This is a genomic window from Kitasatospora sp. NPDC002522, from assembly GCF_053595195.1.
This window is the reverse complement of the sequence record NZ_JBSFXE010000002.1, coordinates 168,378-282,014: the sequence shown is the minus strand read 5'-3', so window position 1 is coordinate 282,014 and position 113,637 is coordinate 168,378. Positions and strand designations below refer to the sequence as shown.

Annotated in this window: 104 protein-coding genes and 3 riboswitches (1 of these 107 cut by a window edge); of the genes, 38 read left to right on the top strand and 66 right to left on the bottom strand. The window is 72.8% G+C overall.

The genetic code is table 11. The annotated features are described in order from the left end of the window. Nucleotides 1-366 precede the first annotated feature (366 nt). On the top strand, nt 367-1,338 hold the full coding sequence (locus ACWD4U_RS02940; protein WP_363461921.1) for a serine protein kinase RIO: 972 nt from the start codon (nt 367-369) through the stop codon (nt 1,336-1,338). Nucleotides 1,339-1,376: 38 nt separating this feature from the next. On the opposite strand, the gene ACWD4U_RS02935 is transcribed toward ACWD4U_RS02940, so the two are convergent. Continuing rightward, entirely contained in the window at nt 1,377-2,249 is an 873-nt protein-coding gene (locus tag ACWD4U_RS02935) for an MBL fold metallo-hydrolase (protein WP_363461923.1), read from the bottom strand. Between the two features lie 208 nt (nt 2,250-2,457). Here ACWD4U_RS02935 and ACWD4U_RS02930 point away from each other — a divergent pair, with 208 nt between their 5' ends. From ACWD4U_RS02930 to ACWD4U_RS02920, 3 genes are all read left to right on the top strand, one after another. Next, nucleotides 2,458-4,332: a serine/threonine-protein kinase gene (locus ACWD4U_RS02930; RefSeq protein ID WP_363461925.1), complete on the top strand. Its 1,875-nt coding sequence runs from the start codon at nt 2,458-2,460 to the stop codon at nt 4,330-4,332. Nucleotides 4,333-4,498: 166 nt separating this feature from the next. After that, nucleotides 4,499-4,723, top strand: a complete 225-nt coding sequence (locus tag ACWD4U_RS02925; RefSeq protein WP_363461927.1) for a hypothetical protein — start codon at nt 4,499-4,501, stop codon at nt 4,721-4,723. Nucleotides 4,724-4,845: 122 nt separating this feature from the next. Beyond that, on the top strand, nt 4,846-5,364 hold the full coding sequence (locus ACWD4U_RS02920; protein ID WP_363461929.1) for an RICIN domain-containing protein: 519 nt from the start codon (nt 4,846-4,848) through the stop codon (nt 5,362-5,364). Nucleotides 5,365-5,371: 7 nt separating this feature from the next. On the opposite strand, the gene ACWD4U_RS02915 is transcribed toward ACWD4U_RS02920, so the two are convergent. Continuing rightward, the gene (locus ACWD4U_RS02915; protein ID WP_363461931.1) at nt 5,372-6,238 is read right to left on the bottom strand and encodes an ABC transporter permease; all 867 of its coding nucleotides are present in this window, start codon (nt 6,236-6,238) and stop codon (nt 5,372-5,374) included. Nucleotides 6,239-6,341: 103 nt separating this feature from the next. Further along, on the bottom strand, nt 6,342-9,083 hold the full coding sequence (locus ACWD4U_RS02910) for an alpha/beta fold hydrolase (protein WP_363461933.1): 2,742 nt from the start codon (nt 9,081-9,083) through the stop codon (nt 6,342-6,344). Nucleotides 9,084-9,255: 172 nt separating this feature from the next. On the opposite strand from ACWD4U_RS02910, the gene ACWD4U_RS02905 reads away from it, so the two are divergent. Next, entirely contained in the window at nt 9,256-10,266 is a 1,011-nt protein-coding gene (locus ACWD4U_RS02905; protein ID WP_363461935.1) for a mechanosensitive ion channel family protein, read from the top strand. Between the two features lie 5 nt (nt 10,267-10,271). Here the strand turns inward: ACWD4U_RS02905 and ACWD4U_RS02900 are convergent, their stop codons facing one another. Next, a complete protein-coding gene (locus tag ACWD4U_RS02900; RefSeq protein ID WP_363461937.1) occupies nt 10,272-10,733 on the bottom strand; it encodes a GNAT family N-acetyltransferase in 462 nt (153 codons plus the stop codon). 1 nt (nt 10,734) lies between these two features. Further along, nucleotides 10,735-11,673, bottom strand: coding sequence for an RluA family pseudouridine synthase (locus ACWD4U_RS02895; protein ID WP_363461939.1), 939 nt, complete (start codon nt 11,671-11,673; stop codon nt 10,735-10,737). Between the two features lie 133 nt (nt 11,674-11,806). Here ACWD4U_RS02895 and ACWD4U_RS02890 point away from each other — a divergent pair, with 133 nt between their 5' ends. Further along, nucleotides 11,807-13,333, top strand: a complete 1,527-nt coding sequence (locus ACWD4U_RS02890) for an FMN-binding glutamate synthase family protein (protein WP_363461941.1) — start codon at nt 11,807-11,809, stop codon at nt 13,331-13,333. Nucleotides 13,334-13,411: 78 nt separating this feature from the next. Here the strand turns inward: ACWD4U_RS02890 and lspA are convergent, their stop codons facing one another. Continuing rightward, complete coding sequence (lspA, locus tag ACWD4U_RS02885; RefSeq protein ID WP_449787083.1) at nt 13,412-14,092, bottom strand: signal peptidase II; 681 nt, start codon at nt 14,090-14,092, stop codon at nt 13,412-13,414. 119 nt (nt 14,093-14,211) lie between these two features. After that, a complete protein-coding gene (locus ACWD4U_RS02880; RefSeq protein ID WP_363449813.1) occupies nt 14,212-14,715 on the bottom strand; it encodes a TraR/DksA family transcriptional regulator in 504 nt (167 codons plus the stop codon). 589 nt (nt 14,716-15,304) lie between these two features. On the opposite strand from ACWD4U_RS02880, the gene ileS reads away from it, so the two are divergent. Further along, nucleotides 15,305-18,436, top strand: coding sequence for an isoleucine--tRNA ligase (gene ileS / locus ACWD4U_RS02875; protein WP_363449811.1), 3,132 nt, complete (start codon nt 15,305-15,307; stop codon nt 18,434-18,436). Nucleotides 18,437-18,621: 185 nt separating this feature from the next. Here the strand turns inward: ileS and ACWD4U_RS02870 are convergent, their stop codons facing one another. From ACWD4U_RS02870 to rsmH, 18 genes are all read right to left on the bottom strand, one after another. Beyond that, nucleotides 18,622-19,923, bottom strand: coding sequence for a DivIVA domain-containing protein (locus ACWD4U_RS02870; protein ID WP_363449809.1), 1,302 nt, complete (start codon nt 19,921-19,923; stop codon nt 18,622-18,624). 48 nt (nt 19,924-19,971) lie between these two features. Continuing rightward, nucleotides 19,972-20,262 carry a YggT family protein gene (locus ACWD4U_RS02865; protein ID WP_033216891.1) on the bottom strand — a complete coding sequence of 97 codons (291 nt, stop codon included), beginning with the start codon at nt 20,260-20,262 and terminating at the stop codon, nt 19,972-19,974. 77 nt (nt 20,263-20,339) lie between these two features. Next, nucleotides 20,340-20,954, bottom strand: a complete 615-nt coding sequence (locus ACWD4U_RS02860; protein WP_363449807.1) for a cell division protein SepF — start codon at nt 20,952-20,954, stop codon at nt 20,340-20,342. A 196-nt stretch (nt 20,955-21,150) separates the two neighbouring features. Beyond that, nucleotides 21,151-21,939: a YggS family pyridoxal phosphate-dependent enzyme gene (locus ACWD4U_RS02855; protein ID WP_363449805.1), complete on the bottom strand. Its 789-nt coding sequence runs from the start codon at nt 21,937-21,939 to the stop codon at nt 21,151-21,153. Further along, the gene (gene pgeF / locus ACWD4U_RS02850; protein WP_363449803.1) at nt 21,936-22,670 is read right to left on the bottom strand and encodes a peptidoglycan editing factor PgeF; all 735 of its coding nucleotides are present in this window, start codon (nt 22,668-22,670) and stop codon (nt 21,936-21,938) included. Before pgeF ends, ACWD4U_RS02855 begins: the two co-directional genes overlap by 4 nt. After that, nucleotides 22,667-23,866 (bottom strand): cell division protein FtsZ, encoded by a 1,200-nt coding sequence (gene ftsZ / locus ACWD4U_RS02845; protein ID WP_363449801.1) that lies wholly within the window; start codon nt 23,864-23,866, stop codon nt 22,667-22,669. The genes pgeF and ftsZ overlap by 4 nt, the downstream gene beginning before the upstream one ends. A gap of 241 nt (nt 23,867-24,107) precedes the next feature. After that, entirely contained in the window at nt 24,108-24,449 is a 342-nt protein-coding gene (locus tag ACWD4U_RS02840; RefSeq protein ID WP_363449799.1) for a zinc ribbon domain-containing protein, read from the bottom strand. Then, a complete protein-coding gene (locus ACWD4U_RS02835) occupies nt 24,430-25,314 on the bottom strand; it encodes an RNA-guided endonuclease InsQ/TnpB family protein (protein ID WP_363449797.1) in 885 nt (294 codons plus the stop codon). Before ACWD4U_RS02835 ends, ACWD4U_RS02840 begins: the two co-directional genes overlap by 20 nt. A gap of 100 nt (nt 25,315-25,414) precedes the next feature. Further along, complete coding sequence (locus ACWD4U_RS02830; RefSeq protein WP_363449795.1) at nt 25,415-26,185, bottom strand: cell division protein FtsQ/DivIB; 771 nt, start codon at nt 26,183-26,185, stop codon at nt 25,415-25,417. Beyond that, complete coding sequence (gene murG, locus ACWD4U_RS02825) at nt 26,178-27,284, bottom strand: undecaprenyldiphospho-muramoylpentapeptide beta-N-acetylglucosaminyltransferase (protein ID WP_363449792.1); 1,107 nt, start codon at nt 27,282-27,284, stop codon at nt 26,178-26,180. Before murG ends, ACWD4U_RS02830 begins: the two co-directional genes overlap by 8 nt. Nucleotides 27,285-27,289: 5 nt before the next feature. Next, nucleotides 27,290-28,627, bottom strand: a complete 1,338-nt coding sequence (gene ftsW / locus ACWD4U_RS02820; protein ID WP_449787080.1) for a putative lipid II flippase FtsW — start codon at nt 28,625-28,627, stop codon at nt 27,290-27,292. Nucleotides 28,628-28,742: 115 nt separating this feature from the next. Then, nucleotides 28,743-30,167 carry a UDP-N-acetylmuramoyl-L-alanine--D-glutamate ligase gene (murD, locus tag ACWD4U_RS02815; RefSeq protein ID WP_363449790.1) on the bottom strand — a complete coding sequence of 475 codons (1,425 nt, stop codon included), beginning with the start codon at nt 30,165-30,167 and terminating at the stop codon, nt 28,743-28,745. Next, nucleotides 30,164-31,225: a phospho-N-acetylmuramoyl-pentapeptide-transferase gene (mraY, locus tag ACWD4U_RS02810; protein ID WP_363449788.1), complete on the bottom strand. Its 1,062-nt coding sequence runs from the start codon at nt 31,223-31,225 to the stop codon at nt 30,164-30,166. Before mraY ends, murD begins: the two co-directional genes overlap by 4 nt. Continuing rightward, on the bottom strand, nt 31,222-32,625 hold the full coding sequence (locus ACWD4U_RS02805) for a UDP-N-acetylmuramoyl-tripeptide--D-alanyl-D-alanine ligase (RefSeq protein WP_363449786.1): 1,404 nt from the start codon (nt 32,623-32,625) through the stop codon (nt 31,222-31,224). Before ACWD4U_RS02805 ends, mraY begins: the two co-directional genes overlap by 4 nt. Then, nucleotides 32,622-34,271, bottom strand: a complete 1,650-nt coding sequence (locus ACWD4U_RS02800) for a UDP-N-acetylmuramoyl-L-alanyl-D-glutamate--2,6-diaminopimelate ligase (protein WP_449787079.1) — start codon at nt 34,269-34,271, stop codon at nt 32,622-32,624. Before ACWD4U_RS02800 ends, ACWD4U_RS02805 begins: the two co-directional genes overlap by 4 nt. A 1-nt stretch (nt 34,272) precedes the next feature. Further along, entirely contained in the window at nt 34,273-36,369 is a 2,097-nt protein-coding gene (locus tag ACWD4U_RS02795; RefSeq protein WP_363449782.1) for a peptidoglycan D,D-transpeptidase FtsI family protein, read from the bottom strand. Beyond that, a complete protein-coding gene (locus ACWD4U_RS02790) occupies nt 36,366-36,839 on the bottom strand; it encodes a cell division protein FtsL (protein WP_363449780.1) in 474 nt (157 codons plus the stop codon). Before ACWD4U_RS02790 ends, ACWD4U_RS02795 begins: the two co-directional genes overlap by 4 nt. Nucleotides 36,840-36,967: 128 nt before the next feature. Further along, nucleotides 36,968-37,936 (bottom strand): 16S rRNA (cytosine(1402)-N(4))-methyltransferase RsmH, encoded by a 969-nt coding sequence (gene rsmH / locus ACWD4U_RS02785; protein ID WP_363449778.1) that lies wholly within the window; start codon nt 37,934-37,936, stop codon nt 36,968-36,970. A gap of 500 nt (nt 37,937-38,436) precedes the next feature. Here rsmH and ACWD4U_RS02780 point away from each other — a divergent pair, with 500 nt between their 5' ends. The 4 genes from ACWD4U_RS02780 to ACWD4U_RS02765 all read left to right on the top strand — a co-directional run bounded on the left by ACWD4U_RS02780 (nt 38,437) and on the right by ACWD4U_RS02765 (nt 43,826). After that, nucleotides 38,437-38,958: a beta-class carbonic anhydrase gene (locus tag ACWD4U_RS02780; protein WP_363449776.1), complete on the top strand. Its 522-nt coding sequence runs from the start codon at nt 38,437-38,439 to the stop codon at nt 38,956-38,958. A gap of 224 nt (nt 38,959-39,182) precedes the next feature. Next, nucleotides 39,183-40,130 (top strand): AAA family ATPase, encoded by a 948-nt coding sequence (locus ACWD4U_RS02775; protein ID WP_363449838.1) that lies wholly within the window; start codon nt 39,183-39,185, stop codon nt 40,128-40,130. Nucleotide 40,131: 1 nt separating this feature from the next. After that, nucleotides 40,132-41,454, top strand: coding sequence for a DUF58 domain-containing protein (locus ACWD4U_RS02770; protein ID WP_363449774.1), 1,323 nt, complete (start codon nt 40,132-40,134; stop codon nt 41,452-41,454). Further along, nucleotides 41,451-43,826, top strand: coding sequence for a transglutaminase family protein (locus ACWD4U_RS02765; RefSeq protein WP_363449772.1), 2,376 nt, complete (start codon nt 41,451-41,453; stop codon nt 43,824-43,826). Before ACWD4U_RS02770 ends, ACWD4U_RS02765 begins: the two co-directional genes overlap by 4 nt. 70 nt (nt 43,827-43,896) lie before the next feature. Here the strand turns inward: ACWD4U_RS02765 and ACWD4U_RS02760 are convergent, their stop codons facing one another. The 3 genes from ACWD4U_RS02760 to ACWD4U_RS02750 form a co-directional block, all read right to left on the bottom strand. After that, nucleotides 43,897-44,277, bottom strand: coding sequence for a DUF3040 domain-containing protein (locus tag ACWD4U_RS02760; RefSeq protein WP_363449770.1), 381 nt, complete (start codon nt 44,275-44,277; stop codon nt 43,897-43,899). Between the two features lie 229 nt (nt 44,278-44,506). Further along, nucleotides 44,507-45,259: a methyltransferase domain-containing protein gene (locus ACWD4U_RS02755; RefSeq protein WP_363449768.1), complete on the bottom strand. Its 753-nt coding sequence runs from the start codon at nt 45,257-45,259 to the stop codon at nt 44,507-44,509. Between the two features lie 94 nt (nt 45,260-45,353). Further along, nucleotides 45,354-45,839, bottom strand: a complete 486-nt coding sequence (locus tag ACWD4U_RS02750) for an SAV_6107 family HEPN domain-containing protein (protein ID WP_363449766.1) — start codon at nt 45,837-45,839, stop codon at nt 45,354-45,356. Nucleotides 45,840-46,304: 465 nt separating this feature from the next. On the opposite strand from ACWD4U_RS02750, the gene ACWD4U_RS02745 reads away from it, so the two are divergent. After that, a complete protein-coding gene (locus ACWD4U_RS02745; RefSeq protein WP_363449764.1) occupies nt 46,305-46,901 on the top strand; it encodes a DUF4126 domain-containing protein in 597 nt (198 codons plus the stop codon). 49 nt (nt 46,902-46,950) lie between these two features. Continuing rightward, a complete protein-coding gene (locus tag ACWD4U_RS02740) occupies nt 46,951-48,342 on the top strand; it encodes a phytoene desaturase family protein (protein WP_363449762.1) in 1,392 nt (463 codons plus the stop codon). Nucleotides 48,343-48,349: 7 nt separating this feature from the next. Here the strand turns inward: ACWD4U_RS02740 and ACWD4U_RS02735 are convergent, their stop codons facing one another. Together ACWD4U_RS02735 and metF are read right to left on the bottom strand one after the other, a co-directional pair. Beyond that, nucleotides 48,350-49,135 carry a hypothetical protein gene (locus ACWD4U_RS02735; RefSeq protein ID WP_363449760.1) on the bottom strand — a complete coding sequence of 262 codons (786 nt, stop codon included), beginning with the start codon at nt 49,133-49,135 and terminating at the stop codon, nt 48,350-48,352. Between the two features lie 93 nt (nt 49,136-49,228). Continuing rightward, nucleotides 49,229-50,143, bottom strand: coding sequence for a methylenetetrahydrofolate reductase [NAD(P)H] (gene metF, locus ACWD4U_RS02730; protein ID WP_363449758.1), 915 nt, complete (start codon nt 50,141-50,143; stop codon nt 49,229-49,231). A gap of 183 nt (nt 50,144-50,326) precedes the next feature. On the opposite strand from metF, the gene ACWD4U_RS02725 reads away from it, so the two are divergent. After that, the gene (locus ACWD4U_RS02725; RefSeq protein WP_363449756.1) at nt 50,327-51,433 is read left to right on the top strand and encodes a polyprenyl synthetase family protein; all 1,107 of its coding nucleotides are present in this window, start codon (nt 50,327-50,329) and stop codon (nt 51,431-51,433) included. A 415-nt stretch (nt 51,434-51,848) separates the two neighbouring features. On the opposite strand, the gene ACWD4U_RS02720 is transcribed toward ACWD4U_RS02725, so the two are convergent. From ACWD4U_RS02720 to ACWD4U_RS02705, 4 genes are all read right to left on the bottom strand, one after another. Beyond that, nucleotides 51,849-52,580 (bottom strand): DUF7873 family protein, encoded by a 732-nt coding sequence (locus tag ACWD4U_RS02720; protein ID WP_363449754.1) that lies wholly within the window; start codon nt 52,578-52,580, stop codon nt 51,849-51,851. A 110-nt stretch (nt 52,581-52,690) separates the two neighbouring features. Then, on the bottom strand, nt 52,691-53,326 hold the full coding sequence (gene thiE / locus ACWD4U_RS02715; protein WP_363449752.1) for a thiamine phosphate synthase: 636 nt from the start codon (nt 53,324-53,326) through the stop codon (nt 52,691-52,693). After that, on the bottom strand, nt 53,323-53,688 hold the full coding sequence (locus ACWD4U_RS02710; protein WP_363449750.1) for an Rv2175c family DNA-binding protein: 366 nt from the start codon (nt 53,686-53,688) through the stop codon (nt 53,323-53,325). The genes thiE and ACWD4U_RS02710 overlap by 4 nt, the downstream gene beginning before the upstream one ends. A gap of 21 nt (nt 53,689-53,709) precedes the next feature. Continuing rightward, nucleotides 53,710-54,906 carry an NAD(P)/FAD-dependent oxidoreductase gene (locus ACWD4U_RS02705; protein WP_363449748.1) on the bottom strand — a complete coding sequence of 399 codons (1,197 nt, stop codon included), beginning with the start codon at nt 54,904-54,906 and terminating at the stop codon, nt 53,710-53,712. A gap of 86 nt (nt 54,907-54,992) precedes the next feature. Further along, a riboswitch (TPP riboswitch) is annotated at nt 54,993-55,105 on the top strand. On the opposite strand from ACWD4U_RS02705, the gene thiO reads away from it, so the two are divergent. The 4 genes from thiO to pknB all read left to right on the top strand — a co-directional run bounded on the left by thiO (nt 55,101) and on the right by pknB (nt 59,053). Beyond that, on the top strand, nt 55,101-56,246 hold the full coding sequence (gene thiO / locus ACWD4U_RS02700; protein WP_449787078.1) for a glycine oxidase ThiO: 1,146 nt from the start codon (nt 55,101-55,103) through the stop codon (nt 56,244-56,246). (Overlaps the previous riboswitch by 5 nt.) Continuing rightward, a complete protein-coding gene (gene thiS, locus ACWD4U_RS02695) occupies nt 56,243-56,452 on the top strand; it encodes a sulfur carrier protein ThiS (protein ID WP_363449744.1) in 210 nt (69 codons plus the stop codon). Before thiO ends, thiS begins: the two co-directional genes overlap by 4 nt. A gap of 3 nt (nt 56,453-56,455) precedes the next feature. Continuing rightward, nucleotides 56,456-57,253 (top strand): thiazole synthase, encoded by a 798-nt coding sequence (locus ACWD4U_RS02690; RefSeq protein WP_363449742.1) that lies wholly within the window; start codon nt 56,456-56,458, stop codon nt 57,251-57,253. Nucleotides 57,254-57,328: 75 nt separating this feature from the next. After that, nucleotides 57,329-59,053: a Stk1 family PASTA domain-containing Ser/Thr kinase gene (gene pknB / locus ACWD4U_RS02685; RefSeq protein WP_363449836.1), complete on the top strand. Its 1,725-nt coding sequence runs from the start codon at nt 57,329-57,331 to the stop codon at nt 59,051-59,053. Nucleotides 59,054-59,083: 30 nt separating this feature from the next. Here the strand turns inward: pknB and ACWD4U_RS02680 are convergent, their stop codons facing one another. After that, the gene (locus ACWD4U_RS02680) at nt 59,084-59,713 is read right to left on the bottom strand and encodes a sulfite oxidase-like oxidoreductase (RefSeq protein WP_363449740.1); all 630 of its coding nucleotides are present in this window, start codon (nt 59,711-59,713) and stop codon (nt 59,084-59,086) included. Nucleotides 59,714-60,013: 300 nt separating this feature from the next. Here ACWD4U_RS02680 and bfr point away from each other — a divergent pair, with 300 nt between their 5' ends. Next, nucleotides 60,014-60,496: a bacterioferritin gene (bfr, locus tag ACWD4U_RS02675; RefSeq protein WP_363449738.1), complete on the top strand. Its 483-nt coding sequence runs from the start codon at nt 60,014-60,016 to the stop codon at nt 60,494-60,496. An 11-nt stretch (nt 60,497-60,507) separates the two neighbouring features. Here the strand turns inward: bfr and ACWD4U_RS02670 are convergent, their stop codons facing one another. Further along, complete coding sequence (locus ACWD4U_RS02670; protein ID WP_363449737.1) at nt 60,508-60,741, bottom strand: (2Fe-2S)-binding protein; 234 nt, start codon at nt 60,739-60,741, stop codon at nt 60,508-60,510. A 125-nt stretch (nt 60,742-60,866) separates the two neighbouring features. Continuing rightward, nucleotides 60,867-62,198, bottom strand: a complete 1,332-nt coding sequence (locus tag ACWD4U_RS02665; RefSeq protein WP_363449735.1) for a class II 3-deoxy-7-phosphoheptulonate synthase — start codon at nt 62,196-62,198, stop codon at nt 60,867-60,869. Between the two features lie 296 nt (nt 62,199-62,494). Here ACWD4U_RS02665 and ACWD4U_RS02660 point away from each other — a divergent pair, with 296 nt between their 5' ends. After that, nucleotides 62,495-64,432, top strand: coding sequence for an anthranilate synthase family protein (locus ACWD4U_RS02660; protein ID WP_363449733.1), 1,938 nt, complete (start codon nt 62,495-62,497; stop codon nt 64,430-64,432). 33 nt (nt 64,433-64,465) lie between these two features. Here the strand turns inward: ACWD4U_RS02660 and ACWD4U_RS02655 are convergent, their stop codons facing one another. From ACWD4U_RS02655 to ACWD4U_RS02645, 3 genes are all read right to left on the bottom strand, one after another. Next, nucleotides 64,466-65,134 (bottom strand): response regulator transcription factor, encoded by a 669-nt coding sequence (locus tag ACWD4U_RS02655; protein WP_363449731.1) that lies wholly within the window; start codon nt 65,132-65,134, stop codon nt 64,466-64,468. Further along, nucleotides 65,127-66,239, bottom strand: a complete 1,113-nt coding sequence (gene macS, locus ACWD4U_RS02650; protein WP_363449834.1) for a MacS family sensor histidine kinase — start codon at nt 66,237-66,239, stop codon at nt 65,127-65,129. Before macS ends, ACWD4U_RS02655 begins: the two co-directional genes overlap by 8 nt. 104 nt (nt 66,240-66,343) lie before the next feature. Continuing rightward, complete coding sequence (locus ACWD4U_RS02645; RefSeq protein ID WP_363449832.1) at nt 66,344-67,180, bottom strand: lysophospholipid acyltransferase family protein; 837 nt, start codon at nt 67,178-67,180, stop codon at nt 66,344-66,346. A gap of 167 nt (nt 67,181-67,347) precedes the next feature. On the opposite strand from ACWD4U_RS02645, the gene ACWD4U_RS02640 reads away from it, so the two are divergent. Then, nucleotides 67,348-68,127, top strand: coding sequence for an alpha/beta hydrolase (locus tag ACWD4U_RS02640; protein ID WP_363449729.1), 780 nt, complete (start codon nt 67,348-67,350; stop codon nt 68,125-68,127). Nucleotides 68,128-68,137: 10 nt separating this feature from the next. Next, nucleotides 68,138-68,734, top strand: a complete 597-nt coding sequence (locus tag ACWD4U_RS02635) for a hypothetical protein (protein ID WP_363449727.1) — start codon at nt 68,138-68,140, stop codon at nt 68,732-68,734. Between the two features lie 23 nt (nt 68,735-68,757). On the opposite strand, the gene ACWD4U_RS02630 is transcribed toward ACWD4U_RS02635, so the two are convergent. The 5 genes from ACWD4U_RS02630 to ACWD4U_RS02610 all read right to left on the bottom strand — a co-directional run bounded on the left by ACWD4U_RS02630 (nt 68,758) and on the right by ACWD4U_RS02610 (nt 72,706). After that, nucleotides 68,758-69,516: an endonuclease/exonuclease/phosphatase family protein gene (locus ACWD4U_RS02630; protein ID WP_363449725.1), complete on the bottom strand. Its 759-nt coding sequence runs from the start codon at nt 69,514-69,516 to the stop codon at nt 68,758-68,760. A 133-nt stretch (nt 69,517-69,649) separates the two neighbouring features. Further along, on the bottom strand, nt 69,650-70,591 hold the full coding sequence (locus tag ACWD4U_RS02625; protein WP_363449723.1) for an ROK family glucokinase: 942 nt from the start codon (nt 70,589-70,591) through the stop codon (nt 69,650-69,652). Nucleotides 70,592-70,787: 196 nt separating this feature from the next. After that, entirely contained in the window at nt 70,788-71,066 is a 279-nt protein-coding gene (locus tag ACWD4U_RS02620; RefSeq protein ID WP_449787077.1) for a DUF5304 family protein, read from the bottom strand. A 33-nt stretch (nt 71,067-71,099) separates the two neighbouring features. Then, entirely contained in the window at nt 71,100-72,266 is a 1,167-nt protein-coding gene (locus tag ACWD4U_RS02615) for an ArsA family ATPase (protein ID WP_363449721.1), read from the bottom strand. 8 nt (nt 72,267-72,274) lie between these two features. Continuing rightward, entirely contained in the window at nt 72,275-72,706 is a 432-nt protein-coding gene (locus ACWD4U_RS02610) for an SRPBCC family protein (protein WP_363449719.1), read from the bottom strand. A gap of 246 nt (nt 72,707-72,952) precedes the next feature. On the opposite strand from ACWD4U_RS02610, the gene ACWD4U_RS02605 reads away from it, so the two are divergent. Beyond that, nucleotides 72,953-74,749, top strand: coding sequence for an AMP-dependent synthetase/ligase (locus tag ACWD4U_RS02605; protein WP_363449718.1), 1,797 nt, complete (start codon nt 72,953-72,955; stop codon nt 74,747-74,749). Between the two features lie 214 nt (nt 74,750-74,963). On the opposite strand, the gene ACWD4U_RS02600 is transcribed toward ACWD4U_RS02605, so the two are convergent. Beyond that, nucleotides 74,964-76,106, bottom strand: coding sequence for a glycosyltransferase family 4 protein (locus ACWD4U_RS02600; protein WP_363449716.1), 1,143 nt, complete (start codon nt 76,104-76,106; stop codon nt 74,964-74,966). 204 nt (nt 76,107-76,310) lie between these two features. Here ACWD4U_RS02600 and ACWD4U_RS02595 point away from each other — a divergent pair, with 204 nt between their 5' ends. Then, a complete protein-coding gene (locus ACWD4U_RS02595) occupies nt 76,311-77,675 on the top strand; it encodes a glycosyltransferase 87 family protein (RefSeq protein WP_363449714.1) in 1,365 nt (454 codons plus the stop codon). A gap of 85 nt (nt 77,676-77,760) precedes the next feature. Continuing rightward, the gene (locus tag ACWD4U_RS02590; RefSeq protein WP_363449712.1) at nt 77,761-78,681 is read left to right on the top strand and encodes a carbohydrate kinase family protein; all 921 of its coding nucleotides are present in this window, start codon (nt 77,761-77,763) and stop codon (nt 78,679-78,681) included. On the opposite strand, the gene ACWD4U_RS02585 is transcribed toward ACWD4U_RS02590, so the two are convergent. From ACWD4U_RS02585 to ACWD4U_RS02560, 6 genes are all read right to left on the bottom strand, one after another. Continuing rightward, nucleotides 78,653-79,891, bottom strand: coding sequence for a gluzincin family metallopeptidase (locus ACWD4U_RS02585; protein WP_363449710.1), 1,239 nt, complete (start codon nt 79,889-79,891; stop codon nt 78,653-78,655). The two genes, ACWD4U_RS02590 and ACWD4U_RS02585, sit on opposite strands and share 29 nt — an antisense overlap. 35 nt (nt 79,892-79,926) lie before the next feature. Next, on the bottom strand, nt 79,927-80,988 hold the full coding sequence (locus ACWD4U_RS02580) for a C40 family peptidase (RefSeq protein ID WP_363449708.1): 1,062 nt from the start codon (nt 80,986-80,988) through the stop codon (nt 79,927-79,929). A 208-nt stretch (nt 80,989-81,196) separates the two neighbouring features. Next, entirely contained in the window at nt 81,197-82,270 is a 1,074-nt protein-coding gene (locus ACWD4U_RS02575) for a C40 family peptidase (protein ID WP_363449706.1), read from the bottom strand. Between the two features lie 14 nt (nt 82,271-82,284). Next, nucleotides 82,285-82,436: riboswitch (cyclic di-AMP (ydaO/yuaA leader) on the bottom strand. Between the two features lie 363 nt (nt 82,437-82,799). Next, the gene (locus tag ACWD4U_RS02570; RefSeq protein WP_363449704.1) at nt 82,800-83,837 is read right to left on the bottom strand and encodes a C40 family peptidase; all 1,038 of its coding nucleotides are present in this window, start codon (nt 83,835-83,837) and stop codon (nt 82,800-82,802) included. Between the two features lie 197 nt (nt 83,838-84,034). After that, nucleotides 84,035-85,456, bottom strand: coding sequence for an NYN domain-containing protein (locus ACWD4U_RS02565; protein WP_449787082.1), 1,422 nt, complete (start codon nt 85,454-85,456; stop codon nt 84,035-84,037). A gap of 226 nt (nt 85,457-85,682) precedes the next feature. Further along, a complete protein-coding gene (locus ACWD4U_RS02560; protein WP_363449702.1) occupies nt 85,683-85,949 on the bottom strand; it encodes a hypothetical protein in 267 nt (88 codons plus the stop codon). Nucleotides 85,950-86,099: 150 nt separating this feature from the next. On the opposite strand from ACWD4U_RS02560, the gene ACWD4U_RS02555 reads away from it, so the two are divergent. Next, a complete protein-coding gene (locus ACWD4U_RS02555; protein ID WP_363449700.1) occupies nt 86,100-86,903 on the top strand; it encodes a rhomboid family intramembrane serine protease in 804 nt (267 codons plus the stop codon). Then, on the top strand, nt 86,900-87,181 hold the full coding sequence (locus ACWD4U_RS02550; protein ID WP_363449698.1) for an Lrp/AsnC family transcriptional regulator: 282 nt from the start codon (nt 86,900-86,902) through the stop codon (nt 87,179-87,181). The genes ACWD4U_RS02555 and ACWD4U_RS02550 overlap by 4 nt, the downstream gene beginning before the upstream one ends. Nucleotides 87,182-87,202: 21 nt before the next feature. Here the strand turns inward: ACWD4U_RS02550 and ACWD4U_RS02545 are convergent, their stop codons facing one another. From ACWD4U_RS02545 to ACWD4U_RS02535, 3 genes are all read right to left on the bottom strand, one after another. Next, nucleotides 87,203-88,579: an aminotransferase class V-fold PLP-dependent enzyme gene (locus ACWD4U_RS02545; protein ID WP_363449696.1), complete on the bottom strand. Its 1,377-nt coding sequence runs from the start codon at nt 88,577-88,579 to the stop codon at nt 87,203-87,205. A 47-nt stretch (nt 88,580-88,626) separates the two neighbouring features. Then, nucleotides 88,627-88,744: riboswitch (SAM riboswitch) on the bottom strand. 209 nt (nt 88,745-88,953) lie between these two features. After that, complete coding sequence (gene trpD, locus ACWD4U_RS02540; protein ID WP_363449694.1) at nt 88,954-90,024, bottom strand: anthranilate phosphoribosyltransferase; 1,071 nt, start codon at nt 90,022-90,024, stop codon at nt 88,954-88,956. 140 nt (nt 90,025-90,164) lie between these two features. Beyond that, on the bottom strand, nt 90,165-90,590 hold the full coding sequence (locus tag ACWD4U_RS02535; protein ID WP_363449692.1) for a response regulator: 426 nt from the start codon (nt 90,588-90,590) through the stop codon (nt 90,165-90,167). 289 nt (nt 90,591-90,879) lie between these two features. On the opposite strand from ACWD4U_RS02535, the gene ctaE reads away from it, so the two are divergent. The 5 genes from ctaE to ACWD4U_RS02510 all read left to right on the top strand — a co-directional run bounded on the left by ctaE (nt 90,880) and on the right by ACWD4U_RS02510 (nt 95,601). Continuing rightward, entirely contained in the window at nt 90,880-91,500 is a 621-nt protein-coding gene (ctaE, locus tag ACWD4U_RS02530) for an aa3-type cytochrome oxidase subunit III (RefSeq protein WP_363449690.1), read from the top strand. Nucleotides 91,501-91,591: 91 nt separating this feature from the next. Next, nucleotides 91,592-92,413, top strand: coding sequence for a cytochrome bc1 complex diheme cytochrome c subunit (gene qcrC / locus ACWD4U_RS02525; protein WP_363449688.1), 822 nt, complete (start codon nt 91,592-91,594; stop codon nt 92,411-92,413). A gap of 8 nt (nt 92,414-92,421) precedes the next feature. Beyond that, complete coding sequence (qcrA, locus tag ACWD4U_RS02520; RefSeq protein WP_363449686.1) at nt 92,422-93,477, top strand: cytochrome bc1 complex Rieske iron-sulfur subunit; 1,056 nt, start codon at nt 92,422-92,424, stop codon at nt 93,475-93,477. Continuing rightward, complete coding sequence (gene qcrB / locus ACWD4U_RS02515; RefSeq protein WP_363449684.1) at nt 93,474-95,132, top strand: cytochrome bc1 complex cytochrome b subunit; 1,659 nt, start codon at nt 93,474-93,476, stop codon at nt 95,130-95,132. Before qcrA ends, qcrB begins: the two co-directional genes overlap by 4 nt. Nucleotides 95,133-95,235: 103 nt before the next feature. After that, entirely contained in the window at nt 95,236-95,601 is a 366-nt protein-coding gene (locus ACWD4U_RS02510) for a GntR family transcriptional regulator (RefSeq protein ID WP_449787076.1), read from the top strand. Nucleotides 95,602-95,843: 242 nt separating this feature from the next. Here the strand turns inward: ACWD4U_RS02510 and ACWD4U_RS02505 are convergent, their stop codons facing one another. After that, nucleotides 95,844-97,466, bottom strand: coding sequence for an amidohydrolase (locus tag ACWD4U_RS02505; RefSeq protein ID WP_363449680.1), 1,623 nt, complete (start codon nt 97,464-97,466; stop codon nt 95,844-95,846). Nucleotides 97,467-97,474: 8 nt separating this feature from the next. Beyond that, a complete protein-coding gene (locus tag ACWD4U_RS02500; protein WP_363449678.1) occupies nt 97,475-98,119 on the bottom strand; it encodes a TetR/AcrR family transcriptional regulator in 645 nt (214 codons plus the stop codon). Between the two features lie 97 nt (nt 98,120-98,216). Between ACWD4U_RS02500 and ACWD4U_RS02495 the strand changes: the two genes are divergently transcribed. Continuing rightward, nucleotides 98,217-99,647 carry a purine-cytosine permease family protein gene (locus ACWD4U_RS02495; protein ID WP_363449676.1) on the top strand — a complete coding sequence of 477 codons (1,431 nt, stop codon included), beginning with the start codon at nt 98,217-98,219 and terminating at the stop codon, nt 99,645-99,647. Nucleotides 99,648-99,706: 59 nt separating this feature from the next. Here ACWD4U_RS02495 and ACWD4U_RS02490 read toward each other — a convergent pair whose 3' ends face one another. The 4 genes from ACWD4U_RS02490 to ctaC form a co-directional block, all read right to left on the bottom strand. After that, nucleotides 99,707-100,987 carry a L,D-transpeptidase gene (locus ACWD4U_RS02490; RefSeq protein ID WP_363449674.1) on the bottom strand — a complete coding sequence of 427 codons (1,281 nt, stop codon included), beginning with the start codon at nt 100,985-100,987 and terminating at the stop codon, nt 99,707-99,709. Between the two features lie 149 nt (nt 100,988-101,136). Then, nucleotides 101,137-101,553: a cytochrome c oxidase subunit 4 gene (locus tag ACWD4U_RS02485; protein WP_363449672.1), complete on the bottom strand. Its 417-nt coding sequence runs from the start codon at nt 101,551-101,553 to the stop codon at nt 101,137-101,139. Then, the gene (ctaD, locus tag ACWD4U_RS02480) at nt 101,553-103,328 is read right to left on the bottom strand and encodes an aa3-type cytochrome oxidase subunit I (protein ID WP_449787075.1); all 1,776 of its coding nucleotides are present in this window, start codon (nt 103,326-103,328) and stop codon (nt 101,553-101,555) included. The genes ACWD4U_RS02485 and ctaD overlap by 1 nt, the downstream gene beginning before the upstream one ends. After that, a complete protein-coding gene (ctaC, locus tag ACWD4U_RS02475; protein WP_363449670.1) occupies nt 103,325-104,179 on the bottom strand; it encodes an aa3-type cytochrome oxidase subunit II in 855 nt (284 codons plus the stop codon). The genes ctaD and ctaC overlap by 4 nt, the downstream gene beginning before the upstream one ends. Nucleotides 104,180-104,542: 363 nt before the next feature. On the opposite strand from ctaC, the gene ACWD4U_RS02470 reads away from it, so the two are divergent. Beyond that, entirely contained in the window at nt 104,543-105,898 is a 1,356-nt protein-coding gene (locus ACWD4U_RS02470) for a cysteine desulfurase/sulfurtransferase TusA family protein (protein WP_363449668.1), read from the top strand. A gap of 67 nt (nt 105,899-105,965) precedes the next feature. On the opposite strand, the gene ACWD4U_RS02465 is transcribed toward ACWD4U_RS02470, so the two are convergent. After that, nucleotides 105,966-106,943, bottom strand: coding sequence for a carbohydrate kinase family protein (locus ACWD4U_RS02465; protein ID WP_363449666.1), 978 nt, complete (start codon nt 106,941-106,943; stop codon nt 105,966-105,968). Nucleotides 106,944-107,170: 227 nt separating this feature from the next. Between ACWD4U_RS02465 and ACWD4U_RS02460 the strand changes: the two genes are divergently transcribed. Both ACWD4U_RS02460 and ACWD4U_RS02455 read left to right on the top strand, forming a co-directional pair. After that, a complete protein-coding gene (locus ACWD4U_RS02460) occupies nt 107,171-107,389 on the top strand; it encodes a hypothetical protein (protein WP_363449664.1) in 219 nt (72 codons plus the stop codon). A gap of 89 nt (nt 107,390-107,478) precedes the next feature. After that, nucleotides 107,479-108,078 carry a hypothetical protein gene (locus tag ACWD4U_RS02455; RefSeq protein WP_363449662.1) on the top strand — a complete coding sequence of 200 codons (600 nt, stop codon included), beginning with the start codon at nt 107,479-107,481 and terminating at the stop codon, nt 108,076-108,078. A gap of 64 nt (nt 108,079-108,142) precedes the next feature. Here ACWD4U_RS02455 and erpA read toward each other — a convergent pair whose 3' ends face one another. Next, a complete protein-coding gene (gene erpA / locus ACWD4U_RS02450) occupies nt 108,143-108,496 on the bottom strand; it encodes an iron-sulfur cluster insertion protein ErpA (RefSeq protein WP_033219641.1) in 354 nt (117 codons plus the stop codon). A 203-nt stretch (nt 108,497-108,699) separates the two neighbouring features. Between erpA and ACWD4U_RS02445 the strand changes: the two genes are divergently transcribed. Next, entirely contained in the window at nt 108,700-109,581 is an 882-nt protein-coding gene (locus tag ACWD4U_RS02445; protein WP_363449660.1) for a GNAT family N-acetyltransferase, read from the top strand. Here ACWD4U_RS02445 and ACWD4U_RS02440 read toward each other — a convergent pair whose 3' ends face one another. The 3 genes from ACWD4U_RS02440 to ACWD4U_RS02430 form a co-directional block, all read right to left on the bottom strand. Beyond that, the gene (locus ACWD4U_RS02440) at nt 109,582-110,949 is read right to left on the bottom strand and encodes a pyridoxal phosphate-dependent decarboxylase family protein (protein ID WP_363449658.1); all 1,368 of its coding nucleotides are present in this window, start codon (nt 110,947-110,949) and stop codon (nt 109,582-109,584) included. Nucleotides 110,950-111,086: 137 nt separating this feature from the next. Then, nucleotides 111,087-111,548 carry an Lrp/AsnC family transcriptional regulator gene (locus tag ACWD4U_RS02435; RefSeq protein WP_363449656.1) on the bottom strand — a complete coding sequence of 154 codons (462 nt, stop codon included), beginning with the start codon at nt 111,546-111,548 and terminating at the stop codon, nt 111,087-111,089. 170 nt (nt 111,549-111,718) lie between these two features. Then, the gene (locus ACWD4U_RS02430) at nt 111,719-112,645 is read right to left on the bottom strand and encodes an NADP-dependent oxidoreductase (protein WP_363449654.1); all 927 of its coding nucleotides are present in this window, start codon (nt 112,643-112,645) and stop codon (nt 111,719-111,721) included. 186 nt (nt 112,646-112,831) lie between these two features. Here ACWD4U_RS02430 and nadA point away from each other — a divergent pair, with 186 nt between their 5' ends. Next, nucleotides 112,832-113,637: the 5' portion of a quinolinate synthase NadA gene (gene nadA, locus ACWD4U_RS02425; protein WP_363449652.1), read on the top strand. The gene runs 376 nt beyond the window's last position; the window shows 806 of its 1,182 coding nt (coding positions 1-806); the start codon lies at nt 112,832-112,834; the stop codon falls past the right edge of the window.

The window sequence follows — 113,637 nt, the reverse complement described above, 5'->3', positions numbered from 1 at the left end:
GTGTCGATGTGCTGTGGGCGATGCTGCGTGACAAGAGGCTGTTCACCTCCGCCCCGTCGGTCACGCAGACGGCTTGACACGATCATTGAGATTCCTTCCCTATCACTCCCCATGATGGGAGGGATTCGACCTGATGGCAAACTTCAATAAATCGCTTGCGCCCTGCGCTCAGCTCACTAGGGTGTTCACGTCCGCCCGAAGTACCGGGTGCGGGCCTGACGAAGAGGAGGTGTGTCCGGATGGTTGCCGCCGTGTCGCGGCGCGCCTTCGCGTGCGCGCCATACGCCCTCCTCTTCCGTCACCTCCCCACCGGCTGACAGCGCGTCACACCGCGCCCCGGTGGGCCACTCCCCTGGAGCCACCGCAGTGCGTGAGCGCTTTGCCGACAACGATTCCTTCTCCCGTATCCGCCCCAAGGGCGCCCCTCGACGCGGCCGCCGGTCCGACCGGTTCGACGATGCCGAGGTCGAGTACTTCCCCCTCCTCGCCGACGAGTTCGGTGACTACGACGACAACGACGACGCCGACGAAGCCCCGGTCACCGACGGCCCGGCCGAGGGCGACCGCTGGTCGACCTGGGACCAGTCCACGCCGACCGAGAAGGGCCCCGAACCGCGCCCCGGCTGGGTGGTGACGGAGCTGGCCGCCGTCGACACCGAGCTCGGCATCGTGAAGACCGGCAAGGAGGCAGACGTCTTCCTGCTGGAGCGCTCCGTGCCGGGCACCGACCGCCGCACCCTGATGGCCGCCAAGCGGTACCGGGACGCGCAGCACCGCATGTTCCACCGCGACTCCGGCTACCTGGAGGGCCGCCGGCACAAGGAGTCCCGGATCAGCCGGGCGATGGAGAAGCGGACGGCGTTCGGCAAGGAGGCGATCGCCGGGCAGTGGGCGGGCGCCGAGTTCGCCGCGCTGAGCCGGCTCTGGTCGGCCGGGGTGGCGGTGCCGTACCCGGTGCAGATCACCGGGACGGAGATCCTGATGGAGTTCGTCGGCGACGAGAACGGCGTCGCCGCGCCCCGCCTCGCCCAACTCCGGGCCGAGGAGGCCGATGTCGACGACCTGTGGGCGCAGCTCGGCCGCAGCCTGTCGCTGCTCGCGCTCGGCGGGTACGCGCACGGCGACCTCTCGGCGTACAACATCCTGGTGCACCGCGGCCGCCTGGTGATCATCGACGTCCCGCAGATCGTGGACGTGGTCGCCAACCCGCGCGGCCGTTCCTTCCTGGAGCGCGACGTGCGCAACGTCGGCGCCTGGTTCACCTCCCGCGGCCTGCCGGAGCACCGGGTGGACGAGCTGGTCGCCGTCCTGGCCGCCGATGCCCGGCTGGACCGGTAGCGGCGCGTGGGCCGCGGAGCGTCACTCCTGGGTCGGCGTCACTCGTCGGGCCAGAGCACGAACCGCGGCAGCGCCGTCCGCTGCGGCTGCCCGCCGAGCGCGGTGAGCGCCTCGCGGATCTCCCGGAGGTGGCCGGGGTTCAGCTCCAGCGGCGGCTCGTCGGGCTGGTGGGTGCTCCGGATCGGGTAGTCGACGCCCGGTTCGGCGGTCATCTCGATGTGGCAGCCCAGCACGTGGGTGACGTTCCGTCGGCCGGCGAAGTCGATCAGCCGGTCGACGGTGCGGGTGAACGCCGCCCAGTCCTCGATGTACAGCCGCCCCGGGTAGACGGTGTCGCCGGTCAGCAGGAACCCGGTCCACGGGTCGAAGAAGGTGACGGCGGCCCGGTGGTGCCCGGGGGTGGCCAGGCACTCCAGCACCCGGCCGCCGAGGTCGATCCGGGCCACCGCGTCCGGGTCGGCGTCGAACCCGAAGTAGGGCCAGGCGTGTTCGATGGCCGCACCGACCAGCTCGGTGCCCGGCCGGTCCGCGAACTGCCCGTCCCCGGCGACGTGGTCGCCGTGCGGGTGGGTGTGCAGCACCAGCAGCCCGTACCCGTCCCGCGGGTGCCGCGCCAGCCACCCCTCGAGCAGCTCGTCCACCGTCCGCCGCAGCGGCAGGTACGCGGCCTCGGCGGTGGCCCCGGTGTCCACCAGCACCGCCCGCTCGTTCCCGAACAGCAGGAACAGGAACGGCGCCTCGTAGTTGACCGCCATGTTCTGACGCAGGATCACCGTGTGCTCGTCGTACGCGTACACCTGCAGCTCGGGGTCGGTGTCGTGCTTGGCCGACGGCGACCCGTGGATCCACCGCACCCCCAGCGGCCGCGCCGCGGGCCCGGCGGCGGCGAAGTCGATCGGCACGGGTTCCATGGGCGCTCCAGCGGGTCGGTCGGGTCGGATCGGCTCTGCCCTGACCGTACGTCAGTGCTCGGCCGCAGCCGAACGGTTGGGGGTGCCAACGGGGTGTAGAGTGCCGCCGGATGATGGTCAGCTCATCGGATCCGTCTTCCCATCGGACCCGTGAGCAGCCAGACTTCATTGCTGACAGGTTGTCCAGCACGCTTGGGGGAGCGGACAGATGTGGGGTCGGGGGACGGTACTCGGGGGCCGCTACGCCCTGACGGAGCGGCTCGGCAGCGGCGCGATGGGCGAGGTCTGGCGCGCCGACGACCGGGTGCTGGGCCGTCAGGTCGCGGTGAAGATCGTGCTGCCGGCGCTGATGGAGGACGAGACCTTCGCCGCCCGGTTCCGCCGCGAGGCGACCGTGCTGGCCGCGATGAACCACCGCGGCGTGGTGCACATCCACGACTACGGCGAGGACGGGTCCGACCCGACCGCGAAGACCGCCTACATCGTGATGGAACTGCTCGCCGGCGGTCCGCTGGACAAGGTCCGCGGCCGCAAGGGGAGTTACCCGCCGGACCGGGCGCTGGACGTCGCCGCGCAGGTGCTCGACGCGCTGCACGCCGCCCACCAGCAGGGCATCGTGCACCGCGACATCAAGCCGTCCAACCTGATGGTGGACCAGGACGGCCGGGTCACCGTCACCGACTTCGGCATCGCCCGCACCCTGGCCGACACCCGGATCACCACCGCCCACGCGGTGATCGGCACCGCCCTGTACATGGCCCCGGAACGCGCCGAGGGCAAGGACGCCTCGGCCGCCTCCGACCTGTACTCGGTCGGCGTGGTGCTGTACGAACTGCTGGCCGGCAAGCTGCCGTTCAACGGCGAGACGCCGCTGGAGGTGGTCCTCAAGCACGTCCGCGACCCGCTGCCGGAGCTGCCCGAGGGCGTCCCCGCGCCGGTGCGCGCGGTGGTCGCCCGGGCGCTCGCCAAGCAGCCGCAGGACCGCTACCCGGACGCCGCCGCGATGGCCGTCGCCGCCCGGCAGGCGATGTCCACCCCCGCCGGGCTCGGCGCGGTGGTGGCCCTGGCCGGCCCCGACGAGGCGTCACCCGCCGCGCCCGCCGCGCCCGCCCCGGCCGCTCCGGTGGCCGCCGAGGCGCGGACCGAGCCCACCCCGAGCCGGGACAGCCGCAACCGCCGCCGCCTGGTCGCGCTGGTCCTGCCGCTGGTGGTGGTCACCGGCGGCGTCACCGCGCACCAACTCGACCTGATGCCCTGGCAGTCCGGCCCGGGCGGCGCGGCCGTCGCCAAGTCCTCCGGCACCCCGGGCGCCACCGGCTCCCCGGTCGCCGCCACCGGCCCCTCCGCCGGCGCACCGGCCGCCGGGTCCACCGCCCCGCCCGCCACCGACGCCGCCGGGAACCCGCTGCCGCCCGGCACCCCGCCCGACGGCGCACCCGCCGCGGGCACCGGTAGCAACCCCGGCACGGGCACCGGGACGGGCAGCAACCCGGGCACCGCCGTCGGCGGCAACGCGGCGGGCGGCGGTGCGGCGGCCGGAGGTGCGGTCGGCGGCGGCGCGGCCGCGGGCGGCAACGCCGGGGGCAACGCGGGCGGTTCGGGCTCCACCACGACCACCCCGCCGAGCCAGCCCAAGCCGACCACCGCCAAGCCCACCACCCCCGCGAACGGTTGCGGCGGCTCGGGCTGGGGCCGCCTCACCAACGTCGGCGACGGCCTGGCCATCGGCCTCGGCTCGGACAGCCTCACCGCGGGCGTCTCCGTGGTGGCCGGCGGCTACACCGGGTACGGCTGGATCAAGACCACCGACGACACCGGCATGACCACCTTCACCGCCTGCAAGCCCGGCAGCACCGCCCTCGGCGTCCGCTACGCCGGGAGCCCCTCCATCGCCGAACTCGGCGGCTCCACCTCCTACGGCGACACCACGGTCTGGGCGCTGGCCGACGCCGGCAGCGGCACCTTCCAGGTCAAGTTCCCCTACGGCCCCGGCAGCTGCCTCACCGACCACGGCTCCGGCAACCAGCTCACCGTGGAGAGCTGCACCCCCGGCGCCAAGTCCCAGCTCTTCCGCTTCGGCTGACGGCCACCCGGCCCGGGACACGCACAACCTGCTGTGGGCGGTCGGGCAGACCGCGTGGTGGTACCGGCCCACGGGCACGGTCACGTCGAACCGCTGGCCGGCCCGGCCGTTGCCCGACCAGACCATCAGGCCCTGCCCGTTGCCGCAGTCGGAACTCGGGACGCCCATGCAGGCGATCACCGCGGTGCCGGAACCGGCCCGGGCCGACGACAACGTCAGCATCGACACCTCGCCGCCCTACCGGATCCAGGACGTCAACAGCGGCCAGTGTGCGTTGACCCGGGGCTACGCCGAGGGCGCTCCCGTGTTCCAGTACGTGGGCATGGGACTGGTCAACGCGTACTCGGGCAAGTGCCCGGTCATCCAGACGACTGCCGGCGACGTGCGCTGATGATCAGTCAACTACATTGCCCTGAACCTTCGTTACCTAAAGTTCGCTTTCGCACCAGCCTTCTCCCTGGCATCCTTCCGGCGGGGGGAGTTCCCTCGTACACAAACCACGAGGACATGACCATGAACAAGCTGAAGCGCGGCCTCGCCGTACTGTTCTCCGCCGCCGCCCTGGCCGCGGTTGCGGTACCGGCCCAGGCCGACGACGGGATCATCTTCGACACGTCGTTCAAGTACCAGATCCAGAACATCAACAGCGGCCAGTGCGTGGTGACCCAGGGCTACACCGAGGGCGCGCGGGCCTTCCAGTACTACTGCGACAACTACGACGACCAGAAGTGGTGGTTCCACCCCGACAGCGGCGACGTCGGCTTCCAGGTGAGCAACGAGAACAGCGCCCAGTGCCTGGAGGTCGCCGACTGGCGCACCGACAACGGTGCGCCGGTCCGGCAGTGGACCTGCACCGGCGGGGCCAACCAGAAGTGGAAGATCCGCTCCAACGGCTGGGCGGGTTGGGAACTGATCAACATGTACTCGGGCAAGTGCCTGGTGATCCAGAACCTGAACCCCGGCTCCCAGGCCTTCCAGTACGACTGCAACCCGGCCTGGATCGACCAGCTCTGGCGCCTGCGCCAGGCCTGACCCTCCGTCAGGACACCACGTCCTTGCGGGCGAAGCCGCGGAAGGCCAGCGCCAGCAGGATGACGGAGTAGGACAGCGAGAGGACGACGCCCTGCAGCATGCCGCCCCATTCGAGCTGCGGCTGCAGGGCGTCGGCCCAGGCGTACTGCCAGTGGGCGGGGAACCACTCGCGCAGGGAGCCGAGGGCGGTGACGGCGTCCAGGACGCCGGTGACGATGGAGGCGAAGACGGCGCCGCCGACCGCGCCGAGCGGGGCGTCGGTGGCGGTGGAGAGCCAGAAGGCGAGCGCGCCGACCACGATCTGGGCGAGGAAGACGTAGGCGACGGCGATCGCCAGCCGGGGCAGCGCCTCGGTCGCGGAGAGGCTGACGCCGGTGGGCAGCTTGAGGTCGCCCCAGCCGTACGCGGCGGTGCCGACCAGCAGGGCGACCGTCGGCAGCAGGACCACCGCGGCGGCGGAGAACGCCAGCGCCACGGTGAACTTGCGCACCAGCAGCCGCGCCCGCGGCACCGGCGCGGACAGCAGGTACCGCAGCGAGGACCAGCTCGCCTCGGAGGCCACCGTGTCGCCGCAGAACAGCGCCACCGGGATCACCAGCAGGAAGCCGGTGCCCATGAAGAGCAGCGTGGTGGCGAAGTTCGGCCCGGACGCGGTGGCCAGTTCGATGAAGGTGGTCCGGTCGGCGCGGTCCGGCGTGCCGCCGATCTGGAAGGCGGCCAGCACGATGAACGGCAGCACGGCGAGCACCGCGCCGACCACCAGGGTGCGGCGGCGGCGCAGCTGCCGCATCGCCTCGACCCGCAGCGGCAGCGTCCGGCTCGGCCGGTAGCCGGGCGCGGCGGTGCCCTGGGCGGGGTCCACTACGGTGCTCATGCCCACTCCTCGCTTCGCTCGTCGCGTGCTCTCGCACAACGCGCAGCCCTACTGATGAGCTCTCCCCCAGCCTTGGCGGCCGGGAGGTGCCCCCACCGCTCGCTCAAGCCGCTCCTCGGATCAGGGACAGGAAGGCGTCCTCCAGCCGTCGCTGCGGGCCGACGCCCGCCACCGGGACGCCCAGGCGCACCAGTTCGGCGGTCAGCCGGCTCGCGGGCAGCCCGTCGAGGCGGACCAGCAGCCCGCCGTCCGTCGCCTCGGCGGCGGCCACGCCGGGCAGCGCGGCCAGCTTCTCGGCGACGGCCGCCGCGCCGTCGAAGCCCGCGTCGACGGTGACCAGCAGCTGCTCGCCCGCGCCGGTGATCTCCGCGGTCGGCCCGGCGGTGACCAGGCGGCCGCGCTCCATCACCACCAGGTGGGTGCAGGACTGCTCGACCTCGGCGAGCAGGTGGCTGGAGACGATGACGGTGCGCCCGGCGGCGGCGTAACGGACCATCACCTCCCGCATCTCGCGGATCTGCGGCGGGTCCAGCCCGTTGGTCGGCTCGTCGAGGATCAGCAGGTCGGGCAGGCCCAGCATGGCCTGGGCGATGGCCAGGCGCTGCCGCATGCCCTGCGAGTAGGTGCGCACCGCCCGCTCCAGCGCGTCGCCGAGCCCGGCGATCTCCAGCGCCTCGGCGAAGTGCGCGTCCTCGACCGGACGGCCGGTGGCCGCCCAGTACGACTCCAGGTTGGCCCGGCCGGAGAGGTGCGGCAGGAACCCGGCGCCTTCGACGAACGAGCCGACCCGGGAGAGCACCGGCGCCCCGGGCCGCACCGCGTGCCCGAACACCCGGATCTCGCCCTCGTCGGGCCGGATCAGGCCCATCAGCATCCGCAGCGTGGTGGTCTTGCCCGCGCCGTTCGGCCCGAGCAGGCCGAGCACCTGCCCGGCCTCCACCCGCAGCGACAGCTCGCGCACCGCGTACCGGTCGGCCGAGCCCCGGTAACGCTTCGACAGGCCGGTGATCTGCAGCGGCACGTCGGCCAGCGCCGGGTCCGGCGCGGGCACCGCGTCGCGCCGCCGGCGGCCGAACACCAGCAGTGCGCCGATCGCCAGCGCGACCAGCGGCAGCACCCAGGTGCGGGCGGGCAGCGGCGCGGACTCGGTGGTCAGCCCGTCGACGGTCGGCAGGCTCAGCGGCCCGGCGGCGGCCACCCGGTAGGTGGCGGCCTGCGCGGGCGTGGCGTACGCCAGGTCGGTGCTGGCCAGCACCAGCCGCAGCCGGTGCCCGGCCGGGAAGTCGTGGTCGACGGCGGGCAGCCGCACCTGCACCGTCCGCCCGCCGGGGGCGTCGGCGCCGGTCACCCGCAGCGGGGCGACCAGTTGCTGCGGCAGCGACTGCTTGCCGTCCGCGCCCACGTCGTACAGCTTGGCGAACAGCACCGCCTCCGGGGTGTCCGCCTGGACGTGCACCGAGACGGTCGGCGCACCGGTCAGGTGCAGCGAGGTCGCCAGCGGCTGGGAGTCGAAGCCCGCGAACTGCCCGGGGAAGTCCAGCGCCAGGCCCGCGCCCACCGAGGAGAGCTGCGCCAGCGCCCCGATGCCGGGCAGCGTGGAGATGTTCGGCGGCGCGCCGCCCGGCGGGTTGGCGATGGCCTGCTCACGGCCCGTCAGCTCGACGCTGCGCCGCGCGGTACCGTCCAGGCCGGGGTAGGCGTCGGCGTCCGCGCCGCGCAGCACCGCCTGGAAGCCGGTGGAGTCCACCCCGCCGGTGCGGGTGACCCGGAACGCGGGGCCGGTGCCGTTCGAGGCGCCCTTCAGGTAGTGGTCGAACCAGGCGGTCACCCGGGCGTCGGCCCGGGTGCTGGTCTCCTGCCCGCCGTCGTGGCCGGCGCCGAACCAGTCCACCGCCACCGGCGCGCCGTTCGCCGCCACCGCCCGGGCGATCGCGTCGCCCTGGTCGAGCGGGAAGAGCGAGTCCTGCTGACCCTGCGTCACCAGGGTCGGCACCTTGATCCGCGACGCCACCGAGGACGGGCTGGAGCGCTCCAGTACCGCCACCGCGTCGGCGTCCGGCCGCCCGCTCGCCGCGACCCGGTTGTACATCGCGCACAGCTCGTCCTGGAACCGTCCGCAGCCCACCGGGCCCGGCTCCGGCGAGCGCCCCGCCGCGCCCGGCCCGCCGGTGGCGGAGGCCGAGCCGGTCGTGAAGAAGATCCCGGCCCACAGCTTCTTGAACACCCCGTCGGCCGCCGAGGAGCCCTGCGCGGCCTGCGGGAACAGCGCGTCCGCCAGGTTCCACCAGGTGATCTGCGGCGCGATCGCGTCGATCCGGGTGTCGTACCCGGCCGCCAGCAGCGACACCGCGCCGCCGTACGACGCGCCGGTGACGCCCACCCGCGGGTCGCCCGCGCCGTCCAACTGCACCTCGGGGCGCTGCGCCAGCCAGTCCACCAGCCGGGAGACGTCCGCGACCTCGCGCTCCGGCTGGTTCAGCCCGATCCGCCCGGTGGAGTGCCCGAAGCCGCGCGCCGACCAGGTCAGCACCGCGTACCCGGCGCGGGCCAGCTCCTCGGCCCGCGCCCGCTCGTCGTCCTTCGACCCGCCGAAGCCGTGCGCCAGCAGCACCGCCGGGCGCCGCTCCGAGCCGCCGGAGGTGAAGAAGGAGGTGTCGATCCGCACGGTCTGCGCGCTGCCCGCGACCTCCGGCAGCTCCAGGAACCGGTCCTCCCGGTGCACCGCGGCCGGCTCGCCGGCCATCGCGACCGCGCCACCGCCGACCAGCAGCGCAGCGACCACTACGGCCGCCACCGCCGCCCTACGACGTGTCAGCCACCCGCGCCACGCCCCACCGAAGCCCATGACCGGTGATCCTAACCGCGCCGCTAGTAGGGGATCCGTTAGGGCGGGTCCTTCGCATCACGCCGGGCGGCCGGTCCCGCCCGCCGCTCCCGAACACCCGCAATCCACCGCGATATGGTGCAAATCCCCCACCGTCCGGTCCCGCACCGCCCAGCGCCCCGCGAGGTGACCCGTGTTCTGGCCGCTCGCCAGCCTGCTCACCGCCGTGCTGGCCACCCTCTTCGCCGGCTGGCTGGTCGACCAGGTCCTGCAGAAGCTCTCCGTGCGACACCCCGACACGCCGGTCTGGGCGCTGCTCCGGCGGTGCCGCGTCCCGCTCCAACTGGTGCTGCTGTCGGTCCTGTTGCTCGCCGTGCAGCCGGTCCGGAAGATCTTCCACACCGAGGACGACGACATCCGCCACGGCGTCCTGCTGGTGCTGATCGCCAGCCTCGGGTGGCTCACTGTCCGGGTCCTGGCCGCCGTGCTGGAGACGGTCTTCCGCCGCTACGAGACGGTCACCGAGGACGCCTCCCGGGTGGGGCGGGTGCGCACCCAGCTCGGCCTGGTCCGCCGGGTCGGCTCCGCGGTGGTCGTGGTGGTCACGGTCGGCGCGATGCTGCTGACCTTCGACGCGATGCGCACCGTGGGCGCCAGCCTGCTCGCCTCGGCCGGCATCATCGGCATCGTCGCGGGCATCGCCGCCCAGTCCGCGCTCGGCAACTTCTTCGCGGGACTGCAGATCGCCTTCAGCGACACCGTCCGGATCGGCGACACCGTCGTCCTGGAGGGGCAGCAGGGCACCGTCGAGGAGATCACCCTCTCCTACCTGGTGCTCCGGCTGTGGGACCACCGCCGCCTGGTCGTCCCGGTCTCCTACTTCGTCTCGAAGCCGTTCGAGAACTGGACCCGCCGCGACCCGGGTCTGCTCGCCTGGGTGCTGCTCCACGTCGACCACCGCACGCCGGTCGAGGCGCTGCGCACCGAGCTCAAACACCACCTGGACAGCACCGACCTGTGGGACGGCCAGGAGTGGTCCCTGACCGTCACCGACAGCACGCCGTCCACCATCGTGGTCCGCGCCATGATGACCGCCCGCAGCCCGGACGACGCCGCGGCCCTCAAACTGGCCGTCCGGGAGTACCTGCTGGCCCACCTGAGGGACCGTCACCCGGAGGCGCTGCCCCGGGTGCGGACCGAGTAGGGCGCCTACAGCACCCGGGTCATGGTCCGGTGCGCGATGCCCGCGTCCTGGTAGACCGGGCCCTCGGCCGCGTAGCCGAGCCGCTCGTAGAAGCCCGGCGCCGCGACCTGGGCGTGCAGCTCCAGCGTGACGGCACCGCGTTCCCGGCCCTGCTCCTCGACCGCGCGCACCAGCCGCGCCCCGAGCCCGGTGCCGCGGGCGGACCGCACCACGGCGAGCCGGACGAGCAGCACCCGGTCGGCGACGCCGCCGGTGACCTCCAGCGCCTGCGCGCGCGAGATCAGCCGGGCGGTGCCGAGCGCCGCGCCGTCCGCCCCGGTCGCCAGCAGGTGCAGCGAGGTCGCGTCGTACGCGTCGTACTCCAGCTCCTCGGGGACGTTCTGCTCCTCGACGAACACCTCGCGCCGCACGGCGCGCACCAGCGCCAGTTCGTCCTCGGTGCCCGCGACCCGGATCTCGACGGTCATGTCAGCTCTCCGCCGCGATCACGTCGAGCGCGTTCTGCAGGTCCTCGGGGTAGCTGCTGGTGAACTCCACCCAGCGGCCGTCCTCGGGGTGCTCGAAGCCCAGCGACACGGCGTGCAGCCACTGCCGGGTCAGGCCGAGCCGCTTGGCCAGCGTCGGGTCGGCGCCGTAGGTGAGGTCGCCCACGCACGGGTGCCGCAGCGCGGACATGTGCACCCGGATCTGGTGGGTGCGGCCGGTCTCCAGCTTGATGTCGAGCAGCGAGGCGGCGCGGTAGGCCTCGATCAGGTCGTAGTGGGTGACCGACGGCTTGCCGTCGCGGGTGACCGCCCACTTCCAGTCGCTGCTGGGGTGTCGGCCGATCGGCGCGTCGACGGTGCCGGACAGCGGGTCGGGGTGGCCCTGGACGAGCGCGTTGTAGCGCTTCTCGGTGACCCGGTCGTGGAACTGGCGCTTCAGGTCGGTGTAGGCGCGCTCGGACTTGGCGACCACCATGATCCCGGAGGTGCCGACGTCGAGGCGGTGCACCACGCCCTGGCGCTCGGCGGCGCCCGAGGTGGAGATCCGGTAGCCGGCCGCGGCCAGACCGCCGATCACGGTGGTGCCGGTCCAGCCGGGGCTGGGGTGGGCGGCGACGCCGACCGGCTTGTCGATGACCACGATGTGCTCGTCGTCGTGGATGATCCGCATGCCCTCGACGGCCTCGGCGACGATCTGCACCGGCGCGGCGGGCGCCGGGATCTCCACCTCCAGCCAGGACCCGGCGGTGACCCGGTCCGACTTCCCGGCCACCGCGCCGTCCAGGGTCACCTTGCCGTCGGCGGCCAGCTCGGCGGCCTTGGTGCGGGAGAACCCGAACATCCGGGCCAGGGCGGCGTCCAGCCGCTCGCCCTCCAGGCCGTCGGGAACGGGGAGGCTACGGGTCTGCGCTGCGATACTCACCCACCCGAGTATGCCCGACCCGCACCTGCCCCCCTGGCCGCAGCCCGGTCCGCCGGGCCTCCTAGCATCGGCTCGCACCACCGTACGACGGCTCCGTCAACGGGGACGGGCCGGACCCGAGGGGGGAACGTCCATGAAAGCCCGCACGATCGGCACCGCCGCCGCGGCCGCGGTGGCCGCGCTCGCGGCCCGCGACCTCGTGCAGAAGCGGCACGCGCTGCTCCGGAACTTCCCGGTCGTCGGACACGCCCGGTACCTGCTGGAGCGGATCGGCCCGGAGCTGCGGCAGTACATCGTGACCTCCAACGAGGAGGAGCGGCCGTTCAGCCGCGACCAGCGCACCTGGATCTACGCGTCGGCGAAGGAGGAGAACAACTACTTCGGCTTCGGCACCGAGGTCGACGTCGCGCACGCCCAGGGCCGCGCCTACCTGAAGCAGCGCACCTTCGCCGGGGCGCTGCCCGACGCGCACGACCCGCAGGCGGCACTGCCCTCGGCCAAGGTGCTGGGCGGGCCGCGCGGCCGCGCCAGGGCGTTCCGGCCGGGCAGCGTGGTGAACATCTCCGCGATGAGCTTCGGCTCGCTCTCCGGCGCGGCGATCACCGCGCTCAACGAGGGCGCGGCACTGGCCGGCGCGATGCACAACACCGGCGAGGGCGGCCTCTCCCCGTACCACCGGCGCGGCGGCGACCTGGTCCTGCAGCTGGGCACCTCGTACTTCGGCTGCCGCAACGAGGACGGCAGCTTCAACCTCGACAAGCTCAAGGACGTGGTCGCCGGCGCCCCGGTCCGGGCGATCGAGATCAAGCTCTCCCAGGGCGCCAAGCCGGGCCTCGGAAGCATGCTGCCCGGCGCGAAGGTGACCCCGGAGATCGCCGCGATCCGCGGCATCCCGGCCGGAAAGGACTGCGCCTCGCCCTCGCGGCACAGCGCGTTCGGCGACGTCGACTCGATGCTGGACTTCGTCGAGCTGCTCGCCGCCGAGACCGGCCTGCCCGTCGGGATCAAGAGCGCGGTGGGCGAGCTGGACTTCTGGCAGGAGCTCGCGGGCCTGATGGCGCGCGGCGACCGCGGCGTCGACTTCGTGACCGTCGACGGCGGCGAGGGCGGCACCGGCGCGGCGCCGCGGATCTTCGCCGACTCGGTGTCCCTGCCGTTCCGGATGGGCTTCTCCCGGGTCTACGGCACCTTCGCCGAACTCGGGCTCACCGACGAGCTGACCTTCATCGGCTCCGGCAAGCTCGGTCTGCCGGAGAACGCCGCGGTGGCCTTCGCCCTCGGCGTCGACATGATCAACGTGGCGCGCGAGGCGATGCTGTCGATCGGCTGCATCCAGGCCCAGAAGTGCCACACCGACAAGTGCCCGACCGGCATCGCCACCCAGAACCCGTGGCTGGCCCGCGGCCTCGACCCGGAGTCGAAGGCCACCCGCGCCGCCGTCTACCTGCGCACCCTGCGCAAGGAGCTGACGAAGGTCTCCTCCGCCCTCGGCGTCGCCCACCCGGCCCTGATCACGGCCGAGGACGTCGAGGTCATGAACGGCGACTACGAGGCCCGCACGCTGGCCGGCGTCTACGGCTACAAGGAGGGCTGGGGCACCCTCGGCCCCGAGCTCGCCGCGGAGATCACGGCCCTGGTGACCGGCCGCCCGGTCGGCTGAGCCGCACCCGGACCCGAAACGGCTCCGCCCCGCCCACCGACGAGACGTCGGTGGGCGGGGCGGAGCCGTTTCGGGTTCTCAGGCCTGGTGCCCGTCCCCGTCGTCGCCGGGCTCCTCCGCCTTGGCGGCCGGTGCGCCGTGGACGGTGCCGTCCGGGTTGGAGCCGCGGAAGGAGAGCAGCACCACCAGGATGCCGCCGCAGACGATCGCCGAGTCGGCGAGGTTGAAGACGGCGAAGTGCTGGACCGAGATGAAGTCCACCACGTGGCCGCGGAAGACGCCGGGGGTGCGGAACAGCCGGTCGGTGAGGTTGCCGAGCGCGCCGCCGAGCAGCAGGCCGAGCGCGATCGCCCAGGGCAGGCTGTAGAGCTTGCGGGCGATCCGCCAGATCACCACGATGACGCCGGCCGCGATGGCGGTGAACAGCACGGTCATCGCCTGCCCCATGCCGAACGCGGCGCCGGGGTTGCGGATCACCTGGAAGGTCATCCAGTCGCCGATGACCCGGATCGGCGAGTGGCCCTCCAGCTTGGCGACCACCAGCAGCTTGGAGCCGAGGTCGATCAGGTACGCGATGAGCGCGACCACCAGCAGCAGGCTGATCCGGCGCCGGCGGACGACCGCGCGCGCCCCGTCGGCGGCGGTGGCGCCGCCCGCCGGGAGGTCCTCGGCGGGGTTCACCGACTCACCGCCCTCGGGCTGCCGGGCGGTGGGGACGGCGTCGTCCTGGGTCTGGGGGGAACCTGGAGTGCTGATGATCCGCTCCGCTGCCGTGTGGAAAGCCGGTCGACGTTACGGGGACGAGGGTACGGCACCGCCCGCCCCCGTGGCCGCCGCGCGCGGTGAATCCCGGTCACCGGAGCGTCACCGGACCCGGGTCAGCGGCGCTCCTGCTTCGCCTTGCAGCTGACGCAGAGCGTGGCCCGCGGGAAGGCCTGCAGGCGGGCCTTGCCGACCGGCTGGCCGCAGGACTCGCACAGGCCGAAGCCGGCGCCCTCCAGCCGGGCCAGCGCGCGCTCGGTCTGGGCGAGGCTGTCGCGGGCGTTGCTGGCGAGCGCGAGCTCGCTCTCCCGGTTGATGTTCTTGGTGCCGGCGTCGACCTGGTCGTCGCCCGCGCCGTCGTTGGAGTCGCGCATCAGGCCCGCGACGGCGGCCTCGGAGGCCTCGATCTCGGCGCGCAGCCGGAGCAGGTCGGAGGCGAGCTCGTCGTGCAGCTCGGCGACCTCGGCGGCGGTCCAGGACTCCTCGCCCGGGCGGACCGGCAGCTCCGCCGGGTCGACCGACTCGGCGCCGCGGGCGCCACTGCCCGCGGGCACGTGGCCGCGGCTCGTCGCCGCGGTGTGTCCGGTGGTCGTGCCGGTCTTTCGCCGTGCAGTGCTCACGGTCCCCTCCCCTGGGTCGCCTGCCACGGCCTTGCGCGACCTCTTGGTCACGGTTCCTGTCGCCTTCTCAGCCATGGCTTTCGACCTCATTCACGAATGATCAGAAGCGTCGGTTCCCGACGATCTTGCCGGTCCGGGAACGATAAACCTCATCGAATCAGCCCACAACGGGACATACCGAAGCGTTTCGCCGATCCCACCCGCGCAGCCGCCGGTCGCGGAAACGCTGCCCAAGTTGTGCCCAGATCGTCATCGGCTAACCACCCGGGCCACCGGCTCGCGGGTGCGCGAATCGGCTTGCCGGGGCCGATACACTGTGCATTGCAAGGCGCAGATGGGACGAGTACCGACGTACGCAGCCATGAGCGACCCGGGGACGGTGCGAGCCCGGGGGTGTGCGCGGCGGGAAGATCACCCCGGAGCCGCCGGAAGAACGGCCCTGGTCAGGGCCTACTAGACCCGGCAGCAAAACCCAAAGAGAGGGCCACGGCAACGCGCGCGGCCAAGGAGGGTGGTACCGCGGGACGGCCAGCCGTCTCGTCCCTCCGTCGGAGCCAGTCCACGCATCCGCCGGAGGTTGACGCCCGCCATGTCGCCCACCTACAACGCCGTCCCCGCGCAGGTCGACCTGCCGGTGCTCGAACACCAGATCCTGAGCTTCTGGCAGGACCAGAAGGTCTTCCAGCGCAGCCTGGAGCAGTCCGAGGGCCGCCCCGAGTGGGTGTTCTACGAGGGCCCGCCCACCGCCAACGGCATGCCCGGCGCGCACCACATCGAGGCCCGCGTCTTCAAGGACGTCTTCCCGCGCTACCGCACCATGAAGGGCTACCACGTGGCCCGCAAGGCCGGCTGGGACTGCCACGGCCTGCCGGTGGAGCTCGCGGTCGAGAAGGAGCTGGGCTTCTCCGGCAAGCCGGAGATCGAGAAGTACGGCATCGCCGAGTTCAACGCCAAGTGCCGCGAGTCGGTGACCCGGCACACCGACGCGTTCGCCGAACTGACCCGGCGGATGGGCTACTGGGTCGACCTCGACGAGGCGTACCGCACCATGGACCCGTCCTACATCGAGTCGGTCTGGTGGTCGCTCCAGCAGATCTTCGACAAGGGCCTGCTGGTCCAGGACCACCGGGTCGCCCCGTGGTGCCCGCGCTGCGGCACCGGCCTGTCCGACCACGAGCTGGCCCAGGGCTACGAGACCGTGGTCGACCCCTCGGTGTACGTGCGCTTCCCGCTCACCTCCGGCCCGCTGGCCGGCACCGCCGCCCTGCTGGTGTGGACCACCACCCCGTGGACCCTGGTCTCCAACACCGCCGCCGCCGTCCACCCCGAGGTGACCTACGTGGTCGCCACCGACGGCAACGAGCGCCTGGTGGTCGCCGAGCCGCTGGTCGCCAAGGCCCTCGGCGAGGGCTGGGAGACCACCGGCGAGTCCTTCACCGGCGCCGAGATGGAGCGCTGGCACTACCGGCGCCCCTTCGACCTGGTCGAGATCCCGGACGCCCACTACGTGCTGACCGCCGACTACGTCACCACCGAGGACGGCACCGGCATCGTCCACCAGTCGCCCGCCTTCGGCGCCGACGACCTCGCGACCTGCCGCCGCTACGACCTGCCGGTGGTCAACCCGGTGGAGACCGACGGCACCTTCGCCGCCGACGTCCCGCTGGTCGGCGGGGTGTTCTTCAAGAAGGCCGACGAGACCCTGGTCGCCGACCTGGCGGCCCGCGGCCTGCTGTTCCGTCACCTCCCGTACGAGCACAGCTACCCGCACTGCTGGCGCTGCCACACCGCGCTGCTCTACTACGCGCAGCCGTCCTGGTACATCCGGACCACCGCCGTCAAGGACGCGATGATCCGCGAGAACGAGGCGACCAACTGGTTCCCCGACACGGTCAAGCACGGCCGCTTCGGCGACTGGCTGAACAACAACATCGACTGGGCGCTCTCCCGCAACCGCTACTGGGGCACCCCGCTGCCGATCTGGCGCTGCGCGGACGACCACCTGACCTGCGTCGGCTCGCTCGCCCAGCTCTCCGAGCTGACCGGCACCGACCAGTCCGGCCTGGACCCGCACCGCCCGTACATCGACGAGGTCACCTTCCCCTGCCCGCAGTGCTCCACCACCGCGGTCCGGGTGCCCGAGGTGATCGACGCCTGGTACGACTCGGGCTCGATGCCGTTCGCGCAGTACGGCTACCCGTACCGCAACAAGGAGCTGTTCGAGCAGCGCTACCCGGCGCAGTTCATCTCCGAGGCGATCGACCAGACCCGCGGCTGGTTCTACACGCTGATGGCCGTCGGCACCCTGGTGTTCGACAAGAACTCCTACGAGAACGTCGTCTGCCTCGGCCACATCCTGGCCGAGGACGGCCGCAAGATGTCCAAGCACCTGGGCAACATCCTGCAGCCGATCCCGCTGATGGACCAGCACGGCGCCGACGCGGTGCGCTGGTTCATGGCCGCGGGCGGCTCCCCCTGGTCGGCCCGCCGGGTCGGCCACGGGACCATCCAGGAGGTGGTCCGCAAGACCCTCCTCACCTACTGGAACACCGTCGCCTTCCAGGCCCTGTACGCCCGCACCGCCGGCTGGGCCCCCTCCGCGGCCGACCCGGCCCCGGCAGAGCGCCCGCAGCTCGACCGCTGGGTGCTGTCCGAACTGCACACCCTGGTCCGGGAGGTGGACGCCGCCTACGAGGCGTACGACACCCAGCGGGCCGGCAAGCTGCTCTCCGGCTTCGTCGACGACCTGTCCAACTGGTACGTCCGCCGCGGCCGCCGCCGCTTCTGGCAGGGCGACGCCGCCGCGCTCGCCACCCTGCACGAGGCGCTGGAGACCGTCACCCGGCTGATGGCCCCGCTCACCCCGTTCATCACCGAGCGGGTCTGGCAGGACCTGGTCGTCCCGGTCGCCCCGGACGCGCCGGTCTCGGTCCACCTCAGCAGCTGGCCGGTCGCCGACGAGTCGCTGATCGACACCGAGCTGTCCAAGCACATGGCGCTGGTCCGACGCCTGGTCGAGCTCGGCCGGGCCACCCGCGCCGAGTCCGGGGTGAAGACCCGTCAGCCGCTGTCCCGCGCGCTGATCGCCGCCCAGGGCTGGGAGGAGCTCCCGGCCGACCTGCGCGCCCAGATCGCCGAGGAGCTCAACGTCTCGGTCCTGGAGTCGCTCGCCGAGGTCGGCGGTTCGCTGGTCGACACCTCCGCCAAGGCCAACTTCCGGGCCCTCGGCAAGCGCTTCGGCAAGGGCGTCCAGGACGTCGCCAAGGCCGTCGCCGCCGCCGACGCGGCGCGGCTCGCCGCGGAGCTGCGCGCCTCCGGCGGGACCGCGGTCGAACTCGACGGCGAGACGATCACCCTCTCCCCCGACGAGGTGATCATCACCGAGACCCCGCGCGAGGGTTGGGCCGTCGCCAACGAGTCCGGCGCCACCGTCGCCCTCGACCTGGCGATCACCCCCGAGCTCAAGCGGCTCGGCATCGTCCGCGACGCGATCCGCCAGATCCAGGAGGCCCGGAAGAACTCCGGCCTCGACGTCGCCGACCGCATCCACCTCCAACTCGCCACCACCGACGAGGAAACCCGCGAGGCCCTCACCGAGCACCAGTCCCTGGTCGCCACCGAGGTCCTCGCCGAATCCCTTACCCTCACCATCACCGACCCCGACGCCCCCCGCTTCACCGACGAGAACCTGGCCCTGGACTTCACCCTCCGCAAGGCCTGACCGGCCAGGCAAGGGCCAACGCTGCGTGCCGAATCCCCGCGCCCCGTCAGGGGCGCGGGGGGTACCTCCCGGCCCCCCTTGGGGCTGGGGGCGGAACTGCGCGAGCAACCGACCGCAGACAGCAAAGATCCGCCCGGCGAGGGGAGTTCCCCTCCTCGGGCGGATCTTTCGCGTGTGCCGAACGGCTAGTTGTCGCCGTCCTCGTCGATCAGGAACCCTCGCATCGGCGCGGGAGCCTGCTGCATCGGCTGCGGGGGCTGCGGGCGCACCGCGGCCATCGGCTGGGTCATGCCCGCCGGGGCCATCGCGCCGTTGCCCGCCGAGGGCCCGCCGAAGGACGGGGCGCCGGACGAGGTGCCGAACGACGAGCCGCCGAAGGACTGGTTGCCGCCGAAGGACGGGCTGGAGCCGAAGGACGGCGCCGAGCTCATCGCACCGGCACCCGCGGGGGCCATCGACGAGGCCGCCGGGGGCAGCGACGCGGTGGCGGGGATCCGCGGCGGAGCGAGCGAGTCGTCCGCCTGGGACTCCAACTGGCGCAGCTGGGTCTCCAGGTAGGACTTGAGCCGCGTCCGGTACTCGCGCTCGAAGGCGCGCAGGTCCTCGACCTTGCGCTCCAGCGTGGCGCGGGCGGACTCCAGCGAGCCCATCGCGACGCGGTGCTTCTCCTGGGCGTCCCGCTCCAGGGCGTCGGCCTTGGCGCGGGCGTCCCGCTCCAGGCCCTCGGCGCGGCTGCGGGCCTCGCCGACGATCTTGTTGGCCTCGGAACGGGCCTCGGAGATCGCCTGGTCGGCGGTCTGCTGGGCGAGCGCGAGGACACGCGCGGCGCTGTCGCCACCGGGGGCCTGCTGCTGCATCGGGGCGCCCATCGGACCGCCCATCGGGCCGCCCATGGGAGCGAGCTGCTGCCCGCCCATGGTCTGACCCATCTGCTGCTGCATCGGGTTGCCCATCGGCTGCAGCATCTGGCCGCCCATCGGCTGGACCAGCTGCTGCTGGCCGCCCATGGTCTGACCCATCTGCTGCTGCATCGGGTTGCCCATCGGACCGCCCATCGGGCCGCCCTGGCCGGCGGGCAGCTGCGGCGCGCCGGACGGCAGGCCGAGGGGCTGGTTGCCCATGCCCTGCTGGTTGCCCATGCCCTGCTGGGGGCCGCCGAGTTGCTGCGGGCCGCCGAGCTGCTGCGGACCGGGGCCCTGCTGCTGGCCGGGCACCGGCGGGCCGGATATGGCGGCGGGCACCGGGGCGCCGGGACGGCCGGCGTCCTGCGGAGCCTGCTGCTCCTTGCGCATGTTGGCCTGGTTCTGCGCCGCGGCACGGGTGGCCGCGGCGAGCTTGGCGCGCAGGTCCTCGTTCTCGCGCAGCAGGCGAGTCAGCTCGGCTTCGACCTCGTCGAGGAAGGCATCGACCTCGTCCTCGTCATAGCCTTCGCGCAGCCGGACGGTCGTGAACTGCTTGTTCCGAACGTCCTCGGGGGTCAATGGCATCTCTTCACCTCAACGTGATCGTCGGCACACCGGCATCCTGTCGCATCGTCAGAACGACAGGCGCTGCACGAGCGAGATCAGGACATACACAATGATCATCAGTACGAAGAAGGACAGGTCGAGCGCCACGCCCCCGAGACGCAACGGCGGGATGAAACGCCGAAGAAGCTTGAGTGGCGGATCCGTGACAGTGTACGTGGCCTCCAGCACCACGACCATGGCCTTTCCAGGACGCCACGAGCGGGCGAACTGGAAGACCCAGTCCATCACCAACCTGAAGAGCAGGATCAGCAGGAACACGGTCAGCACCCAGTAGAGCACCGAACCGAAGATCCCCATCGCGTTTTCCCTCTCCCAGGCCGACGGTCCGTCAGTGACGCACTGTCAATTGATCCACACAGAAAGTCGTGGCCGGGTCAGCTCTGGTTGAAGAACCCACCCTCGGCGATCCGAGCCTTGTCCTCCGCCGTGACATCGACGTTAGCAGGCGACAGCAGGAACACCTTCTGTGTCACGCGCTCGATACTGCCGTGCAGACCGAAGACCAGTCCAGCCGCGAAGTCTACGAGCCGCTTCGCGTCCGTGTCGTCCATCTCGGTCAAATTCATGATCACAGGAGTGCCGCCACGGAACTGTTCCCCGATGGTACGGGCCTCGTTGTAGGTCCTCGGGTGCAGCGTGGTGATGCGGTAGGGCTCTCGTTCGTTCACTACCTTGGGCATGATCACCGGGGCGCTCTTCTCCAGGTTGCGGTGGCGGTCGGGTGTGATGGAGGACACGGGCGCCATCCGCGGCGGGTCCTGCCGGATCGGCACCGCGGCGGGCACCGGCTGGGGCGCGATCTGCGCCACCGGCGCCGCCTGGGCGGCGGGCGCCGGCTGGGGCGCGGCCCGGAGGTCCTCGGTCCGTCCGGTGCGGATCGGCTCGGGGTCCGTGTCGTAGTCGTCGTCGGGGTCGTACCCCTGGCCGTCGTAGGTCTCGTCCTCGACGAGGCCGAGATAGACCGCCATCTTGCGCATCGCGCCGGCCATGCCTCTGTCTCCTCCGCTCATGCGCCCACCGTGTCGCCCTGCGGAGCCCGTGATCCTCTTACGGCCGGTCAGGCCGACGGTCCGTCAGACCGCGGAGGTGTGCGCTCGGATGCGATCCACGGTTTACCTGCAGACTGATCATCTGCTAGGTTCTGTCCTATTTTGTCCTGCAGTCTGATCTACTTACTCGGTGACGTTACCCGAGGGGTGACCGCACTCCGAGCACCGCCGTTCCGACGCGTACATGTGTCGCTCCTGCGGCGATCGCCTGCTCCAAGTCCCCACTCATCCCTGCCGAAACCATCGTGGCAGTCGGATGGGCCGCGCGTACGGCGCTTGCGATTTCCGCGAGGCGTGCGAAGGCGCGCGCGGGGTCGTCCGCGAGCGGGCCCACCAGCGGTGCGACCGTCATCACACCGTCCAGGCGCAGCCCGGGCGTGTCGGCGATCCGGTCGGCCAGGGCGGCCACGTCGGCGGGGGCGACGCCCGCGCGGTGCTCGCCCTCCCCCGACTCCTTGTCGAGGGCGACCTGCACCAGGCAGCCGAGCGGCGGGCGTTCGGCGGCGCGGACGGCGGCGGCCAGCGAGTCGACCAGCCGGTCGCGGTCCACCGAGTGCACGACGTCCGAGTAGCGGACCACCGAGCGGGCCTTGTTGGTCTGCAGCTGACCGACGAAGTGCCAGCTGAGCGGGAGTTCGACGCAGCGCTCGGCCTTGGGGGCGGCGTCCTGGTCGCGGTTCTCCGCCACGTCGGTGACGCCGAGTCCGGCCAGCAGGGCGGTGTCCTCGGCGGGGTAGGTCTTGGTCACCACGATCAGGGTGACCTCCTCGCGGGGGCGGCCCGCCGCGGCGCAGGCGTCGGCGATCCGGCGCTCGACCACGTCGAGGCTGGCGCCCAGCTGCTCGTAGCGGGCGCGCTGAGCCTCCGTCAGGGCAGCCGGGAAGTCGGAGCGGCCCGGGAACGGACCGAAGATGTCGTTCGTCATGAGTGTGAGGGCCCCAGCCAGACGTAGCTCGCGAGTCGTCCGGTCCGCTGCTCGCGGCGGTAGGAGTAGTGGTCGGCGGACTCGAGGGTGCAGACGGTCGATCGCACCACATCCTGCACGCCCGCCGCGGCGAGCTGCGCGGCGACCCCCGCCGGGACGTCCAGCGCGGGGGTGCCCCACGAGGTCTCGGCCCAGGCGGCCGGGACGAGTTCGGCGACCTCGGCGCGCATCGCGGCGGGCACCTCGTAGCAGCGGCCGCAGACCGCGGGGCCGGTGGCGGCGGTGATCCGCTCGGGCCGGGCGCCGAGTTCCACCATCGCGGTGACCACCGCGGGGACCACCCCGGCGGCGAGGCCGGGCCGGCCGGCGTGCGCGGCGCCGGCGATGCCGGCCACCGGGTCGGCCAGCAGCACCGGGGTGCAGTCGGCGGTCAGCACGGCGAGCGCCAGCGGGCGGTCGGTGACCACCGCGTCCACGGTGGGGGCCTGGCCGTCCGGCTGGCGCTCCGTCACCACGGCGACCTCGGCGCCGTGCACCTGGTTCATCCACACCACGTCGGCCGGGTCGAGGCCCAGCTCGCGGGCGGTGAGGAAACGGTTCTGCATGACGGCTTCGGGTGAGTCCCCGACCGCGCCGCCGAGGTTGAGCTCCCCGTACGGCGCGGTGCTCACCCCGCCCCACCGGGTGGTGAAGGCGAAGTGAGCACCGTTGCGCAGCGAGCTGTCGATCACTTCAAGAAGTCCGGCACGTCGAGCTCCTCCGCGGGGCTCTCGACGTACGGCTGACGGACCGGCTGGACCTGCGGCGGCACCGGCGAGGCGGTGGCGGTCACCGGGGACTCGCTCGGCCGGGACGGCTCGTCGGAGCGGGTGACCGAGCCGATGGTGCCGTACGACGGGCGGCCGAGCGGACGCTCCGGGGTGGCCGGCGGGTTGGTCGAGGCCGACTTCACCACCGGCTCGCGGACGATCGCCGGCGGCTGGCCGCCGTCGAAGCCGGCCGCGATCACGGTGACCCGGACCTCGTCGCCGAGCGCGTCGTCGATGACCGCGCCGAAGATGATGTTGGCTTCGGGGTGGGCCGCCTCGGAGACCAGCTGGGCCGCCTCGTTGATCTCGAACAGGCCGAGGTCCGAGCCGCCGGAGATGGAGAGCAGCACGCCGCGGGCGCCGTCGATCGAGGCCTCCAGCAGCGGCGAGGAGATCGCCATCACGGCGGCCGCCTTGGCCCGGTCCTCGCCGCGCGCGGAGCCGATGCCCATGAGCGCGGAACCGGCGTCCGACATCACCGACTTGACGTCGGCGAAGTCCAGGTTGATCAGGCCGGGGGTGGTGATCAGGTCGGTGATGCCCTGCACACCGGAGAGCAGCACCTGGTCGGCGGAGCGGAAGGCGTCCAGCACCGAGACCTGGCGGTCGGAGATCGACAGCAGTCGGTCGTTCGGGATGACGATCAGGGTGTCGACCTGCTCGCGCAGGGAGGCGATGCCGTCCTCGGCCTGGTTGGCCCGGCGGCGGCCCTCGAAGGTGAACGGACGGGTGACCACGCCGATGGTCAGGGCGCCGAGCGAACGGGCGATGTTGGCCACCACGGGCGCGCCGCCGGTGCCGGTGCCACCGCCCTCGCCGGCGGTCACGAAGACCATGTCGGCCCCCTTGAGGACCTCCTCGATCTCCTCGCGGTGGTCCTCGGCGGCCTTCCGGCCGACCTCGGGGTTGGCGCCGGCGCCGAGGCCGCGGGTCAGTTCACGGCCGACGTCGAGCTTCACGTCGGCGTCGCTCATCAGCAGCGCCTGGGCGTCGGTGTTGATCGCGATGAACTCGACGCCCTTGAGCCCGACCTCGATCATCCGGTTGATGGCGTTGACGCCGCCTCCGCCGATGCCGACGACCTTGATGACCGCGAGGTAATTCTGGGGTGCTGCCACGTCGGGGCCTCTCGCCTCGAATTTCCGGGTCGGCTCCCCTGGATGCGAAGGCCGACGGATGTCGATGGGTGGGAAGCGCGTGCGACTCCAACCCGAACCCTAAACTTGAGGTTGAGGGTTATAACTGTGCCGATGTCACTTCGGTGTCGAGCACAGCCTCATGACACAGGACAGTAGGTCGCAACCAGCGCGTGATTCAACGAACACGCCGAGCTTCCCTTTTTCTTTTGAGCCTATGTGATCATCGACCCTCCGGTGAAACCGGGGTGACCACCAAGGGTCGGACCGGAGCCGCGACTCCGTCAATACCGCCCCCCGGCTTAGAACTTACCGGTTGACTTCCTCCCCGCGCCAAAGGACGGGGATTCCGGCCGCGCGTTCCGCGCGGGGTCAGCCCCGCGCGTGGAACCGTAGCCGACGGTTGGCGCTTCACGGACCGGCCGATGCCGAGGTCTCCACGCCCTGACACCGCATGCCCTGCGGCGTTGAGGATGTTCTTCGCCGCGTTCACATCGGCATGGTCCCGGTGCCCGCAGGCCGTGCACACGAAGACCGCTTGGCTCTCACGGTTCTTCGGGTCCACGTGCCCGCAGTCCGAGCAGGTCTGCGACGTGTACGCGGGATCGACCAGCACCACTTCCGACCGTACCGGCCGCGCTCGCGGTCATGTCCCTGATCCGGAGGTTCTCGAGGACCACGACGGCGTTGCGGGTCGCCAGTTCGGCAGCGGTGCGAGCGCAGAAGTCGGCGCGGCGGTCGTGGACCCGGCCGGTGATGGCGTTGACCTTCGCCCGTACCGCCCGGCGGCGGTTGCTGCCGCGCTCGCAGCGCGCGAGCTGCTGCTGCAATCGGCGCAGCCTGGTCGCCTCGCCCGGCGTGACGTACGCGCGATCGTGGAAGACGCCGCCGCTGGTGGTCGCGGCGACCTTCGCACCCCGGTCCACCCCGACCGACGTGAAGGGCATCGCATGCTCCTCGGGCGTGACCCTTCCGTCGTCGACCAGGAAGGAGACGTACCAGTGACCCCCCTGGCGGCTGACCGTCGCCGAGCGAACCTCGCCACCGAGCGGGCGTGACCAGCGGAACCGGACCCACCCGAGCTTCGGCAGCTTCGCCCGGCCCCACTTCCGTCCCAGCCGTTCGACCACGATGAGGTTCCCGGCGGGAAATCGGAAGGACGGCGACCAGCGGGCCGAGGAACGCCACCTGACCTTGAACGTGCCGCGCTCCCGGCACGCCCGGTCCAGGTCCCGGAGGGTCTGCTGCAGCACGTGCGACGGGGCGTCCTTCAGCCACGGGAACTCTCGCTTGGCATCTGCCGGCTCGGCGGCCTGCGGCACGTAGTTCATCCACCCGCCGCGCCGCCGGTACTCCCGGCGCCGCTCCAGCGCGGTGTTCCACACCGCTCGGCAGATGGCGCCGAAGGTCTCGCACAACCCGGCTTGCACCGCATCGAGTTCAAGCCGATACCGGCGGCCGCACAGCATGGGAACACCCTCTCCGATCGCTGGTGGTCACCGTAGTACGGGCCACCGACGCCGAAGTGGATCAACCCGACACGGCCGGGGCATCCGGCGCACTCACGTCGTAATTGGCGGCTTTCTGCCCGAGCAGCGCGGTCAGCACCCGCGCCTTCCGGTCCGTCAGCTCGGCGCTGCCCCAGCGGATCGTGGCGCCGGAGGCGAGTTGGAGGCGGATGTCGTCGTAGGAGTAGACCGTGAGCGAACCGGCCTGCTTGGCCACCTCGGCGGGGAGGCCGGCGGCGACGGTGATCGCCGCGCGGATCAGTGTCGACTTGTCGATCACGCCCAGCGCGTCGGTCGCCGGGCGGCCCAACTGGAGGGCCACCACCGGGACTCCGGGCGGGGGCTGTGGTTCGTTGGCGAACTCCACGCCCTGTGCGTCGACCTGGGTGAAGCGGCCGTCGTCGCCGCGGATCGCCGCCACCGGCCGGCGCTCCACCACCTTGATCCGCAGGGTGTGCGGCCAGCCGCGCCACACCTCGGCCCGGGCCACCCGCGGGACCTTCGCCACCTCGGCCCGGGCGGCGTCGAGGTCCACCCGGGCCAGCGGCCCGGCGGCGGTGCCGCCGAGCGCGTCGCGGACCTGGTCCTGGCTCAACTGCCCGCTGTCCAGGCCCTGGACGGCCACCCGGCGGACGTCCAGCGCGGAGGAGAAGAACACCGTCCAGCCGAGCGCGCCGACCACCAGCGCGCCCAGCGCGACCAGGACCAGCACCCCGCGCCGGGAGAGCCGGAGCCGGGGAGCCCGCGGCTCCCCGAACTCGTCCTCCTCGTCGAGCGGGTCCGGCTCAGCCACGGCGGCGGCCGCCGCGGGCTGCCTCGACCGCCTCGTACACCATCTGCACCAGCAGCTCGTCCGCGTCCCGGCGGCCGAACTCGGCGGCGGAGCGCGACATCTCCCACAGCCGCGCCGGGTCGGTGAGCACCGGCAGCACGTTCTTCAGCACCCAGTCCGGGGTCAGCTCGGCGTCGTCCACCAGCAGGCCGCCGCCCGCCTTGACCATCGGCTGGGCGTTCAGCCGCTGCTCGCCGTTGCCGATCGGCAGCGGCACGAACGCGGCCGGCAGGCCCACCGCGGCCAGCTCCGCCACCGTCATCGCGCCGGCCCGGCACAGCATCATGTCGGCCGCCGCGTACGCCAGGTCCATCCGGTCCAGGTACGGCAGCGCCCGGTACGGCGGCATGCCCGGGATGTCGTCGATCGCCGGCAGCTCGTTCTTCGGGCCGACCGCGTGCAGGATCTGCACCCCGTACTGCTGCAGCCGCGGCGCGATCGCCTGCACCGTCTCGTTCAGGCGGCGGGCGCCCTGCGAGCCGCCGGAGACCAGCAGGGTGGGCAGCCGCTGGTCCAGCCCGAAGTAGTGCCGCGCCTCCGGGCGCACCGCGCCGCGGTCCAGGGTGGCGATGGTGCGGCGCAGCGGGATGCCGATGTAGCGGGAGTCGCGCAGCTTGGAGTCCGGGGTGGAGACCGCCACGAAGTCGCTGTACCGGGCGCCGATCTTGTTCGCCAGGCCGGGGCGGGCGTTCGCCTCGTGCACCACGATCGGCACCCCGACCCGCTTGGCCGCCAGGTACGCGGGCATCGCCACGTAGCCGCCGAAGCCGACCACCACGTCGGCCTTGGTCCGCTCGATCACGTCCTGCGCGGCGCGCACCGTGCCGCGCAGTCGGCCCGGGACGGTGATCAGTTCGGGGGTGGGCTTGCGGGGCAGCGGCACCGCGGGGATCAGCGCCAGGTCGTAGCCGCGCTCCGGGACCAGCCGGGTCTCCAGGCCGCGCTCGGTGCCGAGGGCGGTGATCCCGACCGACGGGTCGTGCCTGCGCAGCGCGTCCGCGAGCGCCATGGCCGGCTCGATGTGACCGGCGGTACCGCCGCCGGCGAGTACGACATGCACGAGATTCACCGCTCCCTGCGCGGCGGCCGGGCGGCCTTGCGCACTGTGGTTTTACGTCCTGGCAGCACCCGGGCCAGGACGGGCCTGAGCCGGGAGTTCGAGGTCCGGGCGGCCAACGCCGCCTTGGCGGCCGGCGTGCTGCGCGCGAAGCACAGCAGCAGCCCGACCGCGCACATGGCCGACAGCATCGCCGACCCGCCGTACGAGAACAACGGCAGCGGGACGCCCGCGATGGGCAGGAGTCCCAGCGCCGACCCCAGGTTGACCACGGCCTGCGCCATGATCCACGTGGTGGCCGCGCCCGCCGCGTACCGCACGAACGGGTCCTTGGTGCCGAGGGCCACTCGGATACCCGCGTAGCCTAGTGCCGCGAAGAGACCGAGCACCGACAGCGTCCCCACCAGACCGAGCTCCTCGCCGGTCGCCGCGAAGATGAAGTCGGTGTGCGCCTCCGGAAGTTGTCCCCACTTCTCGACGCCCGCGCCGAGGCCCGAGCCGAACGGCCCGCCGGCGGCCAGCGCGTACAGGCCGTGCAGCGCCTGGAAGCAGTCCAGATTGGGGTCGGGCTTGGTGACGCCGACGCAGGCAAGCCGGCCCAGCCGGTGCGGGACGGTGATGATCAGCGCGGTGCAGGCGACCACCGCGATGCCCAGCGTCGCCGCGAACAGCCGCAGCGGGGCGCCGACCATCCACAGCAGGCCGAACAGCATGGCGATCAGCACCATGGTGGTGCCCATGTCGCCGCCGATCATGATCAGCATCATCAGCACCACGGTGCCCGGGACCAGCGGGATCAGCAGGTGCTTCCACTGGTCGAGCATGTGGGTGCGCTGCTTGCGGGCGAGCAGGTCGGCGGCCCACAGCAGCAGGGCCAGCTTGGCGAACTCGGACGGCTGGATCTGGAAGAAGCCCAGGCTGATCCAGTTCCGGTTGCCGTTGATCCGCACCCCGATGCCCGGGATGGTGACCAGCACCAGGGCCCCGACCACGCCGAACAGCAGCGGGTAGACGGCCGCCCGCAGCGCCTTCACCGGGGCGCGGGCCAGCAGGATCGCCAGCACCGCGCCGAGCAGCAGGGCGATCAGCTGCTTGCGGAAGAAGAAGGTGATCGGCAGGCCGAACTCGACCACCGCGTTCTGCGAGGCCGAGAAGACCATCACCAGGCCGAGCACCACCAGCAGCAGCGAGGACCCGAGGATCAGGTAATAGGGCGTCAGCGGACGGTCCCTCAGATCCGCGAGCCGCTCCCGGGTGGCCCGCAGCCGGGCCAGCGGGCCCGCCGACTTGAAGGTGGTCGTGGTCGCCGAGATCAGCCGCAACGGCTGCTTCTCGCTGGTGGGCACGACGTTCCTCCTTCGGGAAACCGCTGGGGCGCGTGCAACTGGCCCCCGTCGGCGCGATCTTACGGACGTGCGCCTTCCGCCCCGCGCAGTTCCCGCGCCCCTGACGGGGCTCTCCCTACAGCGCCTTGACCGCGGCGGCGAACATGTCCCCGCGCTCACCGTAGTTGGTGAACATGTCCATCGAGGCGCAGGCCGGGGCGAGCAGGACGGTGTCGCCGGGCTTCGCGGCGGCGGCCGCCGCGCGGACGATCTCGGTCATCGCCTCGGCGCCAGTCTGGCCCGGGGCGGGCTCGAACACCGGGACCTCCGGGGCGTGTCGCGCCAGCGCCTCGCGGATCAGCTCGCGGTCCTGCCCGATCAGCACCGCGGCGCGCAGCCGGGCGGCGGCGCCGAGCACGAGTTCGTCGAAGGTCGCGCCCTTGGCGAGGCCGCCGGCGATCCACACCACGGGCTGGTAGGCGGCCAGCGAGGCGGCGGCGGCGTGGGTGTTGGTGGCCTTGGAGTCGTCGATGTAGGTGACCGAGTCGACCTCGGCGACGTGTGCGATCCGGTGGGCGTCCGGTCGGAAGGCGCGCAGGCCGTCGCGGACCGCCTTGGCGTCGACGCCGTAGGCGCGCGCGAGGGCGGCGGCGGCCAGCGCGTTGGCGATGTTGTGCGGGGCCGGCGGGTGGACGTCGGAGACGGCGCCGATCTCGGCGGCGCTGCGGTCGCGGTCGGGGATGAAGGCCCGGTCGACCAGCAGGCCGTCGACCACGCCGAGGTTGGAGACCGCGGGGGCGTCCAGGCCGAAGCCGACGGCGCGGCAGCCCTCTTCGACGTCGGCCTCGCGGACCAGGTCCTCGGTGACCGGGTCTGCCAGGTTGTACACGCAGGCGACCTGGTTGCCCTGGTAGATCCGGCCCTTGTCGGCGGCGTAGGCCTCCATCGAGCCGTGCCAGTCGAGGTGGTCGGGCGCCAGGTTGAGGACGGCCGCGGAGTGCACCCGCAGCGAGGGCGCCCAGTGCAGCTGGTAGCTGGAGAGTTCGACGGCGAGGACGTCGTACGGTTCCTCGGCGAGGACGGCGTCCAGCACCGAGACGCCGACGTTGCCGACGGCTGCGGTGCGCTTGCCGGCGGCGGTGAGGATGGACGCCAGCATCTGGACGGTGGTGGTCTTGCCGTTGGTGCCGGTGACGGCGAGCCAGGGCGCCGGCTCGCCGGTGGCGGGGTGCGGCGTGCGCAGCCGCCAGGCGAGTTCGACGTCGCCCCAGATCGGCACGTCCGCCAGGGTGGCCTCGGTGAACAGCGGGCTCTCGGGGGCCCAGCCGGGCGAGGTGACGACCAGTCGGGTGCCCTCGGGCAGCGTCTCGCCGTCGCCGAGCCGGACGGTGATGCCGAGTTCGGCGAGGTCGGCGGCCTTGGCCCGCAGTCCGGGGCCGTCACCGCCGTCCACCACCGTGACCTGTGCCCCGAGTCGGCGCAGGACGCGGGCGGCGCTGATCCCGGAGAGGCCGAGTCCGGCGACCACGACCGGCAGTCCGGCCCACTCGGGGTTGTTCATCCGGTCACCCATCCCGCGTAGAAGAGTCCGAGGCCCACGGCGACGCACAGGCCCTGGATGATCCAGAACCGGACCACGATCAGGACCTCGCTCCAGCCGACCAGTTCGAAGTGGTGCTGGAGTGGCGCCATCTTGAAAACGCGCTTGCCGGTCATCCGGAACGAGCCGACCTGGATGATCACCGAAAGGGTGATGATCACGAACAGGCCGCCGAGGATGGCGAGCAGCAGCTCGGTGCGGGAGACGATGGCGAGGCCGGCCAGGGCGCCGCCGAGGGCGAGCGAGCCGGTGTCGCCCATGAAGATCTTGGCGGGTGAGGTGTTCCACCACAGGAAGCCGAAGCAGGAGCCCATCAGGGCGGCGGCGACCACCGCGAGGTCCAGCGGGTCGCGGACGTCGTAGCAGCTGGCGGTGGCCTTGATCGCGTAGGCGCAGTTCTGGCTGTGCTCCCACAGGCCGATGAAGGTGTACGCGCCGAAGACCATCACGGAGGCGCCGGTGGCCAGGCCGTCCAGACCGTCCGTCAGGTTCACGCCGTTCGACATCGCGGCGATCATGAAGTAGGCGAAGATGACGAACAGCACGGGGCCGACCGACCACCGGAAGTCCTGCACGAAGGACAGGTGGGTGGAGGCCGGGGTCAGGCCGCGGCTGTCGCTGAACTGCAGGGCCAGGACGGCGAAGGCGAGGGCGACGAAGGACTGGCCGAGCAGCTTCGCCTTGGCCCGCAGGCCGAGCGAGCGGCGCTTGACCACCTTGATGTAGTCGTCCAGGAAGCCGACCAGGCCCATACCCGCGGTCAGGAACAGCACCAGCAGGCCGGAGGCGGTGGGCGACTCGCCCGTTATCGCCTTGGTGGCGAAGTAGGCGATCAGTGAGGCCAGGATGAAGGCGATGCCGCCCATGGTGGGCGTGCCCTTCTTGCTGTGGTGCGCCTTCGGGCCGTCGTCGCGGATGTACTGGCCGTAGCCGTGCCGGGCGAGCAGCTTGATCAGGGCGGGGGTGCCGAGCAGGGTCAGCACCAGGCCGATCATGCCGGAGAAGAGGATCTGCTTCACTTCGCGGCACCGTCCGCGAGCAGTGCCTCGGCGACCTTCTCCAGACCCACCGAACGGGACGCCTTCACCAGGACCACGTCCCCCGGCCGCACCTGACTGCGCAGCAGCTCGATCGCCGCGTCCGCGTCGGACACCAGCACCGACTCCTCACCCCACGAACCTTCGTTCCTCGCGCCCAGTTCCATCCGGGCCGCCTCGCGTCCGCCGACCGCCACCAGCTTGGTGATGTCGAGCCGGACGGCGAGCCGTCCGATGGTGTCGTGCTCGTCGAGGCTGTCCTCGCCGAGCTCCCGCATCTCGCCGAGCACCGCCCAGGTGCGGCGGCGCTCCGGGCCCCTGCCGGCCATCGTCGCGAGGGCCCGCAGCGCGGCCCGCATGGACTCCGGGTTCGCGTTGTAGGCGTCGTTGACGACGGTCAGGCCATCGGCCCGGTCGACCACCTCCATGCGCCAGCGGGACAGCGCACCCGCCTCGCTGAGTGCTTCGGCGACGCGGTCGACGGGCATCCCGAGCTCCACCGCCACCGCGGCGGCGGCGAGGGCGTTCGAGACGTGGTGCTCACCGTACAGGCGCAGCTGCACGGCTGCGGAACCGGCCGGGGTGCTGAGCGTGAACTGTGGCCGTCCGGTGGCGTCCAGGCGAACATCCGTGGCGCGGACGTGTGCGTCCGGGGACTCGCCGAACAGCACCACGCGGGCCCGGGTGCGGCTGCTCATGGCGCGCACCAGCGGGTCGTCGGCGTTCAGCACGGCCACGCCGTCGGCCGAAAGCGCCTCCACCATCTCGCCCTTGGCCTCGGCGATGCCCTCCTTGGAGCCGAACTCGCCGAGGTGCGCGGTGCCGATGTTGAGGACCACGCCGACGGTGGGCGGGGTGATGCCGGTGAGGTACTCGATGTCGCCCTTGTGCCGGGCGCCCATCTCCATCACCAGGTGACGGGTGGTCGGGGCGATCCGAAGGGCCGTCAGCGGGTGGCCGATCTCGTTGTTGTGCGAGCCGGCCGGGAAGACCGTCTCGCCGTGCATGGTGAGCAGCTGGCCGATCAGGTCCTTGGTGGAGGTCTTGCCGGCCGAGCCGGTGAGCGCCACGATCCGGACGTCGGTGGCGCGGGCCACCACGGCGCGGGCGAGCCGGCCGAGGGCCACCACCACGTCGTCGACCAGGATCGCGGGCACGCCGACCGGGCGGGTGGCGAGCACCGCGACGGCGCCGTCGGCGACCGCCCGGCCCGCGAAGTCGTGGCCGTCGACGCGCTCGCCGAGGACGCAGACGAACAGCCCGCCGGGCTCGATCCGCCGGTTGTCGGTGACCACCGGACCGGTGATCAGCGCCGCCGGGTCGGCGCCGTCCAGGGTGCCGCCGACGGCCTGGGCCGCCTCGGCCAGGGTCAGAGCGATCATCGGTCTGCCTCCGTCATGAGCTGCTCGATGGCGACCCGCAGCACCTCGCGGTCGTCGAACGGGCGGACCTCGCCCTTCACGTACTGGCCGAGCTCGTGGCCCTTGCCGGCCACCAGGACGGTGTCGCCGGCGTGCGCCCGGGCCACCGCCAGGGCGATCGCCTCGGCCCGGTCCGGGACGGCGAGCACCTCGCCGCGCTCGGCCTCCGGCACCTCGGCGGCGCCGGACAGCATGGTGGCGAGGATCGCCAGCGGGTCCTCCGAGCGCGGGTTGTCGCTGGTCAGGACCGCGGTGTCGGCGAGCCGGGCGGCGATCGCGCCCATCGGCCCGCGCTTGTACGGGTCGCGGTCGCCGCCGCAGCCGACCACCACGTGCACCTTGCCCTTGGTGACCTCGCGCAGCGAGGCGAGCACCGCGCTGAGCGCGTCCGGCTTGTGCGCGTAGTCGACCACCGCGACGTACGCCTGCCCGGCGTCGACCTTCTCCAGCCGGCCCGGCACGCCCGGGACGCGGGCCAGCCCGGCGACCGCCGCGTCCAGGTCGATGCCGGCGGTGACCAGTGCGGTGATCGCGCCGAGCGCGTTGGCGACGTTGAACGGGCCGGGCAGCGGCACCGAGGCGTCGGCCTGCTCGCCGTTCGGGCCGACCACCCGGAAGGTGGAGCCGGCCGGGCCGAGCTGCACGTCCACCGCGCGCCAGTCGGCGGCGGGGTCTCCGGCGGCGGAGAAGGTGGTCATCGGGATCGGCGCCTCGGCGGCGAGCCGCCGGCCGTAGGAGTCGTCGCGGTTGGCGACGCCGCGGCGGGCCTTGCCCTCCTGGAAGAGCCGGGCCTTGGCCCGGTAGTAGTCCTCCATGTCGGGGTGGAAGTCGAGGTGTTCCGGCGTCAGGTTGTTGAACAGCGCGACGTCGTAGACCACCCCGTCGGTGCGGCCGTACACCAGCGCGTGGCTGGACACCTCCATCACCACCGAGTCCGCGCCGGCCTCCCGCATGACGCCGAGCACCGCGTGCAGGTCGGTCGCCTCGGGGGTGGTGCGCTCGGACTTGATCCGCTCGTCGCCGACCCGCATCTCCACGGTGCCGATCACGCCGGGCAGCCGGCCGGCCCCGCGCAGGCCGCCCTCCACCAGGTAGGAGGTGGTGGTCTTGCCGTTGGTGCCGGTCAGACCGATCATCAGCAGGCTCTCGCTGGGCGACCCGTAGACCGCGGCGGCCAGTTCGCCCATCACCTCGCGCGGGCTCGCCACCACCAGCAGCGGCACCCCCGCGTCGGCGGCCAGCTCGGCGCCGGCCCGGTCGGTGAGCACCGCGACCGCGCCGGCCGCCGCCGCCTGCGCGGCGAACGCCGCGCCGTGGTGGTTGGCGCCGGGGAAGGCCACGTACACGTCGCCGGGCCGCACCGCCCGGGAGTCGTGGGTGACACCGGTGACGTCGGGGCCGTCGAGCGGGGCCAGTCCGAGCAGCCGGGCCGCCTCGGCGAGGGGCAGCGCCGTGGCACGGCTGGGGCGGGGCGGACTCGCGGAGGTTTGATCGGGTTTCGGCACGGCCGGAAGGCTATCGGCCGGACGCCCCCCGGAGCCAAACCGGGTCTGGTCGGCCGTGACGCTGCTCATAGTGCGCTCGGGGCGCCGGGGGGTCTCGCTCATCTCAGGGCTTCCACTCGACGGGCAGGTTCGGCGCCTCGCTTCCGCTCGGCGGGACCTGGAGGGTCTTCAGGGCGAACTCCATCACCTGCTTGAAGACGGGCCCGCACAGCTGCCCGCCGAAGTGCCCGTTGACCGGGTCCTGGATGACGCACGAGACGGTCACCCGGGGCTGGTCGGCGGGCGCGAAGCCGATGAAGGAGGCGGTGTACCCGGAGTACTTGCCGGTCTTCGGGTCCACCCGGTTGGCGGTGCCGGTCTTGCCGGCCACCCGGTAGCCCGGGATCTGCGCCTTGTTGCCGGTGCCCTGCTCGTCGGTGACGACGGACTCCAGCATCTCGGTCAGCGTCCTGGCGGTCTGCTGCGTCACCACCCTGGTCTGCGCGCCCGCCGGGGCGGGGCTGAACCGGCCGTCCGGCCCGGTGGTCCCGGCCAGCAGGCTCGGGGCCACCCGCACCCCGCCGTTGGCGATGGTGGAGAACACGGACGTGGCCTGCAGCGCGTTCACCGACAGGCCCTGGCCGAACGGGATGGTGTACTGCTGCGAGCCGCTCCAGTCCTCCGGCTTGGCCAGGATGCCGCGGGTCTCGCCGGGGAAGCCGAGGCCGGTGGGCTTGCCGATGCCGAAGCGGTCCAGGTACCCGGCGAGCACCTTGTTGGCCGCCGGCTGGTTCGGCCCGAGGTGCTCGGCGGCCTCGATGGTGCCGATGTTGGAGGACTTGGCGAGCACGCCGGTCAGCGTCAGGTACCAGGTCTCGTGGTCGACGTCGTCGTGGAAGACCCGGTCGGCGCGCTGCAGCGTGTTCGGCACCGTGACGTGGGTGTCCGCGCTCGCCGCGCCGGTGTCCAGCACCGCGGCCATGGTCATCAACTTGGCGGTGGAGCCCGGCTCGTAGGCGTCCTGGACGGCCGCGTTGCCGAGCTGGTCGGCGCGGGCCGAGGAGAGGTCGTTGGGGTTGAAGCCGGGCGAGGTGGCCATCGCCAGCACCTGACCGGTCCTCACGTCCTGGACGATCACGTAGCCCTTCTCCGCGCCGGCGTTGGCCACCTGGTCGGTGATCGCCCGCTGGGCCGCCCACTGGATGTCCGGGTTGACGGTCAGGCGCAGGTCGGAGCCGGGCACCGGGTCCTGCCGGCTGCCGCCCGCGGTGGGCACCCGGCGGCCGCCCGCCGAGGCGTAGGTGGAGTGGCCCTCCTGCCCGGACAGCTGCTGCTGGTACTGCAGTTCCAGACCGCCGGTGCCCACGCCGTCGGCGTTGACGAAGCCGACCAGGTTGGCGGCCAGCCCCTCGGCCGGGTAGCTGCGCCGGGTGGACTGGTCCCAGAACACCCCGGCCAGCGGGGTGGCGCAGGACGGGTCCAGGAACTGCCGGCCGCCCTTGTCGGCGGGCTTGCCGAGCAGCAGCCGCTGGCCGCGGCAGGTCGCGGTGTCGGACTGCTTGAGCAGCGTCGCCTTCAGGTCGCTGATCTGGTTCTTGGCCGCCGGGCTCTGCCGGGCCGTCAGCAGCGCGTACTGGCTCTTCGGGTTCTTGGGGTTGAGGTGCAGCGCGGCGGCCAGCTTCTCCTTCGGCTGGTTCAGGATCGGCGCGAGCAGCGCGGCGGCCTGCTCGGGCGCGTCCGGCAGGTGGCTGGCCTCGGGGGTGAACATGGTCGGGTCGGCGGTGATGTCGTACGCGTCGACGCTGGCGGCGAGCACCGTGCCGTCGGCGGCGGTGATCGAGCCGCGCTCGGCGGGCAGCGTGACCCGGACGTACTTGTTGGCGCCCGCGGCGGCGGCCAGCGCGTCGGAGTCCAGCAGCTGCAGCTGCACCAGCCGCCCGGCGAAGATCGCGAAGACCAGCAGCAGACAGACCGTCACCAGCCGCAGCCGGCGCCGGGAGTCGGCCAGCCGGATGGTCTTCGGGCCGCTCGCCGGTCGGCGGGCGGGTGCGGGCCGCCGGCCCGGGCGGGCGTCCGGCCGGGGCCGGCCGGAGGGGCGCGGCCGGGCCGGGCGCGGCGGGCCGTCGGCGGAGCGGCGCGGCTCGCCGACCCGGCGGCGCGCGTCCGGGCGACCGGACGGGGAGCGGCGGGGACGGGGGGCGTCGGCGGGCGGGCGGGTCATCGCGCCGCCCCGGGCGACGGGCTGCCCGACGGCGAACCGAACGGGCTGCCGGACGCGACGGCGGGCGGCGCCGGGGCGAGTTCGACGCCCGGGTCGGCGGGTGTGGCGCCCGGCGCGGGCGAGGCGCCGGGCCGCTGCCAGGGCTCGTTGCCGGAGCGCGGCACCGGCGGGCTGTCCTCGGCGGCCTTGGCCTTGCCGTCGACCTTGCCGTCGGGGGCGAGGAAGGCCGGGTCGCCGCCGGGGACCATGCCGAGTTCACGGGCCTTGCGCTCCAGCGCGTCGGGCGCGGACTGCTGGTAGATCTGCTGCTGCAGGGTCTGCTGCTGGTCGGTGGCCTCGGTGGTCTGCTTCTTCAGCCTGGCGAGGGTGAACGAGCCTTCGTTGAGCGCGGTGTTGAGCATCAGCAGGCCGACCAGCCCGCCCGAGAGCAGCGCCACCACCAGCACCGCGAACGGGGTGCGACCCCGCATCGAGCGCGCCCCGGGACGGACGGTGATCCGTGCCCTGCCCCCCTGCCCGGGGAGGCTCCCCCGGGTCCGCTCGCCGGCCACCGGCACCGCTCCACTCCCCTTCACTCCGCGTCTCCCCCGGCGGCTGGCTACCTCCGGGTCTCCCTGATCCTCTCCGCCACGCGCAGCCGTACGGGCGCGGCGCGCCGGTTCTCCTCGATCTCCTCCTCGGTGGCCAGTTCGGCACCGCGGGTGAGCAGCTTCAGCCAGGGCTGGTGCTCCTCGGGGATCACCGGCAGGCCCGGCGGGGCGGTCGAGGTGGCGCCGGCCTGGAGGTACTGCTTGACCAGCCGGTCCTCCAGCGACTGATAGGACATCACGACGATCCGGCCGCCCATCGCGAGGGTGCCCAGCGCGCCGGGAATGGCCCGGTCCAGCACCTCCAGCTCGCCGTTGACCTCGATCCGCAGCGCCTGGAAGGTCCGCTTGGCAGGGTTGCCGCCGGTGCGCCGGGTCGCCGCCGGGATGGCGTTGCGCACCAACTCGACCAGACGCGCGCTGGTGGTGAACGGTTCCCGCTCGCGTTCCCGGAGGATCGCCGAGGCGATCTTCCCGGCGAACCGCTCCTCGCCGTAGAACTTCAGGATCCGGGCCAGCTCGCCGTGGCTGTAGGTGTTGAGCACCTCGGCGGCGGAGATCCCGCGGGTCTGGTCCATCCGCATGTCCAGCGGCGCGTCCTGGGCGTAGGCGAAGCCGCGGTCGGCCTCGTCCAACTGCATCGAGGAGACGCCGAGGTCGAACAGCACGCCGTGCACCTCGGGGATTCCCAACTCGTCGAGCACCCGCGGGATCTCGTCGTAGACGGCGTGCACCAGGGTGGCCCGGTCGCCGAACCGGGCGAGCCGCTCGGCGGAGAGCTTCAGCGCCTGCGGGTCGCGGTCCACGGCGATCAGCCGGACCTCGGGGAAGCGGGTCAGCAGCGCCTCGCTGTGGCCGCCGAGGCCGAGGGTGGCGTCCACCACCACCGCGCCGGGGGCGGAGATCGCCGGAGCCAGCGCGTCCAGGCAGCGCTCCAGCATCACCGGGACGTGCCGGGGGGCCGGGCTGTCGGTACTCATACGGGGGTGGGGCCCTTCTAGCGGTGCGGTGTGGCCGGGCCATTCTCCCGCACCCGGGCGGTCCGGCCGCACGCCGCCCGTGGTCCCCGCCCGCTCGCCTGGGGAAGGAGCGACCGCCCGGCACCGGGGAAGGTGCGCCAGGTGGTCACGGAGCGGGTGGAGGCCGCGAGGTGCGTACGGGCCGGACCGGCCCGCCGCGGAGCCCGGCGCCCGCCCGCGTGAGCGGTGCCGTCCGCCGTGCTCCACTGCGCCGCCAGCCTATCGCCCACGCCCCGCCAGTCAACGTTCCGCGAGGGGGCACCACCCGGGCGGAGGTATCGGTTCCCGCAGGTCGGGCCCATGATCGCGGTGCCGGCCCGGGCGGGGCGCAGCGGACCGGGCGCGCCGGACGAACCGGGGCGAAGCGGACCGATGCGGCGGGCCCGGTCCGGCGGTGGGGTGCGTCACAGCCGCGCGCGGACCCGTCCCCCGCGGCGGCGCCGCCCGATACCGTCGACGCCATGCCTTCGACCGAGGACCAGCAGCCGGCCGCCGCGACCGTCACCGACCGGTTCGTCGTCGCCAACCGGACCTACGCCGAGACCTTCCAGGACCGCGGCATGGACGCCCGGCCCGTCCAGCACGTCGCCGTGGTCGCCTGCATGGACGCCCGGCTCGACCTGTTCGCCGCGCTCGGCCTGGAGCTCGGCGACGCCCACATCATCCGCAACGCCGGCGGCGTGGTCACCGACGACACGATCCGCTCGCTGACCATCAGTCAGCGCGCCCTCGGCACCCGCTCGGTGGTGCTGATCCACCACACCGGCTGCGGCCTGCTCGGCCTCACCGAGGACTTCCGCCGCGAGCTGGAGCTGGAGGTCGGCCAGCGCCCGCAGTGGGCGGTGGAGTCCTTCGTCGACCTGGACGGCGACGTCCGCCAGTCCATGCAGCGGGTACGCACCTCGCCGTTCCTGCCGCACACCGACGACGTACGGGGCTTCGTCTTCGACGTCCACACCGGACTACTGCGCGAGATCGACTGAGGCGAACGGCCGGCCCCACAAACCGGGACACCCTACGCGTGTCGCCCGGCCGGGTGACTTCCGGCCGTCCGACAGGGAAGAATGCGCCAGGTATTCGGGGTGGGCCGGGCTCGAACCAGCCGCCCGGCGGAAGAGCACGTGGGAGCGAACGGGTGACGACCATCAACGGGCAGGGCTCGGAACAGGCACAGCCGGGCCGCTACGAGCGCCGCGAGGCGACCGGACTGGCGGAGCTGACGGCGGTCGCGGACCGGGTCCGGGCGTCCGTCGAGAGCGTGATCGAGGGGAAGCCGGAGGCCGTCCGGATCGCGCTGACGGTGCTGCTCGCCGAGGGCCACCTGCTGCTGGAGGACGTGCCGGGCGTCGGCAAGACCATGCTGGCCAAGGCACTGGCCCGGTCGGTCGACTGCACGGTCCGCCGGATCCAGTTCACCCCGGACCTGCTGCCCTCCGACGTCACCGGCACCAACGTCTTCGACCAGCACCAGCGGGACTTCGAGTTCCGGCCCGGCGCGATCTTCGCGCAGATCGTGGTCGGCGACGAGATCAACCGGGCCTCGCCGAAGACCCAGTCCGCGCTGCTGGAGTCGATGGAGGAGCGCCAGGTCACCATCGACGGCACCACCCACGAACTGCCCTCGCCGTTCATGGTCATCGCCACCCAGAACCCGGTCGAGATGGAGGGCACCTACGCCCTGCCGGAGGCCCAGCGGGACCGCTTCATGGCCCGCGTCTCGATCGGCTACCCCAGCGCCGACGCCGAGTTCGCCATGCTCGACCTGCACTCGGCCGCCAACCCGCTGGACGACCTGCAGCCGGTCGCGCATGCCGCCGACCTGCTCAAGCTGATCGACCTGGTGAAGACCGTCTACGTCTCCGACCCGGTCCGCCGCTACGCCGTCGACCTGGTCGCCGCCACCCGCACCTCCCCCGAGCTGCGGCTCGGCGCCTCCCCCCGGGCCACCCTGCACCTGGTCCGCGCGGCCCGCGCGCACGCCGCCCTGGAGGGCCGCGACTACGTGCTGCCGGACGACATCCAGACCCTCGCCGTCCCGGTGCTCGCCCACCGTCTGCTGCCCACCTCGGAGACCCAGCTGAGCCGCCGCACCGCCGAGCAGGTCGTGCTCGACCTGGTGGCCCGACTGCCGATCCCGCGTCCGCAGGGCCGCTGAGATGGCGCGGGACGACCGCCCCTCCGGACTGCGCTCGGCCCTGCGCGGGCTGACCACCCGCGGCCGCTCCTTCCTGGCGGCCGGCCTGACCGCGGCGCTCTGCGCCTACCTGTTCGGCCAGGACGCGCTGTTCCAGGTCGGCGTGCTGATGGCCGCGCTGCCGCTGGCCGCCTCCCTGCTGCTGGTGCGCACCCGCTACCGGGTCGCCTCCGGCCGCCGGCTCAGCCCGCAGCGCGCCGCGGCCGGCCAGGAGGCCCGGGTCCACCTGCGCCTGGACAACGTCTCCCGGGTGCCCACCGGCCTGCTGCTGCTGGAGGACAAGGTCCCGTACGTGCTCGGGCCGCGCCCGCGCTTCGTCCTCGACCGGGTCGAGCCCAGGGGCTTCCGCGAGGTCTCCTACCGGGTCCGCTCCGACCTGCGCGGCCGCTACCCGCTCGGCCCGCTCCAGCTGCGGCTGTCCGACCCGTTCGGGATGTGCGAGCTGACCCGCTCGTTCACCGCCGCCGACACCCTCACCGTGGTCCCGCAGGTCCAGGACCTGCCGCCGGTGCGGCTGCCCGGCCAGTCCGCCGGGCAGGGCGACTCCAACAAGCACACCCTGGCGCTGGCCGGCGACGACGACGTGATCCCCCGCGAGTACCGGCACGGCGACGACCTGCGCCGGGTGCACTGGAAGTCCACCGCCCGCTACGGCGAACTGATGGTCCGTCGGGAGGAACAGCCGCTCCGGGCCCGCGCCACCGTGCTGCTGGACACCCGGGAGACCGCGCACCGCGGCTCCGGTCCGGCCTCCTCCTTCGAGTGGGCGGTCTCCTGCGCCGCCTCGGTCGCCGTCCACCTGGTGCAGCGCGGCTACCGGACCCGGCTGCTCACCGACACCGGCCGGTCCGTCCCCGAGCACGGCAGCACCGGCATCGGCACCGCCGCGGAGTCCGTCGGCGTACTGCTGGACGCCCTCGCCGTGGTCGAGCACTCCGACGGCGGCACGCTGGCCCGCGCCGAGGAGGTGATGCGGCTCGGCGGCGAGGGCCTGCTGGTCGCCGTGGTCGGCGACCTCGACGAGGAGCAGACCGAACGCCTGGCCCGGCTGCGCCGCCGCACCGGCGGCGCCATCGTCCTGCTGCTGGACACCGGCACCTGGGCGGGCCTGCGCCACCTCTTCCCGGACGCCTCCGACGAGCCGTCCGACAGCCGGATCGACCGGCTGCGCACGGCCGGCTGGACCGTCCTGCCGGTCCGGGCCGGCGACTCGCTGCCCGCGCTGTGGCGCGCCGCGGACCGCACCCAGAACTCCCTTCCCTACCGAGACGAGGTCGGCGCGTGACCACCCGGGCCAAGTTGACGCTCTGCGCGGCGCTGGCCACCGCCCTGGCGGCGCTGTGCCTGTCCCCGCTGTTCCACGACTCCTTCGGCCTGGCCCCGCACGGCGTGCTGATGATCATCGTCGCCGCGGCCGCCGGCTCCGGCCTGCGCGCCCTGCCGGTGCCGCGCGCCCTGGTGGTGCCGCTGCAGCTGCTGGTCGTCCTCTACGCGCTGATGCTGACCACCGTGCAGTCCACGATGACGCTCGGCCTGCTGCCCGGCCCGGGCGCCCTGGACGCGCTGGCCGCCCGGCTCTCCTCGGCCGGCAGCGACCTCCAGGAGTACGCCATCCCGGCCCCCACCACCGACGGCCTGCGGCTGCTGGTGGTCGGCGCGGTCGCCCTGGTCGCCGTCCTGGTCGACGCGCTCGCCGTCACCTACCGCCGGGCCGCCGCCGCGGGCCTGCCGCTGCTCGCCCTGTACTCGGTCGGCACCGGCCTGGCCGGGAACATCGGCGGCACCTGGCTGTGGTTCCTGGCCGCCGCCGCGGGCTTCCTGCTGCTGCTCTACACCGAGGGCCAGGACCGGCTCTCCCGCTGGGGCCGGGTCTTCCACGGCTCCGGCCGCTCCGCCGTCGCGGTCTCCAACGGCGGCCGCCGGGTCGGCCTGATCGCGCTGACCGCCGCCATCCTGCTGCCCGCCTTCGTCCCCGCCGCCGGCGGCGGCCTCTTCGGCGACCTCGGCAGCGGTTCGGGCACCGGCACCGGAACCGGCTCCGGCCGCGGCGACGAACGCTCCCTCAACCTGGTCGTCGCGCTCACCGCCAACCTGCGCAGCAACGACGACGCCGAACTGCTCCGCTTCTCCACCGACGCCCCCGACGTCGACCAGCTCTACCTGCGGGTCGCCGCGCTCAGCGAGTTCGACGGCGAGGAGTGGAAGGTCGGCGGCCAGTCCCTGGAACAGCTGCCCACCACGCTGCCCCGCCCCGAGGGCCTGCTCCCCACCGTCACCACCGGCTCGGTCCGCACCACCGTCGCGGTCTCCGACCGCCTCGGCACCACCTGGCTGCCGATGCCGTACCCCGCCAGCTGGGTCGAGCTGCCCTCCACCGCCAACTGGCGCTTCGACCGCACCGGCCGCACCCTCAGCGCGGTCGCCGGCCAGAAGACCAACGGCCTCTCCTACTCGGTCGGCTCGCTCACCCTCACCCCCACCGCCCAGCAGCTGCGCGGCGCCGGCCAGGCCCCGCTGGAGATCACCAGCCGCTACCTCGGCCTGCCGCCCAACCTCCCCCAGGTGGTCGCCGACACCGCCCGCGACGTCACCAAGGGCAAGACCAACCCGTACGACCAGGCCGTGGCGCTCCAGCAGTACTTCACCAACGGCCAGTTCACCTACAACACCAAGATCGAACCGCGCACCGGCCCGGACGCCATCGCCAAGTTCCTCCAGGACAAGGAGGGCTTCTGCGTCCACTTCGCCGCCACCATGGCCGCGATGGCCCGCTCGCTGAACATCCCCTCCCGGGTCGCCATCGGTTTCACCCCCGGCACCGGCGACTCCGGCAACCGGGTCGTGCGCAGCTCCAACTACCACGCCTGGCCCGAGCTGTACTTCTCCGGCCTGGGCTGGATGCGCTTCGAACCCACCCCCAACCGCGGCAGCGTCCCGCTGTACACCGTCCAGCAGGCCACCGCCGCGCCCACCGCCTCCGCCCAGCCGTCCACCGCCGCGCCCACCGACCAGCCGACCGCGGGCCCGTCCGCCGGCAGCAGCTGCCCCCCGCAGCAGCACAAGGTCGGCGACTGCGCCGACGAGTCCGCGGCCGTCGTCCACCGCGACGACACCGCCTGGTGGCAGTCCTGGCCGGTCCTGCTCGTCCTGGCCGGTCTGCTGGTGGTGCTGGTCCTGCTCGCCACCCCGATGCTCTGGCGCACCCGCCTGCGCCGCCGACGGCTCCCCGCCGCCCCGCAGCTCAGCGACGCCCAGGTGCTCGCCGCCTGGGCCGAACTCCTCGACTCCGCCTGGGACCTGGGCCTGCCCCCGGACGACGCCAGCACCCCCCGCCACACCGCCCGCCGCCTCACCGAGGACGCCCGGCTCACCCCCGACGCCGCGGCCGCCGCCGGCCGGGTCGCGCTCGCCACCGAACGCGTCATGTACGCCCGCGAGACCGTCGCCCCGCCGGACCTCACCACCGACGTCCGCACCGCCAGCGACGGCCTGCGCACCCACGCCACCCGCCGCCGGCGCCTGCGCGCCCTCCTCCTCCCCCCGTCCGCGATCCGCCTCTGGTGGCACACCGCCGACACCGCCGCCACCACCCGCGACCGCCTCGCAGCCACGAAGGAGAAGGCCCTCCGCCCCCTGCGCCGCAAGCCGAAGGAGTAGCGCCGACCGCACAACGAGATCCGCCCGCGGAGAGAAGCACTCTCCACGGGCGGATCACCAGGCGTTACGGCTAAAGCCCCTGCTGCTCATCGCGGCGCCGCTGCCACCGCTGCTCCATCCGGTCCATCACATTGGCCTTCCGGCGAGGCGCCGACGCCTGCCGAGAACCGCCGTGACCAGCCGGGCCACGTCGCCACGCGGTGACCGCGAGGACCGCGCAACCCAGCATCACCAGGAACCCGACCACGCTTACCCAGATGAGCTGGGCGACCATGCCGCCCATGAGAAGCGCGATGCCCGCCACGAATCCCGCCACGGCCAGGTAGACCCGCCGACGGGTGTAGGTGCGCAGGCCGGTTCCCTCAAGCGCTGACGCGAACTTGGGATCTTCGGCGTACAGCGCTCGCTCCATCTGCTCGAGCAGTCGCTGCTCGTGCTCCGAGAGCGGCACGGAGTCCTCCTACTCGTCGGTCGCGGGGCGACCGGTCCGCCACCCCTGGCTCGGCCCTGTGTGGTCCATATGCCCCATGGGTCCAGCCGTCATGCTTACCGGCTTTACCCAGATCATACGGTCCACGGACGGAGTTCGGCGTGGTCAATCAGGCGTGGCTCGGGCCACCACGGCGGACGGCCCGCCGTGTCAACGAGCGGACCGTCGCCATAGTGCCCTCACCGAAGGTTCACACGGCCTCGGCAAGCAGGTGGAGCTGCGTGGCCACGGCGTGGAAGGCGGGCTGCTCGGCGGCGGCGAGTTCGAGCTTCAGCAGGGCGTCCAGCGCGCCGGGCTCGGTGTCGACCAGGACGCCGGGCACCAGGTCGGCGAAGACCCGTACGCCGTGCACGGAGGAGACCCGGAGGCCGGCCGCGCTGGCCAGGGCGTCGAGTTCCTCGCCGGTGAAGCGGCGCGGCATCGGGTCGCCGGCGCCCCAGCGGCCGTCGGGGGCGTCGAGGACGGTGCGGGCCTCGGCGAAGTGGCCGGCCAGCGCGCGGGCCAGGACGGCGCCGTTGCGGTTGGCGGCGAGCAGGCTGACCAGGCCGCCCTTGGCGAGGGCCGCGACCAGGTTGCGGAGGGCGTCGGCCGGGTCGTCGACGACCTCCAGCACGCCGTGGCAGAGCACGGCGTCGACCGAGCCGGCCGGGACCAGCTCGGGGAGGGTCTGGGTGTCGCCCTGGACGGCGCGGACCAGGTCGGTGACCCCGGCCTCGGCGGCCCGCCGCTCCAGGGCGAACAGGGCGTCGGGGCTGGGGTCGACCACGGTGACGCGGTGGCCGAGCCGGGCCACGGGCACGGCGAAGTTGCCGGTGCCGCCGCCGGTGTCGACGACCTCCAGCACCGGCCGTCCGAGCTCGGCGGAGCGCCGCTCCAGGGCCGCCCGCACCACCTCCCACACCACGGCGGTACGCAACGCACTGCGGGGACGAGTCGGATACAAGGCGGCACCCCTCTTGGCAGGAGACTTCCAGGGCCTGGAAACCCCACCACCATATCCGTCGCCCGTGGCCCCTCCGGAGCGGCGCAGCGCCGGTTCAGGGGTGCAGGGCGAGCATCCGTTCGACGATCCGGAGGTAGAGCGCGGTGTTGCGGATCAGGTCGTCCGCGTCGCGGGCGGTGGCGGCGCCGGTGATGCCCGCTTCGGCGGCCGCGCGGGTGCGGGCGCCAGCCGCGAAGTAGGCGGCCCACTCGGCGAGTTCGGGGGCGACTTCGGGGAGCAGCTCCCAGGCCGAGCGGATCGCCTGGCGGCGCCGCGGGTTGCGCTCGGGGCGGCCGCGGACGGCGAGCACGGCGGCGGTGGTGCGCAGGGCCGCGAGGTGGGCGGTGGCGTAGCGCTCCAGCGGGTCCTGCCGGCCGCGGGCGTGCACCAGGGTGCGGTGGGCGTGGCGCAGCAGTTCGAGCGCGGCCGGTGGGGCGGTGACCCGCCGCAGTACCGGGTGGACGTCGGCTCCCCGGGCGGCGGGCAGCGTGGGTTGATCGACGGCGGGTCGGGCGACAGGCTCAGGACGACTGATGGTCATGGGTCTCCCCCGTTCTCTCCGGACCTCGTGCCGGACCGGGCGGCCCGCGCATGCATCCATCGTGAACGGAGGCACTGACAACGTCCGGGCGGTGCGTTCCCGGACCGTCGTCCCTCCCCGTCCCCACGGCCGGTCCCCCCCCGGGTGGGCGGGCTCCGCCGCCCCGTGTCGGCGGTGCCCGGCCCCCGTTTCCGGCCGTTGGTCGCGCCCCTGACCGTGGTGTAGGCCACCGATCCCCCACTGGCGGTGACCGGCCCGGGGCGCTCCGGGCGGGCAGTGCCCTGCGGCCGCCGTCCCGGTGGGCATTACTGTGCCGTCCGGCCACCGCCGGCGGGAATCCGTCGGGCTACTCATCCGGCGATCTGAGTACGGATACTCAGGCCCCCCGTCCGTCGGCGGGGGCCGGTACGGTGTGCGGGCGGGCGACTCGTCCGAGGGGCGGGCGGGCGCGGAGGGGGGCCTGGGGTGAACGTCATCCCGCTGATCTTCACCAGCGGCTGGGCGAGCGGCGTCAACGCGTACGCCGTGGTGCTGCTGCTGGGCCTGTTCGGCCGGTTCGGCGGCGTCGACTCGGTGCCGCCGGTGCTGGAGCGCACGGACGTGCTGGTCGCGGCCGCGGCGCTGTTCCTGTGCGAGGCGGTGCTGGACAAGATCCCGTACGTGGACAGCCTGTGGGACGTGGTGCACACGGTGGTCCGGCCGATCGCGGGCGCCACGGTGGGCGCGCTGCTGGCGGCGCACGACCCGGGGTCGCTGGGCGAGGTGGCGGCGGGCGCGGTGGGCGGCACCACGGCACTGGCCAGCCACGGCGTCAAGGCCGGTCTGCGGATGGCGGTGAACACCTCCCCCGAGCCCGCCTCCAACATCGTGGTGAGCCTGGCGGAGGACCTCTCCGTGGCCGGCCTGATCTCGCTGGCGATCTTCCACCCCTGGCTGGCGGCCACCATCAGCTCGGTGCTGCTGGCGCTCGGCCTGCTGCTCGTCTGGTTCGCGGTCTCCCGGATCCGCCGGTTCCTCCAGCGCCGCCGCGAGCGCCGTGCGGCGCGGGCCGCGACGACCTGACGCCGGGCACCGCGGGAGCTCCGCCTCGGCCCGCATAGGATCTTCTGCCATGGCTCGGATCATCGTCGTCGGCGCAGGTATGAGCGGCCTGGCGGCCGCGTCCCGGTTGGGCACGCTGGGGCACCGGGTGACGGTGTGCGAGGCGACCGGGACGTTCGGCGGGATGGTCGGGGGGTACCGGCGGGACGGGTTCGGGTTCGACACCGGGCCGGGCCTGCTCGCGCTGCCCGCGGTCTACCGGGACCTGGCGCTGAAGACCGGTCGGGAGCCGCTGGAGCAGCTGGTGGGGCTGCGGCCGGTGGAGCCGGAGAGCCGGCACGTGTTCGCGGACGGCACCGGGCTGGTGCTGCCGAACGCCTCCCGCGGTGGCGTCGGCCAGGCACTGGACGCGGCCTTCGGCCCGGGTGCCGGCGAGCGCTGGGGCGCGGTGCTGAACCGCGGCCGCACGGTGTGGGAGGCGACCCGCCGTCCGCTGCTGGAGGAGCCCCGTCCGGCCGTCGACCCGGCCGACCCGTACCCGGCGCCGCCGCGTCGCGGCCTGGCCCGCCTGCGGTCGCGCTCCGGCTACACGCTGGGCGAGGTGGCGGCCGGCGAGCTGGGCGGCGTCCCGGGCCTCACGGCGCTGCTCGGCGAGTACGCGCTGCGCCACGGCCTGCACCCGGCGCTGTCCCCCGCCTCGGCGACGGTGCTGCCGTACATGGAGCAGTCCTTCGGCGTGTGGTCCGTGGACGGCGGGCTGCGGGCGCTGGCGGAGGCGGTGTTCGCGCGGTGCGAGCGGCGCGGGGTGGAGTTCCGGTTCGACACCCCGGTGCGCGGGCTGGAGCTGGCGGACGGCCGGGTCGCCGGGGTGCGCACCGACGACGGGGTGCTGCCCGCCGACGCGGTGCTCTCCGCGGTGCCGGGCCTGGGCGTGGAGCCGCCGGCCGAGCCCGCACCGGGCCGGTTCACCGTGCTGCTGGCACTGGACGGCGCCCGCCCGCCGGGCACCGCGCACCGCACCGTGCTGCACGCCGCGGACGGCGCGGCCGAGGCCCGGGCGGTGTTCGCCGAGCGGACGCTGCCGGCCCGGCCGACCGTGCAGGTGCTGCGCCCGGACGATCCGGCGCTGGTGCCGGGCCCGGACACCGAGGCGGTCACCCTGACCGTCACCGTCCCGGCCGACCTCCCGCTCACGGACGCCGCCCGGGAGGCGTACGCCGACCAGCTGCTCGCGCACCTCGCCGACGGCGGTCTGGAGCTGCGCGACCGGCTGCGCTGGCGGGAGACCCGGGTGACCGGATCGGTGCCGCCGCCCTCGCTGGCCGGCGGCCGCCTGGCGCAGGCCAACGAGTCGGCGGTGCCGGGCCTCTACCGGATCGGCGGGCACGCCCATCCGGGCGGCGGGCTGGCCCGGGTCGGGATGTCCGCGTCGATCACCGCGGGCCTGCTCGGCCCGGCCTGACGGATCGTCAGACCTGCTGCTGGTAGCCCCAGTTCTGCTGCTGGTGGTCCTGCTGGCGGTACTCCTGCTGCTGGTACTCCTGCTGGGGGCCGGGCTGCTGCGGGATGTACGGCTGCTGCTGGTACTGCTGGTACCCGTACTGCTGCTGGTAGTACGGGTCCTGGTAGACCGGCTGGCCGTACTGGTCGTAGCCGTAGACCTGCGGCTGGGCCCACTGCTCCTGATACTGCTGCTGGTACTGCTGGTACGCGTACTGCTGCTGGTAGTACTGCTCCTCCGCGAGCTGCTGTTCCAGGGACTGCTGTTCGGCGGCCGGCTGGTAGGCGGCGGGGTCCTCGGTGTACACGCCGGTCGCGTCGAGTTCCTGGAACTCCTCGTAGGCGTAGCCCTGTTCGGCGTCCAGGTCGTCCTCCTCGATCGGGCCGACCTCACCGACCGCGGGGACGTGCACCGCCGCGGGGGCGACCGCCGCGCCGCCGGTGGCGGCGGCCAGCAGCGGGACCCTGGCGAGCGGGCCGGGGAGGCTGCCGTCGGGCCGGCGCAGCGACCAGCCGACCGGCCGGCCGCGCTTGACCGAGAGGGTCACCAGGGTCTGGCCGAGTGCGAAGCCGACCGCGCCCGCGCCGATCAGCGGGACGGAGCCGAGCGTCATGCCCGCCACCACGCCGAGGAAGCCGGCCAGGGCGAGCGCCCGCCAGTGCAGCGCGGCGCGGTTCTGCAGCAGCAGTTCGGCGGTGAGCCAGAGCGCGACCAGCGCCAACGCGCCTTGCAGGATCAGGTGTCCGATGCCCATCCCGCAACCTCCAGATCGCCACCGAGCCGCGCGGTTGCGGGCGACTGTACCGCCTCCGGGCGAACAGCACCGCATCCCGGGCGCCACCCGGGCTCAGCGGCTGTGCAGGCCGAGGTTCTGGTAGATCTCCAGCGTGGAGGTGGAGTGGTTCAGGGTGATGAAGTGCAGCCCGGGGGCGCCTTCCGCGAGCAGCCGCTCGGACATCGCGGTGGCGTGCTCCAGACCGACCGCGCGGACCGCCGCCGGGTCGTCGGCGACCGCCTCGAAGCGGCGCTGCAGCTCGGCCGGGAACGGCGAGCCGGACAGCTGCGGGAAGCGCACCAGCTGGCGGATGTTGGTGACCGGCATGATCTCCGGGATGATCGGCGTCTCGCAGCCTGCGGCGGCCACCCGGTCGCGCAGGCGCAGGTAGTCCTCCGGCTCGAAGAACATCTGGGTGATCGCGTAGTCCGCGCCGGCCCGGCACTTGGCGACGAAGTGCCGGATGTCCTCGTCCCAGTTCTCCGATCGCGGGTGCATCTGCGGGAAGGCGGCCACGCCGACGCAGAAGTCCCCGATGCCCTTGATCAGTTCGACCAGCTCGTAGGCGTAGCTGACGCCCTCGGGGTGCCGCACCCACTCGCCCATCGGGTCGCCGGGCGGGTCGCCGCGCACCGCGAGCACGTTGCGCACGCCCTCGTCGGCGTACTGGCCGATGATGTTGCGCAGTTCGGCGACCGAGTGGTCGACGGCGGTCAGGTGGGCGACCGGGGTGAGGGTGGTCTCGGTGGCGATCCGGCCGACCATGTTGACCGTGCGGCCGCGGGACGAGCCGCCGGCGCCGTAGGTCATGCAGACGAAGTTCGGGGCCAGCGACTCGACCCGGCGGATCGCGTCCCAGAGCTTGCGCTCGCCCTCCTCGCCGCGCGGCGGCATGAACTCGAAGGAGAACGAGCGGTCGCCTGCCGCCAGCAGGTCGCGCACGGTCTGTGCGCGGTCGCTTCTGGTGGAGGGAATCCCGAGTGCCATGCAGGCAGGTTAGCCGTCCGCGACGCGCCGCGGACAAACCGCGTCCACGAGTTGAGACGGGTGTTGAGACTCCTCGACCACCCCCGCGGTGACCTGCGCCGACGGTCCGCGACGGGCCGCGCGACCGGGTCACCCGATTGCGCGCGTTAGTCTGACTGTCAGCCGATCTATCCGGAGTTTCAGGTGCCCACCTCCATCCGTCTGCCCCGCAACCCCGTCGAAGCGGAGGACGTGCGGACACGCGTCAACGCCGCGCTCGCCGCGTTCATGGCCGAGCGGACGGCGCTGCTCTCCGGCATCTCCGACCAGCTCGGGCCGGTCGCCGACGCGCTGCGCGACTTCCTGCTGGACGGCGGCAAGCGGCTGCGCCCGGCGTTCTGCTACTGGGGCTGGCGGGCGGCCGGCGGCGCCGAGGACGAGCCCGGCATCGAGCAGGCCGCCGCCGCGCTGGAGCTGCTGCAGGCCAGCGCCCTGGTGCACGACGACCTGATGGACCGCAGCGACACCCGCCGCGGCCTGCCCTCGATCCACCGCCGCTTCGAGCAGCTGCACCGCACCAGCGGCTGGCGCGGCGACCGCGAGCAGTACGGCGCCTCGGCCGCGGTGCTCCTCGGCGACCTGCTGCTGATCTGGTGCGACGAGCTGTTCCAGCGCTCGGGGCTGCCGGCCACCGCGGTCGCCGCCGCCAAGCCGGCCTTCGACCTGATGCGCACCGAGGTGATGCTCGGCCAGTACCTGGACGTGCTGGAGCCGGTGGCCGGCGACTCCGCCGACGCCGACGCGCTGGCCCGCGCACAGACCGTGCTGCACTACAAGTCCGCGAAGTACACCATCGAACGGCCGCTCCAGGTCGGCGCGTTGCTGGCCGGCGCCGGACCGGACCTGGTCGAGGCACTCGGCGCGTTCGGGCTGCCGCTCGGCGAGGCCTTCCAGCTCCGCGACGACCTGCTCGGCGTCTTCGGCGACCCCGCGGTCACCGGCAAGCCGGCCGGTGACGACCTCCGCGAGGGCAAGCGCACCCTGCTGATCGCCCACGCGATGCGCACGCTCTGCCCCGCCGACGCGCACCGCCTCGACACCCGGCTCGGCGCGCCCGACCTCACCCCCGAGGAGATCGCCGACCTGCGCGAGCTGATCGCCGCCAGTGGGGCCCCCGCCGTGGTCGAGGCCCGCATCGACCACCTCATGGACACCGCCCTCGCCGCGCTGGACGCGGCACCGCTGGCCACCGGACCGGCCCGCGAGGTGCTGGCGGCGCTGGCCGACGCCGCGACCGTCCGCAAGTACTGACCGGGAGCGCCCGCCCCGGAAACGTGACGGGACCCGGGAGCGGTATCCAGCGTCCCGGGCCCCTGAGGTGCCACCCAATTGCTCTGCACCGGCACGTTTAAGGCCGGGGATCAATCTCACAACGTCGTGCTTTGCCATTGAAGCTACCGCGCCGCGTAGAGGCGCAGGCGGGAGTCGAACCCGCATCCGACGTTCTCGGTCCCCGTCCGGTCGATCCGGCGCTCGGCGGCGAATGCTGAGACTTGAGCGAGAGTCTGAGTTTCAGGGGGATGCCTCTGCCGTGTTGGGCCACCCCGGCGCGTGGTGCCGGGGGGAGGACTCGAACCTCCACCTGTTCCCCGTTGTCAGCTTCAACCTCAGTGTCAGCTTGCGCTCTTCGCGCCACCCCCGGTCTCACCCGGGGGCGATCATGGGGCTACCCGAACAGGTAGCCGAACACCGCGTCGCCGACCCGCCGGTCGTCGACCTCGGCGCCGTTCGCCTCCTCGCGGGCGTACTGCACGGCCTGCTGCAGCTTCTCCACCCGCTCCAGCAGCTCGTTCACCCGCCGGGCCGGCAGCGCGCCGGAGAACTTCACGGTCGTCCAGTACCCGATCGCGACGTCCTCGTAGTACACCTCGACCTGCGCCGGGTGCTTCTCCGTCGCCTCGGCTTTCACGTGGTTGCGCGGCACCTTCTTGGTGCGGATGGTGCGCACCGCCTCGGTCTTCCACGCGTCGGTGGACGGGTCGTGGTTCCACGCCTCGGCGGCGTCCAGCACCGGCAGCTTGCGGACGAAGGTCCGCAGGTCGGTCAACTGCTTCTCCAGGAACAGCAGGTACGTCACCGGCGCGGCCGCCACCAGCGTCCGCCCGTCGACCACCACGTCCCCCCGGGCCTCGGTGTTGGCCCAGTCCTTGGTCGCCGTGACGTCGAACAGCCGGGTCAGCGTCGCCGCGGTCGCCCGCAGCACGTCCTCCGCCTTCACCTGCACCCGCGTGGACTCCGGCGGCAGCTGCTCGCCCTCCTCGTCCTTGGGCTGGTACGTCCGGGAGATGCCCGCCAGCAACGCGGGCTTCTGCAGGTCCTGGTGCGCCTGCGTCAGCTCCTGGAACGACTTCGACTTGACGCCCTTTTCGACGGCGATGATCTGGTTCAACTTGGCCACGCCCGGACGCTACCAACACGCCTGTTCGACCGTCACCCGCTTTTCCGAACCCGCGAGTTGACGCGGAACGGGCCGGGGGCGAAGCGTCCCCGGCCCGCACGGCGGAGCGGTCAGCGCAGGCGCGCGGCGAGTTCGGCGGCGGCGGCGGCCGGGTCCTCGGCGGCGGTGAGGGCGCGGACCACGACGATGCGGGTGGCGCCGGCGGCCAGGACCTCGTCCAGGTTGCCGAGGTGGATGCCGCCGATGGCGAACCAGGGGCGCGCGGAGCCGGCGGCGGCCGCGTAGCGGACCAGGTCCAGCCCGGGGGCGTGCCGGCCGGGCTTGGTCGGGGTGGGCCAGACCGGGCCGGTGCAGAAGTAGTCGACGCCCGGCTCGGTGAGCGCGGTGTCCACCTCCGCCTCGGCGTGGCAGGACCGGCCGATCAGCACGTCCTCGCCGAGGATCCGCCGGGCGACGGGCACCGGGAGGTCGTCCTGGCCGAGGTGGAGGACGTCCGGCCGGGCGCCGAAGGCGACGTCCGCGCGGTCGTTGACGGCGAGCAGCTTGCCGTGGCGGCGCGCCGCGTCGGCGAAGACCTCCAGGTACTCCAGCTCCTGCCGGGCCTCCAGCGACTTGTCGCGCAGCTGCACGACGTCGACGCCGCCGGCCAGCACGGCGTCCAGGAAGTCCGCCAGGTCGCCCTGCTCGCGCCGGGCGTCCGTGCACAGGTACAGCCGTGCGTCGGCCAGCTGCTGACGGGCCGTCACAGGGCCATGGCCTGGGCGCGGCGCTTGACCTCGGTGCCGCGGTTCTCCCGCAGCGCCTGGATCGGGCTGCCCGGCAGCGACGGGTCCTCGGTGAACATCCACTCGAGGATCTCCTGGTCGGAGAAGCCGCAGTCGCGGAGCACGGTCAGGGTGCCGACCAGGTGCTTGACCGGGCCGTCGTCCTCGATGAAGTCGGCCGGGACCTGAAGGGAGTTGTTCTCACCCCGGCGCACGGCCAGCAGGGTGCGGTTCCGCACCATGTCGCGTACCTCGGTGATCACCACACCCCACCGCTCCGAGATGTCGGGCAGGTAGAGCCACGCGGGGACCAGGGCGTCAATCTTCGGATCAATCTCGCTCACGACACCCAGCCTACCCACGCGCTACCGGGTTGCCGCCTTGAGCTGGACGGCCGGGTCCGCGGCGAGCGCCGGGTCGAGCACCGCGCCGCGGTCGATCAGGCGGCGGGCCTGGGCCAGGTCGCGCGGCCGGTCGACGGCGAGCATCGCGACCAGGACGCCGTCGCGCAGCCAGAGCACCGACCACTCCCGCTCGGACGGCGAGCCGCGCCACAGCAGGTGGTCGGCGCCCGCGTGCCGGCCCGCGTACTGGACCATGCGGCCGAACTGCTCGGACCAGAAGTACGGGACGGGGTCGTACGGGCCGTCCGCCGTGCCGAGCAGCCGGCCCGCGACCGCGCCGCCGGAGTGCATCGCGTGGTCCCAGTGCTGGACGGCGAGCCGGGCGCCGAACCGGGCGGAGGGGTAGGAGACGCAGTCGCCGGCCGCCCAGACGCCGGGCAGCGCGGTGCGCAGGCGGTCGTCGACCGGGATCGAGCCGTCCGGGTCGAGGGCGAGCGGGCCGTCGGCGAGCCAGCCGGTGGCGGGGCGGGCGCCGATGCCGACCACCACCTCGTCCGCGGGCAGGTGGGTACCGTCGGCGAGCAGCACCCCGCCGTCGGCGGCGCCCGCGACGCCCGCGCCGCAGCGCAGGTCGACGTCGGCGGCGGCGTACCAGTCGGCCATCAGCGCGCCGAGCTCGGCCGGCAGCGCGCCCGCGAGCGGGGTCGCCGCGGCCTCCACCACCGTGACGTGGCAGCCGAGTTGGCGGGCGACGGTGGCGGTCTCGGCGCCGATCCAGCCGGCCCCGACCAGCACGATCCGCTTGCCGGGGGTGAGCGCGGCGCGCAGCGCGAGGGCGTCGTCGACGGTGCGCAGCGTCCGGGCGTCGGGCAGCCCGGGCAGCGTCCGGGGGTCGGCGCCGGTGGCGATCACCAGCGCGCCGTACGGGAGTTCGCCGCGGTCGGTGTGCAGCACCCCGGCGTTCAGGCCGGTGGCCCGGTGGCCGGTGAGCACCTCGACGTCGAGGGCGGGCCAGTCGAGGTCGAAGACGGTGGAGTCGGCCTTGCCGAGCAGGACGTCCTTGGAGAGCGGCGGCCGGTCGTACGGCAGGTGCCGCTCCGCGCCGAGCAGGGTCACCGCACCCTCCCAGCCGCCCTGTCGCAGGCCCAGCGCGACCTGCGCGCCCGCCATGCCCGCCCCGACCACGACCACCCGGTCCGTTGCCCTCAACTCAGCCATGCCGTCCACAGTAGCGAGCCGTCCTCGAGCGTCCGCCCTTCGAATGTGCTTACAGCTCCGGCCGCGCCCGGCGTTATGGTGGGTGCACACCTCATCACGGGAGCCCGGAGCACCGGGCTGAGAGGCGGGCTGACGCGGCCTGCGACCGTCCGAACCTGATCCGGGTCATGCCGGCGAAGGGAGAAGAAGCCGCTGTGGCACATTCCGACGTGCTGGTGGTCGGCGGGGGCGTCATCGGCCTCGGCGTCGCCTGGCGCACCGCGCAGCGCGGCCTGTCGGTCGCGCTGGTCGACCCCGCCCCGGGCGGCGGCGCGGCGCAGGTCGCCGCGGGCATGCTCGCCCCGGTGACCGAGCTGCAGTACGGCGAGGAGCCGCTGCTGCGCCTGGGCATGGCCTCCAACGAGCGCTACGCCGCCTTCACCGCCGAGCTCACCGAACTCACCGGCCTGGACACCGGCTACCGGCAGACCGGCACGCTGGCCGTCGCCCTGGACGCCGACGACCGCGCCGAACTGCGCGAACTGCACGCCTTCCACCAGCGCCTGGGCCTGGCCTCCGAGTGGCTGACCGGCCGGGAGTGCCGCCGGCTGGAGCCGATGCTGGCCCCCGGGGTGCGCGGCGGGCTGCACGTCGCCGACGACCACCAGGTGGACGGCCGCCGGCTGGCCCGCGCCCTGGTCGCCGCCGCCGAGCGGCTCGGCGTGGTCCTCCACCGCGCCGAGGCCGCCGAGCTGCTGGTCGCCGACGGCCGCGCCACCGGCGTCCGGCTGTCGACCGGCGAGCGGCTGACGGCCGGGCGGACCGTCCTCGCGGCCGGCTCCCGCAGCCACCTGCTGCCCGGGCTGCCGGACGGGGTGCTGCCCGCGATCCGGCCGGTCAAGGGCCAGGTGCTTCGCCTGCGCGTGCCACCGGCGTACCGGCCGTTCCTGTCCCGCAACGTCCGCGCCGTGGTGCGCGGCCAGCATCTGTACCTGGTGCCGCGCGCCGACGGCGAGGTGGTGATCGGCGCGACCACCGAGGAGCTGGGCCACGACACCACGGTCACCGCCGGCGGCGTCTACGAGCTGCTCCGCGACGCCCACGAACTCGTCCCCGGCATCACCGAGCTGCCGCTCGTCGAGACGGGCGCGGGCCTGCGCCCGGGCTCCCCCGACAACGCCCCGCTGCTCGGCCCGACCGCGCTGCCGGGCCTGGCCGCCGCCACCGGGCACTACCGCAACGGCGTGCTGCTCACCCCGGTCACCGCCGACCTGCTCGCCGACTACCTCGCCACCGGTGAAGTCCCCGCGCTGGCCGCCGACTTCGCCCCCGACCGCTTCACGACCAAGGTCTCCGCATGAACCAGATCGCCCTGACCGTCAACGGCGCCCCGCGCACCCTGCCCGCCGCCGTCACCCTCGACACGGTGGTCGCCGAACTCTCGGCCGCCAACACCGGCGTCGCCGCCGCCGTCAACGAGGCCGTGGTGCCCCGCAGTTCGTGGTCCGCCACGGCGCTGCGCGACGGCGACCGGGTCGAGATCCTCACCGCCGTCCAGGGAGGCTGACCGATGGCCGACGACCTCCTCACCATCGCCGACACCACCTTCACCTCCCGCCTGATCATGGGCACCGGCGGCGCCCCCAGCCTGGACGTCCTGGAACAGGCCCTGAAGGTCTCCGGCACCGAGCTGACCACCGTGGCGATGCGCCGGGTCGACACCGCGACCCAGGGCTCGGTCCTGGAGGTGCTGGCCCGCAACGGGATCCGGGTGCTGCCGAACACCGCGGGCTGCTACACCGCCGGCGAGGCCGTGCTGACCGCCCGACTGGCCCGCGAGGCGCTCGGCACCGACTGGGTGAAGCTGGAGGTGATCGCCGACGAGCGGACCCTGCTGCCCGACCCGATCGAACTGCTGGACGCCGCCGAGACGCTGGTCGACGACGGCTTCACCGTCCTGCCGTACACCAACGACGACCCGGTGCTGGCCCGGAAGCTGGAGGACGTCGGCTGTGCGGCGATCATGCCGCTGGGCTCGCCGATCGGCTCCGGCCTCGGCATCCGCAACCCGCACAACTTCCAGCTGATCACCGAGTCCGCGGGCGTCCCGGTGATCCTCGACGCCGGCGCCGGCACCGCCTCCGACGCCGCCCTGGCCATGGAACTCGGCTGCTCCGCCGTGATGCTGGCCTCCGCCGTCACCCGCGCCCAGGACCCGGTCCTGATGGCCGACGCCATGCGCCGCGCGGTCGAGGCCGGCCGGCTGGCCCACCGCGCCGGCCGCATCCCGCGCCGCTACCACGCCGAGGCGTCCTCCCCGACGGCGGGCCTGGCGGACCTGGACACCCGGGAGCGGCCCGCGTTCTAGGGTCTGCCACCGAACCCGGGGGCGGGCGATGTGCACCCTTCGTCGCCCTCCTCCCCCTACACTCCTCGGGTGGACATGCCCCTCAACGACCCCCTGATCGGGGCGCTGCTCGACGGACGGTACCGGGTCGAGCAGCTGGTCGCCGTCGGCGGGATGTCCACGGTGTACCGCGGGACCGACACCCGGCTGGACCGGACCGTGGCGCTGAAGGTGATGCAGCCGTCGCTGGTCGGCGACGCCGCCTTCACCGCGCGGTTCATCCGCGAGGCCAAGGCGGTCGCCCGGCTCGCCCACCCCAACGTGGTGAACGTGCTCGACCAGGGCGCGGACGCCCGGGCCGTGTTCATGGCGCTGGAGTACGTCCCCGGCCGCAACCTGCGCGACGTGCTGCGCGACCGCGGCGCGCTCTCCGTCCGCGCGGCGCTCGACATCCTGGAGCCCGTGCTGGCGGCGCTCGGCGCGGCCCACCGCGCCGACCTGGTGCACCGGGACGTCAAGCCGGAGAACGTGCTGATCACCGACACCGGCCTGGTCAAGGTCGCCGACTTCGGCCTGGTCCGGATCCTCACCGGCCAGGACGCCGCGCCGTCCACCGAACCGAACCAGCTGCTGGGCACCGTCTCCTACCTGGCGCCGGAGCTGATCAGCCGTGAGGTGGCGCCGGACCAGCGGGTCGACGTCTACGCGGCGGGCATCCTGCTGTACGAGATGCTGACCGGCGCGAAGCCCCACACCGGCCTGAACGCCGGCGAGGTGCTGTACCGCCACCTGCACGAGGACGTCCCGCCGCCGTCCCGGACCGCCCCGGCGGTCGGCCCGGAGCTGGACGCGATAGTGGCCGCCGCCACCGCCCGCGACCCGCAGCGCCGGCCGTGGGACGCCGTGGAGCTGCTGGCCGCGCTGCAGCGGGCCCGCCGCGCGCTCGGCCCGGCGCAGCTGAACGCCGAGCCGCCGGCCTCCACCCGCCCGACGCCCCGGTACAACCCGGGCGAGGTCACCGCGGTGATCGGCGCCGTGCCGCCCGACGGCCTGGAGCGCACCAGCGTGCTGGAGGTGCCGCCGCAGCTGCTGCCGCCGGTCCGCCCGGTGCACGACGAACCGCCGGCCCGCCCGTCGCGCCGCCGGCGCAGCCGCAAGCCGCTGGTGTGGGCGGCGGTGGGCGTGGCCGTGGCGCTGCTGGTCACCGGGATCACCTTCACGCTGTCCAGCGCGGTGTACGCGACGGTGCCGAGCGTGCTCGGGCAGAGCCAGGAGCAGGCGACGGCGACGCTGGACGGGCAGGGCCTGCACGGGACCTTCGTGCAGCAGTTCAGCGAGTCGGTGCAGGCCGGGCAGGTGATCGCCACCGAGCCGGGGAACGGGACCCGGATCCGCAAGAGCGACCCGGTGCGGGTGGTGGTCTCGCGCGGCCCCGAGCGGGTGGCGGTGCCGGAGCTGACGGGCCGTCCACTGGTCGACGCCACCCGGGCGCTGACCGACGCGAAGCTGTCGGCGGGCACCGTCCGCGAGCAGTTCAGCGACACCGTGCCGAAGGGCTCGGTGATCGGCGCCGACCCGGTCCCCGGCACCCGGCTGGCCCCCAACGCGCCGGTGGCGCTGACGGTTTCGAAGGGCATGACGCCGGTGCCGGACGTCGGCGGGCTGTCCTGGGACGACGCGTCGAAGGCACTGGAGGCGGCCGGCTTCCAGGCCAAGCTCGGCGGGCTGCTCCCGCTCGGCAAGGTGACCGGCCAGTCCCCGGCGGCGGGCACCCCGCGCCCGCAGGGCTCGGTCGTGACGGTCACCGTCAGCCTGTTCTGACCCGCACCGCCGCGACCCGCTGACGCGGCGTCAGCGCAGCGGGCCGTCGCCGTCCTGCTCCTGGTACGAGTAGCGCTGCTGCTGCCACGGGTCGGCCAGGTTGTGGTAGCCGCGCTCCTCCCAGAAGCCGCGCCGGTCGGCCCGCATGTACTCGACCGCGCGGACCCACTTGGGGCCCTTCCAGGCGTACAGGTGCGGGACCACCAGGCGGACCGGGAAGCCGTGCTCCAGGGTGAGCGGCTCGCCGTTGTGGTGGGTGGCGAAGACGGTGCCCGGGTCGGCGAAGTCGGCGAGCCGCAGGTTGGCGCTGTAGCCGTACTCGGCCCAGACCATCACGTGGGTGACCGAGGGGTCGGGCGGGACCAGGTCCAGCACGGTCTTGCCGGCGACGCCGCCCCACTCGTTGCCGAGCATGGAGAACTTGGTGACGCAGTGGAAGTCGCCGCGGACGGTGACCCGGGGCAGCGCGTGGAAGGCGGCGAAGTCCCAGCTGGTCTTCTCCGCGTCGGCAGTGGCCCCGAAGACCTGGAAGTCCCAGCTCTGCGGCTTGAACCGGGGCACCGGACCGTAGTGCAGCACCGGCCAGCCGCGTTGCGGCTTCTGCCCCGGGGGGAGCCTCGGGTCAGACGGCGGCGGTTGTTCCGGTTGGTGCTGACCCATGCCTCCATGGTGACAGACGGCGGGCGCCTTCCCACGCGCGCCCCCGCCGCACGCCCCCGGGAAATGTCTCCGTCGGGAGGGGGGCAGCGCGCCGCAAATCCGCGCGCGCGTTCGGGTGAGATACCCCCGAACGGCTCAATCAATTCCCCATACCAGCAGGTCAGAGCGGTGCACACGCACGGAAATGCGGTCCGGAAATACCCGCGGTAAGCGTGAACTTACTGGAAGTACACCCGTTCAGGTGCCACGATGCGGGGCAACCGGGCACCCACCGGAATTCGCCGTACAGGAAGGCAGGCCATGCAGGGCGATCCCGAGGTCATCGAGTTCCTCAACGAGCAGCTGACGGCCGAGCTCACCGCCATCAACCAGTACTTCCTGCACGCGAAGATGCAGGAGAACTTCGGCTGGACGAAGCTCGCGAAGTACACCCGGCACGAGTCCTTCGACGAGATGAAGCACGCCGAGGTGCTGACCGACCGGATCCTGTTCCTGGACGGGCTGCCGAACTACCAGCGGCTGTTCCACGTCCGGATCGGACAGACCGTCAAGGAGATGTTCGAGGCGGACCGGCAGATCGAGGTCGAGGCGATCGACCGGCTCAAGCGCGGGATCGTGGTGATGCGCGCCAAGAACGACGTCACCTCGGCGAACATCTTCGAGGACATCCTGGCCGACGAGGAACACCACATCGACTACCTCGACACCCAGCTCGAACTGCTGGAGAAGCTCGGCGACGCGCTCTACATCGCGCAGCTCATCGAGCAGCCGGAGAGCAGCTGACCGCTACCGGGCTACGCGGCCTGCGGGGCGGTGGGCTCGGCCAGACCGATCCGCTGGGCGAGCCGGGCGGTCGGGCAGGGGCGGGCACCGTGCTCACCGAGCAGCGCCTGGATGCGGCGCACGCAGGAGCCGCAGTCGGTGCCGGCCTTGCAGCCGCCGGCTATCTGGCGCGGCGTGGTCGCCCCGGCGTCGATCGCCTGCTTCACCTGGTCCTCGGTGACCGCATGGCACATGCACACGTACATGCGCGGCCCCTTCCAGCTCGTGCGGTTTACTGAGCCTTACCTTACCTGGTGGTCCGGGTACGAAAAAGGCCCCTCCGACTCGGATGTCCCGAATGCGGAGGGGCCTTCGTCACACTGCCGGCCGGTTACTGGCCGCGGTACATCTCGGCGACCAGGAACGCCAGGTCCAGCGACTGGCTGCGGTTGAGGCGCGGGTCGCAGGCGGTCTCGTAGCGCTGGTGCAGGTCGTCGACCAGCACCTCGTCGCCGCCGCCGACGCACTCGGTGACGTCGTCGCCGGTGAGCTCCACGTGGATGCCGCCCGGGTGGGTGCCGAGCGCGCGGTGGACCTCGAAGAAGCCCTTGACCTCGTCCAGGACGTCGTCGAACTTGCGGGTCTTGTGGCCGCTCGACGCCTCGAAGGTGTTGCCGTGCATCGGGTCGGTGATCCACACGACCTGCGCGCCGGAGGCGGTGACCTTCTCCACCAGGGTGGGCAGGTGGTCACGGATCTTGCCCGCGCCCATCCGGGTGATGAAGGTGAGCCGGCCGGGCTCGCGGTCCGGGTCGAGCCGGTCGATCAGGGTGAGCGCGTCGTCGACCGTGGTGGTCGGGCCGAGCTTCACGCCGATCGGGTTGCGGATCTTGGCCGCGAACTCGATGTGCGCGTGGTCGAGCTGACGGGTGCGCTCGCCGATCCACACCATGTGGCCGGAGACGTCGTACAGCTCACCGGTGCGCGAGTCGGTGCGGGTCAGCGCCGTCTCGTAGTCGAGGATCAGCGCCTCGTGCGAGGAGAAGAACTCGACCGTCTTGAACTCCTCGGGGGCCACCCCGCAGGCGTTCATGAAGGCCAGCGCCTGGTCGATCTCCCGGGCCAGCTGCTCGTAGCGCTGCCCCGCCGGGGAGTTGCGCACGAAGTCCTGGTTCCAGGCGTGCACCTGGCGCAGGTCGGCGTAACCGCCGGTGGTGAAGGCGCGCACCAGGTTCAGGGTGGCCGCGGAGGCGTTGTACATCCGCTTGAGGCGCTCGGGGTTCGGGATCCGGGCCTCGGGGGTGAACTCGAAGCCGTTCACCGAGTCGCCGCGGTAGACCGGCAGGGTCACGCCGTCGCGGGTCTCGACGTTCTTCGAACGCGGCTTGGAGTACTGGCCGGCGATCCGGCCGACCTTGACCACCGGGACGGACGCCGCGTACGTGAGCACGGCGGCCATCTGGAGCAGGGTCTTCAGCTTGTTGCGGATCTGGTCGGCCGAGACGGCGTCGAACGCCTCGGCGCAGTCGCCGCCCTGCAGCAGGAACGCCTCACCACGCGCGACGGCGCCGAGCCGGGCGCGCAGCTGGTCACACTCGCCGGCGAAGACGAGGGGCGGATACGAGGCGAGCTCCGCAAGGGTGTTGCGCAGAGCCTCTTGGTCCGGCCATTCAGGCTGCTGCGCCGCGGGCAGGGACTGCCAGGAGTGGTTAGTCACGGTCACGCACCCAAGGCTACGGGGTGTCACAAGCGAATTGGGGCATCCGCCCGCTGGGTGAGACGGGTCGTGGACATCACCCCGCGGCCCCCGGGCATCGGCTATCGTCTGGTCCGTGACCGCGCCGCACACCTTCTCCTGGTGGTGGGCCAGCCCGTTGGGCGGCCCACGGATCGCGCGTCCCTGAGACGACACGACGGCCGCCCTTCGGGGCGGCCGTCGACGTCTGTGTCGAGTGTCACGGCCCTCCCGGAACCGGCGGATACCCCCGCAGCCCACTCCCGGAAGGACCACCCGCAGCCGTGACCACCACCGCCGCCGGCCTGCTCGCCCGGCTCACCGCCCCCGGCGCCCCCGCGTTCGCCCTGCTGCACCGCCGCGCCCCGCGGCTCGCCCCGGACACCGTCGAGCTGCTGCTCGGCGAGGTCGGCGACCACGACACCCTGGCCGACCTCCCGGTACGCCTCGGCGTCCCCGCCGACGGCCCCCGGCACGACCTGCTGGCGCTGGTCCCCTACGCGCAGATCCGCGAGCGCGGCTTCGACGCCCGCCAGGACGGCACCCCGCTGCGGGCGCTGCGGGTCGACGAGCAGTACGCGCTGCCGCTGGCCGACGTGCTGAAGGCGCTGCCCGACGCGCCGGTGGCGCTGCGCGGCGGGGAGTTCGACATCGACGACGAGGAGTACGCCGGGATCGTCCGGCGGGTGATCGACGACGAGATCGGGCGCGGCGAGGGCGCCAACTTCGTGATCCGGCGCGACTTCCACGCCACCCTGGAGGACTTCTCGCCCGCCACCGCGCTGACCCTGTTCCGCCGGCTGCTGGAGCAGGAGCGCGGCGCGTACTGGACCTTCCTGGTGCACACCGGCGACCGGGTGCTGGTCGGCGCCTCCCCGGAGGTCCACGTCCGGCAGTCCGGCGGCACCGTGGTGATGAACCCGATCTCCGGCACCTACCGCTACCCGGCCGGCGGGCCCACCGCCGAGTCGCTGCTGGAGTTCCTGCGCGACCCCAAGGAGCTGGAGGAGCTCACCATGGTGGTCGACGAGGAGCTCAAGATGATGTGCACCGTCGGCGACCTCGGCGGGCAGGTCCTCGGGCCGCGGCTGAAGGAGATGTCGCACCTCGCGCACACCGAGTACGAGCTGCGCGGGCGCACCTCGATGGACGTCCGCGAGGTGCTGAAGGAGACGATGTTCGCCGCCACCGTCACCGGCAGCCCGGTGCAGAACGCCACCCGGGTGATCGACCGGTACGAGCGCGGCGGGCGCGGCTACTACTCCGGGGCGCTCGCCCTGATCGGCCGCTCCGCCAGCGGCGGGCAGCAGTTGGACTCGCCGATCTGCATCCGGGCCGCCGACGTCGACCCGGCGACCGGGGCCCTGGTGGTCCGGGTCGGCGCCACCCTGGTGCGGCACTCCGACCCGCACTCCGAGGTCGCCGAGACCCACGCCAAGGCCGCCGGGGTGCTCTCCGCGATCGGCGCCCGCCCGGCCCGCAGCGGCCAACTCGCCGACGCCCGGCCCCGGTTGGCCGACGACCACCGGGTTCAGGCGGCCCTGGACGCGCGCCGGGCCGGCCTCGCCCCGTTCTGGCTGCGGATGCAGCAGCCCGCCGCCCCGCAGCCGGGGTCGGACACCCTGGTGGTCGACGGCGAGGACACCTTCACCTCGATGCTGGCCCACCTGCTGCGCTCGCTCGGCCACACCGTCACGGTGCTGCGCTACGACACCCCGGCGCTGCGCGAGCGGGTCGCCGCGCACCGCGGCCCGCTGGTCCTCGGCCCCGGACCCGGCGACCCCGCCGACCCGGCCGACCCCAAGATGGCGGTCCTGCGCCCGATCGTCGCCGACGCCCTGGCCGCCGTCCGCACCGGCGAGCGGACCGCCCCGCTGCTCGCGGTCTGCCTCAGCCACCAGCTGCTCTCCGCGCAGCTCGGTCTGCCGTTGGCCCGCAAGGCCGTCCCGTACCAGGGTGCCCAGGAGACCGTCGACCTGTTCGGCGCCCGCCGGACCGTCGGCTTCTACAACACCTTCACCGCCCGCTGCGACGACGACGCCGCCGGGCGGCTGGCCGCCGAGGGCGTCGAGGTGGCCCGCGACCCGCACACCGGGGACGTCCACGCCCTGCGCGGCCCGGGCTTCGCCGCCCTGCAGTTCCACCCCGAGTCGGTGCTGACCCGGGAGGGCGTGCAGATCGTCGCGGACCTGCTGCGCACTGCGGCGGCCGTCCGCGGCTGACCGGTCGGGCCCGGGGCCGGCGCGGCCCCGGGCTCAGCCCAGTTCCTCGTCCAGCCCCTGCTCGATGGCGTACCGGACCAGCTCGACCCGGTTGTGCAACTGCAGCTTGCCGAGGGTGTTCTGGACGTGGTTCTGCACGGTGCGGTGCGAGAGCACCAGCCGGTCGGCGATCTGACGGTACGACAGCCCCTTGGCGACCAGCCGCAGCACCTCGGTCTCGCGCGGGGTGAGCTGCGGTGCCGCGGGAGCCGCGGGGGCGGGCGGTTCGGTGGCCAGGCGGCGGAACTCGCCGAGGACCAGGCCGGCCAGGCCGGGGGTGAAGACCGGGTCGCCGACGGCGGTGCGGCGCACCGCGTCGATCAGCTCCTCGCGGCCGGCGGACTTCACCAGGTAGCCGGTCGCGCCGGACTTCACCGCCTCCAGCACGTCGGCGTGCTCGCCGCTCGCGGAGAGCACCAGCACCCGCACCGCCGGGTCGCCGGCCACCACCCGGCGGCACACCTCGACGCCGGGCAGCGCGGGCAGGTTGAGGTCGAGCACCACCACCTGCGGGGCACTGGCCCGGGCCCGGCGGACCGCCTCCTCGCCGTCGCCGGCGGTCGCGACCACCGCGAACCCCGCCTCGGCGAGGTCCCGGGCGACGCCCTCGCGCCACATCGGGTGGTCGTCCACCACCATCACCCGCACCGGCTGGTCAGCCATCCGTACCCCTCCTCGGCCACCGCAGTTCCACCTCGACGCCCTCGCCGGGCACCGAGTACAGCTCGGCGCTGCCGCCGAGGTCCAGCATCCGGCCGCGGATCGACTGGGAGACGCCGAGCCGCCCGTCGCGCTGCGCCTCGGCCAGCCGGCCGGGCGCCAGACCGGGGCCGTCGTCACGGACCGAGACGGTGACCGCCTCCGGCTCGTCCTCGACCAGGATCCAGGCCCGCGCCGACTCCCCCGCGTGCCGGCGGACGTTGTCGAGGGCGGCGGCCACCGCGGCGGCGAGCTCGGCCGCGACCGCCGCGGGCAGCAGCACCGGGGTGCCGGGCGCGGCCACGGTGACCCGCTCGCCCGCGTGCCGGGAGATCAGCGGGCGCAGGTCCTGCTCCTCGCCGGGCTCGGCCTGTTCGGGCAGCTGAGCCCCCGTCATCAGGGCGCGCAGCGCCCGTTCCTGCTCCCCGGCGAGCCGGCCGAGCTCGGCGCCGTCGCCCTGCTGGCGGTGGACCAGGGCGAGCACCTGCAGCACCCCGTCGTGGATGTCCCGGGAGAGTCGTTCGCGCTCCCGCGTCGCGGCCTCCACCTGCAGCGCGCGGGTGAGCACCGCCTCGCTGGCGCGGGCGAGTTCGATCACGTAGCCGATCGCGCAGCCGGCCACCAGCAGCAGCACGATGTTGTGCAGGTTGTCGGGGGTGATCCCGCCGTGGCCGAAGATGTTGGCCGCGCCGATCACCAGGCCGGCGAAGGCGGCGGGCCGCCAGCCGCCCTTGCCCGCGTAGCCGAGCACCGTGCCGGCGGCCCAGATGGTGGGCAGCGTGGGCGCGCCGCCGTGGATCCGGGCGGGGGTGTCGATGAGGCCGCTCATCACGATGCCGAAGACCGCGAACAGCAGGTCGGTGCCGAGCACCGGCCAGGTGCAGCGCTGCGGTCCGGCGAAGGCCCGGGTGCTGGCCAGCGTCCACAGGGTCAGGGCGCCGAGGTAGATCCAGCCGGAGACCGGGTGCAGGAAGTCGTGGAAGGACGCGAAGTAGCGAAGCACCGCGTAGCCGAGCGCCAGCACCCGGAAGTACCCCATGGCGCGCCACATCGGCAGTTCGACGGACATCCCGCCGGCCGCCACCGCCGAGGCCACCCCCGGCCGCCGCGTCACGCGGCCGCCGGGCGCGGCGACGGGTCTGTGCTCGTTCACCACGCCCCCCTGACGGCCGATCAGGCCCCGGTGTCCTTCTCGGTGCCGCCGTCCTTCTCCGCCTCCGCGGCCTTCTCGGCTTCGGCGGCGGCCTTCTCGGCCTCGGCGGCGGCGGCCTTCTCGGCCTGCTCCGCGGCCTTCTCCGCCTTCTGCTGGGCCTTGCGCTCGGCGTTCTCGGCCTTCTTCTCGTCGGCGAGCTGGCGCTTGGCGGCGGTCGCGTAGATGTCCACGTACTCCTGGCCGGACAGCCGCATGATCTCGTACATCACCTCGTCCGTCACCGAACGCAGGATGAAGCGGTCGTTCTCCATGCCCTGGTAGCGGGAGAAGTCGAGCGGGCGGCCGATCCGGATGCCGGGGCGGACGCCGAAGTTGGGGACCACCTGGCCGGGGGGCTGCACCTTCTCGGTGTCGATCATCGCGACCGGGATCACTGGCGCGCCGGTGGCCAGCGCGACCCGGGCCAGGCCGCCGACCTTGCCGCGGTACAGCTTGCCGTCGGGCGAGCGGGTGCCCTCCGGGTAGACGCCGAACAGCTCGCCGCGCTCGATCACCGCGATGCCGCTGCGGATCGCCGCCTCGCCGGCGCCGCGCGCCCCGGAGCGGTCCACCGGCAGCTGGCCGACGCCCTTGAAGAACGCGGCGGTGAGCCGGCCCTTGATGCCCGGGGTGGTGAAGTACTCGGCCTTCGCGATGAAGGTGACCCGCCGCTTGAGCAGCGCGGGAAGGAAGAAGGAGTCCGAGAAGGACAGGTGGTTGCTGGCGAGGATGGCCGGACCTTCGTCCGGGATGTTGTCCTCGCCCTCCATCCAGGGCCGGAAGAAGATCCGCAGCAGCGGTGCGACGATCATCTTCATCAGTCGGTAGAACAACCGGGGCCTCCTGTTGTGCGGACCGGTCGATCCTAATGCCCCGGCATTGCCGCCCGTGCACCGGCGGGCCGCCCGGAGCGGGCCTCTGTACGGCGCTTCGCCCCCGTGGGACCATCGAGCCACCCTCACCCCGAACCTCCAGGAGACCGTCGATGCCGCTGCTGCCGGGAGCCGAGCCGTTCCGCCGCCAGGGCGGGCCGGTCGGTGTGCTGCTGATCCACGGTTTCACCGGTTCCCCGCAGTCCATGCGCCCCTGGGCGGAACACCTCTCCGAGGCGGGCCTGACCGTCTCCGTCCCGCTGCTCCCCGGCCACGGCACCCGCTGGCAGGACCTGCAGCAGACCCGCTGGGAGGACTGGTACGCCACCGCCGAGGCGGCCTTCGAGGAGCTGGCCGCCGAGTGCGAGCAGGTGTTCGTCTGCGCGCTGTCGATGGGGTGCGCGCTGACCCTGCGGCTGGCCGCCGAACTCGGCGAGCGGATCTCCGGACTGGTGCTCGTCAACCCCTCGGTGCGTTCCGACAACCCCGGGACGGTACTTCTTCCGGTGCTCCGGCACCTGCTGCCGACCCTGCCCGGGGTGGCCGGCGACATCGCGCTGCCGGGCGTCACCGAGGTCGGCTACGACAAGGTCCCGCTGCACGCCGCCTGGTCACTGGCCCGGCTGTGGAAGACCGTTCAGGCGGGAATGCCGAAGGTGGCCCAGCCGGTTCTGCTGTTGCACAGCCCGCAGGACCACGTGGTCTCGCCGCGCAACTCGGCACTGGTGCTCGCCCGGATATCCTCGACCGATGTGACGGAGCTGCTGCTCGACCGCAGCTTCCACGTGGCCACGCTGGACCACGACGCCGGTCTGATCTTCGGGGCGAGCCTCGACTTCGTCCGGCGGCTGGCCCCGGCAGCGGCGGTCGATGCCGGGAACCACTCGGGCTGAAAGGCCGGTTGTGAACGAGACGAGCAAGGCGAACGACGACGAGGACCTGCCCCGCGACGCCGCGGCGTCCGGCGAGCCCACCGCCCAGCCCGCGCCCGATCCTTCGCCGCGCCGTCCCGCCGCGGGCAGCCAGGCCGAACAGGACGAGATCTTCGCCGCGCTGGTCGCCCAGTTCGACGAGCCGGTCGACCTGACCGACCCGGCCTGGCCGGAGGCGGAGAACGTCCGCACCCAGCCCGAGCGTCCGGAGCGCCGCGCCGACCCCGGCCTCAACTCGCTGGCCGGCTTCGCCCCCCGCCCGATCCCGCGCCCCGAGGACGGCCCGCGCAGTTACTCCGTCGCCGAGGACGAGGACGAGGGCCACTTCGTCCCGCCGGAGCCCCCGCCGCTGCCGCCCGCCGACACCACCGCCAAGTTCGCCTGGCTGGCCGTGCTCGGCGGCCCGGCGCTGCTGCTGTTCGACGCGCTGGTCTGGCGCGAGGTCTCCGGCTGGCCGGCCTGGGTCGGCGTGCTCGCCTTCCTCGGCGGCTTCGGCACCCTGGTCGCCCGGATGAAGGACCGCGACGAGGACGAGCCCGACGACCCGCAGGGCGGCGCGGTCGTCTGACCGGCGCCGCCCCGGCGGTGCCGCTACGCGGCCGGGATGCGCAGCGCCGCCAGCACCGGCAGGTGGTCGGTGGCCGCCCGCAGGTCCGCCTCCGACACCCCCGGCAGCGGGTACGGCACGCCGCAGCCGAGCACCTCGACGTCCGGGGTGGTGAACACCCCGTCGATCCGCTGGAACGGGTCGCCCGGCACCGAGGTCTCGGTGCCGCCCCACGGTGCCTTCGCGTGGGCGTCCGTCAGCTCGGCCGCCAGCGCCCGCCAACCCGGGTCCTCCGGGTGCTCGTTGAAGTCGCCCGCGATCACCCCCGGCTCGCCGGGCCGCAGTTGACGCCGCAACAGGGCGAACTGGCGCAGCCGCTCGTCCGGGTCGAGGCTCAGGTGGCAGCTGGTCACCGAGAACGGCCGGCCGCCGCCGATCCGCAGCAGCGCGCCGGCGAAGCCGCGGGCGTGCAGGCCCCGGGTCTTCGGCAGCAGCACGTCGCGCAGTTCCAGCACGTCGACCCGCAGCCGCCCGAGCAGCAGCGGCCCGGCCGCCACCCGCCCGCCGCCGGCCAGGATCACCATCCCGGTCTCGTGCGCGAGCCAGGCCGCCGACTTCTCCGGCTTCCAGTACCGCGGCGACTCCTGCACACAGACCACGTCGGGCTCACAGGCCCGAATCACCCGAGCCACCGCCGCCCGGTCGTCGCGCAACGACCGCACGTTGTAGCTCAGCACCCGCACCCGCCGCGCCCCGTCCGGTTCCACCCCGGACGACGCCAACGCAATCCCAGTGTCCGTCACCTGACAGACAGTAACAGGGACGTACAAGCCGCCGCAGGGCAGCAACCACAGGGGCGCGAGGAACCGCCCGCGCACAGCAAGATCCGCCCGACGAGAGCACTCCCCTCCCCGGGCGGATCCACATGACGATGCGTCAGGTGCGGGCCAGGTCCGCCGCCCCCGCGATCCCCGCCGCCGAACCCATCGACGCCAGCACCACGTTGGCGCGGGGTCGCTGCGGGCCGCCGGTCAGGTAGGTCTCGAACGCGGCGGCCACCGGGTCGAGCAGCAGGCTGCCGGAGTCGGAGACGCCGCCGCCGAGGACGAAGACGCCCGGGTCGAACAGCGCGGCGAGGTCGGCCATGCCGCGGCCGAGCCAGTCGGCGAGCTCGGCGTAGCAGGAGAGGGCCAGCGGGTCGCCCTCCTCCGCGGCCTCGGTGATGTGGATGCCGCGGATGGTCTCGGCGACGCCGTCGTTGAGCTCCAGCATCCGCTTGCCGGCGATCGGGTCGGCCGCGGCCTTCTCCCGGCCGTAGCGGCGCAGCGCCCGCCCGGAGCCGTACTGCTCCCAGCAGCCGTGGCCGCCGCAGCCGCACTCCAGGCCGTCGGGGACCATGTTGAGGTGGCCGATCTCGCCGGCCACGCCGAAGCGACCGCGGTGCAGCCGGCCGTCCAGCACGATGCCGCCGCCGATGCCGGTCCCGACGGTGATCAGGACCATGTCCTCGTAGTCGGCCGCGGCACCGAACCGGAACTCCGCCCACGCCGCGCAGTTGGCGTCGTTCTCGACGACCGTCGGCAGGCCGGTGAGTTCCTCGACGCGCTGCTTGAGGGGCTCGTTCTCCCAGTCGATGTTGGGCGCGAAGATCACGGTGGAGCGGTCCCGGCTGATGAAGCCGGGGGCACCGACGCCGACGGCGGCGACATCGGGGTACTGCTCCTTCAGTTCTCGTACGCCCTGGGCGATGGCGTCGACCGCCCACTGGGGGTCGGCCGGGGTGGGCACCCGGGTCCGGGCCAGAATCTCGCCGGCCTCGTCGACCACACCTGCTGCGATCTTGGTACCGCCGACGTCCACGCCGATGGTCAGAGCCATGTGTCCCTCAGCTATTCACTCGTTCCCGCTCAGCGGAACGGTACCGGCTGAGGGGTGCCCACGTACACAGTCCGGCATACATTATTCGAAGACAATCCGGGAGAGACCGCCCAGACTGCCTTCACAAGTCATATTGACGACGCCATTCCGTGATTGCCTGAGATCATAACGTCACGAAGCCCACGTCGCGGCTTAACTAGTTGTCGGACGCCTCGGCGGGCTCGTCCAGGTCCACCCGCTCGGTCTCGGCGTGTTGGGGCGCCGACCAGCGGCGTTCGTGCCCGGCGACCGCCGCGCGGTAGGCGGCCAGCAGCTCGCCGCCGGCCGCGGCGAGGTGTCCGTACACCTCCGGGTTGGACTCGCGGAGCTTTCCGCCGACCTCCACCGCTTTCACTCCGAGTGCGGTCGCGAACTTCCGCACCTCGTCGACCAGCGGCGCGAAATCTCCGCCCGCACCCGGCTCCTCAGCACCCACCACGCACTCCCTCTCTCGTGTCTCCCGCGCGACTCAGAGCCCGCGCGGCCACAACGCCGGGTCCGGCGCGAACCGCACCGACAGCACCCCGGCGGCCAGTCCCGCCCCGCCGACGGTGCAACGGCGGAGCGCCGACGGGAGTGCCAGGACCCGCCGGTAGGCGCCCACACCGACCACCAACTCGTCGCCGCGGCGCAGCAGTTCGAGTTCCTCACGGTCGGCGCCGGGCAGCGGCAGGTGCCACAGCAGCAGGCCGTCCTCGGCCAGCCGGTCCTCCACCCAGGGATCGGCGGGGGCGGGCGTGGCGGGGTGGCCGGCCGCGTAGAGCTGCTCGGCGAGCGTCTCCAGGGTGCTGTCGGGCTGCCGGGTGGTCAGCAGCGGGACGTCCAACTGCCCGGCAAGCGCTGCGAGTTGCTCGCGCTGCCGGTGGGCGGTGCGGGCCAGCCAGTCGTCCGGGGAGTCCACCGCGGCGGCGGGCAGCGCGCCGTGCGCGACCACCGCGTCCAGGGCCAGGCCGTGCAGCGCGAGGCCGGCCCGGATCCGGGCCAGGCCGCCGGGGTCGGGACGGGCGGCGTCCTGCACCAGCCGGACGGTGGTGCCGGGCGCGGTGATCGCGGCGCGGGCCTCGGCGATGGCGCCCGCCGCGGCGGCCCGGGCCTCGAACAGCCGGTCGGTGGGCATCGACATCCCGGCCACCGCGGCCAGCAGCGGGCGCAGCGCCCGGGCGGCCTGCCGCTGCTCGGGCAGCAGCCGGGTCAGGTAGCGGTCGAGCTGCTCGGGCAGCGCGAGGGTGGCGATCAGTTCGGCGGGCGGCGGGGCGGCGACCACCAGCACCTCGGCGGCGGCCCGGGGCAGCGCGCGCAGCAGGGCGAGGGCGCGGGTGCCGGGCAGCGGGCCGAGCTCCTCGGGGTCGAGCGGTTCGGCGCCGATCAGGTCGAGCGCGGGGGCGAGCTTGTCGCGGTAGCCGTCGAGGGCGGCGCTGAAGGCGGCCTGCTCGTCGATCCGGGCCACCGTCAGGTGCGCGTCGTACCGGACGGGTCGGGGCGTGAGGCGGGCGTCGAGCAGCGCGTCGACGGCGCGGTGCGGGTCGTCGGCGGCCAGCAGCAGGGTGTCGCGGCCCTGCCGGGCGTGCTGCAGTGCGGTGGCGGCCGCGATGCGGGCCGCGTCCGGGCCGCTGACCAGGACGGTACGAGTGGCCACGCGCCCGGTCAGCCCTCGACGCGCTTCTTCAGCCCGGCCAGTGCCCGGTCGATGATGACCTTCTCCGCCTTGCGCTTGATCATGCCGAGCATCGGGATCTTCACGTCCACGGCCAGCTGGTAGGTCACCTCGGTGGCCTTGCCCGCGGGGGCGAGGGTGTAGGAGCCGTCCAGCGAGCGCAGCATCTGGCTGCGGACCAGGGTCCAGCTGACCTCGCGGTCGCCGTCCCAGGTGTAGGCGAGGGCGTGCTCGTCGCGGATCGCGCCGGCGTCCAGCAGCAGCCGGACCTCGGTGGCGCGGCCGTCGGGGCCGCTGGCCAGCACCTCGATCTCCTTCACCTCGCCGGTCCACTCCGGGTAGGCGGCGAAGTCGGCGATGACCGCCATGACCTCGGCCGGGGTGGCGTCGATGACAATGCTCGACCTGGTGTGCTCCGCCATTGCGGCCTCCGCGATCTCCCGTGCTGCTGTACGCCCAGCAGAGGCTATCGCGGGCGGGCGGGTGCGCTTCCCGCCCGGTCCGCCTACCGGCGGGTCACCTGACGACTGCCGTAGGGTTCGTTCCGATCATCCACACCCCGACCTGCGGTGTGACGCTTGGAACAACGAGGCCGACCCCCCTGGCCGAATTCGTCTACCGAGCAGTAACGTCCTGACGTCCCGCAGCGTCGCAGACGAGGAGCAGTCTTGCTCGAGGAGTTCAGCCTTCCGGCCCGCTACCAGGTCCCGAGTGACGGCAACCTCGCCGACCTGGTCCACCAGAACGCGGAGCGGCACCCGGGCGTCGCTGTGCTCAGCCGCAAGACGGACGGGCACTGGCAGGACCTCACCGCCGCCCAGTTCCTCGTCGAGGTGCACGCCGCCGCCAAGGGCCTGATCGCCACCGGCATCGCCCCCGGCGACCGGGTCGCCGTGATGTCCCGCACCCGCTACGAGTGGACCCTGCTGGACTTCGCGATCTGGACCGCCGGCGCGATCACCGTCCCGGTGTACGAGACCTCCTCCGCCGAGCAGGTGCAGTGGATCCTCGGCGACTCCGGCGCGCTCGCCGTGATCACCGAGACCGCCCAGCACGCCGCCGTGGTCGCCGAGGTCCGCGACGCCCTGCCGGAACTCCGGCACACCTGGCAGATCGAGGACGGCGCGATCGCCGCGCTCGCCCTGGCCGGGCAGGACGTCCCCGACGCCGTGATCGAGGAGCGCCGCCGCCTGGCCCGCCCCGACTCGATCGCCACCATCGTCTACACCTCCGGCACCACCGGCCGCCCGAAGGGCTGTCAGCTCACCCACGGCAACTTCCTCTCCGAGCTCGGCAACGTCTGCGCCCGGATGCCCGAGCTGTTCCGCACCGGCGAGTCCTCCGTGCTGCTCTTCCTGCCGCTGGCCCACGTGCTGGGCCGGATCGCCGAGATCGCCGCCGCCATCGCCCCGGTCAAGCTCGGCCACGTCTCCGACATCAAGAACGTCACCGAGGAACTCGGCTCCTTCCGGCCGACCCTGATCCTCGGTGTCCCCCGGGTCTTCGAGAAGGTCTTCAACACCGCCCGCGCCAAGGCCCAGGCCGAGGGCAAGGGCAAGATCTTCGACCGCGCCGCGGACACCGCGATCGCCTACAGCCGCGCCCTCGACGCCGGCGGCCCCTCGCTCGGCCTGCGCCTGCGGCACGCGGTCTTCGACAAGCTGGTCTACGTCAAGCTCCGCAACGCGCTCGGCGGCCGCTGCAACGCCGCCATCTCCGGCGGCGCCCCGCTCGGCGAGCGGCTCGGCCACTTCTACCGCGGCATCGGCTTCCGCGTCCTGGAGGGCTACGGCCTCACCGAGTCCTGCGCCGCCACCGCCTTCAACCCGGACGACAAGCCCAAGATCGGCACCGTCGGCCAGCCGCTGCCCGGCTCCGCGATCCGCATCGCCGAGGACGGCGAGGTCCTGCTGAAGGGCCCGCAGATCTTCACCGGCTACTGGAACAACCCCGCCGCGACCGCCGAGGCCCTCCAGGACGGCTGGTTCGCCACCGGTGACATCGGCACCCTCGACGACGAGGGCTACCTCACCATCACCGGCCGCAAGAAGGAGATCATCGTCACCGCCGGCGGCAAGAACGTCGCCCCCGCGGTGATCGAGGACCGCATCCGCGCCCACGCGATCATCGGCGAGGTCATGGTGGTCGGCGACCGCAAGCCCTTCATCGCCTGCCTGGTCACCGTCGACGACGAGTTCTTCCCGCGCTGGAAGTCCCTCAACGGCAAGCCCGCCGACGCCACCGTCGCCGACCTCCGCGAGGACCCGGACCTGCTCGCCGCCATCCAGGCCGCCGTCGACGACGGCAACCAGGCGGTCTCGCACGCCGAAGCGGTCAAGAAGTTCCGCCTCCTCACCACCGCCTTCACCGAAGCCAGCGGCCACCTCACCCCGTCCCTGAAGCTCAAGCGCAACGTGGTCCTCAAGGACTTCGCAGCGGACGTCGAGGCCCTCTACACCCGCTGACGCCCCGCCAGGGGCGCGGTAACCTGCGCCCCGACCTCGTGCCCCGTCAGGGGCGCTGGGGGTACCTCCCGGCCCCCCTTGGGGCTGGCGGCGGAACTGCGCGCGCAACCACTCCGCTGCCGCAAGATCGCGCCACGGTGCAACTGACCACCCGCAGCGCGATCTTGCTGCCGGGTGCCTTCCGCTGCTCGCAGGTCCCCGAGCCCCTGCTTTGTCACTCCGCAGCCAACAGCCCCGTCAGCCGCTGCGCCAGCATGCCCCAGCGCCAGCTGTCGTGGACCCAGCGCCGCCCCGCCTCGCCGAGCTCGCGGCGCAGCCCCTCGTCCCCGAGCAGTCGCACCAGCCGCTCGGCCAGCACCTCCACTCCCCCCTTGCCGGGCACCACGTAGCCGGTCTCGCCCTCGCGCACCGCGTCCGGCGCCCCGCCGGAGTCGCCGGCCACCACCGGGAGCCCGGTCGCCGAGGCCTCCAGGTAGACGATGCCGAGACCCTCCACGTCGAGGCCGCCCCGGCGCGTGCGGCAGGGCATCGCGAAGACGTCGCCGGCCCCGTAGTGCGCGGGCAGTTCCTCCCACGGCACGGCGCCGGTGAAGACGACCGAGGACCGCACGCCCACCGAGTCGACCAGCTTCTCCAGCTCGGCCCGGTAGGGCCCGCCTCCCACCACCAGCAGCACCGCGTCCGGCACCGCGGCCAGCACCCGCGGCATCGCGGTGATCAGCGTGTCCTGCCCCTTGCGCGGCACCAGCCGCGACACGCACACCACGACGGGCCGGTCGGTCAGCCCGAGCCGGGCCCGCACGGCGTCCCCGCCGGAGTCCGGACGGAACGTCGACTCGTCGACACCGGGCGGCAGTTGCACCATCCGCGCGGCGGCCTCCGGCCCCACCGCCCGGGCGATCCGGGAGCGCGTGTACTCCCCCAGGTAGGTGAGGACGTCGGTGCCCGCGCCGATCCGCCGCAGCAGCTGCGCCGAGCCCGGCAGCTGCGCCCACGCGGCCTCGTGCCCGTGCGTCATCCCCAACAGCCGCCGGGCGCCCGCCTTCCGCAGCGCGGGGGCCATCAGGCCGAGCGGCGCGGCGGCGCCGAACCAGACCGAGGTGCAGCCCTCCGCCCGGAGGATCTCGGCGGCCCGGCGGGTCACCCGGCGGGTGGGCACCATCATCCTGGTGCGGTCGCGGATGACCGGGAACGGCTGCTCGGCGTCGAACTTCGCGACCTCTCTGCCGTCCCGCCAGGTGGAGGCGTACACCACGACGGACCCGGCGGGCTGGCGGACGGCCATGTTGTGGACGAACGCCTGGATGCCGCCCGGCCTGGGCGGGAAGTCGTTGGTGACGATCAGGGTCTTGTGCATGCCGCGGCTCGCTCGGTCGGGGTGGTGCTCGGAGTACCTGTGAGTGGTCCGTACGATAGGTCACCGTGCCCGTTCGCCGGGAACGCGCCCGGGAGGGCCGCCGTTCTGGAAGGCTCGAAGTTCTCATGGACGCCGCCGCAACCGAACCGGTTCCCGGCGGGTCCTAGGTGGTGTCCCGGTGTACGCGACGACCGAAGGAGCGTAGTGGAGTCAGCCCAGGCCGGACGGTCCGGCAGTACCGAGTACCTGGCGCTGTCCACCGCCCCCGGCACCGCGCCGGCCCGCGGGCCGCTGTGGACGCTGGCGGGCGGCTGGCTGGTCTCCCGCACGCTGATCGTGCTGATGCTCGCCGGGGTGCTGCGGATCGCCAGCACCGACGTGACGGCGGACGTCTCGGTGATCTACCACGGCTGGTACGAGGTGCTGCGCACCGGCACCTTCCCGCTGGACGACGTGACCTGGCAGTACCCGCCGGGCGCGGCGCTGGTGATCCTGCTGCCGGGGCTGCTGCCCTGGTCGTACCTGGTGTCGTTCTTCGTGATCTGCGGCGTGGTCGACGCGACGGCGATGGCCCTGCTGATGCGCGCCGGCACCCGCCGGGGCCGCAGCTACCACGGCGCCTGGTACTGGGTGGCGGGCGTGCCGCTGCTCGGGCCGACGGTGTACTGCCGCTACGACATCATCGTGACCGCGCTGGCGATCGTCGGCCTGCTGGCCCTGCTGCGCCGGCCGGCCCTCGGCGGCGTGCTGCTGGGCCTCGGCGGGCTGGTGAAGATCTGGCCGCTGCTGGCGCTGATCGGCACCCCGCGCGGACGGCGCACCCGCCGCTCGTGGACGGCGGCGGCGGCGTTCGCGGCCTCGCTGGGCTTCCTGCTGACGGCGGGGATGAACGGGGCCTTCGAGTTCCTGAAGTTCCAGTCCGAGCGCGGCATCGAGATCGAGTCGCTGGGCGCGCTGCCGCTGCACTTCGCCAAGCTGGCCGGCGCCTGGCACGGCACGGTGACGATGAACTACGGCTCGGTGGAGTTCCTCGGGCCGTGGGTGCCAGTGGTCTCCAAGGTGATGGTGGCGCTGACCGTCGCCGGTTTCGGCTGGCTGCTGGTGTGGCGGCTGCGGGCGGCCCGCTGGACCACCGCGACCACCTACGACGCGGCGCTCTGCGCGCTGCTGATCTTCACCGTGACCAGCCGGGTGATCAGCCCGCAGTACATGATCTGGATCATCGGCCTGGCCGCCGTCTGCCTGACCGCGCGCGGCACCAGCCAGCGCCCGGCGGCCGTGATGGTGCTGGTCACCACGGTGCTGACCACGCTGGAGTTCCCGGTGATGTTCGGCGCGGTCAACCGCAGCGAGCTGCTGGGCGTGCTGGTGCTGACCGCCCGCAACCTGCTGCTGCTGGCCACCACCATCGTGTCGGCGCGCGGCCTGTGGCGCTCCACCCGCCGCCCGGAGGCCGTCACCACCGTGGTCCTGCCCGCCGACCAGGTCGCCCCGCACTACCCGGTCCGCCCGGGCATCGCCTACGAGCAGGACCTGCTGGACGACCTGACCCCGGCCGACCGCACCTGACGGTCCGTCGGGAGCCGGCACGACCCCCGACTGGAACTTTCTGAAACCTCTTGCAGCAACTGCCGTGCGCTGCCACCATCACCGGGTGATCGACTACGACATCCTGATCGTCGGCGGCGTCGGCGTGGACACCATCGTCCGGGTGGACCGGCTCGAGGTGCCCGCCGACCGCGACTCCGTCGGCGTGCCCCCGGTCGTCGACTACCCGGCGCACACCGGGAACGGCGTCGCACTCGGCTGCCACGCGCTGGGTCTGCGCACCAAGTTCGCCGACTTCCTCGGCGCCGACCCGCAGGGCGAGCTGATCCTCGCCGAGTACGCCCGCCGGGGGCTGGACTTCAGCCACCTCCCGGCCCCGGCCGGCACCCCGCGCAGCGTCAACCTGGTCGACCGGGACGGCCTGCGGTTCTCCTTCTACGACGGCCGCCACCCCGCGGACGCCCGGCTGCCGCGGGAGTTCTGGCTGCCGCTGCTGGAGCGCACCCGGCACGTCCACCTGTCGATCACCAACGTCAACCGGGAGATGTACCCGGAGATCCACCGCCTGGGCCGCAGCAGCTCCACCGACCTGCACACCTGGGACGGACAGCAGGAGCACCACCGGGCCTACGCCTTCGGCTCGGACCTGGTCTTCCTCTCCGCGGCGGCCGTCGGCGGCCGCCCGGAGGCGGTGATGCGCACGGTCCTGGCGCAGGGCCGGGCCGAGCTGGTGGTGGCCACGGCCGGTGCGGCGGGCAGCTTCCTGCTCACCCGGGAGGACGAACTGCCGCGCCACTTCCCGGCCCTGGACCCGGGGGCGCCGATCGTGGACAGCAACGGCGCGGGCGACGCCTTCGTCTCCGGCTTCCTCAGCCGGCACCTGGCCGGCCGCCCGGTCGAGGAGTGCATGCGGGCCGGCGCGCTGGCCGGGGCCTTCGCCTGCACCACGGCGGGCACCCACACGGCCTTCCTGGACGCCGCGGGCCTCCAGGCGGCGCTCAACTCCGCAGCTTCGCCGTCTCGCTGATCCACCGCTTGGTGAACTCCTCCACGCCGACGCCGAGTTCGGTGCGCATCGCACGGTCCAGCTGCCCGGCGCCGAGCGCGCCGACCGACCGGTAGAACGCCACCAGCCGGTCCTGGCCCCACTGACGGGCAATCAGGTCGCAGGCCAGCCAGGAGAGTTCGTAGGCCTGGCCGATCCCGGCGGCGCCGGCGGTGAAGGCCTCGTCGGCGGGCAGCGCGGTGGGCAGCCGACCGGCGGTGACCTCCTTGGCGAGTTCGGGGGCGATCTGCCGGGCGGTGCGGCCGGTGCCGCGGTAGCCGGTGTAGTCGGCGACGCCCTCGGAGAGCCACAGCGGAGTCCACGGCTTGGTGTCGGCCCGGGTGGCGACGTGGGTGGCCTCATGGGTGACCACCACCCGGCGGCCGAGGTCGCTGAGCTGCCGGTACGCCTCCGGGTTGACCAGGATCCGGTCGGCCGGGGTGTGCGCCGGGGCGCCGCTGACCGCCAGGGTGACCGCGGCTATGCCCTGGTAGCTGTCCGCGGCGACGTCCATCCGCCGGGCGAACTGCTGCTCGGTGAGCGGGAGTTCGAGCAGCAGCCGGCCGGGCTTCCAGTCGCCCCAGACGGCAGCCACGGCGGGCACCGCCTGGTCGGCGAGCTCGGCCAGCGCGCCCAGCTCGGCGGTCTCGCCGAGCCCGAGCACCAGGCTGCGCCGCCCGGACACCGCGCGCACCGCGCCGAGGTCCCAGGGCGCCACCGCTCCGGTCGGGGTCTCCCGGACCACCTGCCAGCCGTCCTCGGCGCGGGTCAGCTCCAGTTGCCGCTCCAGCAGCGCCGGGTAGTCGTCGACACCGTCCAGCCGGTAGCCGAGCTCCGCGGCGACGGTGATCCGGTCGGCGCCCGCCGGCGGCTCGGTGAACGAGCCGAGCTTCAGGGTGTACTCGGCGAAGCGCAGCTCGGCGGTGCGCTCCAGCAGGTCCCGGTCGGACTCCTCGGCCTCGGGGGCGCCGAGCGCCAGCAGCCGGGCGGCGTCGCCCTGCCGGACGGCGAGCGCCCGCAGCGCGAGCAGCCGCTCGACGTCGCCGCGGGTGTCGGGCGCGGCGGGCGCTGCCAGCGGCGCCCGGCGGGGCGGGGCGACCGCCCGGGGCAGCGAGAGCTGGACCGCCCCGGCGGCGGCCAGCAGCAGGGCGGCGCGACGGGACAGCGGAGCACCGACCTGCCGCCCGGACACCCGGGGCAGGTCGGTGACCAGGGGCTCGTCCGGGCTCAGACCCGCACCACCGAGCTGACCGGCATCGCGTTGACGCTCTCGTAGCGGACCCGGGCCCCGGGGTACGGGGCGTGCACGACGACACCGCCGCCGGCGTACATGCCGACGTGGTGCATGTCCTTGTAGAAGATCACCAGGTCTCCGGGCCGGGCTTCGGCGAGGCTCACCCGCCGGCCGGCCGAGGCCTGCTCCTGCGAGGTGCGCGGCAGGGTCACTCCGGCCTGCCGCCACGACCAGTACATCAGACCGGAGCAGTCGAACGTGCGCGGGCCGGTCGATCCGTACACGTAGGGGGAGCCGATCTTGGCGATCGCGGCGGCCAGCGCGACCGCGGCGCGGTCCGAGGAGGGCGGCTGGTCGCCGAGGTCGACCCGGTCGGCGCCGCGGGTGGCGCGCTGCTCGGCCTCCCGGGCGTCGTCGGTGATCAGCCGGGCGCGCTCGGTGGCGCCGAGGCCGTTCAGCAGGTGCTGGGCCCGGCCGAGCCGCGCCTTGACGTCCTCCTTGGCGGCGGCCAGCGACTGCCGGACGTTCTCCAGCTCGGCGAGCTTGGCGGTCGCCTCCTGGCGGCGCTGGTCGAGCCGGCGCTGCCGGTCGGCGACCTCCCGCAGGGTGTCGTTCTGCCGGGAGGTGGCCTGGTCGAGCGAGCGGGCGCCGTCCAGGTAGCCGGCCGGGTCGCGGTCGAGCATCAGCCGCAGGGTGGGGTCGACGCCCTGCGCGCGGTACTGGGCGGCGGCGACCGCGGCCAGGTTGCCGGTCAGCCGGTTGAGCTCGTCCTGCCCGGCGGCCACCTGGTCCTGCAGCGAGGCCGCCTCGGCCTGCAGCTTCCGCTGCTGCTCCTGGGCGGCGTTGAACTTCTCGGAGGCCTGCTCGGCCTCGTCGTACAGCTGGTCGACCTGCGCCTTGACCTCCTTGCGGCCCAGCGGCTCGGCCGGGCTGAGCGGCGCCGCGCCGGCGGCGGCGACCGTGACGCCGAGCGCGCCCGCGGCGGCGGCGGTGAGCGCCAGGGCGCGGGCCAACCGCTGGACGCCCGGCAGTGGGGGGCGACGGTGCACCGACATGCGCGAGGACTCCGTTCCTGCGGCCGCCTCCGCCGCCGCCCGGCGGGGCGGCCGTCCGCTCGGGGGCTCGGGGGCAGAGGTTAGCGAGTCGGATCGATCCAGTCCAAACCCTGACACCTTCGAATATTTGACCGCGAATCGGACATCGGGACGACGAAGGCCCGACACCCCAGGTCGGGGGTGTCGGGCCGTTCGCGCTGACCCTGGGTCAGACCCGCACGATGGTGTTGATCGGCATCGCGGTGGCCGACTCGTAGCGGACCTGCGCACCGGTGTGCGGGGCGTGCAGGACCTGCCCGTTGCCCACGTACATGCCGACGTGGTGCATGTCGCCGTAGTAGATGATCAGGTCGCCCGGCTGGGCCTTGGAGATGTCCGACCCGATCCGGGTGCCGGCGCCGGCCTGGGCCTGCGAGGTGCGCGGGATCGAGACGCCGGCCTGCGCGTAGGCCCACTGCATCAGGCCGGAGCAGTCGAAGGTGGTCGGACCGGCCGCGCCGTAGGAGTACCAGCTGCCGAGCTTGGACGTGGCGGCGGCGAGCGCGGCCCCGGCGTAGCCGGAGGTGGCCTTCACGGCGCCGAGGTCCGGGCGGGACTCGTCGCGGGAGGCGCGCTGGGCGGTGTCGGCCTGGGCGCGGGAGTCCGCGGCGGCCTTCGCCTCGGCGGCGGCCAGCTCGTCGCGCTCCTTCTGGGTGAGCGAGTTGAGCAGGTCGGTGGCCTTGGCCAGCTTCGCCTGGATGTCCTCCTTGTCGGCCTTCAGGGCCTTGGCGGTGACGTCCAGTTCGGTGAGCTTGCGCTGGGCCTCGTCGCGCTGCTGGTCGAGCGCGGCCTGCTCGGTCTTGAAGGACTTCAGCAGCCCGGCCTGGGTGGAGCCGACCTGGTCCAGCGCGCCGGCCTGCCCGAGGAAGGCGTCCGGGCTGCTGGAGAGCATCAGCTGCATGGTCTGCGAGACGCCGCCGGTGCGGTACTGCTCGGCGGCGATGCCGGCCAGGCTGTCCTGAACGGTGGTCACCCGGTCCTGCTGGCGCGCCACCTGGTCCTGCAGCTGGCCGACCTGCTTCTGCAGGTCCTGCTGCTTGACCACCGCGGCGTTGTACGCCTCGGTCTTCACCTCGGCCTGCTCGTTGAGCTGGTCGACCTGCTGCTTGACCTGGTCCTTGGTCGGCGCCGGGCCGGCGTGCGCACCGCCCTGGGTGGAGAGCGCCACGGCGGTGGCGGCGGCGGCAGTGAGAATCGAGACCCGGGCACGGCCTGCGGGCTTGGGACGACGATGGGACGCCACGAAGGCGGACTCCTTCTTCCTCACACACCGCCTACCGGGTGAGCTGACGGGTTCGGGCCGGAAGAAGCCCTACGGTGCCTCACCGGCCGCTGCTACGGCCGACCTGACACCGATTCACCCCGGGGGAACGTGGTTCCCCGGCTCCGTTCGACAGCACCCCCGCAGGGGCATCCCCGTCGGCAGGCCTCGTGGTGACGGCCCGCCCGCTGTGTCACGGACTCGGCGGCGACCTCCGCCGTCGCCCCCCATGGGCGATCGACATTGCGGTGGTCGAGGCATGACCCTAGTAACCGATCCGTGATCCGTTCAAATCCTTGTCAGAAGAAAATCTGATTCTGCGTCGAATTCGATTACGAATCTGACCGACCGTGATCAGCCTGTAACGTAGAGCTTATTGATTTTCACCATATGGTCGAGAAATGACACGCCCGGACGTGTCGCGGATCACAGGGAGATCTCGACCCGTCCGGGCGTGTCACGGTGCGTCAGTTGTCGCCCTCTGTGGGCTTATGTCCGGTTCGTCGGATCGTCAGATCCGGCGGATGGTGTTGATCGGCAGGGTGTCGACCGCCATGGTCTTCACCACGTCGCCGGTGTGCGGCGCGTGCAGCACCAGGCCGTTGCCGATGTACATGCCGACGTGGTGCTGGTCGCCGTAGTAGATGACCAGGTCGCCGGGCTGGGCGTTGTGCCAGTCACGGCCGACGTTGACGCCCGCGGTGGCCTGCGACTGCGAGGTGCGCGGGATCGAGACGCCGGCCTGCGCGTAGGCCCACTGCATCAGGCCGGAGCAGTCGAAGCTGCTCGGACCGGTCGCGCCCCAGACGTACGGCGCGCCCTGCTTGCCGAGCGCGGCCTTCACCGCGACCGCGGCGTAGCCGCTGGCCGGCGGGAGGCTGGAGATGTCGACCCGGGAGGCGCTGCGGGAGGCGGAGCCGCCGGTGCCCTCCAGGATCGAGGCGCGGTCCGCGGCGCTGAGCTTGCTGAGCAGCTTCTGCGCCTGCTGGAGCTTGTCCTGGACGTCCGCCTTGGCGTCGTTCAACGCCTTGGTCTGGCTGTCCAGTTCGGCCAGCACCTGGGCGGCTTCCTGCTTCTGCTGGTCCAGCCGGCGCTGCTGGTCCTTCAGCGACTTCAGGGTCTCCGCCTGGGTGCTGGCGGCCTGGTCGAAGGAGGACGCCTGCGCGAGGTAGGTGTCCGGGTTGGCGGAGAGCATCAGCTGCATCGACGGGTCCACCCCGCCCTGGCGGTACTGGTCGCCCGCCACCGCGGCCAGCCCGGAGGCCAGTTCGGTCATCTGCTCCTGGCTGCGGGCCACCTGGTCCTGCAGCTGGTCGGCCTGCTTGCGCAGCTGGTCGGAGCGCTCCTTGGCACCGTTGAACTTCTCGGCCGCCTGCTCCTGCTCCTCGAGCAGCTTGTCGACCTGCGCCTTGACCTCGTCCTTGCTCGGCGACGCGGGCGCGGCGTGCGCGCTCACCTGGGCCGACAGGGCGACCGCGGTCGCGGCGGCAGCGGTGAGCACGGAGACCCGTGCGCGGCTCGGCTGCTTGGGACGGCGGTGGGAGGCCAAGGGAGGTGCTCCTTCTTCCTGCTGGACTCACCCCTAGGAGTGATAGTCCGGAATATAGGTTTGACGCCAGACCCTAGTGAAGTCCAAGCCTTCGCGTCCACTCCCAGGTGCCCGCGAACCGGCCTCCCCGGACGCTTTCACCACACCGACACACTCCGGCAACCTCGCGGGGCCGCCTGATCGGCCGTCAGCCGAGGTCAGGTCCGGGACAACCGGTTGAGCAGCAGCGTCGAGGAGACCGGGCGGGCGCCCGCCTTCCGCACCCCGTCCGCGACCTCCTTGTCGGCCGAGACCACCACCACCGGACGGCCCTGCGGCTCGGCCCGGACCAGTCGGCGGATCAGCTCGTCCGCGGTCTCCCCGGTGCGGCTGAACCGCACCCGCACGCCGCGCGGCGGCGCCATGATCACCGGGACGTCCAGGTCCTGGCCGTCGAAGACGCAGGTGACCTCGGCCTGGGTGCGCTGCGCGAGCATCGCCAGCCCGCCCAGCAGCCGCAGCCGCTGCTGCTCCAGCGGCAGTTGCGGGTAGCCGGTCTTGGTCACGTTGTAGCCGTCCACCACCAGGTGGACCTGCGGGATCGCCAGCAGCTGGTCCAGCAGCGCCGGATCGTCCTCGGCCAGGCCGCGCCGGGCCACGTCGTTCGGCGAGGCCGAGCCCGGCTCCACCGCCTCCACCAGGTCCGCCGGGCGCAGCGCGGTGACCGGCAGGGCCAGTTCGCGCTGCAGGCCCTGCGCGGACTGCAGCACGGTGTCCAGCAGCAGGCGCAGCCGCATGTCCTCGACGCTGCGGCCCTCGCGGGCGGTGCGGCGACCGGTCTCCACCGCCGTCTCCAGCTCGGAGACCCGGTGGCGCAGCCGGCGCGCCTCGCTCTCGGCGGCGCTGCGCTCGGCCGCGGCGGCGGCCTTCGCCGCCTCCAACTCCCCTGCCAGGCGGCGGCTCTCGGCCTGGGCCCGGCGGGTGTCGGCCTCCAGCGAGCGGACCTTCTTGCGCAGCGAGTCGGCCTCCCGCCGCACCCCCTCGGCCTCGGTGCGGACCCGCTCCAGCTCGCCGCGGGCCGTCGACCTGGCCTCCGCCAGCTCCTCCTGCAGCCGTTCGGCCAGCCTGGCCGCCTCGGCCGCCGCGCCCTCCGCGTCGGCCCGCTCGGCCTCCTCGCCGGCCTCGTGCACCAGCCGGGTCCAGCCGGTCGGGCGCAGCAGGTAGGCCGCCGCGGCGACGTCCATCGGGTCGGCCGCGGCCGGCACGGTGCCCGCCTCCAGCGCGCGCACCAGGTCCGGCTGGCCCAGCCGCAGGCGCTCGGCTATCCGGATCCGGAAGGCCGGCTCCGACTCCAGCGCGGCGGCCAGCGCGGTCGCCGCGTACTTGGCCCGCCGGGCCGGCGTGAACTTGGCGTACGGGCGCAGCGAGGCGGGCAGTTCGGCGGCGGGGATGCCGCCCAGCGCGTCGGAGGCGATCCCGACCACCCGTCGGCGCACGCCCTCGGGCAGCGCCCGGCCGGTCACCTCGGCGGCGTCCTCGCCGGGCTGCTCCGCGAGGGCCTCGGCGGCATCCTCGCCGGGCTGCTCCGCGAGGGCCTCGGCCGCACCGTCCGGCTCCTCGACCGGTCCGGGCTCAGGAATGGACGCGATCCCGTCCGTGCCCGTGGGCGCGTTCGCTGCCTCCACCACTGTCCTCGGCTCCGATCCTGGTCCGGGCGGCCCGGCCCGGCCGTCTGCCGCGCCGCCGTGAACCACCGCTTCCTGTAATTGTCCCGTCTACCGTGCCGCACCGACAGCACCCCACCGACGAGTCCGCCCCGCGCCCCCGTCCGGAGTGCGGACGGGAGGGCGGGGCGGTGGGGTGGCGTCAGCCCTGCTGGCCGCCGTCGGCCGCGGCGTCGTCGGCGCCGGGACGGGCCACCAGCTCGACCTGGTCGACGGCGTTGCACCAGCGGCAGCGCACCGACTCGATGGTCTCGGCGAGCACCTCGGTCTCCTCGACCTTCGACTCACCGGACAGGTCGAAGTGCAGGAAGTCGATCACCCGGGACGAGCGGGTCACGTCGAAGCGGGTCAGGTTGCCACACAGCGTGCAGCGCCAGCGGGTCTCGGCGGTCGGCGCGGCAATGGTCATCAGTGGTCCCTCTCGGCTGGTCCCATGGTCCGGGCCTCCAGCCTATTGCCTGGCCCGGTGCCCCCGGCCCCCCGGTCCACTGCGCGGACGCTCACCCGGCCGGAGCAGCGCCCGGTGTCACCGCCGCGCCCCCGAGGAATGCTGACCGGCATGGTGCTCCCCGCCCTCGCCCGGGCCGGTTCGCCGGCGGCCGCGCGGACCGCCCGCGCCCCGGCCGTCACCTACCTGCTGCTCGCGGTGTCCGCGCTGGTCCTGGTCCTGGGCCCGTCCGGGCTGAACCCGCTGTACGGCAGCGGCGACGCCCGGCTCTGCGCCGAGCAGCGCTACGAGCACCGCTGGGGCGCCGTCCCGGCCGAGCTGCTCGGCGGCCACCCGCTGACGGCCGCTCAACTCGCCACCCTCTCCCCCGCCGCCCCCGGCTGCGCGCTGCCGCCGACCCACGGAAAGGTCCCCGAACTCTCGGTGCTGACCTCGCTGTTCGTGCACGCCGGCTGGCTGCACCTGGTCGGCAACCTGCTCTTCCTCTTCGTCTTCGGCCCCGCGGTGGAGGCCCGGCTCGGCCGGCTGCGCTTCCTGGTCGGCTACCTCGCCATCGGCTACCTGGCGACCTACGGCTACGCGGTGGCCGAGGCGCACACCCCCGACGCCATGCGCGCGCTGGTCGGCGCCTCCGGCGCGATCGCCGGGGTGCTCGGCGCGTACCTGCGGCTCTATCCGAAGGCCCGGGTGACCACCCTGGTGCCGATCCTGCTCTTCCTGCCGCTGCGCTTCCCCGCCTGGCTGGTGCTCGGCCTGTGGTTCGCCCTGCAGTGGTGGTCCGTCAGTTCCGGCGGCACCGGGGTCGCCTACCTGGTCCACGTGATCGGATTCGCCACCGGCTGGCTGTTCGCCTGGGCCGCCCGTCCGGCGGGGGATACCCTGGGCGCACCTTCTCGAACAGGAGTTGCTCAGTGATCACCGCGATCGTCCTCATCAACACCAGCGTCGACCGGATCCCCGAAATCGCCGAGGCGATCGCCGCCATCGAGGGCGTCACCGAGGTCTACTCCGTGACCGGCACCTACAACCTGATCGCCATGGTCCGGGTACGCGGCCACGAGGACCTGGCCGAGGTGATCCCCGGCCGTCTGAACAAGATCCCCGGCGTGATCGACACCGAGACCCACATCGCCTTCCGCACCTACTCCCAGCACGACCTGGAGGCGGCCTTCTCGCTCGGCCTGGACGAGTAGCGGCCGCCTCCCCGGGCGGGCTCAGCGCTGGCGGCCCCGGTCGATCTCCGCGGCCGCCACGCAGCGCCCGCCCTCGTTGCGGTAGCTCCACTTCGCGCCGTCGGTGACCAGCTCCCGAACGGCCGTCAGGAACCGCTCCAGGTGCTCCTCCGGGGTGCCCGCGCCGAAGCTCACCCGGATCGCGTTCAGGCTGCGCTCCCCCGGCAGCGAGGGCTCCGGCGCGCCGCACTCGCTCGGCGCGGCCTCCTCGCCCCCGAGCAGGGTGCGCACCAGCGGGTGCGCGCAGAACAGCCCGTCCCGCACCCCGATCCCGTACTCGGCGGAGAGCGCCGCCGAGAAGTGCGAGCTGTTCCAGCCCTGCACCACGAAGGACACCACGCCGACCCGGTCCGCCTCGGCGCCGAACAGGCTGAGCACCCGCACCTCGGGGATCGCGGCCAGACCCGCCGTCAGCTTCGCCACCAGCGCCCGCTCGCGGGCCTCCAGCGCGTCGAACCCCGCCTCGGTCAGCGCCCGGCAGGCCGAGGCCACCGCGTACGCCCCGATCACGTTCGGCGAGCCCGCCTCGTGCCGCGCCGGGCCGGTGTGCCACTCGACCGCCACCGAGCCGTCCAGCTCCCGCGCCACCGTCCGGCTCGCCCCGCCGCCGGCCAGGTACGGCTCCGCCGCGTCCAGCCAGTCGGAGCGGCCCGCCAGCACGCCGGCGCCGAACGGCGCGTACAGCTTGTGCCCGGAGAACGCCACCCAGTCGACGTCCAACTCCCGCACCGAGAGCCGGTGGTGCGGCGCCAGCTGGGCCGCGTCCAGCACCACCCGGGCGCCGTACCGGTGGGCGACCTCGGTCAGCTCGCGCACCGGCCACAGCTCGCCGGTGACGTTCGACGCCCCGGTCACGCAGAACAGCTTCGGCCCGTCCGCCGCGCCCAGCAGCGCCTCCTCCAGCGCCGCCACCGCCTCCGCGTGCGAGCGCGGCGCCCGCAGGTAACGCACCGTCAGGCCCTCCCGCCGCCAGGGCAGCAGCGAGGCGTGGTGCTCCGTCTCGAACGCGAACACCTCGGTCCCGGCCGGCACCGCGCCCGCCAGCAGGTTCAGCGAGTCGGTGGTCGCCCGGGTGAACACCACCTGGTCGCCGTCCCGCAGCTCCAGGAACTCCGCCACCGTCCGCCGGCTCTGCTCGAACAGGTCGGTCGACAGCTGCGACAGGTACCCGGCCCCGCGGTGCACCGAACCGTAGTACGGCGCGTACGCCGCCACGTCGTCCCAGACCCGCTGCAGGGCCGGCGCGCTCGCCGCGTAGTCCAGCGCCGCGTAGGTGACCTTCGCCCCCGACGCCAGCGGAACCTCGACGTCATGCCCCAGCACGGCCAGCGGCGCACAGATCTCGGTGGTCACGGACATGGATGCACTCCTCCACGGGGTGAGGACCCCGGGGTGCATCGACCGGTGGTCCGCGCTTGCCGCACGGACTGATCGCCGCACGGCCCGGTCCTCACCCAGGGCACCCCGCCACGGACGGAGGGTTGCCGGACAGCAAGCTGGGGCTTGTCGCTGCCACTCATGACCTGCGGTCAGCCTACACGAGGCCTCGATCGTCTCAAGCCCCGTCCACCCCTCGGACAACCTGTGCCCCGTCAGGGGCGCGGGGAACTGCGCGAGCGGCCATGCACCTACCGCCAGGTCGCGCTCCCACGTGCAACTCCCCGCCCACATCGCGACCTTGCTGGTGGGCGCCTTCCGCTTCTCGCAGTTCCCCGAGCCCCTGCATGTCCTCCCTACTGTGTCGCCTCGGCCCACCGCTTCAGCAGCTCCGCCGCCGCCCCCGAATCGATCGCGGCCGCGGCTCGCTCCATCCCCGCCGCCAGCTGCTCGGCCAGCGGCGCATCCCCCAGCTCCAACGCCACCAGCGCGGACGCCGTGTTGAGCAGCACCGCGTCCCGGACCGGCCCGCGTTCGCCCGCCAGCACCCGGCGGGCGACCGCCGCGTTGAACTCGGCGTCGGCCCCGCGCAGCGCCTCGATGCCCACCAGCTCGATGCCCACGTCCCGCGGGTCGAACTGAGTCTCCGTCACCTCGCCGTCGCGCACGATCCACACGTGCGAGGTGGTGGTGATGGTCAGCTCGTCCAGGCCGTCGTCGCCGCGGAACACCAGCGCCGTCGCGCCGCGCCGCGCCAGCACCCCGGCGATCAGGCCGGCCAGCCGGGTGTCGAAGCACCCGATGGCGTGCGAGGTGACCTTGGCCGGGTTGGTCAGCGGGCCGAGGATGTTGAAGACCGTCGGCACCGCCAACTCGCCGCGCGCCTGCGCGGTGTGCCGCATCGAGGGGTGGAACTTCGCCGCGAAGCAGAAGGTCAGCCCGACCTCCTCGGCGACCTCCGCGACCCGGGCCGGCGCCAGGTCCAGGTTGATGCCGAGCCGGCCCAGCACGTCGGAGGAGCCGGAGGCCGAGGACGCGGCCCGGTTCCCGTGCTTGACCACCTTCGCGCCGGCCGCGGCCGCCACGATCGCCGACATGGTGGAGATGTTGACGGTCTTCGCCCGGTCGCCGCCGGTGCCGACGATGTCGACCGCGGGGCCGGGGATCTCGAGCGGCTCGGCGTGCGCGTACATCGTCTCGACCAGACCGGAGATCTCCTCGACGGTCTCGCCCTTGGCGCGCAGCGCGATGGTGAAGCCCGCGACCTGGACCGGGGTGGCCTCGCCGCTCATGATGCGGTCCATCGCCCAGGCGGTGTCGGCCTGGGTGAGGTCGTCGCCCTTCAGCAGCGAGGTCAGCAGGTCGGGCCAGGTGCGGACCACCTGCGCGGGGTCGCTACCGCCGTTCGCAGAGTGCACGTTCACCATGGCCGTCTCCAGCTCTCATCTCGTGTACCGGCGGCCCGCGGGCGGCCGGAAGGGATGGAGTCAGCCTATCGAGGGAGCGGGGACGGCCGCCCTGGGTTGCCGTCCCCTTCTCTCCAGTTGAGACGCCCCGGTGGGGACGGTCAGCGCCCGGCCGGGGTCCGCCGCGCGAGCCGGGCCCGCAGCAGGGTGGCCGACGCGTCGACCAGCGCGACCGGGTCCACCGGGTGGGAGACCGCCGCGTCGGCGCGGCTCCACGCGGCGAGCCAGGAGTCCTGCGGGCGGCCGATCACCACCAGCACCGGCGGGCAGCCGTAGATCTCGTCCTTCAACTGGCGGGTGAGACCGAGCCCGCCGATCGGGACGGCCTCGCCGTCCAGCACGCACAGGTCGATGCCGCCCTTCTCCAGGGCCCGCAGCACCGCGGCGGCGGTGGCGCACTCGAGGTACTCGACCGCGGGGAGGTCCGCGGCGGGCCGGCGGCCGAGCGCGAGGGTCACCTGCTCGCGCGTGTTGCGGTCGTCGCTGTAGACGAGAACGGTGAGCGTCTCGTCGGAATGCTGCGCCATGGCCCCTGCTCCCTGGTGCTCGTCCTCTTATATGTGTCCCCGGCCGAACGGCCCAGTGTGACCCGGGCCACGTCCACTCCGGATGCTACTCCCGCGCACCCCTCCTGAAGAGACCCCGGCGCGATCTCGCTCAAGGCGCCGCGCCCGGAGCTCACCCTCGCGGCCTACCCGGGTCACCTGATCCGAACAACCGTCAGAAAACGGGCGCGACGCGACACGGGCATACCGCACGCACCGGACACTCCGAGGGAGACCCCCCGGCGTGAAGACGGAATAAGGGACCGACATAATGTCCGTCGTGGCGACAGCAACAGCAACAGAAACCGGACACGCGCACGGTGCGGTCAACAGGCCGAACCTGGTCAGCGTCGGAACCATCGTCTGGCTGAGCTCGGAGCTGATGTTCTTCGCGGCCCTGTTCGCGATGTACTTCACCCTCCGCTCGGTCAAGGGCGCCGAGTTCTGGCACGAGAAGGCCCATGCCCTCAACGTGCCGTTCTCCTCGGTCAACACCACGATCCTGGTGCTCTCCTCGCTCACCTGCCAGCTCGGCGTGTTCGCCGCCGAGCGCGGTGACGTGAAGAAGCTCCGCTCGTGGTTCTCGATCACCTTCGTGATGGGCGCCATCTTCATCGGCGGCCAGATCTACGAGTACACCGAGCTGGTCAAGAAGGACGGCCTGTCGCTGTCCTCCGACCCGTACGGCACGGTGTTCTACCTGACCACCGGCTTCCACGGACTCCACGTGACGGGTGGTCTGATCGCCTTCCTGCTGGTCCTCGGCCGGACCTACGCGGCGCGGCGCTTCACCCACGAGCAGGCCACCGCGGCGATCGTGGTGTCGTACTACTGGCACTTCGTCGACGTCGTGTGGATCGGCCTGTTCGCGACCATCTACCTGATCAAGTAACAGCCGCCCCGCCCCTGACCCGGCGTCACGTCGACGCCTGGGAGTCGGGGGCAGGCTGCTGCCGACCAGATCCTGACACCGGGGTTAATCCGTGAAAAAGCTCTCCGCACGACGGCGCCACCCACTGGCGGCGGTCGTCGTTCTACTTCTCGCCCTGGCGGCCACCGGGGGGCTGTACGCCGCTTTCGCGCCCGCCGACAAGGCGCAGGCCGACAGCTCTTCGCAGTCCCTGGCCATCGACGAGGGCAAGAAGCTCTTCGCCGTCGGCTGCTCCTCCTGCCACGGGCTGAACGGCCAGGGCAGTTCTGACGGTCCGTCGCTGGTCGGCGTCGGCTCCGCGGCTGTCGACTTCCAGGTCGGGACCGGCCGCATGCCGGCCCAGCAGCCTGGCGCGCAGGTCCCGAGCAAGAAGAACATCTACACCCAGACCGAGATCGACCAGCTGGCGGCCTTCGTGGCCTCGCTCGGTCCCGGCCCGGTCGCCCCGGACAGCAAGCAGTACGAGCCCTCCACCGACCCGGCGACCAACGCCGAGCAGGTCGCGAAGGGCGGCGAGCTGTTCCGCACCAACTGCTCCCAGTGCCACAACTTCGCGGGCAAGGGCGGCGCACTGACCAACGGCAAGTACGCCCCCTCGCTGGAGGGCGTGGACGCCAAGCACATCTACGAGGCCATGCAGACCGGCCCGCAGAACATGCCGTCGTTCCCCGACACCACCATGCCGGAGGAGCAGAAGCGCCAGATCGTGGCGTTCGTCCGCCACACGAACGATGAGCCCAACCCGGGTGGTCTCGCCCTGGGCAGCCTCGGTCCGGTGACCGAGGGCCTGTTCGGCTGGATCTTCGGTCTCGGCACTCTCATCGTGATCGCGATCTGGGTCGCCGCCCACACCACCAAGGCCAAGAAGTCATGAGCCACGACATGTCAGAGAACCTGCCGGAGGCGCACGCCGCCTCCCACGGCACCGAGGTCGCCGCGCACGACGACCCGTTCGCCGACCCGGGCCTGCCGGCCCACGAGCCGCGTCGGACCGACATCGACGAGCGGGCCGCCAAGCGGGCCGAGCGTCAGGTCTCGCTGCTGTTCGTGGTCTCGATGCTGGCGACCATCGGCTTCATCGCGTCCTACGCCTCGATCGACGCCGACAAGCTCGTCTACATCTTCCCGCTGGGCCACGTCAGCGCGCTCAACTTCGCCCTGGGCATGACCCTCGGCGTGGCGCTGTTCTGCATCGGCGCGGGCGCGGTCCACTGGGCCCGCACCCTGATGTCGGACCACGAGCTGCCGGCCGAGCGCCACGCGATCGAGGCGGACGACGAGCTCCGCGCCGACGTCATCGAGCAGTTCAAGACGGGTGCCGCGGAGTCCGGCTTCGGCCGCCGCAAGATGATCCGCAACACCCTGATCGGCTCGATGGCCCTGGTGCCGCTGTCCGGTGTGGTGCTGCTGCGCGACCTCGGTCCGCTGCCGGAGAAGAAGCTCCTGCACACCGGTTGGGTGCTGGCCACGCCGGCCAAGCCGATCGCGCTGGTGAACATGAACACCAACCAGCCGATGAAGCCCGAGGACATCGTCCAGGGCTCGCTGACCTTCGCCAAGCCGGAAGGCCTGGAGGAGTCGGACGAGACCTTCCAGCAGCAGATCGCCAAGGACGCCCTGATGGTCGTCCGGATCGCGCCGGAGGACATCAAGGACGCGAACTCCGCGCAGCTGGGCTTCGAGGGCATCCTCGCCTACTCGAAGATCTGCACCCACGTCGGCTGCCCGATCTCGCTGTACGAGCAGCAGACCCACCACGCGCTCTGCCCCTGCCACCAGTCGACCTTCGACCTGGCGGACGGCGCTCGCGTCATCTTCGGCCCGGCCGGCCACCCGCTGCCGCAGCTGAAGATCACCACCGATGAGCAGGGCTTCCTGGTCGCCACCGGCGACTTCGCGGAGCCCGTCGGCCCGAGCTACTGGGAGCGTCCGCGATGAGTTCCGCCAGCGGCACCACCGGTGCCTCCAAGCCGGCCAGCACCCGAGCCAAGCCCGCCAACAAGGCCGAGTCGGCTGCTGACTGGGTCGACGGCCGGCTGGGCATCTACACCCTCGCCAAGTCGAACCTGCGCAAGATCTTCCCGGACCACTGGTCCTTCATGCTCGGCGAGATCTGCCTCTACAGCTTCATCATCATCATCCTCACGGGTGTGTACCTGACGCTGTTCTTCAAGCCGAGCATGGCCGAGGTCGTGTACCACGGCTCGTACCTCCCGCTGAACGGCATCCGGATGTCGGAGGCGTACGCCTCGACGATGGACATCAGCTTCGAGGTCCGCGGCGGTCTGCTGATCCGTCAGATCCACCACTGGGCCGCGCTGGTGTTCGTCGCCGCGATGCTCGTGCACATGATGCGCGTCTTCTTCACCGGCGCGTTCCGCAAGCCCCGTGAGATCAACTGGGTCTTCGGCTTCCTGCTGCTGGTCCTGGGCATGTTCGACGGCTTCTTCGGCTACTCGCTGCCGGACGACCTGCTGTCGGGCACCGGTATCCGCTTCATGGAGGGCGCGATCCTGGCGGTGCCGATCGTCGGCACCTACATCCAGATGTTCCTGTTCGGCGGCGAGTTCCCCGGCATGGACATCGTGCCGCGGTTCTTCACCATCCACGTGCTGCTCATCCCGGGCATCATGCTGGGCCTGCTGGTGGCGCACCTGATCCTGGTCTTCTACCACAAGCACACCCAGTGGGCGGGCCCGGGCAAGACCGAGAAGAACGTCGTCGGCATGCCGCTGATGCCGGTCTACATGGCCAAGGCCGGTGGCTTCTTCTTCCTGGTGTTCGGCATCATCGCGGCCATGTCGGCGATCGCGACGATCAACCCGATCTGGGCGTACGGCCCGTACCGTCCGGACCAGGTGTCGACCGACGCCCAGCCCGACTGGTACATGGGCTTCTCCGAGGGCCTGATCCGCATCATGCCGGGCTGGGAGATCTCGGTCTGGGGCGGTCACACGCTGAACCTCGGCGTGATGGTCCCGCTGGCGATCTTCCCGATGGTGCTGGCCGCGATCGCGGTCTACCCGTTCATCGAGTCCTGGGTGACCGGCGACAAGCGCGAGCACCACATCCTGGACCGCCCGCGCAACGCCCCGGTCCGCACCGGTCTCGGCGCGGCCTGGATCTCGCTGTACCTGATCCTGCTGGTCGGCGGTGGCAACGACCTGTTCGCCACCCACCTGCACCTGTCGATCAACTCGATCACCTACCTGGTGCGGGTCGGCTTCTTCGTGGTGCCGGTGCTGACCTTCTTCGTCACCAAGCGCTGGTGCCTCGGCCTGCAGCGCCGTGACAAGGACAAGGTGCTGCACGGCCGCGAGTCGGGCATCATCAAGCGCCTGCCGCACGGCGAGTTCATCGAGGTCCACACCCCGCTGAACCAGAAGGACCTGCACTCGCTCACCGCCCACGAGCAGCCCCAGCCGCTGGAGCTGCCCGCCGAGACGGACGAGAACGGCGTCGCCCGCAAGGCCGGCGTGGTCACCAAGGCCCGGGTCAAGCTGTCGGAGGGCTTCTACGGCGAGGGCAACCAGATCGCCAAGCCCACCACCGAGGAGTACCAGGAGATCACCAGCGGCCACGGCCACCACTGATCCCGTGTAGCTGTCACGCCACGTCAGAACCCCCGTCGGCCCCGGCCGGCGGGGGTTCTGGCATGTGCGGCGGGCCGACCTGACGCCCTGTTATCTTGTGCGGGTGCACGTGGTGATCGATCATCAGTCCCCCACCCCGCCCTACGAGCAGGTCCGCTCGCAGATCGCGGCCCAGGCCCGCGCGGGCGAGCTCCCGGTCGGCCTGAAGCTCCCCACCGTCCGAGCCCTGGCCGAGCAGCTCGGCCTCGCCGCCAACACCGTGGCCCGGGCCTACCGCGAGCTGGAGGCCGACGGCGTGGTCGAGACCCGCGGCCGGGCCGGCACCACCATCGCCCCCACCGGCGACACCTCGCACCGCCTCGCCGCCACCGCGGCCGCCGAGTACGCCGCCCTGGTCACCCGCCTCGGCCTCAGCCGCGACGACGCCCTGGCCGCCGTCGTCACCGCCCTGGACGCCACCCGCGACTGATCGGCTTACGGGTCGTCAACTCTCTCCCTAGAACACCCCTCTTGGGTGGAATCGGAGAGGGTGGCGATGCACGAGTCGGAGGCGGGGGACCCGGAGCGGGTGGGGCCCTACGAGGTACTGGGGCGGCTCGGCGAGGGCGGCATGGGCGTCGTCCACCTGGCACGCACCGCCGCCGGGCGGCCGGTGCTACACCGGCACCGTCGAGAGCCCGCTCAAGCTCTGGCGGCTGCGCCCGTGACGGCTCAGTCCGCGGTCCGGTGCGTGATCCGTCCGCCCGACACCGTCAGCACCACCGGCAGCTCCGCCAGCGAGGTGTCCCCCACCGCCAGCGGGTCCTCCGCGAAGGCCGTCAGGTCCGCCCGGTAGCCGAGCGCGATCCGCCCCGCCCGGTCCTCCTCGCCCGCCGTCCAGGCCGGGTTGACGGTGTAGCCCTGGAGTGCCTGGAGCGGGGTGAGGGCCTGCTCGGGCAGGTGCGGCGGCTGGTCGAGGTGGCGGCTGGGCCGCCGGTGCCGGGCGCCGGCCATCACGCCGAGAGGGGCGAACGGCGCGATCGGCCAGTCCGACCCGAGCACCACCCGCGCCCCGGCCTCCCACAGGTCCCGGCAGCGGAACGCCCGGTTGGCGCGCTCCTCGCCGAGCCGCCGCGACCAGTTGTCGGTGTGGTCGGCCCGGGTGTACTCGGTGCAGTGGGTGGGCTGCATGGAGGCGGTGACGCCGAGCGCCGCGAACCGGCCGACCGTGTCGTCGGGCACCGTCTCGATGTGCTCGATCCGGTGCCGCACCCCGGCGCCGTGCGCGGCGGCCGCCTGCTCCACCGCGTCCAGCGCGTGCCGGACCGCCGCGTCGCCGATCGCGTGGGTGGCGGTCGGCACCTTCCCCCGGTGCAGCTCCGCGACGACCCGGCTGTACGCGGCCGGGTCGGGCCAGAACGCGCCGGTCGACTCGCCGTGGCAGTCCGGGTGCTCCAGCCAGGCGGTGCCGTTGTCGATGGTGCCGTCCATGAACAGCTTCACCCCGGTGACCCGCCAGTTCCGGCCGCCCTCGCCCTGACGCCGGATCAGCTCCGCCAGCGCCTCGTCGTCGGTCCCGGGCTGGCACCAGGGGGCGATCCGCAGCCGCAGCGGCAGCTCGCCGCGCTCCTCCAGGGCCGCGTACACCGCCAGGCTCTCGCCGTTGGCGTCCATCGCGTGTCCGCCGGTCAGGCCGGCCGCGGCCATCCGCCGCAGCACCGCCTCGCTCTGCGCGCACAGCTCGGCGAAGCCGACCTTCGGCGCGACCGCCTCGACGAGTTCGCAGGCCGCGTCCTCCAGCAGCAGTCCGGTCGGCCGCCCGGCGGCGTCGCACACCACCTCGGCGGAGCCCTGCGCGAAGCGTCGCGGCCCGTCGATCCCGGCCAGCTCCAGCGCCCGGTGGCTGACCAGCATGGAGTGCGCGTCGAACAGGTCGATCGCGGTCGGCACCCCGTCCAGCACCGGCGCCAGGCTGTCCGCGGCGACCGGCTGCCCGCCGAAGGCGTTCGGGTCGAGTCCCCACCCGCGCAGCCACTGGCCGGGCGTCAACTCCCTTACCGCGGCGGCCAGTACGGCCCGCACCTCGGCGAGGTCGGCGCAGGCCGAGAGGTCGACGCCGGTGGTCCGCTCGGCGCCGGAGACCGGGTGCAGGTGACCGTCCGTCAGGCCGGGGGTGACCACCGCGCCGCGCAGGTCGACCACGGTGGTCCCGGGCCCGGCCAGGGCGCGCAGTTCCCGTTCCTCGCCGAGCCGGGTGATCCGTCCGCCGCTCGCGGCGAGCGCGCCGAACGGCAGGAAGGCCCCGGTGCCCGGGTCGAGCAGCCGGGCGTTGAGCAGGACGAGGTCGGGGTGCACGGGGGCTCCTAGGGGGTGGGTTCCGGTGGGGTGCCGAGCGTCCCGGCGGGCAGGCCGAGTTCGCGTTCCGCGGTGGCGTGCGCCATCCCGAGCACCGCGGCGGGCCGACCGGCCCGGTCGGGGCCGGAGTGCACGCCGAGGCCGTCCAGGACGACCAGCACCTGCATCGCGGTGACCTGCGGGTCCGGGGTGCGGAACTCCCCGGACTGCACACCGTCGCGCAGCAGCGCGGTCAGGCTGTCCCGCCACGCCGCCTCCTGCCGGCCGAGCCGCTCGTGCAGGGCCGGCCGGAACCGGCGCAGGTGACGGGCGTTCAGCCACAGCCGGCTCAGCTCGTCGTAGCGCGGTCCGGCGGTCCGGCCGAGGAAGCGGGCGAGCCGCTCCACCGCGGGCAGTCCCGTCTCGGAAGCGGGCAGCAGCTCGGCGAGCTCGCCGGTCGCCGCGGTGCCGAACGCCTCGGCGACCAGCTCCTCCGCCACCGGGAAGTAGTGACTGATCAGCCCGGGCCGGACGTCCAGCTCCTCGGCGACCCGCCGCATCGTGATGCACTCCAGCCCTTCGGCCAGCGCGATCGCGGCCGCTGCGGCCACGATCTCCGCCCTTCTGGCCTCGGGGTTCTTGCGGACCCGTTTCGGCGGGACGCTTGACGACATGCCCGGCACGCTATTGGATGTGCGACCAATAGACAAGCCGGATCCCGCTCCGCCCGCTCCCGCACCGGCTCCCGCACTCGAAACTTCGGAGGACTCCATGGAATCCACGATTCCAGACCCCCGTACGGAGCTCCCCACTCCCCCACCGCCCGCCGACCGGGCCGGCCGGGTCGAGGCCCACGGCATCGACCACATCCCCGACTCCGAGCGCCACGGCCGCGCCCGCGAGCTCTTCGCCGTCTGGGCCGCCCCGAACGTCAGCTACCTCAACCTGGTGGTCGGCGGCACCCTGGTGCTGATCGGCCTCGACCTGTGGCAGTCCCTCGTCGTCATCCTGGCCGGCAACCTGCTCTGGGCCGGCGTCGGCCTGCTCGCGGTCAGCGGCCCCGCAGCCGGCGCGCCCAGCGAGGTGATCATGCGGGCGATGTTCGGCGTCCGCGGCAACCGCGTGAACGTGGCCCTCGGCGGCTGGTTCGTCTCGGTCTGCTACCTGGCCCTGAACTGGGCCGCCGCCTCGCTCGCCGCCTTCGCCCTCGCCGAGCGCGCCGAACTCACCCCGGGCACCCCGCTCAAGGTCGCGATCATCGTCCTGGTCGCCGCCGCCACCCTCGCCATCAGCGTGTACGGCCACGCCACCATCGTCCGGCTCTACGGGCCCTTCACCGTCGCCCTCCTCGCGGTCTTCCTGGCCCTCACCGGGTACGTCCTGGCCGGCCACACCGACTGGCACTACCGCCCCGCCGAACCGCTGCACGGCACCGACCTGCTCGCCGCGCTGGCCGGGGGCATCGCCCTGATCGCCTCCGCGCCGCTCTCGTACAGCAACAGCGCCGACTTCTCCCGCTACCTCCCGCGCACCGCCTCGCCCCGCGCCGTCGCCGGCTGGACCGCGCTCGGCGGCTTCGTCCCCAGCGTCCTGTTCACCGCCCTCGGCACCCTGGCCGCCACCACCCTGGACATGACGGACCCCCAGTCCGCCCTCACCGCCGTCCTCCCCGGCTGGTTCCAGCCGCTCTTCCTGCTCGCCATCGTGCTCGGCGGCGTCTGCAACAACGCCATGACCGCCTACAGCTCCGGCCTCGCCCTGCAGGCCATCGGCTTGCGCATCCGCCGCTCCCGCAGCGTCGCCCTGGACGGCACCCTCGGCGTCGCGCTCACCCTCTACGCGCTGCTGATCTCGAACTTCCTCGACACCGTCAACAACATGCTCGAACTCATGGTCGCCCTCACCGGCCCCGTGATGGCCGTCTACGCCACCGACATCCTGCTCCGCCGCAACCGGTACCAGGGCCGGGCCCTCACCGACGAGACCCCCGCCTCCCCGTACTGGTACACCGGCGGCGTCAGCTGGCCCGGCGCCGCCGCCCTGGCCGCCGGCACCCTCGCCTCGGCGCTCTGCCTGCGCACCGAGCTCTACACCGGCCCGCTGGCCCACGCGCTCGCCGACGTCGACCTGTCCCTCCCGGCCGGCGTCCTGGTCGCCGCGGGCAGCTACCTCGCGCTCGCCCGCACCACCGCGTCCCGGTAGACGACAGAGGTCCGCCCGGGGAGCACCACGCTCCCCGGGCGGACCTGACGGTGGGCCGGCTACCGCTGCTGGGCGGCCTGCGCCGACGGACCCGGGTTCACACTCGCCGGGGCCACCGGCACCGCCGTGCTCACCGGCTTGCCTATCGCGCCGTGCTTCACCCAGTCGTCCCACGAGACGTTCCAGTCGCCGAACCCGTTGCCGAACGGCTCCATCTCGTGGCCCTGGCTGTTCACCACCTGCACCAGGTCACCGACCCGGGTGTTGTCGAAGAACCACTTCGCGTCGTCGGTGCTCATGCCGGTGCAGCCGTGGCTGACGTTCTCCTTGCCCTGCGCCCAGGTCGACCAGGGCGCCGCGTGCACGTACTCGCCGCTCCAGGTGACCCGGGTCGCCCACTTCACGTCCAGGTCGTAGGACTCGCTGCTGCCCTCCGGGATGCCTATCGTCTCGCCGCTCATCCGGACGTCCGGCTCCTGGCCGAGCACCACCTTGATGCCGTTGCGGGTGGAGAACCCGGGCTTGCCGGTGGTCACCGGGATGGTCTTCACCACCGCGCCGTTGCGTTTGTACGTCAGCTCGTGGGTCCCGGCGTCGACCAGCGCCTCCACCCGGTCGCCGGTCCGCAGCGCGAGCGACTGGGTCGCGCCGCCGTACACGCCGTCGGATATCCGGATGCCGGGCAGGTCGTAGGCGAGCTTCACGGTGGTGTTGGCGGGCCAGTAGTCCTGCGGGCGGAAGTGCAGGTTCTTGTCGTCGACCCAGTACCAGGCGCCGGTGACGGCGGGCTGCGAGGTGACGGTCAGGCCGCGCTCGATCTGCTGCCGGGCGGCCGGGTCGGAGACCGGATCGGAGAGCTCGACGGTGAGCGGCTGGCCGACGCCGTAGACGCCGCTGCCGGAGGAGTCCGGGCCGAGCTGAGCGGTGATGACGTGCTGCGGGTCGGCGGTGGTGAACGTGGTGTCCTCCTGGCCCTGCCCGCCCTTCCCGTCCGCGGCGGCGACCTTCACGGTGTACGCGGCGCCGGCCCGCAGGGGGGCGGTGGTCTTCCAGTGCTGCTTGTCGGCGGTCAGCTCGCCGGCCACCGGCTGCCCGTCCGGGCCGGTCACGGTGACCTCGCCGATGGTCGAGGTGCCGTCGGTGCTGACGGTGTACGGCTGCGCCGGGTCGGCCTTGCCGGTGCCGGCCGAGGTGTGGATCAGCGGGGCGACGTCGATCGGGTGGACCGCCGCCTTCCCCGACCTCGACCCGCTGCCGGTGGAACAGGCCGCGGCCGGGGTGATGACCAGCAGGGCGGCCAGCGCGGTGCGGGTGCTTCCAACTATCCGAGAGCCCTTCAACGGAACCTCCCAGGGGTTTGAACCTGCCTCAGAGCGTAGGAAGGGGTCACCCGGGCGGCACTCCGTGCTACCCCGCGCGGGGGAACGACGAGGGCCGGACACCCCCCGGAGGGGTGCCCGGCCCGTCGCTCGGATTGCGCGGAGCGGAACTACTGGTTCTGGTTCTCGCCGCGGTAGAACTCGAAGACCCAGCCGAAGAGGCCGACCAGGATGATCGGGATCGACCAGAACAGCAGCCACCAGCCGAAGATGACGCCCAGGAAGGCCAGCGCGCCACCGATCGCCAGGGAGAGCGGCTGCCAGCTGGTCGGGGCGAAGAAGCCCACCTCGCCGGCGTCGTCCGAGACCTCGGCCTCGGGGTTGTCACCGGCGCCGGTGTCGACCCGCTTGGCGGTGAACGCCAGGTAGAAGCCGATGAAGGCGCACAGCGCGAAGGCCAGGAACAGCGCGGTGGTGCCCGCGGCCTCCAGGCCGTGGTCCGACTTGGTGGTCCAGACGAAGTAGGTGATGGCGATCGCCAGCACGAACACGGCCAGACCGGCGAAGATCTTTCCCTGTTCCTTCATCAGGCGTCACCCTCCTTCTTGCCGTTGCCCAGCGACGGACGGTCGTACTGCGCGGGAGTCACACCTTCGAAGTGCTTCGCCGGCTCACCGTGGTTCTCCAGGTAGTCCAGCGCCGCGATCTCCGGGTGGTGCAGGTCGAACGCCGGGGACTCCGAACGGATCCGCGGCAGGGTGAGGAAGTTGTGCCGCGGCGGCGGGCAGGAGGTCGCCCACTCCAGCGAGCGGCCGTAACCCCACGGGTCGTCGACCTCGACCTTCTCGCCGTACTTGGCGGTCTTCCAGACGTTGTAGAGGAACGGCAGGATCGACAGGCCGAGCAGGAACGAGCTGATCGTCGACACGGTGTTCAGCGTGGTGAAGCCGTCCGAGGCCAGGTAGTCCGCGTAACGACGCGGCATGCCCTCGGCGCCCAGCCAGTGCTGCACCAGGAAGGTGCCGTGGAAGCCGACGAAGAGCGTCCAGAAGGTGATCTTGCCGAGGCGCTCGTCCAGCATCTTGCCGGTCATCTTCGGCCACCAGAAGTGGAAGCCGGCGAACATCGCGAAGACGACGGTGCCGAAGACCACGTAGTGGAAGTGGGCGACGACGAAGTACGAGTCCGAGACGTGGAAGTCGATCGGCGGGGAGGCGAGCAGAACACCCGTCAGACCACCGAAGAGGAAGGTGACCAGGAAGCCGATCGTCCAGAGCATCGGGGTCTCGAAGCTCAGCGAGCCCTTCCACATGGTGCCGACCCAGTTGAAGAACTTCACACCGGTCGGGACCGCGATCAGGAAGGTCATGAAGGAGAAGAACGGCAGCAGCACCTGTCCGGTGACGTACATGTGGTGCGCCCACACCGTCACCGAGAGGCCCGCGATCGCGATGGTCGCGGCGATCAGGCCGGAGTAGCCGAACATCGGCTTGCGGCTGAAGACCGGGATGATCTCCGAGACGATGCCGAAGAACGGCAGCGCGATGATGTAGACCTCGGGGTGACCGAAGAACCAGAACAGGTGCTGCCACAACATGGCACCACCGTTGGCCGGGTCGAAGACGTGCGCCCCGAACTTGCGGTCCGCCTCCAGGGCGAACAGCGCGGCGGCCAGCACCGGGAAGGCCAGCAGGACCAGCACGGCGGTCAGCAGGACGTTCCAGACGAAGATCGACATCCGGAACATCGTCATGCCGGGCGCGCGCATGCAGATGATCGTGGTGATGAAGTTGACCGCACCGAGGATGGTGCCGAAGCCGGAGAAGGCCAGACCCATGATCCACATGTCGGCGCCGATGCCCGGCGAGCGGACCGCGTCCGACAGCGGCGAGTAGGCGAACCAGCCGAAGTCGGCGGCGCCCTGCGGGGTGAGGAAGCCGGCCACCGCGATGATCGAGCCGAACAGGTAGAGCCAGTAGGCGAACATGTTCAGTCGCGGGAAGGCGACGTCGGGGGCGCCGATCTGGAGCGGCATGATCCAGTTGGCGAAGCCCGCGAACAGCGGCGTGGCGAACATCAGCAGCATGATCGTGCCATGCATGGTGAACGCCTGGTTGAACTGCTCGTTCGACAGGATCTGGGTGCCCGGCCGGGCCAGCTCGGCACGCATGACCAGGGCGAGGACGCCGCCGATCAGGAAGAAGGCGAACGAGGTCGCCAGGTACATCGTGCCGATCGTCTTGTGGTCCGTGGTGGTGAGCCACTTGATGATCGCGTTGCCCGGCTTGCGGGTCCGCTGGGTCCCCGAGGTGACTGCCCCGGCTCCCCCACCGGCCGCGGCGGGCTCGTTGAGGATGGTCACTTCTCTTCACTTCCCGTGGGAATGATGCCGGAGGGCACCGCTCCGGACTGGCCCTTGGCCCGCAGTTCCTTCAGGTGCTGCTCGTACTCGTCGTGCGTGACGACCTTCACGTTGAACAGCATTCGCGAGTGGTCGGTGCCGCACAGCTCTGCGCACTTGCCACGGAAGGTGCCGAACGACGTCGGGGTGACCTGGAACTTGTTGACCACGCCCGGGACGACGTCCTGCTTCATCAGGAAGTTGATCGGCCAGAAGTCGTGGATGACGTCCTTGGAGGTCAGCCGGAACTGCACCGACTCGTTGATCGGCAGGTACAGGGTCGGCGGCTCCGCGGGAGTTCCGACCTCGTACGCGGCGGTGGTGCTCGCCGGGTCCGGGACCTCACCGTTCTCGTAGTTGAACGCCCAACTCCACTGGAAACCCACCACGTTGATGGTGTGCTGGGGATGCGCAGTGGTCTTCGTCAGGGTGGCCTCGTCGCGCGCGACGAAGTAGAACAGCACCGAGACGATGACGAGGGGGACCGCGGTGTACAGGGCCTCGATGGGCACGTTGTACCGGGTCTGAGCGGGGATCTCCACCTTGGTGCGGCTGCGCCGGTGGAAGATCACGCTCCAGAGGATCAGACCCCACATCAATGCACCGACCACCAGGGCGGCGATCCACGAGCCCTGCCACATGTGAAGGACCAGCGGGCCTTCCTTGGTGACGGGTGTGGGCAGGCCAAGCCTGGGCAGGTCGTTGGCCGAGCAGCCGGTGGCGGTCGCGATGACGAGGCCCAGTGCCAGCGCCTGAGGCAGCTTCCGCCGCATCGTGCGCCGCGGCGAGCGGTCGGAGCCGTTGGGACTCACGTAGCGCCTTCCCGAAGTCTCGCCCGCGAACGCACCATCAGAGGGAGTCCGTTGCGGTCTTCCCCGACGGCCCGGCCACGGGCACGGTTTGAATGCTTATGCGGGCCAAACGCTACTCCATCCTTATGCGGCACTCACGGGCAGCCCCCGCTAACGCGCCGCCCGGCTACCCGATCAGCCCCCGAGGGGTGAACCGCCTCCACCGGGCGGTCGGAGAGCGGACGGAGTCGCAGGTCATGGCGGACGTCCGAGCCTCCCACAGCCGCTCGGGCGACCGCACTGCGACACGCGGGTGACGGACCGTCGGACGCCGCACCGGCCGGGAGGAATCACCCCGTAAGGGGCGTCGTCTACGGTGGCTTCGTGCCCTACTTCGACGCCGCCTCCACCACCCCGCTGCACCCCGTCGCCCGGCAGGCGATGCTCGCCGCCCTCGACGAGGGCTGGGCCGACCCGGCCCGGCTCTACCGCTCCGGCCGGCAGGCCCGGATGCTGCTCGACGCCGCCCGGGAGACCACCGCCGAGGTCCTCGGCGCCCGCGCCGACGAGATCGTCTTCACCGCATCCGGCACCCAGGCCGTCCAGTTGGGCATCCTCGGCACCCTGCGCGGCAACCGCCGCCGCGGCGCCCACCTCGTCCACTCCGCCGTCGAACACTCCAGCGTGCTGCACACCGCCGAGCACTGGACCGCCGACGGCAACACCGCCACCGCCGTCCCCGTCGACCGCCACGGCCGGGTCACCGCAGGAGAGTTCGCCGCCGCGCTGCGCCCCGACACCGCCCTCGCCGTGCTGCAGTCCGCCAACCACGAGGTCGGCACCCTCCAACCGGTCACCGAGACCGCCGCGCTCTGCGGCGAGGTGCCGCTCCTGGTCGACGCCGCCCAGAGCGCCGGCCGCCTCCCGGTCCCCGACGGCTGGTCAGTCCTCACCGCCAGCGCCCACAAGTGGGGCGGCCCCGCCGGCGTCGGCGTCCTCGCCGTCCGCAAGGGCGTCCGGTACGCCTCCCCGCTCCCCGCCGACGACCGCGAGCGCGGCCGGGTCCCCGGCTACCCCAACCTCCCCGCGATCATCGCCGCCGCCGCGTCGCTGCGCGCCGTCCGCGCCGAGGCCGACGCCGAGAACGCCAGGCTCACCGCGCTGGTGGACCTGATCCGCGAGCGCGTCCCGCGACTCGTCGCCGAGACCGAGGTGCTCGGCCACCCGGTGGAGCGGCTGCCCCACCTGGTCACCTTCTCCTGCCTCTACGTCGACGGCGAGGTCCTGCTCGGCGAACTCGACAAGGCCGGCTTCGCCGTCAACTCCGGCTCCTCCTGCACGTCCAGCACGCTGACCCCCAGTCACGTGCTGGCCGCGATGGGCGTCCTCACCGAGGGCAACGTCCGGGTCTCGCTCCCGCCCGGCACCACCCCCGCCGAGGTCGACGGCTTCCTCGCCGTCCTCCCCGACATCGTCGCCACCGTCCGCGCCCCCCTCGGCCTCGACCTCCCCGCCCCCACCGACACCCGGGTCCTCGACACCCTCGGCAAGCGCTGCCCGATCCCCGTCATCGAACTCGCCAAGCACATCAAGGACCTCCCCCCGGGCGCCCGCATCGCCGTCCTCTCCGACGACGAGGCCGCTCGCCTCGACATCCCCGCCTGGTGCGAGATGTGTGGCCACACCTACCTCGGCGAGACCCCGATCGCGAACGGCGTCTCCTACCTCGTGGAGAAGTGAAAGCGAAGCAGGGGCCCGGGGAACGGCGGGGGTCACTCGCCTCGCAGTTCCCCGAGCCCCTGAATACTCAGCGGCTGAGCTTGGTGCGGATCTCGTCCGCCGCCTCGACGCCGTAGGCGGTCTCGAAGCGGTCCAGGAAGTGGCCGCCGCGGAGCTCGTACTCCTGGGTGCCGACGGTCTCGATGACCAGGGTGGCGAGCATGCAGCCGATCTGCGCGGCGCGCTCCAGGCCGAGGTTCCAGGAGAGGCCGGCCAGGAAGCCCGCGCGGAAGCCGTCGCCGACGCCGGTGGGGTCGGCCTTGCGCTCCTCCGCGGGGCAGCCGACCACGATGTCGGGCTCGCCGCGGCGCTGGATGCGGACACCCTTCGCACCGAGCGTGGTGACCCGGGTGCCGACGCGGTCCAGGATCTCCGCCGGGGACCAGCCGGTCTTGGACTCGATCAGCGCGGCCTCGTACTCGTTGGTGAAGAGGTACGCGGCGCCGTCGACGATCTCCCGGATCTCCTCGCCCTCGAGGCGGGCGAGCTGCTGCGAGGGGTCGGCCGCGAAGGCGTAGCCGCGGGTCCGGCACTCCTGGGTGTGGCGGACCATCGCGGCCGGGTCGTCGGCCCCGATCAGCACCAGGTCCAGCCCGCCGACCCGGTCGGCGATCGGCTTGAGCTCGATGTTGCGGGCCTCGGCCATCGCCCCGGTGTAGAAGGAGGCGATCTGGTTGTGGTCCTGGTCCGTGGTGCACATGAAGCGGGCGGTGTGGCGGGTCTCGGAGATGTGCACCGAGTGGGTGTCGACGCCGTGCCGGTCGAGCCAGCTGCGGTACTCGGCGAAGTCGCCGCCGGCCGCGCCGACCAGGACCGGGCGCAGGCCCAGGAGGCCCATGCCGAAGGCGATGTTGGGGCCGACTCCACCGCGGCGGATGTCCAGGGTGTCGACCAGGAACGACAGCGACACGGTGTGCAGCTGCTCGGGCATCAACTGGTCGGAGAAGCGACCGGGGAAGGTGGCCAGGTGGTCGGTGGCGATCGAGCCGGCGACGGCGATGCGCACGGGGGTCTCCTCGGGCGGCCCGGCGGTGGCCGGAGCGGGGACAACAACTCACCTACGGTACAGCGCGGAGGGTGCGCGGCCGGTACGGACCGAACAGGTACTACCCCTGAGTAGCCCTGTCGCTCGGGCCCCGACCGTCCTAGGGTCGCAAGCGCGGGGGTCGGACGCGACCCCCGCCCAGGTCCGCGGCAGTGTGGCCGCGGCACGGCGATCGGAGTGGTGTACCGATGGTGACGAGTCACTCCCCCGGATGGATTCCGGGCAGCCCCGACGACTCCGGTGCCGAGTCGATGGCCGAGCTGCTCAGCTCCTCGCGCCGGTTGGTCCGGTTCTGGCCGACCGCCGCGCCCGGCCCGAAGGCCGCGCTGCCGAAGGTCGCGTCGAGCGTCTGGGTCCCGGTGGCGGCCCGGCGCGTGGTGGCGGGGATGTCGGAGTACGACAGTTAGACCGGAACCGGTTTCCTCCGGGGCACGTCAAATCCGCGCGGTACCGCCGGCACGGCGGAGCCGCGTGACCCTCGGGAGGAACGCAGATCATGGACGACAGGACCGCAGCCGTCTCCACCAAGGCCCCGCGCACCCGCCGGCTGGCCGCCGCGCTCGCCGGAGCGGCCCTCGCCGCCGGGCTGCTGACCGCGTGCGGCGGTTCCGGGCCGAGCGCCGCGTCGAGCGGCGCGCCCTCGGGTACCGCGGCCTCGCCGAGCGCGTCCGGGTCGCCGAGCGCGCCCGCCTCCTCGGCCCCGTCGACCCCGTCCGCGAGCCCGACCCCGCAGCCCTCGGGTTCGCCCGCGCAGCCGACCAGCCCGGGGATCGCGGTGGGTGAGCCGACGCCGACGCCGGTGAAGATCCCCGCGACCGGGTACCGGCTGGAGAGCCCGACCCGGCTGACGGTGTTCTTCTTCGCCGGGGTGTGCGACAAGTACGGGCTGAAGGTGGAGGAGGACACTCCGCCGGTGCTGAAGGTCCGGGTGGTGATCACCGAGACCGCGCCGCGCGGCCAGGCCTGCCCGCAGATCATCAAGGGCCAGCAGGTCACCGCGACGCTCAGCAAGCCGGTCACCAGCGGCGGGGTGGTCGACCTGGCCACCGGCGAGCAGCTGCCGCCGGCCACCGACGCGGTGGGCGGCCCGCGCTGAGAACGCCGCGAGGGCGGCTCCCCCACGGGGGAGCCGCCCTCGGCGTGCCGGTGGTGCGACCGGCTTAGCTGAACGAGTCGCCGCAGGCGCAGGAGCCCGTGGCGTTCGGGTTGTCGATGGTGAAGCCCTGCTTCTCGATGGTGTCGACGAAGTCGACGGTGGCGCCGCCCAGGTACGGGGCGCTCATCCGGTCGGTGACGACCTTCACACCGTTGAAGTCCTTCACGACGTCGCCGTCCAGCGAACGCTCGTCGAAGAACAGCTGGTAGCGCAGGCCCGAGCAGCCGCCGGGCTGCACGGCGACACGCAGCGACAGGTCGTCGCGGCCCTCCTGCTCCAGCAGGCCCTTGACCTTGGCCGCGGCGGCATCGGTGAGGAGAATGCCACTCTCGACGGTGGTCTCGTCCTGGACGGTCATGCTTACTCCCGGTCTGTGACGACTGTGATCCGCCAGTGCCAACCAGCGGCCTCCCGGATTCATTTCCGGTAGGTGGTGCGTTCGGGGGACGTTTTCGTCGCCCACTCCCCCACGCGTCCATGCTCGCACACCGGGCGGAGCAGGTCATCGCCCAGTTCGGCAAACCGCTACCGCCCGCTCCCGGATCGCAGCAGGATGTGACCGTGCTCATTCGCCGGCTCCAGGACACCCCCGCCGACGCCGAGGCGGTCGAGCGGATCAGCCGGGCCGCCTTCGGCGACCTGGCCGGCCGCCCGGCCGACGCGCCCGTCACCGAGGCCGACCGGCGCCGCACCGTCCGCGGCATCGCCAAGGCCCGCCACCTGGCCCGCACCGACCCCGAGGGCTGCTGGGTCGCCGAGCAGGACGGCGAACCGGTCGGCGCGGCGCTGGCGCTGCGCCGCGAGGGCCTCTGGGCGCTGTCGCTGCTGGTGGTGGCGCCCTCCGCCCAGGGCAAGGGCGTCGGACGGCTCCTGCTGGAGCGCTCGATGGAGTACGGCCGGGGCTGCCTGCGCGGGATGCTGTGCGCCTCGCCGTCCCCCGCGGCGGCCCGCCGCTACCGGCTGGCCGGGTTCACGCTGCACCCCGCGATGACGCTCACCGGTCCGGTGGACCGGGCCGGGCTGCTCGACCCGGGCGACATCCCGGTGCACGCGGGCAACGCGACCCACCGCCACCTGCTGGACTCGGTGGACCGCCGGGTGCGCGGGGCCGCCCACGGCCCCGACCACGGCTTCATGCTCGCCCACCACGAGGAACTCCTGATCGCGGACACCCTGGCCGGCACCGGCTACTGCTACCGCGACGGCGGCACCGTCCGGCTCCTCGCCGCCACCTCCAAGCGCCTCGCCGTCCGCCTCCTGCGCGAGGCCCTCGCCCGCGTCCCGGAAGGCACCGAGGCCGCCGTCGACAACCTCACCGCAGAACAGGAGTGGGCCGTCGACGTCGGCCTGGAACTGGGTCTGACGCTGCGCACCCGCGGCTACGTGGCCGTGAAGGGCATGCGCCCGCCGGCGCCGTACATTCCGGACGGCGGGTACCTCTGACTAGCGCATCGTGGCCAGGATCTCCTCGACCATCTCCATCGTGGTGCCCGGGTGCAGGAAGGCGAAGCGGGCGACCGTCTCGCCGTCCCAGCCGGTGGGGGTGACGAAACCGATCTGGTCGGCGAGGAGCTGCTGGGACCAGCGGTAGTAGTCCTCGTGGGTCCAGCCCTTGCGGCGGAAGCAGACGGCGGAGAGCTGCGGGTCGTGGAGCAGTTCGAGGTGCTCGCTGTCGCGGATCACCTGGGCGGTGTCCTGGGCGAGCTTGAGGCCGGTCTCGATGGCGTCGGTGTAGGCCTGGGTGCCGTGCACCGCGAGGGAGAACCAGAGCGGGAGGCCGCGGGCCCGGCGGGTGAGGTGGTAGGCGTAGTCGGTGGGGTTCCACTCGTCGCCCTCGGTGTGCAGGACGTCCAGGTAGGAGGCGTCCTGGGTGTGCACGGCGCGGGCGAGCTGCGGGTTGCGGTAGAGCAGCGCGGCGCAGTCGAACGGCGCGAAGAGCCACTTGTGCGGGTCGACGACGAAGGAGTCGGCGTGCTCGATGCCGTTGTAGCGCTCGCGCACCGAGGGGGCGAAGAGCCCGGCACCGCCGTACGCGCCGTCCACGTGGAACCACAGGCCGCGTTCCCGGGTGACCTCGGAGAGGCCCGCCAGGTCGTCGATGATGCCCTCGTTGGTGGTGCCGGCGGTGCCGACCACCGCGATCACGGTCTCGGGGTTCGGGTCGGCGGCGAGGGCGGCGCGCAGGGCCTGGCCGGTGAAGCGGCGGTCGACGGTGGGGACCACGAAGGCCTCGACGCCGATGATGTTGAAGGTGTTCTTGACCGAGGAGTGCACCTGGTCGGCGACGGCGATCCGCAGCCGGGCCTCGGGCCCGACGCCGAGCTTGCGGCGGGCGGTGTCGCGGGCGACGACGAGCGCGGAGAGGTTGCCCGCGGAGCCGCCGGAGACGAAGGTGCCGCCGGCGCTGGCGGGGAGGCCGGCCCGGTCCGCTATCAGGCGCAGCACCTGGTTCTCGGCGGCGATGGCGCCGGCCGCCTCCAGCCAGGAGATGCCCTGCAGGGAGGCGCAGGAGACCACCATGTCGAAGAGCAGGGCGGCCTTGGTGGGCGCGCAGGGGATGAAGGAGAGGTAGCGCGGGCTGTCGGCGGAGATCACGGCGCGGGAGAGCTCGTGGTCGTAGAGCTTGAGCACGTCGGCGGGGTTGTTGCCCTGCTCGTTCAGCAGCCCGGCCAGGGATTCGCGCAGGTGCGCGCCGTCGCCGGGGTGGTCGAGCGGGACGGGGTTGTACTGCAGGCGCTCGCGCATGTAGTCGAAGACGAGGTCGACCAGCTGGTTGTCGGGCTGGTGCATGCGGTCGGGCGCTGCGTACACGGGGTCCTCGCTGCGGTGGGGGTGAGGGTGGGGTCATGATCAGCGTAGGCAGCGGGGGCGGTGGGCCGCGCGTCGGAACACGGCCGGTTGGGGCCCCTTTCATGCGTGTTCGGGGGGTGCGGCGCAGCTTTCCTGCGTCAGATGAGCTGGGAGAGGACGACGGAGCTCCGGCTGCGCTGGACGCCGGGTTCCTTGCGGATGCGCTCGATGACGGCTTCCAGGTGGCGGGTGTCGGAGGCCCGCAGGTGGACCAGGGCGTCGGGGTCGCCGGTGACCGTCCAGGCGGCGGCGACCTCGGGGAACTGGCGCAGCGAGGCGAGGAGTTCCTCGGGCGAGGTGCGGGCGCGGCAGTAGACCTCGACGAAGGCCTCGGTGCGCCAACCGAGCAGCGCGGGGTCGAGGACGACGGTGAAGCCGCGGACCACTCCGCGCGCCCGCAGCCGGTCGATGCGGCGGCGGACGGCGGTGGCGGAGAGGTTGGCGAGCAGTCCGATCTCGGCGTACGAGGCGCGGCCGTCGCGGCTGAGGTGTTCGAGCAGCAGCCGGTCGGTGTCGTCGAGCGCCGTCCCGCCGAGGTCCGGCGGCCGGTGGGTGCTCATGCGACCCGCCTCGCTTCGCTCGGCAGGCGCTTCGCACATGCGCACCTCTCAACGATTCGCTCGCTGCGCTCGCTCATGGCAAAGGCTCCACGGGGTGGTGCGGGTGAGGGTGGCGAGTCGGAGGAGAAACGACTCTGCGGGGCCCATTGTCGCGGACGGCCGGGCTCCGTTCAGTCCACCAGCAGGACGATCTTGCCGCGGGTGCGGCCCTCGGCGTTGAGGGCCTGGGCGGAGGCGGCCTGGCTGAGCGGGAAGGTGGAGGCGACCGGGACGGTGAGCAGTCCCTCGTCGGCGAGCCGGGCGACGGCGGCGAGGTCCTCGGGGTCGGGGTGGGTCCACAGGTAGCGGCCACCGTGGGCGGTGACCCGGAAGTCGACGGCGGAGGCGATCCGGGCGGGGTCGCGCAGCAGCGGGAGCGAGGCCTCGACGGCGTCGCCGCCGACCAGGTCGAGGACGGCGTCCACCCCGTCGGGGGCGAGGTCGCGGACCCGGTCGGCGAGGCCGGGCCCGTACTCGACGGGTTCGACGCCGAGGCCGCGCAGGTAGGTGTGGTTGTGCGGGCCCGCGGTGCCGATGACGCGGGCGCCGAGGGCGGTGGCGACCTGGACGGCGACGGAGCCGACGCCGCCGGCCGCGGCGTGGATCAGCACGGTCTCGCCGCGGCGCAGCCCGAGCGCGGTGACCAGGCCCTGTTGGGCGGTGAGGCCGGCGGTGGGCAGTCCGCCGGCCTCGGCCCAGCTGAGCGCGGCGGGTTTGCGGGCCAGGGTGCGGACGGGGGCGGCGACCAGCTCGGCGTAGGTGCCGCGTTCGATGACGTCCTTGCGGACGTAGCCGATCACCTCGTCGCCGGGCGCGTACTCGGTGACGGCGCCGCCGACCGCCTGCACCACGCCGGCCAGGTCGAAGCCCATGACGAGGGGGAAGTGGACGTCGAGGATCCCGTCGAGGAGTCCTTCGCGGATCTTCCAGTCGACCGGGTTGACGCCGACCGCGCGGGTGCGGACGAGAACGGTGTCGGGGCCGATCTTGGGGTCGGGCAGTTCGGTGTACTCGACCACGTCGGGGCCGCCGTAGCGGTTGATCGCGATTGCCTTCATGGCCTCCAGCCAAGCGGATGGCACGGGGGGTTCTCGCGCCGGAAGCATCCATCCTGGTGAGCGGTTCTCGTCACATCGACAGGACGGCCATCGTCAGCCTGACGAGAACCGGTTATCATAGATAGTGTCAGATAGACGAGAAGGCTGGTCGGGAACGATCCGGCCGCATCAGGAGGGCACCCGCCCGTGACCACCACCACCGAGACATACGGCGTCGACCCCACTCCGTCGCCGCTCGCCCTGCTGCTGCTCGGCCGCGAGGCCGACCCGAACAGCGAGCGCGGCGTCGACTGCCCCGGCGACCTGCCCGCCGCCTCCGACCCCGACCTGGTCGCCCGGGCCCGCGCGGCGAAGGAGAAGCTCGGCGACCGGGTCTTCATCCTGGGCCACCACTACCAGCGCGACGAGGTCATCGAGTTCGCCGACGTCACCGGCGACTCCTTCAAGCTGGCCCGGGACGCCGCGGCCCGCCCGGAGGCCGAGTTCATCGTCTTCTGCGGCGTGCACTTCATGGCCGAGTCGGCGGACATCCTGACCTCCGAGCGCCAGCAGGTGGTCCTGCCGGACCTGGCGGCCGGCTGCTCGATGGCCGACATGGCCACCGCCGAGCAGGTCGCCGACTGCTGGGACGTGCTCGCCGAGGCGGGCGTCGCGGACGTCACCGTGCCCGTCTCGTACATGAACTCCTCCGCCGACATCAAGGCCTTCACCGGCAGGCACGGCGGCACCATCTGCACCTCCTCCAACGCCAAGCGGGCGCTGGAGTGGGCCTTCGAGCAGGGGCAGAAGGTGCTGTTCCTGCCGGACCAGCACCTGGGCCGCAACACCGCGGTGCTGGAGATGGGCATCCCGCTCGAGGAGTGCGTGCTCTACAACCCGCACAAGCCGAACGGCGGGCTGACCGCCGAGCAGCTGCGCGACGCCAAGATGATCCTGTGGCGCGGGCACTGCTCGGTGCACGGCCGGTTCAGCCTCGACTCGGTCCAGGAGGT

Coding starts and splice junctions, on each gene's coding strand:
- ACWD4U_RS02780 (WP_363449776.1), top strand. CDS start 38,437: ATGCCTTCGACCGAGGACCAGCAGCCGGCCGCCGCGACCGTCACCGAC.
- ACWD4U_RS02545 (WP_363449696.1), bottom strand. CDS start 88,579: ATGTCCGTGACCACCGAGATCTGTGCGCCGCTGGCCGTGCTGGGGCAT.
- qcrB (WP_363449684.1), top strand. CDS start 93,474: ATGAGTTCCGCCAGCGGCACCACCGGTGCCTCCAAGCCGGCCAGCACC.
- ACWD4U_RS02555 (WP_363449700.1), top strand. CDS start 86,100: ATGGTGCTCCCCGCCCTCGCCCGGGCCGGTTCGCCGGCGGCCGCGCGG.
- ACWD4U_RS02485 (WP_363449672.1), bottom strand. CDS start 101,553: ATGAAGGAACAGGGAAAGATCTTCGCCGGTCTGGCCGTGTTCGTGCTG.
- macS (WP_363449834.1), bottom strand. CDS start 66,239: ATGTCCGTCGAACTGCCGATGTGGCGCGCCATGGGGTACTTCCGGGTG.
- qcrA (WP_363449686.1), top strand. CDS start 92,422: ATGTCAGAGAACCTGCCGGAGGCGCACGCCGCCTCCCACGGCACCGAG.
- ACWD4U_RS02935 (WP_363461923.1), bottom strand. CDS start 2,249: ATGGAACCCGTGCCGATCGACTTCGCCGCCGCCGGGCCCGCGGCGCGG.
- ACWD4U_RS02920 (WP_363461929.1), top strand. CDS start 4,846: ATGAACAAGCTGAAGCGCGGCCTCGCCGTACTGTTCTCCGCCGCCGCC.
- ACWD4U_RS02655 (WP_363449731.1), bottom strand. CDS start 65,134: ATGGCTGACCAGCCGGTGCGGGTGATGGTGGTGGACGACCACCCGATG.
- ACWD4U_RS02670 (WP_363449737.1), bottom strand. CDS start 60,741: ATGTACGTGTGCATGTGCCATGCGGTCACCGAGGACCAGGTGAAGCAG.
- ACWD4U_RS02705 (WP_363449748.1), bottom strand. CDS start 54,906: ATGGCTGAGTTGAGGGCAACGGACCGGGTGGTCGTGGTCGGGGCGGGC.
- ACWD4U_RS02600 (WP_363449716.1), bottom strand. CDS start 76,106: ATGCACAAGACCCTGATCGTCACCAACGACTTCCCGCCCAGGCCGGGC.
- ACWD4U_RS02855 (WP_363449805.1), bottom strand. CDS start 21,939: ATGACGAACGACATCTTCGGTCCGTTCCCGGGCCGCTCCGACTTCCCG.
- ACWD4U_RS02610 (WP_363449719.1), bottom strand. CDS start 72,706: ATGGCGGAGCACACCAGGTCGAGCATTGTCATCGACGCCACCCCGGCC.
- trpD (WP_363449694.1), bottom strand. CDS start 90,024: ATGGTGAACGTGCACTCTGCGAACGGCGGTAGCGACCCCGCGCAGGTG.
- ACWD4U_RS02690 (WP_363449742.1), top strand. CDS start 56,456: ATGGCCGACGACCTCCTCACCATCGCCGACACCACCTTCACCTCCCGC.
- rsmH (WP_363449778.1), bottom strand. CDS start 37,936: ATGAGTACCGACAGCCCGGCCCCCCGGCACGTCCCGGTGATGCTGGAG.
- ACWD4U_RS02930 (WP_363461925.1), top strand. CDS start 2,458: ATGTGGGGTCGGGGGACGGTACTCGGGGGCCGCTACGCCCTGACGGAG.
- ACWD4U_RS02800 (WP_449787079.1), bottom strand. CDS start 34,271: ATGAGCGAGACCCCCCGGCGCCCCGAGCGCACTATGAGCAGCGTCACG.
- ACWD4U_RS02580 (WP_363449708.1), bottom strand. CDS start 80,988: ATGTCGGTGCACCGTCGCCCCCCACTGCCGGGCGTCCAGCGGTTGGCC.
- ACWD4U_RS02640 (WP_363449729.1), top strand. CDS start 67,348: ATGCCGCTGCTGCCGGGAGCCGAGCCGTTCCGCCGCCAGGGCGGGCCG.
- bfr (WP_363449738.1), top strand. CDS start 60,014: ATGCAGGGCGATCCCGAGGTCATCGAGTTCCTCAACGAGCAGCTGACG.
- ACWD4U_RS02915 (WP_363461931.1), bottom strand. CDS start 6,238: ATGAGCACCGTAGTGGACCCCGCCCAGGGCACCGCCGCGCCCGGCTAC.
- ACWD4U_RS02870 (WP_363449809.1), bottom strand. CDS start 19,923: ATGCCATTGACCCCCGAGGACGTTCGGAACAAGCAGTTCACGACCGTC.
- ACWD4U_RS02460 (WP_363449664.1), top strand. CDS start 107,171: ATGGTGACGAGTCACTCCCCCGGATGGATTCCGGGCAGCCCCGACGAC.
- ACWD4U_RS02910 (WP_363461933.1), bottom strand. CDS start 9,083: ATGGGCTTCGGTGGGGCGTGGCGCGGGTGGCTGACACGTCGTAGGGCG.
- pknB (WP_363449836.1), top strand. CDS start 57,329: ATGCCCCTCAACGACCCCCTGATCGGGGCGCTGCTCGACGGACGGTAC.
- ACWD4U_RS02495 (WP_363449676.1), top strand. CDS start 98,217: ATGGAATCCACGATTCCAGACCCCCGTACGGAGCTCCCCACTCCCCCA.
- ACWD4U_RS02560 (WP_363449702.1), bottom strand. CDS start 85,949: ATGACCATTGCCGCGCCGACCGCCGAGACCCGCTGGCGCTGCACGCTG.
- ACWD4U_RS02500 (WP_363449678.1), bottom strand. CDS start 98,119: ATGTCGTCAAGCGTCCCGCCGAAACGGGTCCGCAAGAACCCCGAGGCC.
- metF (WP_363449758.1), bottom strand. CDS start 50,143: ATGGCACTCGGGATTCCCTCCACCAGAAGCGACCGCGCACAGACCGTG.
- murD (WP_363449790.1), bottom strand. CDS start 30,167: ATGAACAACCCCGAGTGGGCCGGACTGCCGGTCGTGGTCGCCGGACTC.
- ileS (WP_363449811.1), top strand. CDS start 15,305: ATGTCGCCCACCTACAACGCCGTCCCCGCGCAGGTCGACCTGCCGGTG.
- ACWD4U_RS02625 (WP_363449723.1), bottom strand. CDS start 70,591: ATGGCTCTGACCATCGGCGTGGACGTCGGCGGTACCAAGATCGCAGCA.
- ACWD4U_RS02795 (WP_363449782.1), bottom strand. CDS start 36,369: ATGACCCGCCCGCCCGCCGACGCCCCCCGTCCCCGCCGCTCCCCGTCC.
- erpA (WP_033219641.1), bottom strand. CDS start 108,496: ATGACCGTCCAGGACGAGACCACCGTCGAGAGTGGCATTCTCCTCACC.
- ACWD4U_RS02890 (WP_363461941.1), top strand. CDS start 11,807: ATGAAAGCCCGCACGATCGGCACCGCCGCCGCGGCCGCGGTGGCCGCG.
- ACWD4U_RS02925 (WP_363461927.1), top strand. CDS start 4,499: ATGCAGGCGATCACCGCGGTGCCGGAACCGGCCCGGGCCGACGACAAC.
- ACWD4U_RS02535 (WP_363449692.1), bottom strand. CDS start 90,590: ATGGCGCAGCATTCCGACGAGACGCTCACCGTTCTCGTCTACAGCGAC.
- ACWD4U_RS02865 (WP_033216891.1), bottom strand. CDS start 20,262: ATGGGGATCTTCGGTTCGGTGCTCTACTGGGTGCTGACCGTGTTCCTG.
- ctaE (WP_363449690.1), top strand. CDS start 90,880: ATGTCCGTCGTGGCGACAGCAACAGCAACAGAAACCGGACACGCGCAC.
- ACWD4U_RS02680 (WP_363449740.1), bottom strand. CDS start 59,713: ATGGGTCAGCACCAACCGGAACAACCGCCGCCGTCTGACCCGAGGCTC.
- ACWD4U_RS02735 (WP_363449760.1), bottom strand. CDS start 49,135: ATGGGCATCGGACACCTGATCCTGCAAGGCGCGTTGGCGCTGGTCGCG.
- ACWD4U_RS02790 (WP_363449780.1), bottom strand. CDS start 36,839: ATGCGGGGTCGCACCCCGTTCGCGGTGCTGGTGGTGGCGCTGCTCTCG.
- ACWD4U_RS02900 (WP_363461937.1), bottom strand. CDS start 10,733: ATGACCGTCGAGATCCGGGTCGCGGGCACCGAGGACGAACTGGCGCTG.
- ACWD4U_RS02860 (WP_363449807.1), bottom strand. CDS start 20,954: ATGGCCGGCGCGATGCGCAAGATGGCGGTCTATCTCGGCCTCGTCGAG.
- ACWD4U_RS02645 (WP_363449832.1), bottom strand. CDS start 67,180: ATGAAGATGATCGTCGCACCGCTGCTGCGGATCTTCTTCCGGCCCTGG.
- ACWD4U_RS02455 (WP_363449662.1), top strand. CDS start 107,479: ATGGACGACAGGACCGCAGCCGTCTCCACCAAGGCCCCGCGCACCCGC.
- ACWD4U_RS02770 (WP_363449774.1), top strand. CDS start 40,132: ATGGCGCGGGACGACCGCCCCTCCGGACTGCGCTCGGCCCTGCGCGGG.
- ACWD4U_RS02750 (WP_363449766.1), bottom strand. CDS start 45,839: ATGACCATCAGTCGTCCTGAGCCTGTCGCCCGACCCGCCGTCGATCAA.
- ACWD4U_RS02740 (WP_363449762.1), top strand. CDS start 46,951: ATGGCTCGGATCATCGTCGTCGGCGCAGGTATGAGCGGCCTGGCGGCC.
- thiS (WP_363449744.1), top strand. CDS start 56,243: ATGAACCAGATCGCCCTGACCGTCAACGGCGCCCCGCGCACCCTGCCC.
- ACWD4U_RS02805 (WP_363449786.1), bottom strand. CDS start 32,625: ATGATCGCTCTGACCCTGGCCGAGGCGGCCCAGGCCGTCGGCGGCACC.
- ACWD4U_RS02430 (WP_363449654.1), bottom strand. CDS start 112,645: ATGAAGGCAATCGCGATCAACCGCTACGGCGGCCCCGACGTGGTCGAG.
- ACWD4U_RS02435 (WP_363449656.1), bottom strand. CDS start 111,548: ATGAGCACCCACCGGCCGCCGGACCTCGGCGGGACGGCGCTCGACGAC.